The organism is Neisseria animalis, from assembly GCF_900636515.1.
Lineage (GTDB): Bacteria > Pseudomonadota > Gammaproteobacteria > Burkholderiales > Neisseriaceae > Neisseria > Neisseria animalis.
On record NZ_LR134287.1, the window covers coordinates 57,672 to 173,014 of the forward strand.

Sequence of the window (115,343 nt, forward strand, 5' to 3'; positions counted from 1 at the left end):
CAAACAATCTTCCGAAAGCATTGTTCCGCACACAGCCGCCCCGTTTCAGATATTGTCAACGATTCGGGCGTTTCCGTCTGCAGAGGCCGTCTGCAAAACCATATAACCGCACCGGCCTCCGCATTGCATCATTGCGACCGCAACGCCGCGCAACCGTTCGGCACAACGGCATTTTGCAGACGGCCTCTGCAGGCATCAACGCTATTCCACAACCCGCCGCAAATCATGTAAAATCAAATTTTGCGTATTTCCAACGAACTGCCATGAACAAACTGACTCCGCCAGTACTGCTCACCTCGCTTTCGCTTGCCTGTATGCAGGCATTTGCCGCCGATGCGTTTGAGCCGCGCGCGGAGGATTACGAGCCCGTACCCGAATCCGAACTGGCAGCTCCGCCCTCGACCAACACGCAAACCGTCAAACTCGATCCCAAATATCCGGTAGAAATCCGCACCGACAACAGCGAAATCAAAGCCATGCTGGAAGAACACCTGCCGCTGATTACCCAGCAGCAGGAAGAAGAGCTGGATAAAGAGCAAGTCGGCTTTCTGGCAGAAGAAACCCCCGACAACGTCAAAACCATTCTACAAACCAAAGGCTATTTCAACAGCCGTACCGAAATCAGCGACCGCGGCAGCAGCTACCGTGTGGACGTTACCCCCGGGCCGCGCACCAAAGTCGATAACGTCAGCGTTGCGCTGCTTGGCGACATCCTTGCCGGCGACGACTTGGCAGACTACTACAAAAACGCCATGGGAAGCTGGCAGCAGCCTGTCGGCGGCTATTTCGACCAAGACGGCTGGAGCAGCAGCAAAACCTCCGTATTGAGCGCAGTAACCCGCAAAAAATACCCGCTGGCCAAGCTGACCCGCTCACAAGCCACCATCGACCCGAACAACCAAACGGCAGACTTAAACGTCGTTGTCGAAAGCGACCGCCCGATTTACTTCGGCGACTTCAAAATCAGCGGCACACGCCGCTATCCCGAAAGCGTTGTCAAAGGTTTGGCGAAATTCAAACCGGGCGCACCTTACGACTTGGATATGCTGCTCGACTTCCAGCAGGCATTGGAACAAAACGGCCACTACTCCGGCGCAGTCGTCCAAGCGGATTTCGACAATATCGAAGACGACCGCGTACCGGTCAAAGTCGATGTTACCGAAATGAAACGCCACAAACTCGAAACCGGTATCCGCTACGACTCCGAATACGGCTTGGGCGGACGCATCGGCTACGACTATTACAACCTGTTCGACAAAGGCTACATCGGCTCGATAGTGTGGGACATGGACAAATACGAAACCACGCTTGCCGCCGGCATCAGCCAGCCGCGCAACAACCGCGGCAACTACTGGACCAGCAACATCGCCTACAACCGCTCAACCACGCAAAACCTTGAAAAACGCGCCCTTTCCAGCGGCATCTGGTATGTCCGCGAACGCAACGGCATCGATGCGCGGCTGGGCATGGAATTTCTGATTGAAGACCGCAAAGTTCCCGATACCGATTACGACTTGGGACGCAGCCACGCCACCATGCTGACCGCTTCATGGAAACGCCAAAACATCGATACCACCCTGCGCCCTGAAAACGGCTATTATTTGGACGGTAAAATCGGTGCAACCCTCGGCAAAATACTGTCGTCCACCACCATCGCGCGCGCATACGGCGGAGCAGGCTACTTCTACACCCCCGAAAACAAAAAAATCGGTACCTTTATCGCCCGAGGGCAAGTCGGATACGTTTACGCCAAAGACAGCGACGACACACCGTCCGGCCTGTCGTTCCGCACCGGCGGCGCATCTTCCGTACGCGGTTACGAACAGGACAGCATCGGTCTGCGCGGGCCGGCCGGCTCGGTACTGCCCGAACGCGCCCTTGCCGTTGCCAGCTTCGAGTATCAATATCCGATGACCAAAAACCTGTCTGCCGCCGTGTTTCACGATATGGGGGATGTCGCACATTCCTTCAAAGACATGACCCTGCAACACGGCACCGGCTTGGGCTTGCGCTGGTTCAGTCCGGTTGCCCCGTTTGCCTTCGACATCGCCTACGGACACCAAGATAAAAAAATCCGCTGGCACATCAGCTTGGGCACACGCTTTTAAAATGCAGACGGCATAAACATCATTCAGGCCGTCTGCAAAATAAAAATACCGCAAGATGCCGATTAAAATCAGCCTGTTAGCCACACAACCGGCTATGCTGCCATTTTGCAGACGGCCTGTTCCGCCAACAGAAACACAATATTACGATTTGCACCCGATACCATGACCGCCACACCCGACACACCAAACGCCAAGCCGTCTGCAAACGGGCGCAAAGCCCCACCGCACCAAGGCAAGCCCGCCGCCCCCAAACGCCGCCGCCCGCTGCGCGCCTTGGCATGGCTGCTGCTCTGCCTGTCGGCGGTGCTGATTGGCATTGTCGGCTGGCTCGCCTTTACCCCGTCGGGTCTGCGTTTCGGCTTATACACCCTTCCCTCGTGGTTCGGTGTCCACATCACATCAAAATCCTTAGAAGGCACGCTGGTTAACGGTTTCCACGGCGATGACTGGCTGATTGAAACCGAAAGTGCCGACATCAAAATCAGCCGTTTCCGTTTCGGCTGGCAACCGTCCGAACTGTTCCGCCCCAGCCTGCACATTACCGAAATCACCGCAGGCGACATCGCCATCGTGACCAAACCCGTACCGCCGAAAGAAGATACGCCGCCGTCCGGCCTGCCCGACAGCATCGATTTGCCCGCGAGCGTTTATATCGACCGTTTGGAAACCGGCGCAATCAGCATCGGTAAAAACTTCGAGCAACAAACGGTTTACGCAGAAAAAATACAGACGGCATACCGATACGACCGTCAGGAACACCGCCTCGACCTGACCCTGCTCAAATCACCGTGGAGCGAATCCGCCGGTGCGGTTGTTGTCGGTCTGAACAAACCTTACACGCTCAACACCGCTATCTATACCAAAGGCGAATTGGAAGGCGAAACCGTCCACGGCACGCTACGGCTGTGGGGCAGCCTGCAAGATGTCCACACCGATATTATTTTGGACGGCGACAATATCGGCCTGTATGCCCGTTCGACCGTCCGCCCCTTCGCCGCCGCGCTGAATGAAATGCTGGGCGAAGTGCAGGCAAAAGGCTTCAACATCAACCCTTCCGCCTTCCTGCCGTCGCTGCCGAAAGCCCGCCTCAACTTCGATGCCACCGTTATACCTACCCTCAACGGCCATACCGCGCTGGAAGGCTCGATAGACTTGGGCAACAGCGAAGCCGGTTTTGCCGACAACAACGCCATTCCCGTTCGCACCCTGCTGGGCAATTTTACCGTGGACGACAACGGTAACATCCACATCACGGATGCCGAAATCGAACTGCTGCAAAAAGGAACAATCAACATCAGCGGCAACATCGACACCGCTGCCGACCGCCTCGGTTTGGCACTGAACCTCAACGAAGTCGGTGCAGATGATGCCGTCGGCACGAAAATCGCAGGCCGCTTGAACGGCAGCATCAACGTGCAAGGCACAACCGCCTCGCCCGACATTACATGGAATCTCGACAGCGGATCCGCCCGCAGCACCGGCTTGCTGCAAATCGCCACCGATGCACAACACGGGCAGCAAACCCTCCTGCTGGACCACATCAAAATCCTGCCTCAAAACGGTGGCGAATTAAGCGCGTCCGGCTTTCTCGAGCTGTTTCAAAACCAAGCCCTCAAACTCGACATCCGCAGCCAAGCCTTCAATCCCGCACAGATTGACCCGCAACTGCCCGCCGGCAGCATCAACGGCACCATCGCCCTGACAGGCGAGCTGGCCAACCAACGCTACGGCGGCACCATGCAGTTCACGCCCGGCACACTCAATGGCGTATCCCTCAGCGGCAGCGCGGACATACTGTATGAAAACCAACATTTCAGCCGCGCGCTGACCGACCTCAAACTCGGTACCAACGTCATCAAAACCGATGGCAGTTTCGGCAAAAAAAACGACCGCCTCAACCTCAGCATCAGCGCGCCCGACTTATCGCGCTTCGGCTTCGGCTTAAGCGGCCTGCTCAATGCCAAAGGCTACATTGCCGGCGATTTTACAGACGGCCTGAAAACCCTCGATGTCGACATAAACGGACAGGCGCGTGCCTTCCGCCTTGCCGACACCCTCAATATCCGCACGCTGGACTTCAAATTCAAAGGCTCGCCCGACACCGACAAACAGCTTGCTGCCGAATTTAAAGGCGAACAAATCATCTTGGCCGGAGATACCCAAACCGCCATCGACACCGTTAACCTGTCCGTCAACGGCACAGGGTTGAACCACCGTATCCAAGGCGGCGGCAATATGGCCTTAGACGGTAAAAACTACCGTTTGGAAATCGATGCTTCCGGCGGTCTGAACCCGGAGCAGACCCAATGGAAAGGCACGGTCGGCACGCTCAATATCGGCGGCGCATTCAACCTCAGGCTGCAAAACCGCATCAATCTCGAAGCAGGAGCAGAACGTGTTGCCATGAGTCCCGCACAATGGGCGGTGATGGGCGGCAGCCTCAACCTGCAAAGTTTCGTATGGGACAAAAAAACCGGCATCACCAGCAAAGGCAGTGCCCACAACCTGCACATGGCGGAACTGCACAATTTCTACACGCCGCCCGTACCGCATAATCTCGTACTCGGCGGCGATTGGGACGTGTCTTACAGCGAAAACGCGCGCGGCTATCTGAATGTCTCCCGTCAGGGCGGAGACGTTCTGCTGCCCGACAGCAACCAGCCGCTCGGTTTGAGTGCGCTGATGCTCAATACCCGTTTCCAAAACGGCCGTATCGATGCGCGCCTGAACGGTAACACCCGCTTCGGCAAAGCCGACGCCGCCATCGGCATTGCCCAGCAATTTGGCAGTAACATTGCCGCCGCGCCGCTCAGCGGCAAAATCAATCTGGATATTCCCGACTTAACCCCATTCCGCACCTTCCTGCCTAACAGCGCCAAAAACCTGAGCGGCAGCTTTCGCGGCAGCGCGGATCTCGGAGGGCGGGTCTCCTCCCCTACCGTCAACAGCACGCTGGCGGGCAACACCAATTTCGGCACCCTCAACGGTAACGTCAACATCGGTACAAGCAGCAACTTTGCCGACGCACCGTTGTCAGGCCGTCTGCATATTAATGTTGCCGAATTGGAAACCTTCCGCAGCTTCCTGCCCGTCGGCCAAACTGTCAAAGGCAACCTGAATGCCGCCGTCACTTTGGGCGGCAGGCTGAGCGAACCCTTACTCGGCGGCACGCTGAACGGGGAAAACCTCTACTACCGCAATCAGGCTCAAGGCATTATTCTGGACAACGGCGTATTGCGTTCCCGTCTGCAAGGGCAACGCTGGGTCATCGACAGCCTCAAGTTCCACCGTGGTGGTACGGTAGAACTCAGCGGCGGCGTATCCCTCGACAACAACGCGCCCGATGTCGATGTCGATATCGTGTTCGACCGCTACCGCACCCTTTCACGCCCCAACCGCCGGCTGGCATTGAGCGGCAAAGCCAAAGTCCGCTACAACGAAGCACACGGCGTCGCACTTACCGGCGGCCTGAAAGCCGATTTCGGTATGTTCGGTTTCCAAAACGCCTCCATGCCCACCACAGATGACGATGTCGTGATTTTGGGTGAAGAGCACAAAACCCAAACCGCCACCACACCGATTTACATGGATTTGGACATCGACCTGAACGACAATGTGCGTTTCGTTGCCGAAGGATTGAATGTCACCCTTGGCGGCAAGCTCAAACTCAGCGCGCGCCCCAATGAAACCGTACAAGGTGTCGGATCGATTAATGTCGTCAAAGGCAGCTACAAAGCCTACGGACAAGATTTGGAAATTAAAAAAGGCGTGATTTCCTTTGTCGGCCCGCTGACCAACCCCAATCTGAATATCCGCGCCGAACGCCGCCTCTCCCCTGTCGGCGCGGGCGTAGAAGTTTTGGGCAATCTCGACAATCCGCGTATCACGCTGGTTGCCGACGAGCCGATGAGCGAAAAAGACAAGCTGTCTTGGCTGATTCTCAACCGCGCCAGTTCCGGCAGCGACAGCGACAACGCCGCCTTGTCCGCCGCCGCCGGCGCACTCTTGGCAGGACAGCTCAACGACCGTGTCGGCTTGGTGGACGACATCGGCTTTACCAGCCAGCAGAGCCGCAATGCCGAAACCGGCGAAATGAACCCTGCCGAGCAGGTGCTGACCGTCGGCAAACAACTGACCAACGAGCTGTATGCCGGTTACGAATTCGGGATTACCAGCACCAAACAATCGGTCAAACTGGTATACCAACTTACCCGTTCCCTGCAAGCGGTTGCCCGCATCGGCAATCTCTCCAGCGGCGGCGAACTGAAATACTCAATCCGTTTCGATACCCTGCCGTGGCAGAAAAAGCTCAAAGCCGAAGACAAAGCGGCCGAAGCAGCCGAAAGGCAACGCTTTGAACAGCAGCAACGCGAACGGCAAAACCCGTAAGGCCGTCTGCAAAATACAATCCGAAACCTTTGCGAAATTCATGACAAGGGCTGGTCGGAGCGGTTTTTACACCCGCCCGCTTGAGCTTTTTGAAGTGGTCACTTTCAAGGTATTGATTAACTTCGGGCGGGTATAAAACCCGCCCCGACAATCAGTTTTGCTTTATTTCCTGTTTTTGGCAAAGGTCTCAATCCACTACATTCTTTCTTACCGGAAACTGCATGGCGGATTTTATAATCGGATTTCACAAAATGAGACAAGGCAGCAAAGCCGTAGACCGTACAGGCAATGCGGCTCGGAGAGCTTCTTGTTTCAGCAGCTTGGTCAAGTCTCCCAATTTGAGCAAAGTACGGCAACACCGCCTCGCTCTGTGAAATAACCACATCGGCAACCCCCGTCCGCAGTATTGATTTGCCGTCTGTTCGGATAATTCCACAGTACCCGAAGCGCAGCAAGGTGCTGTAAACGGCAGCAAAGACAAAAAGGGAACAAACCCTCAGCATCAAACGGGCAAACCGGCCTGCCGCTTCTTGGCAACAAAGCAGGCATACGGTATTTTTTGAATTTCCAGCCGCAAAAAATCCGCCTGATTATCTGGATAGCAAACCGCTCCCGCCTTTATAATGTCTGCCATGAAACCACAAAAATCCCTACGCGCCCGCGCGATGGACATTTTATCGCGCCAAGAAGTCAGCCGTGCCGGATTACGGCGCAAACTCGCTCCCCACGCGGAAAGCACGGAAGAGCTGGAGCAGGTGCTGGCCGAATTCAGCGAGCGCAACTGGCAATCGGACGAACGCTACGCCGAAGCCTATATCCACAGCAAAAGCCGTCTGCACGGCACTTTGCGCCTGAAACAAGCCTTATCCGCGCAAGGCATAGACGAGGAAATCAGCACACGTTTCCTGCCCGACCGAGACAGCGAACGCCAAACGGCAGCGGCGGTATTGCGGAAAAAGTTCAAACAGCCGGCCGCAGATTTGAAAGAAAAGCAGAAACAAGTACGCTTTCTGGCTTACCGCGGCTTCGATATGGATACCATTCAAACCGCATTACGCTACGCATGGGACGAAGAATACTGGCAGGACGGATACGAATGAAACCGCTCCACGGCAGATAAACCCGCCCGCAGCTTGATGTTACCGCCGAATGATACAGAGCGGCAAACAGCAAACCGCTGCTGATGCGCCAACCTGCTTCTCTTCAAACAATCCCAAAAATAAGGCCGTCTGCAAAATCATCATTTGCAGACGGCCTTTAAACTTGATTCGGCTTCAACGCAGCAATTCATCGGTAATCCGTTGCAGAAACGCCACCCGTTCGGGTTTGACCGCACCGCCTGCCGCCGCTTTTTTATAGTCGAATAAAATAAGAATGAGACAAGGCAGCGAAGCCGCAGACAGTACACATAGTACGGCAAGGCAAAGCAACGCTGTATCATTCTTATTTTAAATGACTATAACTGCACAATCGGGTTCGGCACGGTGGGTACAGTTGTGAAAACGGCAATGTCCGGCCAGATGTTTCAAGTCGGAGAAATGATACGAAACGGCAAACCACAAACCGCTGCTGATATGCCAACCTGCATCTCTTCAAACAATCCCAAAAAATAAGGCCGTCTGCAAAATCCTGTTTTTGCAGACGGCCTTTAAACTTTATTCGGCCTCAACGCAGCAATTCATCGGTAATCCGTTGCAGAAACGCCACCCGTTCGGGTTTGACCGCGCCGTCTGCCGCCGCTTTTTTAACCGCACAATCGGGTTCGGCACGGTGGGTGCAGTTGTGAAAACGGCAGTGTCCGGCCAGATGTTTCAAATCGGGGAAATGGTACAGCAAATCGGCGGCGTTCAAATGGTGCAGACCAAACTCCTGCAGGCCCGGGGAGTCGATTAATCGGGTTTCGCTATCCAAATCATACAGTTGGGCATGAGTGGTAGTATGCTTTCCGGAATCCAGCGCAGCAGAGATGTCGCCGGTGCGGGCGGCTTCGCTGCCCAGCAAAGCGTTGGTCAAAGTAGATTTGCCCATGCCGCTCTGCCCCAAGAAAATATTGGTTTGCCCTTTCAGCAGCGGTTTCAGAAGCTCAACATTATCCAAAGCACACACTTCAACCACTCGGTAGCCTAAAGTTTCGTAAAAACGGAATACTTCCCGCCACGCCGCTGTTTCAGGCAAATCGGCTTTGTTCAATACAATCACGGCCTCTATGCCGGCCGCCTCCGCCGCCAGCAATGCGCGCTGTACCAACAGCTCGCTGGGACTGGGGACGGCAGCGGTTACCACCAGAAGCTGCGTAACATTGGCGGCAATCAGTTTGGTTTTCCATGCGTCCTGACGGTACAGCAGGCTGCGGCGCGGCAGGTAGTCTTCGATAACTGCCTGTTCGCCGTTGATTCTGCTGATACGCACTTCGTCGCCGCAGGCAAAATCGACACGCTTTTTACGGGTGGTGGCCTCGAAAGTCTGCCCGTCCGGTGTGCGTATGATGTAGCGGCGGCCGTAGCTGGTAATGATTTGGGCGGTATCGGTCATGATGTTTTGTAAAGGGGAAAACCGCATTTTATCGTATGTTCGGCTTGATTAGGCAGGTTTGTATTGGAAATGCAGACGGCATAAACGATGATTCAAGCGGTTTCAGACGGCTCTCCGTATGTCCTGTTGCCGAATATCGCGCTGCCGATGCGGACGTGGGTCGCGCCGCAACGGACGGCAGTTGACATGTCCGCACTCATGCCCATCGATAATACGTCGGCTTCGATTCCTGCGGCGTTCAAATCGGCCAGCAGCGATTTCATTCTGCCGAACTGCCGCGCCAATTCGGCTTCACCGACCTCTGCCGCCGCCACGCACATCAAGCCGCGTACCTGTATGTTGGGGAGCTTGGCAACTTCCTTTGCCAAACCGACGGCTTCCTCCGGCACAACACCGTGTTTCGCGCTTTCGGCGGCAATATTCACTTCGATACATACTTGCAGCGGCGGCATTGCAGACGGCCTTTGTGCGCTGATTCTTTGGGCAGTTTTCAAACGGCTTACCGTGTGCAGCCAATGGGCGCGCTCGGCGACAAATTTAGTTTTGTTCGACTGTACATCACCGATAACGTGCCAGACGATGTCGGGCAAATCCGCCAAGGCTTCGGTTTTGCCGTACCACTCCTGAATATAGTTTTCACCGAAATCGCGCTGGCCTGCCGCATAAACCTCGCGTATGTCTTCCGCAGGAAAAGTTTTGCTCACCGCAATCAGCCGCACGCTGTCTTCTTCACGACCTGCCGCCGCTTCCGCCTGACGGACGGCGGCACATACCGTCTGATAATTGCGTTTCAATACCGACATAGCGTTTTTCCTTATATAATAATCGTCTGACGGCGTACACGCTGCCGTCGGGCATCATTCTAATCCAAATCCAGCAAGGCAACACCATGCAGATTACCGACTTACTCGCTTTCGGTGTAAAAAACCAAGCCTCCGATCTCCATTTGAGTGCCGGTATGCCGCCGATGATTCGCGTCAACGGAGACATCCGCCGCATCAACCTGCCTGAAATGGACGCAGACGAAGTCGGCAGCCTGATTGATTCGGTCATGACCGACCACCAGCGCAAGGCATACCGGCAGGATTTGGAAACGGATTTTTCGTTTGAGCTGCCGAATGTGGCGCGCTTCCGTGCCAATGTATTCACCACCGACCGCGGGCCTGCCGCCGTTTTCCGTACCATTCCCAACACGGTGTTGACGCTGGAAGATTTGGGTGCCCCGCGCATTTTGCAAAAAATCGCCGACTCGCCGCGCGGCTTGGTATTGGTTACCGGCCCTACCGGCTCGGGAAAATCCACCACGCTGGCAGCGATGATTGACTACATCAACAAAAACCAACCGGCCCATATCCTGACTATTGAAGATCCGGTTGAGTTTATACACCACAGCCAAAAAGCGCTCATCAACCAACGCGAACTGCACCGCCATACCCACAGCTTCCACAACGCCCTGCGCTCGGCTCTGCGCGAAGATCCCGATGTGATTCTGGTGGGCGAAATGCGCGATCCGGAAACCATACGGCTGGCACTGACCGCTGCCGAAACCGGCCATCTGGTTTTCGCCACCCTGCATACCACCGGCGCGGCAAAAACCATAGACCGCATTGTCGATGTTTTTCCCGCCGGAGAAAAAGAAATGGTTCGCGCAATGCTGTCCGAATCACTGCGTGCCGTGATTTCACAAATTCTGCTGAAAAAACGCGACGGCAACGGACGGATTGCCGCACACGAAATCCTGATGTCCACTCCGGCAGTACGCAATCTGATTCGCGAAAACAAAACCGCCCAGCTCCAATCCGCCCTGCAAACCGGCCACAGCCACGGTATGCAGACTTTGGACCAAGCACTGCAACAACTGCTGCGGCAAGGTCTGATTAGTGCCGAAACCGCCAGAAGCAAAGCACAAAACAGCGATTATCTTGCCGACTAGCCGTTTTGCAGACGGCATTTTACCCTCAAGGCCGTCTGCAAAACGGCGGTTTCAAGACTACATAACAATCTGCAAACCGGAAAACCGATTACCCATATGCCCACTCACGAAGATCACGCCCTTTACAGCCCGCTTGCCGATTTGCTGCAAGCGTACGCACCGCCCTCCGAAGACGGCAAACCCGCCGGCAACACAGCCGCGCCCCACCCGCTGCTGACCCGCCTGTTTCAAGAAGCGGAAAGCCGCCGTGCCGCCGATATTTTCATCAGCGCGGGATTTCCTCCGGCAATCAAAACCGACGGCAAATTCACGCCGCTGCCGCTGCCCAAGCTCGACGCTTCGGATACGGCCGCCATTGCCGAAGCCACCATGCCTGCCGAGCAAACCGCCGTTTTCCGGCAGCGCAAAGAAGCAGACTATACCGTCCAATCGCACAGCCACATACGCTACCGCGCCCACGCCTATTGCGAACAGGGGCGTATCGGCATGGTTCTGCACCGCATCCGCCAAGACATTCCTGCACTCGACACCTTGGGTTTGCCCATCAAACTGCAAGAGCTGGCACTGGCTTCGCAGGGTTTGCTCATCGTATCCGGTATGGCAGGCTCGGGAAAATCTACGGCAACCGCCGCCTTGCTCGACTACCGCAACCGCAATCTGCCCGGCCACATCATTACCATTGAAGAGCCGATTGAATTTATCCACCAGCCGCACCGCTGTATCATTACCCAGCGCGAAGTCGGTATCGATACCCCCGATTGGACAACCGCCGTTCAACACGCCGCGCGCCAATCGCCCGATGTTATCTGTATCGGTGAAGTACGCAACGCCGCCGAAATGGAACACGCCCTACGTCTGGCGCAGACAGGCCATTTGTGTATCCTGAACCTTCACGCCGCCAATTCCATACAAGCTGTTGAACAAATTACACATTTTTATCTTCCGGAACACCGAAGCCGCATTTTGGCCGATTTGGCCTTAAACCTGAACGGCATTGCCTGCCTGCGTTTGGCCGCAAAAACCAACCAAAACGGACGCATTGCGTCAACGGATTTACTGATAAACACGCCGGCGGTACAAGATTTGCTGTTTCAAGGAGATTTGCTGCATCTGCGCGAACTGATGGCGCGTTCGGCGCAAGACGGTATGCAGACGGCAGACCAAAACCTTTTCCGCCTTTATGCAGACGGCATTATCGATCGGCAGGAAGCGCTGCGCCAAGCCGATTCTGCCAACGACCTGCGTTTGCAAATCCAACTGCACGATGAAGGCAACAGCACCAAACGGCTGTACGACCGCATCAGCGATTTGAATCTGATGACCTGATGGCTTTTCCGCATCGGCGGCGGCAGCCGTGCTTATCCACATTCTGAGGACGTGTCATGTATCTTTGGTTTAAACTTATCCACATTTTCTTTATTATTTCTTGGTTTGCCGGTTTGTTTTACCTGCCGCGTATCTACGTTAACCTTGCCCAGCTCAATCCGCAAAACGATACTGCCGAATACGCCCGCCTGCTCGGCATGGCGCAGCGGCTGTATAAATTTATGGCACCGCTGGGCTATGGCGCGCTGATTTTCGGTATTGCAGTGCCGTTTGCCGCCGGCTGGTGGGGGCAGGGCTGGGTACACGCCAAACTGCTGCTCGGTATCTTGCTTTTCGGCTACCAACATATCTGCCGCGCCCATCTGCGCCGCTTTGAACAACACGCCTGCCGACACAGCCACAAATATTACCGTGTGTTTAACGAAATCCCCGTATTGATGATGATTGCCGCGCTGTATTTGGTGGTATTCAAACCGTTTTAACCCGAAAGGCCGTCTGCAAAATGAGTGTAGAAATCGAACGCCGCTTCCTGTTGGCAAACGACAACTGGCGCAATGCTGCTTCCCTCCCCAAAATCCTGCGGCAGGGCTATTTGAACGTGGAAAAAGAACGCACCATCCGCGTCCGCATCATCGACAATCAAGCGTGGCTTACCTTGAAAGGATATATTTCCGATGTAACGCGCAGTGAGTTTGAATATGAAATTCCTCTGGAACACGCCGAGCAGATGATGGATACCATGTGTCCGTTTAAAATGGAAAAAACGGCGTTATCTAGTGGAATATCAAGGATTTACCTTTGAAATTGACGAATATTTCGGCGAAAACGCCCCGCTGGTTGTGGCAGAGTTGGAATTGCCGTCCGAACATACCGCTTATCCCCGCCCCGACTGGCTGGGCAGGGAAATCACTTCGGAAGGCAGATTTACCAATGCTTATCTGAGCAAACACCCCTATTCGACTTGGGAAGATGCGGTATAAACCGTTTCTCCGCTGCCGATTGGATACAGACAAATAAAAAGCCGTCTGCAAAATATAGTCATTTAAAATAAAAATGATACAGCGTTGCTTCGCCTTGCCGTACTATTCGTACTGTCTGCGGCTTTGCTGCCTTGTATCATTTTTATTTTATTCGACTATAGTATCTCTACTTTTGCAGACGGCTTTTTTACGCAAACACGCAGGAAACGGGACAACCGGTTTACGGCGCTGTTTTTTTGCCTGCCAGCAAACCCGTACCGACCGCCAACAATAAAGGCAGCAACAAAGCCGCAGGCTGTCTTGTCAGCTCCAATACCAATACCGCGGCCGTCAACGGCATACGCTGCATCACCGCCAGCATGGCTGCCGCACCGACCACCGCAGCAGTGGAAACGGGCACTTCGGGCAGATAAGCATTCCACAACGGCAGCCAAGCCGCAGTAAAAGTACTTCCCATCATCATCGAAGGGGTAATCAAACCGCCATAAGCTCCGGCCGCCAATGCCAGCCAGACAGCGGCAAATTTGGCAGCAAGCAGCCACAAACTGTCTTCCCCCGTTACCAAACCGGCAAATTCCAACTGATTGCCCGCCTTACCGTTACCCAACACTTCGGGAAAATACATGGAAATTCCTCCGATTAATGCGAAAGCGGCAACGGAAAATAACACCATCTGCCCACTTCCGCGCTTCAGCGGCGGCAACATCGCGATACTGCACTGAAACAGCCATGACAATGCTACTGCCCCCAAACCTGCTGCAACGGAAAACGGCAGTACCGAGTGGGGAATCTCCAAAACCGGCAGCGGATATTGCACCAAATCGCCCAGCAATATCCGCGAGACTGCTACTGCCGTCAGCACGGTCAGCGCCACTGCGGCAATATTTGCTGCCGTCAATGCCACAATCATGGTTTCCAAGGCAAACAAAATTGCCGATAAAGGTGTATTGTACACAGCGGCCAAGCCTGCAGCCGAAGCTGCAGCCAATAAAATACGCGCTTCATCGTCATTCAAGCGTATCCGTCTCAGCCATGCTGTCGCTGCCGCAGCGCTCATTTCCCGCGGTGCAACCTCGCGCCCCAAGGGTGAACCCATGCCGACGGTAATAATCTGCAACAAAGAATGAACGGCAGTAGTCAAAACCGGCACCCCTTGTTGCGGTTGCGACAACGACTGTTTGATGGAAACCAATGGCTTACCGAAGCGGTGTAATGCCCACCAGCCTCCACCTGCCACGATGCCGCAAGCCAACAATACCCACCAGCGGCGCAAAGGTTCTGCTTGTCCGACCCCTTCCCGAAAACTACCCGAAGAATAGCCAAAGGCGCTATGTTGTATGGCATGCATCAGCTCGGTCAGGCCGAAACCGATGAAACCCGCTGCAATACCTGCTGCAGTAAGGGATACCCAAAACTTCCAACGCATATTTCCATTCTGTCCACAAAAAACCCGACATTATACGCCGTCTGCTGTTATCTTCATTCAAAAGTCGGCAATATACCGTCTGCAAATTACCATAAAGCCGGAATGTACTTCTTATTTTATTGTTCAACATATACCGCCATACAAACGGGATAATCGAATCAACCCAAACGATATTTCGACCTCCCGTGCAAAATCTCCAATCAAAATCGTACCGCCCGACCGCCTTATTTTTATAGTCGAATAAAATAAGAATGAGACAAGGCAGCGAAGCCGCAGACAGTACACATAGCACGGCAAGGCAAAGCAACGCTGTATCATTCTTATTTTATTCGACTATATATATCGCCAAATGATGCAGGCATACGAAGCGGTAAATCTGCCGAGGCGGTTTCGCCCCTCCCGAACCGATTGTTCCAATCGCCGCAACATTCTGTATTAAACGGCCATATTGGGAAAACCGGTTTACCCTAAATCCTTCAATCGTTTACAATATCCTCCCCGATGCAGACTGAAAGAACATCATGCAGAAAATTACCCTGATTGCCGCCTATGCAGCACGCCGCTGTATCGGCATCGACAACACAATTCCGTGGCATATTCCCGAAGATTTTGCTTTTTTTAAGGCTTATACTTTGGGAAAACCTGTCATCATGGGGAGAAAAACTTGGGAATCTCTGCCACGCAAACCACTGCCCGGCCGGGAAAATATCGTCATCAGCCGCCAAACCGATTATCAGGCGGAAGGAGCAACCGTAGTTTCAAACCTTCAGGAAGCCTTGCAGCAATGTCGGGAAGCCGAAGAAATCATCATCATGGGCGGTGCACAAATTTACGCGCAGGCTCTGCCGTGGGCGACGGATTTGCGTTTGACTGAAATTAATCTTGAAGTTGCCGGCGATGCCTTTTTCCCCGAATTTGATGCGGCACAATGGACGGAAACCGCCAGAGAACCGCACGTTTCCGCCAAAGGCATTGCTTATGAATTTGTCCATTACCAACGCTCAAAATAAACTCGGGCATATTTTGCTGCCCGCAACAGGTTTACGCACAACAGGCATTTCAAGCATAATAAAGGCCGTCTGAACTTTCCGGAACAGGTGTTATGAAATCCCGTTTATCCCGCTTAAGTGCCGTTTCCACACTACTGCTGCTTGCCGCTTGCGCCACCGACAATAAAGGCGGCAACTGGCAACAGATTGGTACGATTTCCGATGGCAACATCAAAGTTGCCGTGGATCAATCCAGTATTAAGAAAAAAGGGGTGTTGGTCAGCTTCCGCGACCGTAAAATCATCGTCAAGCCCGGCGAAGAACGTTTTAACAATATGCCCGCATACAAAACCGCGCTGTCGGACTGGGAAATCCACTGCACCAACAAAACCTACCGCCTTACCGCGCTGCAACTGCTGAACGAACGCGGACAAACCCTATCCAACCAACAATATACCGCAACCAACCTGCGCCCGATGAGCATCATGCACGGAACGGTAACGGAAAAACAATACGAATTGGTTTGCGGTAGAAAACTATAGTCATTTAAAATAAGAATGATACAGCGTTGCTTTGCCTTGCCGTACTATGTGTACTGTCTGCGGCTTCGCTGCCTTGTCTCATTCTTATTTTATTCGACTATATAATTTTATCCACAATACAAAAGCCGTCTGCAAAATATACAGATGGCTTTTTATTTTGTATCTGCCAAAGAATTTTTTATCAAATTAAATAAAATCAATGCTTTGAAAAGTTTTCTATTTTGGTTTTCAAACGGTCTTCCATTTCGGCGGATATGATTTGCAATTATCCTCATCTTTCTCCACAAATTTATCCACAATCAGCGCAAACGGGTTCCGGTTTCTCCATCGATAATCTGACTGGGGGTTTTCTGCCTGCCAACCAAACCACCAATGACCCAAACTTTGCGTCCAAACTGCCTCCGCACTTCCCGTTCGGTTTTACACACCCGTTTTCCGGCACGATTACAAGAAGTCGAAACCAACGGCGCACCTACCGCCCTGCACAACCTGCGCGCACCGCTGTGTGCCGGAACGCGCACAGCCAACTTTTGCCGCCCTTTGCCGCGCAATACAGGCAAAACATTTTCCCGAGCAGGAAGCAGAAAGGTTTTTGCCGCCGGCCATGTCTGCACCAATTCGGCCTGCTGTTTTGCAGACGGCTTGCAAAGCAGGGGCAGCAAACGCGTCAAACTGTCGCCGATAACAATCAGCCCTTTATGCTGCGGGCGTTTTTTTAAACGGATTAAATGTTTGAGTGCGGAAGGCAGGGTCGGCAAGCAACCCAAACCATAACAAGATTCAGTCGGATACGCCACCAAACCGCCGAGTTTCAAATGTGCTTTCAATCGACGCTCTAATGAAGCGGAAAGAATACGGTGAAATTTCATGATGTGGATATAAATGCCGTCTGTAAAACGGCATTTTCCTTAAAATAGGGTTTACACCCACAAAAGCAATGTTTAGGGGTGATGAAGTCAAATCAGGCGAAAACCAAAACCATACGAACGAAAATCAAAATATAGTCGAATAAAATAAGAATGAGACAAGGCAGCGAAGCCGCAGACAGTACACATAGTACGGCAAGGCAAAGCAACGCTGTATCATTCTTATTTTAAATGACTATAAAATCCGTATATGTTTTATTCCGGCCGATTATATAATCGAACAAAATCAGAACGAAACCAAGCAACAAAGTATAGAACGCCGTATCATTCTGATTTTGAATCAACTATATACGAAACAGTAAAATGCAGCCGAAACCTATTTACTGTTTCGATGATGCCGTATTGATAACCCATACTAATCAGCAGGGACAAGCCGGTAATATATGACCCATTACAGACGGCATTGGTGAGACGATTAACGGTTAATCGCTTTATCGGCAATATCTTTGCGGTATTGCATGCCTCTGAAGCTGATTTTTTCTAAGGCTTGGTAGGCTTTTTCCTTGGCGGCGGCCACGCCGTCGCCCAAACCGACAACGCATAATACACGTCCGCCGTTGGTTAAAATCCCGCCTTGTCCGTCGGCCGCCGTACCGGCATGGAAAACTTTGCCGATTTGGTTTGCTTCGTCCAAGCCGGAAATAATGTCTCCTTTTTTCGGCGTTTCGGGATAGTTTTCCGCTGCCAGTACCACGCCGACGGCAGTTTGCGGATTCCATTCGGCAACGGTATGGTTTAATTTTCCGTCAATCGCCGCTTCTACCAAATCAACCAAATCGCTTTCCAAGCGGCTCATAATCGGCTGGGTTTCCGGGTCGCCGAAACGGCAGTTGAATTCGATGGTATAGGGTGCACCGTTTTCATCAATCATCAAACCGGCATATAAAAATCCGGTAAATTCATGACCTTCGGCTTTCATGCCCGCCACTGTCGGTAAAATAATTTCATTCATGGCGCGTTCGTACACATCGGACGTTACCACGGGAGCAGGGCTGTACGCACCCATACCGCCGGTATTCGGGCCTTGGTCGTTGTCCGACAGGCGTTTGTGGTCTTGGCTGGTTGCCATCGGCAGAACATGGTTGCCGTCCACCATGACGATAAAGCTGGCTTCTTCGCCTTGCAGAAAATCTTCAATGACCACGCGTGCGCCGGCATTGCCCATTTTATTGCCCAACAACATATCATCTATGGCGGCATGCGCTTCGTCTGATGTCATGGCCACAATCACGCCTTTGCCGGCCGCCAAACCGTCTGCCTTAATGACAATCGGCGCACCTTTTTGGTCGATGTATCCGTGTGCTTCGGCAGCGTTTTCAAAAGTTTGGTATTGTGCGGTCGGAATGCCGTATTTCGCCATGAATGCTTTGGCAAAATCTTTCGAACTCTCCAACTGCGCGGCGTATCGGGTCGGACCGAAAATTTTCAAACCGGCGGCGCGGAAATCGTCAACCACACCGGCAGCCAAAGGTGCTTCCGGGCCGACAACGGTAAACGCGATTTTTTCTTTTCGGCAAAAATCAATCAAATCGGCATGGGCAGTCAGTGCCAGATTTTGCAGCTTGGGTTCGATGGCAGTGCCTGCATTTCCCGGTGCTACAAATACGGTTTCCACTTTCGGCGACCGGGCCAATTTCCAAGCCAATGCGTGTTCGCGGCCACCGCTGCCGATAACGAGTAATTTCATGCTGATTCCTTGAAAAATATTGATTTTAATGGGATATAAGGTTGGATTATAGCTCATTTGGCCTATTTTAAACAGGCTGAGGCCTTTGCAAAATTCATTACAAGGGCTTGTGGGGCGGGTTTTACACCCGCCCGCCCGCCGGGGCTTTTTGAAGTGGTAACTTTCAAAGTATTAAATTTTTCGGGCGGGTGTAAAACCCGCTCCTACAATCAGTTTTGGTTCGCTTCCTGTTTTTTTTGCAAAGGTCTCAGACTGTTCTCATGGTGTATCCATGCTGCCGCATGAGAAAAAATAACGGATATACAGCCGGTCGGAACATCAAGACAAACGGAAAAAACCCAAACTGCTACCTTTGCAGAAGCGTTCCGCCCACTCCTGTAACAGCCGGGAATTGCAGACGGCATTTTTTAATTTCGCACAGTTTTCGGTCTGAACGGATTGGTTGGCTTGCGGGCCGGTTGCAGTATATTTCTTTACAGCAGGCTGAAGAAAACACCGTCTGTCCGGATAAAGCGATATACTTGGCAATAGGTACAACCGGAAAATGAAAACTGCTTCAGTATTGTTTACCGCACCATTTGCACCGTCTGCCGCCTTATATCATATCTGTTGCATTTTCCGGCCATGTTTTTTCAAACCGATTACAGAAAGATTGCCATGCAGGAAAAAATCGACGAAATTCAAAACAAATACCGGGAATGGTGTCTGCTGCTGCCCGAACTTGAAGCCGATATCGACCGCTGGAAACGGGCGGTAAAACTGATACGGGATATGGAACGTTTCTATTCCGAAGATTATTGCCGTTTTGATGAAGCTATTGAGAAAGGGGCGGTAGTCAATCTCAAAACCCAAGGCGAATACAGCATCATGAGTGAAGATACCCTGTGGGATGCTTACGGAGACTTCCAACGGCTTGCTTGGCAGCGTTTACGTTTGGCAGCCGATGCTTTAGATCCGGAAAATGTTTAAAGAATGCCGTCTGCAAACGGTTTTTCAGACGGCATCTTTATATGATTAAAATAATCTCATATAGTCGGATAACACAGAATGGGGCAAAGCTGCAAAGCAGAAGGCAACACGGGTCGGCTGACTTGCTGCTCCGGCAGCTTGGTTCGGACCCTTTCTTTAAGCAAGGCGCAGCGATGCCGTATCATTCTGAAGCCTTTGCGAAATTCAATACAGCGGCTTGTAGGGGCGGGTTTTATGCTTGCCCGAAAATCCAATACATTGAAAAATGCACCATTTCACAAAACCAAAGTACGCGGGCAGGCGTAAAACCCGCCCCTACAACCGGGTTCTGGCCGTTTCTTGTCTTTTTGCAAAGGTTTCATTCTGTGCCAAATGACTATAACCCAATACCGTATCAAACCAACGGAACGACTATGCGGTCCGGGCGTTAATCAAACCATAGTCTGAAAATCATTGGAGCGGCATCGGTTATTTAACCGGTTCTTCCAAATCCACTTCTATCTGCCGTGTATGCAACCACGCAGCGATACAGGATTCACTGTTTGCCAACGGCAGCCTGACCGTTAACCTGCAATCCAACTGCAAATCCTGTGCCAGAATCTGCCCCTGATATTGCTTGGCGATACGGATAGCATCGTTCAAATGCGGATATTCGCAACGCAACCATACTGTTTTTTCTATATTTTTCTCTACCGTTTCGGATATTGCCAATGCCTCCGCCGTTGCAGTTTTGTAGGCATGAATCAAGCCCGGTACGCCCAGCAGCGTACCGCCGAAATAGCGTACCACCACTACCAACACATCGGTTAATTCCGCCGAATCAATCTGCCCTAAAATCGGTCTGCCTGCGCTTCCCGAAGGCTCTCCGTCGTCATTGGCGCGGAACCGTGTACCGTCCACACCCAAGCGGTAGGCATAGCACCAATGCCGTGCTTTGTGATGCGCCTCTTTTAATGACTCGAGATATTGCTTCACCTCGTCTGCAGTTTGAACCGGATAGGCAAATGCGATAAACCGGCTGCCTTTGTCTTTAAATTCCGCCTGAACGGGTGCGGTAATGGTTTTGTAGGTTTCGATAGCCATATCATAGACGATTCAGACGGCCTTTACCTGCGTAAAAGCCGTCTGAAAATGTTTCACGTGAAACGCAAATTAAAAATATCAAATTGCGGACAAACAACCCGTCCGCAATATCCGGATATTGAAAAGCCGATACAATATTTTGATTTTAATATTGAAAATTTGAAATGCCGTCTGAAAACACGGTTTTATTTCTTCAATTCGGCAACCAGTTGCGGGACGACTTCAAACAAATCGCCGACAATACCATAGTCTGCAATATTGAAAATCGGCGCATCCGGATCTTTATTGACAGCAACAATTACTTTACTGTCCTGCATGCCGGCAGTATGCTGAATCGCACCGGAAATACCGACGGCAATATAGAGCTGGGGTGCGACAACTTTACCGGTTTGGCCGACTTGGGTATCGTTGGCGGCATACTCTGCATCAACTGCGGCACGCGAGGCTCCGATTGCCGCACCCAATACATCAGCCAACGGCTCCAATACTTCATTGAATTTTTCAGCACTGCCCAATGCACGTCCGCCCGCCACCACTACTTTGGCCTGAGTCAGCTCAGGACGGTCGGATTGCAGCAATTCACGTTTGATAAAACGGCTCAAGTTTTGCGCCGGAGCGGCATCGATATTTTCAAGTACGGCCGAACCGCCTGTAGCGGGTGCGGCATCAAATGCGGTTGCCCGGAAAGTCAATACTAATTTTTCAGACTGGCCGGACACTACCTCAAAAGCATTACCCGCATAAATAGGGCGGACGAAAGTCTGCCCGTCAATTACTTCCGTCAAATCGGAAACTTGCGGAACATCCAGTAAAGCAGCCACCCGAGGCATCAGATTTTTACCGAATGCGGTTGCAGTTGCGCCGATATAGCGGTAATCCGCAGCCAAACCGATTATCAAAGGAGTCAATTCTTCGGCCAACCCTGCCGCATAATAGTCTGCATCCGCCACCAATACTTTAGCCACGCCCGGAATCTGCCTGGCTGCCTCTGCAACGGCGGATACATTGCTGCCCGCTACCAAGACATGTACTTCGCCTAATTTTTCCGAAGCTGAAACGGCGTGCAAAGTCGCAGGATTCAACTGCTGGTTGTTATGCTCGGCAATAATCAATATGCTCATTTTACACTCCTACTCAAATGACTTTAGCTTCGTTTTTTAATTTTCCGACCAATTCGGCAGCATTGGCAACTTTGACACCGGCCTGACGGGCTTTAGGCTCTAAAACTTTTACAACGGTCAAACGCGCCGCCGTGTTTACACCCAAATCATCAGGCGTTAATTTTTCCAACGGTTTCTTTTTGGCCGCCATGATATTAGGCAGTTTTACAAAGCGCGGCTCATTCAAGCGCAAGTCCGCACTGATTACGGCCGGCAGTTTCAGGGCAACCGTTTCTTCACCGCCGTCGATTTCGCGAACCACCACCGCTTCATCATTTTCAATTTCCACTTTCGAAGCAAACGTACCTTGGGCAATGTTCAACAAAGCGGATAACATTTGCGCCGTTTGGTTGGCATCGTCATCAATCGCTTGTTTGCCCAGCAGCAGGATTTGCGGCTGCTCCTTATCGGCAACCGCTTTCAGCATTTTCGCCACTGCCAAAGGTTCCAACTTCACATCTGTTTCAACATGAACGGCCCGGTCTGCCCCCATCGCCAAAGCGGTACGCAATGTTTCTTCACATTTTTTCTCACCCAACGATACGGCAACGATTTCGCTTACTTTTCCCGCTTCTTTCAAGCGTACAGCTTCTTCCACCGCAATTTCGTCAAACGGATTCATCGACATTTTGACGTTGCCGATGTCCACATCCGAACCATCGGCTTTTACACGGACCTTGACGTTGTAGTCCACCACACGTTTCACTGCAACCAGAGCTTTCATGCAATTCTCCTAGCGGGATTTTAAAAAGAATATCTATCAAACAGATCTGCAAAACAGTTTTTACCGCTTTTTATTATTTTTCAGACGGCATTTGCAGTCGGCTAACACTGAATGCAATAAGGCGGCAAACCGCTGACGGCACAGATAAGTATCCACCAACAGACTTTTATGGTCATTTGCCACAGAATGATACGGCGTTGCCGCGCCTTGTCCAAAAGAGGGGATTTGACCAAGCTGCCAAAGCAGCAAGTCCGCCGACCCGTACTGTCTGCGGCTTTGCTGCCTTGCATCGTTCTGTGTTATCCGAATATTTCAGGCTTTTGATAAAGGCCCGGTAATGCCGTATCATTTCGTATCGGTAACCATAACTGCATATAAGCCGCAGCCGGATAAAATCCGGAAGAGGTTGAATGACACAAGGCAGCAGAATAACCATTCCCAGCCTGAACGAACTTTTCAAGTAAAAAAACAGTGCTTTTGGTTTTGATGCCTGCAACCGCAAATTACATGCAAAGTAAGTGCGCGGCAAAGATACCAAACTGCTGAAACTGCCGAATCTGCCGCTTCAATTATCCGAAACTGTTTTTCAAACCGAAGCCGTCCGTTACCGTAACACCATCACGGTGATAACCGCCGCATTTCCACAAAATCTGTACGGTAATTATACCGTTTTTAAAGTATTTACTCAGCAAATTTACCGGCTTTTAACCCGACTGCTTGGCAACAATGCATTCCGCCAATACTTTATACACTTCATCCACAGCCGGAATTTGTCCGGCATTGCCGATATTCCGCGCCCAAACTGATTCCTGTACGCCGGTTTTAACCGGATCGGTATCGGTAAAAATACCGACTACCGGCGTATCCAACGCATTTGCCAGATGCAGCAGACCGGTATCCACACCTGCAACGCCCTGTGCATGCCGCAGCAGGTATGCAGCCTGAAGCAGATTCATTTTGCCGCATACTTCCGCAAAAGGCAGCTTCGCCGCAATCTGCTCCGCCCGATGACGCTCTGCTTCGTTACCCCACGGCAGATAAACAGCACAACCCCGTTCCGTATGCAATTTTTCCAATAACCCTATCCAATGGCCGACCGGCCATAATTTACTGTCACGACTGGTGGCATGCAGCGCAACGCAATACGGATGCCGCAAGTCGGTTTGCAGACGGCCTGCATCGGGAACAACCAGACCGAAATGCAAATTATCGGGCAAATCATAGCCGAATACCTGCCCGAACAAGGCCCGATTGCGCCAAACCGCATTTCTGCCTTTCGGCACGGCATATCCCTGCCTGTAAAACCATGCCGCCAAACCTTCCCGTGCGCTGGCATTATCCAAACCTTTAACAGCCACACCCGCCATTTTTGCAAAAAGCGCACTTTTCATCAGGCCCTGACTGTCCAGCACAAAATCATAATGTTCCTGCCGTAAATCCGCCTTCAGACGGCATATCTCCCGCCAAGTTTCCTTTTTAGCCAACTGTTTGCGCCATTGCCGCCAACGCATGGTATGCACTTTTTTCACAAACGGATGCAGCCGCGCAATATCCGCAAAACCTGCTTCACACAACCAATGCAGTTCCACACCAGGGCAGAAGCGCGACAAATCGTCCACAGCAGGCAGCGTATGGATTAAATCCCCCATACTGGACAAACGCACCAATAAAACTTTCATAACCCTACCATTGGTTTCACGTGAAACATTATGTTTATATAGTCATTTGACACAGAACGATACGGCGTTGCTGCACTTTACTCAAAGGAAGGCGGCTTGACCAAGCTGCCGAAGCAGCAAGTCTGCCGACCCGTATTGTCTGAGGCTTAACCGTCCCGTCTTATTCTATGTTATTCGAATACAGTATAGACAGGATGATTAAATTTTGACGCAAAACAGCAAACCGAAATCCGTCCGATGGCCACCAACCTTACTTTATGATTACAGTTTCACGTGAAACATCAGTCGGATATTATTAATATATTATATTAAATTATTGATTTTTAATAAATTTATGGATTTCAGCGGCATTTTCCAATACCACCGCACCGGCTTGCGCCATCAACTCCCATGCTTCTTCCACCGTCTCCGGAGCAATACCGCGACAGGCAGCGGCATTGACTATAACCGTCCAACTGCCACCTTTCAAAAGCTGTAACACCGTTGTTTTGACACAATAATCCGTTGCAAGACCGCCGACAATAATTACCTTTGCCTGCTTCTCGCGCAACCATTCCAACAAACCCGTACTCAATTTTTCACCGATGTCGTGAAAACACGCACCGTAAGGGTGGAATTCGGGGTCTACGCCTTTCCACACACAATAATCATATTCCTGCGCGCGCGGCAGACCGTCGAGCAGCTCATAGCCGTAACTGCCCACAATCGCATGGGATACCCAAGTAACATCCGCTTCCGGCAAGCCCGTCGGCAGCAGCATTTCCCCGCGTTCCCGCACCAGCCATTTCGCTTGCGGGCTGTGTGCGTCTTTCGTCATCACGCGCAAATCCGCCAGCAAAGCCTGCGCGTTCAACTCCGCCACAATCGTATCACCTCCGACTACCGGCAATTCGGTGGGGCAAAGCGGCGAAAACGTCTTTTGCGCATCCACATCAATCGAAACAATCATAAGCGTACAGGGAAGTTATACCTTCGCTCATTATAGCAAACGATAAACCGTAACGGGCAAATATCGCCCGTCTCTGTGCTATCATCAGACTTTCCATTTTTCAGACGGCATATCATGCAGCATACCATCGCCGCCATCGCCACCGTACACTCTCCCTACAAACAAAAATTCGGCGTAGCCCGCCAACCCGGGCTGGTACCTGCCGCCGGAGTCTGTATCGAGCTGACACCCGAATTCAAGGCCGACAGTGTGCGCGGCTTGGAAGACTTCGATTACCTGTGGATAAGTTTCATCTTCCACGGCGTACTCGGCGAAGGTTGGTCGCAAATGGTTCGTCCGCCGCGTTTGGGCGGCAAACAAAAAATGGGCGTATTCGCCACCCGCAGTCCGCACCGCCCAAACCATCTCGGTTTGTCTCTGCTCAAATTAGATCGCATAGAATGCGGCAAAACCGTCAGACTTTATTGCAGCGGAGCCGACCTGCTCGACGGCACACCCGTTATCGACATCAAACCCTACATTCCTTTTGTCGAAGCCAAACCCGATGCCGCCAGCGGTTTCGTTACCGGCAAACCCGAAGAATTAGATGTCATATGGCCGGAGCACACCGACACGGCTTTATCCGCAAACGAACGCGAACTCATCAGCCAGAGCATCGCCCAAGACCCGCGCCCCGCCTATCAAAATATTCCCGAACGCGTGTATGTGATGAATATTTCGGCTTACGAAGTGAAATTTCAGATTCAAGACAATACTGCCAAAATTCTTTCCGTTGAACGGGCAGGATAGAATTATCCACAGGATAAAGCCGTCTGCAAATTGCGTGTAATTTTCAGACGGCTTTGTTTTATCCGGATTGATATTTTTGCGGTTTTTCTCCAATAAAATCAAATAATATGAAAATCATGATAATAGCTTGTTATTTGCAACTGCCGTACAAATTATAGTTATCCGACTCAAAAAACCAACCTTCAAATTTTCTCAGCCAAACAGATTTGACTATACATCTTTTGAAATATTGGGCAATTATTCAAACCTACACCATCAGTCATATAAATATAGTCGAATAAAATGAGAATGAGACAAGGCAGCGAAGCCGCAGACAGTACAGATAGTACGACAAGGCAAAGCAACGCAGTATCATTCTTATTTTAAAAGACTATACATAGCCATTTGACACAAAACGATGCAGTGCTGTTGTGCCTTGTTCAAAGAAGGGGGGCTTGACCAAGCCGCCGGAACAGCAAGTCCGTTAACCCGTACTGTCCGTACTGCCTTCAGCCTTGCTGCCTTATCCTTTATGTGCCGGTTGCTTATAAAAAGGCCGTCTGCAAATTTACAGACGGCCTTTTTTCACTTTAAAACAATTATTTAGATTTTTGCAGCAAAGTATTCCAAAGTGCGGATCAGCTGGCAGGTGTAAGACATTTCGTTGTCGTACCAAGCAACGGTTTTCACCAGTTGTTTGTCGCCTACGGTCATCACGCGGGTTTGGGTGGCGTCAAACAGCGAACCGAATTCGATGCCGATAACATCTGAAGAAACGATTTCATCTTCAGTATAGCCGTAAGCCTCGCTGGCAGCGGCTTTCATCGCGGCATTGATTTCTTCTTTGCTTACTTTGCGTTCCAATACGGAAACCAGCTCGGTCAGCGATCCGGTTGCAACCGGTACGCGTTGGGCGGAGCCGTCGAGTTTGCCGTTCAATTCCGGAATAACCAAACCGATTGCTTTGGCAGCACCGGTACTGTTCGGAACAATATTTAAAGCAGCGGCACGGGCGCGGCGTTTGTCGCCTTTGCGGTGCGGCGCGTCCAAAGTGTTTTGGTCGCCGGTGTAGGCGTGGATGGTGGTCATCAGGCCTTCGACAATGCCGAATTCTTTTTGCAACACGGCAGCCATCGGTGCCAAACAGTTGGTGGTGCATGAAGCGGCGGAGATAACGGTTTCGCTGCCGTCCAAAACACCTTCGTTCACACCGAATACAACGGTTTTCACATCATTGCCGCCCGGTGCGGAAATCACGACTTTACGCGCGCCGGCACGGATGTGGGCTTGGCATTTTTCATTGCTGGTGAAGAAACCGGTACATTCCAATACCACATCTACACCCAATTCGCCCCAAGGCAGTTCTTCGGGATTAGGATTGGAGAAAACTTTGATTTCTTTGCCGTTTACAACGATGGCATCGTCTTTCAATTCGGCAGAACCTTGGAAGCGGCCTTGCGTGCTGTCGTATTTAAACAGGTGCAACAGCATATCGGCAGGAGTCAGGTCGTTTACGGCCACTACCTCGATGCCTTCGGCTTTTTCGATTTGGCGCAATGCCAAGCGGCCGATGCGGCCGAAACCGTTGATTGCAACTTTAATGCTCATTTAATACTCCTCAAAAATAATCGGCAGATGGGAAATTTTCATTTGTCTCCATTTTATCCTGAAATAAAACTACTACCTAGAACTACATTTGATTACGGATAAAATATTTGATTTTAATAGAAAAATACAACACTTCATGCCGTCTGCAAAATACGGGATTCCAAACATGGGGTTTTATCGGAAAATGTTGTTATGTTGTTATTTTAAAACCGCCTTGCTTTATTCAGGATTATTCAATTATTTTTTATATAATTTGATGTTTTTAATGAGCAGCAGGATTTTTTGTGGATAACAATGATATTTCAAATAAAATCAAATGGTTTTATTTTATAAAAGTGGCTGTTTAAGAGGGCGTGTTAAAAAAGAAATCATTTGGATAACTCCAAGCCAAAAAAGTAATGCTGTGGATAAACTGAAAATTTTCCGCCTGTTTTCTACATATTTTGCAGACGGCCTGAATTGGAGCAGACATCTGTTTTCAAGCCATCACCTAATGAAAACATCATATTTTTCAAAATCCTACCAAAATCATAAGTAAATACTATTAAAAATAATGGATTAACCGTCTGATTTTATCGTATCATCAAATCATCATTATTTATCCTGCAAAAGGAAACTGCCATGCTGCAACGTACCCTTGCCAAACCCATCAGCGTTACCGGAGTCGGCCTGCATTCGGGCGAACGTGTCGCGCTTACCCTGCATCCGGCTGCGGAAAACAGCGGCATTTCATTCCGCCGTACCGATTTGAGCGGCGAGCAGGGTGAAATCATCAAACTCAATCCTTATCTGATTAACGACACACGCTTGTCTTCCACCATCGTTACCGAAAACGGCGTGCGCGTCGGTACCATCGAACACATCATGTCGGCACTTTCCGCATACGGTGTGGATAACGCGCTGATTGAGTTGAATGCGCCTGAAATTCCGATTATGGACGGCTCCAGCCTGCCGTTTATCTATCTTTTGCAAGATGCAGGCATTGTCGATCAAGGTGCACAAAAGCGTTTTCTGCGTATTTTGAAAGAAGTGGAAATCAAAGAAGCGGGCAAATGGGTAAAATTTACGCCTTATGAAGGCTTTAAAGTTACTTTAACCATCGAATTCGATCACCCTGTTTTCAACAGCAGCGCCCCGACATTTGAAATCGATTTTGCCGGACAATCATATGTGGACGAAATCGCCCGCGCCCGTACCTTCGGCTTTATGCAGGAAGTAGAAATGATGCGCGCCCACAACCTCGGCTTGGGCGGCAATTTGAACAATGCGATTGTGATTGACGATACGGACGTATTAAATCCCGAAGGTTTGCGCTATCCTGATGAATTTGTACGCCACAAAATCCTTGATGCCATCGGCGACTTATACATAGTCGGCCACCCGATTATCGGCGCATTCGAAGGCTACAAATCCGGCCATGCCATCAACAATGCTTTACTGCGTGCAGTTTTGGCAGATGAAACCGCTTACGAATGGGTAGAATTTCCGAATGACGATGATTTGCCCAACGCATTTCACGAACTGCCCAGCGCCGCTTGATGTCTGTTAAGCCGGATATGTTCTGATACACAAACCAAAACCGTATAAATCGGCGGATTTGCTGCTTAAATTCCTTCCGGAACAAAGCACAACTCCGCCGTATCGTTTTGCATCAAATAACTGTACGCTAACAGCAAAAAAGGCCGTCTGCAAAATAAACCTTTATTTTACAGACAGCCTTTTTATAGTCTTTTAAAATAAGAATGATACTGCGTTGCTTTACCTTGTCGTACTATCTGTACTGTCTGCGGCTTCGCTGCCTTGTCTCATTCTCATTTTATTCGACTATATTACTGAATATTAATCTGCGAACTGCTTTTTCATCCGCTCGCGGCGTTCCTGAGCTTCCACCGACAAAGTCGCGGTCGGTCGTGCCAAAAGGCGTTTCAAACCGATGGGTTCGCCGGTATCGTCGCAATAACCGTAATCTTCATTATCAATGCGGCGGATGGTTGCTTGTACTTTAGATAGTAATTTCCGTTCGCGGTCGCGGGTACGCAATTCCAAAGCGTATTCTTCTTCCTGAGTGGCGCGGTCGGCAGGATCGGGGGCAGATTCGTGCTCCTGAAGATGTCCGGCCGTGGCGGTAGCATTTTCAATCAGCTCTTCCTGCATATTAACCAGCAATTCGCGGAAAAAAGCCAAATGCTCAGCGTTCATGTAATCGTCTTCCGGCCCGTTCCAATTCAAAATATCTTGTTCTGTCAGCTTTGCCATAATCGTTTTTCTTTCACTCTGTTTGATAGGGAGTAGTCTGCCTAAATCAGTTTCAAATACTACAAAGTTGCCGTTATTATTGATTTCTCAAGATTTTTTCCCAGAATCGGATAAGTGGTCTGAGAAAGGCGGAATAATAACACGTTTTTTCTGCCCCTCCGCATTTTATCTGCCGATTTGTACTTAATTTTCCTAATCCTAGGAAAAAGCCGTGCGTCTAATGCAACAGCCATAAATTGAGCTGCATGACCAGTTGCGGCAGCAAACGCCCCAACCACAGCCACAAAACCAATACCAAAAGACTGCCTGAAAAATCATAACGTCCGATACGCAGGAAAGAAAACGGCGCAAGCAGCGGGGCAAACACACGTTGCAAAGCAACGGCAAGCGGAGAATAAGGCGATCGGAAACTGCACACCATACGGATAACCAATCCGATCAGCAATACATAAGCCAGTGATTTCAATACGCCCAATAATGAAAACAGCATATTGGCCAAAACCACTTTCATGCCGAAACCGAAAGGCGATGCCACCAGCGTCATAACACTGAATACCAAATAATACAGCAACAGTCCGGCAATAACACACGCCCATTCAGCCCGCTTGGGCGGCAGGATTTTACCCAACGGATTAACCAGCCAATCCGTCGTCTGCATCACAAACGCTGCCAACGGGTGCCGGCTGTCCAATCCGGCGCGCTGCAACCAAAAACGGGCCAGACACAAAATAACCAAGCCGTCTGCCAGCAATACCAATACATCTCCGCGCATTTTCAGACGGCCTCATATTGTTGCGCCATTTCCTGAGAGCGGGCAACACAAGCGGCAACCCCTGCTTCGATTGCTTCGGCAACCCGGCACGATTTGAAAGTTTCAACGGCTTCATGGGTCGTACCGCCTTTGGAGGTTACGTTTTGCTGCAAAACCGCAAAATCTTTACCGCTTTGTTCCGCCAATGCCACTGCGCCTTTAAATGTTGCCAAGCTCAAGCGCCGTGCGGTTTCCTCATCGAAACCCTGTGTTTTCGCAGCATTTTGCAGCGCATTCAACAAATAAAACACATAAGCCGGGCCGCTGCCGCTAATGCCGGTAATGGCGTGCATATCCGCCTCTGCTTCCAACCAAATTGTTAAACCTACTGCCTGCATAATCAGTTCCGCAACACGTTTGTCCCCATCGGATATACCGTTTTCAGCAAACAGCCCCGATACGCCCAAACCGATTTGGCTCGGCGTATTCGGCATCACCCGCACAATCCGGCGCGTACCGCCCAGATAACGGCTCAAAGTATTCACAGACAATCCCGCAGCCACCGACAACACCAATGCACCATTGGTTTCCACGCCCGTACAGGCCGTCTGCATATCTTGAGGTTTGACGGCCAATACCAATACATCGTCTGCCCCCAAAACCGGCAGCCGCTCCGATACCGCCACACCCAATTCGCGGACCAGCCGTTCGCGTTTTTCCGCGCCCCTGTTGGCAATATGGACCCGATAACCGCCTTGCTTGACCAAACCTCCGGCAATCGCGGCAGCCATATTGCCGCCGCCCAAAAAATATACGTTTGTCATCATTATTTTTCTTTCCAAAACATATTGTCCGACAATCGGATAAAAGTGCATAAACGGTAAAACAACGCCGTCTGAACAATCTGCGGCATTTTTCAGACGGCATTTATTCCAAATTTCTACCGATTAAACAATATTCTGCGGTTTCCCGGCCGCAAAAGCATTGATATTGTCCAACACCATATCAAACAAGCGGTTCACCGCTTCGGTACTGCCCCAAGCCATGTGCGGCGTAACAATCAGATTCGGCAGTTGCGCTTCCAACAGCGGATGACCGTTTTTCGGCGGCTCTACCGTCAAAACATCGACACCCGCACCGCCAATCGTACCGTTCTGCAAGGCCGCCAACAATGCCGCTTCATCAACCAAACCGCCACGGCCGCAGTTAATCAACACCGCATCGGATTTCATCTGTGCCAATTCTGCCGCACCAATCATATTTGCCGTCTGATCCGTCAACGGGCAGTGCAGCGACAAAACATCGGCGCGGCGTATCGCCTCATCGAACGCAACATAACCTTCGCGTACCGATTCCGCACCTTTATGTTCGCCGAACAAAACCGTCATATGAAATGCCTTCGCATAATCCGCCAGCGTTTTACCGATACCGCCGCGACCGAAAACCACCAGCGTTTTACCGTTCAAATCACGCATCGGCGCACCGAAATGACAGAAAAACGGCGACTGCTGCCACAAACCGGCACGCATATCGCGCCGGTAAGACGGCAGATTTCGCATCAATGCCATCATCAACATAAAAGCGTGTTCCGCAACCGATTCATTGCCGTAGGCTCGCACATTGCAGACGGCCACGCCCAAACGCCGGGCAGCCGCCAAATCAATATTGTTCACACCCGTAGCCGTTACCGCAATCAGTTTCAAACGGCTGTTGCCGGAAAGAGCCGCTTCATCTACCACAACTTTATTGGTAACCACCACATCGGCATCAGCAATCCGCGCTGCCACATCTTCCGCCGCCGTTTGGCCGTACCAAACCAAATTATGTTCAAAATCCAAAGCAAACGGCCGCTTTGGAAGTGTATCGCCATCTAAAACCACCACATTCCACACAGACATATTATTCCTTTATTGAAAAATAATAATCGATTTATAAAATCTAATGAAAGATAAAAACAAACAACTGTATTTTATAAATGATAGATATTATCATTATTCCATTATCAGAAAAGCAGCAACACACAGTTTTTCCCACATACGGCGGCCGTTTTACAGACGGCATCAAACGGAGAATATACCATGTTGAAAACATTTACTTTTGCCATTTTACATTTCAGCGTCGCATTCGGCATTACCTACCTTCTTACCGGCAGCATCGGCATCTCAAGTACCGTTGCCCTTGTCGAACCTATGGTCAATACCGTTGCTTTCTATTTCCACGAAAAAGCATGGAAGCACTACGAAAACCGCCACACAGATAAACCGCAAGAAAAGGCCGTACCGCATTGTGCATAAAATCAATCATGCCGTCTGTAAAATCATGCACAATATTATACACAACCCTATTCCTGCTCTAAGAGCCTTTAAATATCAGCATTTCCAAGATTTCCACAAATAAAAACGGAAAGCCGTAAAATAATTATCCACAATTTTTACTTGCAGCTTTCCCAAGCAGCATCGCCGTTTATCATCAAAGCATATCTCAAACGCTTGTGTACATTACCTTATCATTATTAAAAAACAATAAGATAAGGAAATTACCCTTATTTCTGCTCAAATCCTCCTTAAATCTCCACAAAAGTAAAAGCCGTCTGCAAAAATGTACATAACCATAGGCTTATACACAATTTTAATGCCGTCTGTAAAATTATCCACATCTTCAAACAGTTTTCCATATCAGTTATCAAACAAATCTTTTCATGCTAAGTTTTTAAAAAATAAAAGAAATAAAAGTTATACACAACAAAACACCGGCTTCAAAATCAAAATCCATTATAAATAAATTTAAATATAATTAATTTGCTCAAACCGTCTGCATCATTTCCCACCTTAACAACCCTTCTAAAACGTAAAGCGAACTTTTCAAAAAATTAAATAGTTAAGGATTGTTAATCAACTGTAAATGGAGTAGAGTTACACCCGATAAATTTAATTAATAATGGAGCTTCCACAATGAAAGGCGACATCGGTGTCATCGGTTTGGCGGTGATGGGTCAAAACCTGATTTTAAATATGAACGACCGCGGCTTTAAAGTTGTCGCGTTCAACCGCACAACCAGCAAAGTAGATGATTTTTTAAACGGCGCGGCCAAAGGCACCAATATCATTGGTGCTTATTCATTGCAGGACTTGGTTGACAAACTTGAAAAACCAAGAAAAATCATGATGATGGTACGCGCCGGCAGTGTGGTTGACGAATTTATCGGACAACTCGTTCCCCTGTTGGACGAAGGCGACATCATTATCGACGGCGGCAACGCCAATTATCCCGATTCCACCCGCCGCACCAAAGAATTGGCTGCCCAAGGCATCCGCTTTATCGGCGCGGGCGTATCCGGCGGCGAAGAAGGCGCACGCAACGGTCCTTCGATTATGCCGGGCGGCGACGAATCCGCATGGCCGGAAATCAAGCCGATTTTCCAAGCAATCGCCGCCAAAACCCCGCAAGGCGAACCTTGCTGTGATTGGGTAGGCCGCGACGGTGCGGGCCACTTCGTCAAAATGGTGCACAACGGCATCGAATACGGCGACATGCAGCTCATTTGCGAAGCCTATCAGTTTATGAAAGACGGCCTCGGTCTTTCTTATGATGAAATGCACCGGATTTTCAAAGAATGGAACCAAACCGAATTGGATTCCTATCTGATTGAAATTACAGCCGATATTCTGGGTTATCAAGACGAAGGCGGCGAACCTTTGGTTGAAAAAATCCTCGATACCGCCGGACAGAAAGGCACAGGCAAATGGACGGGCATCAACGCCCTCGATTTGGGCATTCCGCTGACGCTGATTTCCGAATCCGTGTTCGCCCGCTGCGTTTCCGCCTTTAAAGAACAGCGCGTGGAAGCCGGAAAACTGTTCGGCAAAACCATTACCCCCGTCGGCGGCGACAAAACAGAATGGGTCAACGCCCTGCGACAAGCCCTGCTTGCTTCCAAAATCATTTCCTACGCACAAGGTTTTATGCTGATTCGCGAAGCCAGCGAAGTAAACGATTGGGCATTGAACTACGGTAACACCGCACTCTTATGGCGCGAAGGCTGCATCATCCGCAGCGCGTTCCTCGGCAATATCCGCGATGCCTATGCCGCCAACCCCGATTTGGTGTTTTTAGGTGCCGATCCTTACTTCAAAGGCGTATTGGAAAACTGCCTGCCCGCATGGCGCAAAGTAGTGGCCAAAGCCATCGAATGCGGTATTGCCATGCCGTGTATGGCTTCCGCCATTACCTTCCTCGACGGCTACACCACCGAGCGGCTGCCCGCCAACCTGCTGCAGGCCCAACGCGATTATTTCGGCGCGCACACTTACGAGCGTACCGACAAACCGCGCGGCGAGTTTTTCCATACCAACTGGACGGGCAAGGGCGGCGATACCGCTTCCACCACTTATGATATTTAAACAATATAGGTTTGCCGATAAAGGCCGTCTGTATATACAGACGGCCTTTTTTGTACCGTTAACGGAGTTTGGATAAAACTGCCGGATTACTGTTTGAAATTCTTTGTATTATTCAGATTATTTATCCTGAATCTTCAATTTATAGTCATTTGACACAAAATGATGCGGCGTTTCTGCACCCCGTTCAAAGAAAGGCTTGGCCAAACTGCCGGAGCAGCAAGTCTGCCGAACCGTGTTGCCTGAGACCTTTGCAAAATTCATTACAAGGGCTTGCAGGGGCGGGTTTTACACCCGCCCGCCCGCTTGGGCTTTTTGAAGTGGTAACTTTCAAGGTATTTATTAACTTCGGACGGATGTAAAACCCGCCCCTGTAAGCAGTTTTGGTCCGTTTCCTGTTTTTTTGCAAAGGTCTCGGCCTATATTGTCTTTAGCCTTGCTGCTTTGTCTCATTTTTTATTGTCCTGCTATATCGTTCCAAAACAACAATGCCGTCTGAAATCGATTTGTTTCAGACGGCATTGTTGTTCGGATTGCTTTAACCGTATTCAAGCGGCGGACAGTTTGTCTGCCAGACGGCGCAGGCCGGCCAGCAGGCGTGTGCGTGCGGCTTCATCGGCTTCCTGTTCCGACAGGCTGGCCGCTACGCCGTAATACTGTCCGCCCAAGTCGGTAAAGGCGATACCGAAACAGAACATTCCCAAGCGTAATTGTCCGTTATCCAAAGCAAAACCCTGACGGCGTATTTGTACCAACTCCTGCATCAGTTCCGGCAGGTTGCGTACGCTGTTGTCGGTATAAGGGGCAGGAAAGGTTGTGATTAATGCGGCGACTTCTTCATCAGACATATGGCTCAATACGGCTTTGCCGGTAGCTGTAAATGCCGCAGGCAGCTGCATTCCGATGCGGAAGGTTACTTCCAATGGTGCTTGGCTGTTGCGGCAGGCCAAATAGACCACTTGGTCGTGATTGAGCGTGGATAAGGTCAGGGTATAGGCATTCAATTCGGGAATTTGGGTAATGGCTTGATGAAACTCAGCCACAATGTCCTGCTGCGCGGTAAAGCCGTTTGCCCAATATAAAACATGCGCACCCAATACGAAGTGCCGGTCATCCGCTTTACGCAGCAGGCCGGCATCGGTCAGGCATTGGAGTATGCCGTGTACCGAGCTGCGCGGCAGATTTAAGGTTTTGGCGATGTCCGCACCGCTCAGCGGTACAGCAGTTTCTGTTAATAAGTTTAAGATTTTAACGGTTTTATCTATGGCGGGAACGGATAAATTTTTCATTGTTTTCCGATTGACAAAGCGAAAGGGTTGAATTTATATTGTACTTAATATTGAACAGTTGTTCAATATATTGAACAATAAATATGGAATCTATTTTTTTCAGGAGAGAAACATGGGTAATTTGCAAGAAAGAATGTGTGCCGCCCTGCCCAGCGGTGCATCGGTTATGTGCGATTGGTTTGCGGAAAGCGCGCAAAATGCTGTGATTAAATCTTCAGACGGCCGGGAAATCATCGACTTTGCCGGCGGTATCGGCGTATTGAATACGGGACACCGCCATCCGAAAGTGGTGGCCGCCGTAGCCGCGCAGCTGGAAAAGTTTACCCATACCGCTTTTCAGGTTGTGCCTTATGAAAGCTATGTCGTACTGGCCGAACGTATCAACCGGCTTGTACCGATCCGGGGAGCGGTTAAAAGCCAGTTTTTTTCCAGCGGCGCGGAGGCAGTGGAAAATGCGGTAAAAATCGCCCGGGCCTATACCGGGCGCAACGGCGTTATCGCATTTGGCGGAGCGTTCCACGGGCGCACGCTGTTGACGCTGGCCCTGACCGGCAAAGTGCTGCCGTATTCCGCCGATTTCGGTGCCATGCCTGCCGGAGTATTCCACGCACTGTACCCTTCCAAAACGCAAAACATCAGCGTTGCCGAAGCTGTGAAAAGCATCAAACGTATTTTCAAGAGCGATATTGCGCCGCATGATGTGGCGGCGGTTATTTTGGAGCCTGTACAGGGCGAAGGCGGTTTCAATGTCTGCCCGCCGGAGTTTATGCGTGCGGTACGCGAAATCTGCGACGAACACGGCATCTTGATGATTGCAGACGAGGTTCAGTCGGGTTTTGCGCGTACCGGCAAGTTGTTTGCAATGGAACATTACGATGTCTGTCCCGACATCATGACGATGGCAAAATCCATGGCGGGCGGTTTCGTATTGAGCGGCGTATCCGGCCGCGCCGAAGTAATGGACGCGCCGCGCAAAGGCGGTTTGGGCGGTACTTATGCCGGAAACCCGTTGGGCGTGGCGGCGGCAGGCGCAGTACTGGACGTTATCGAAGAAGAAAATCTTTGCGGCAAAGCCCGTTTGCTGGGCGGCAGGCTGATTGGGTTTCTGCAAGGGTTGGAAGCCCCCGAAGTGTCGGAAGTACGCGGCTTGGGCGCGATGGTGGCGGTTGAGTTCGGCGACGACGAACAGCCGGATCCCGAATTTGCCGCCCGCGTCCGGCAATATGCGATGGAACACGGCTTGCTGCTGCTGACTTGCGGCGCACACGGCAATGTCATCCGTTTCCTGTTCCCGTTGACCATAGAAGAAGAATTGTTTGACCGTGCCTTGGGCATCATTGGCGAAGCCTTTGCTGCCGCCCGTACAAAATAAACAACGGAGCGATTATGGAAAACATCAAAACCTTATTAAACCACCCCGACGTATCATGGGATACGCCGTTTGCAGACGGCCTCTCCGTTACCAATCCCGCCGACGGTTCGCTGCTGGCATATGTTCGCCGCACATCGGCGGCGGAATTGGAAACCCTGATTGCCAAAGCACAGTCGGCACAGCGGCAGTGGGCGGCAAAAACCGCGCTGGAACGCGCCGACATCTTATGGGAATGGTTCGGGCTGATGAAAGCGCATAAAGAACCGCTGGCACGGCTGATGACGATGGAACAGGGTAAACCGCTTGCCGAAGCGCGCGGCGAAATCGACTATGCCGCCGGTTTTATCCGCTGGTTTGCCGAAGAAGTACGGCGGATTGACGGCGACATTCTGACCAGCGTGAAAAACAGCCAGAAAATGCTGGTGCTGCGCCAACCCATAGGCGTAACCGCCGCCGTTACGCCGTGGAATTTCCCCGCTGCCATGATTACCCGCAAAGCCGCTCCCGCTCTGGCAGTCGGTTGCGCCATGCTGGTAAAGCCCGCCAGCGCCACACCATTGAGCGCGTACGCACAGGCAGTATTGGCTTACCGGGCAGGCATACCGCAGGACTTGTTTGCCGTCGTTTGCGGAAGTGCAGCCGAAATCAGCGGCATCTTCGCCGACAGCCCCGTTATCCGCAAAATCAGTTTTACCGGTTCGACCGAAGTCGGCGCGGAGATTTTCCGCAACAGCGCGAAACACATCAAAAAACTCAGCTTGGAGCTGGGCGGCAACGCACCGTGCATCGTGTTTGACGATGCCGATTTGGAAAAAGCAGTGGAGGGCACGCTCACAAGCAAATTCCGCAACAGCGGCCAAACCTGCGTCTGCACCAACCGCGTCTATGTACAAAGCGGCATTTACGAAGCATTTTGCAGACGGCTGGCGGAAAAAACCGGCAAATTCAAATTGGGCAACGGCTTGGAAGAAGGCGTAAACCAAGGGCCGTTAATCGACGGAAATGCCGTCTGCAAAGTAGAGGAACACATCGCCGATGCGCTCGCCAAAGGCGCGCAAGTGCTGGCGGGCGGCAAACGCAGCAGCTTGGGCGGTACGTTTTTCGAGCCGACACTGTTGGGCGGCGTTACCGCACAGATGAAAGTTGCCCGCGAAGAAACGTTCGGACCGCTGTGTCCGGTATTCGAGTTTGAAACAGAGGAGGAAGTCATTGCCGCCGCCAACGACACCGAATTCGGACTTGCCGCCTATGTGTTTACCGAAAATACCGCCCGCCAATGGCGCGTTTCCGAGGCTTTGGAATACGGAATGGTCGGCATCAACACCGGTTTGATCAGCAACGAAACCGCTCCGTTCGGCGGCATCAAAGCCAGCGGACTGGGACGCGAAGGCAGCAAATACGGCATCGACGAATATTTGGAAATGAAGTATTTGTGTCTGGATTTAAGCTGAAACATTCCGGCATTTTACAGACGGCATGACTGCAATTTCAAACCGGAAATGCCGTCTGTAAAAACAAATAATCTACAAATAAAAACAAAGGAGAAAATAATGTCTGATGTGTTGAAAACAGAAAGGATAACCTTTGCCGAGGGCGTAGCGATGATTATCGGTACCAATATCGGCGCAGGGATTTTGTCGGTATCCTATGCGGCACGCAAGGCGGGCTATCTGCCGCTGCTGTTTTGGCTGGTGGTGGTCGGCATCATTACTACCGTAACCATGCTGTATGTGGCGGAAGCGACGTTGCGGACGCGCCAGCACGAGCAGTTGAGCGGTTTGGCGCAGCGTTATGTCGGCGGTGCCGGCTCATGGCTGATGTTTGCTTCGGTTGCGGTAAATGCGCTGGGTGCGTTGATTGCTTATATGAGCGGCAGCGGTGATTTGATGCATTCTTTGTTTGGTATCGATAAAAAGCTGGGCAGTATTATTTTCTTCATTCCCGCCGCTTTGGTATTGGGGTTGGGCTTGAAGGCTTTGGGGCGCAGCGAGAAGCTGATTACCGGTTTGATGGTAACGATGCTGTTGGTTTTGGTGGGGGCAACGCTGCTGTTTCCGACCACGGATTTCAGACATTTGCTCGACGGCGACTGGATGTATATGATTCCGGTGTTTAATCTGGTGGTATTTATTTACTGTGCCCAGTATATCGTACCGGAAATGGCGCGCGGTTTGGCACATGCGCCCACGCAGCTTCCCAAGGCAATCGTAACCGGTATGGCGTGTACGTTTGCGCTGATTGCGCTGGTGCCGCTTTCGGTGATTTCGCTGAATGGGCTGGACAATATCAGCCAAGTGGCGACCATCAGCTGGGGAACGGCTTTAGGCAGTTGGGCGTTTTTTATGGCAAACGGGTTCGCGCTGTTTGCGATGCTGACTTCTTATTGGGGCATAGGCGGCAGTTTTCTGACCAATATCGCCGACCGCTTCAATCTGCCGGTGGACAACAGCATCAAAGTGCGTTGTTTGGCAGTGGCTTTGGTTGCTTTGCCGCCGTTTGCGCTGGCGTACAGCGGAATGGTGGGATTTGTGGACGCACTGTATTTTGCCGGAGCGTTCAGCGGCGTGGTGCTGAGTATCGTGCCGTATCTGATTGTGCGCGGTGCGCGGGCAAACGGTAACCGGGAGCCGGAATGGACGTGTCCGAAATGGATGGGCCGCCCGTATATTTACGGATTGATTTTTCTGTTGTACAGCCTGAGTGCGGTGTATGCGGTGTTGGCGAAATTTGATCTGTTGCCGGCAGGTTGGTAGTATGCGGGGAATAGAAGGCCGTCTGCAAAATCCATGTTTTGCAGACGGCTTTTGCTATAACGGTATTTGCTTCACTTATTGTTTTATCGGTTATCGAAAATTGGAAAAAGAATTTGGGCGGAGCAATAGGAAATCCGAAACCTGCCTTGTCATCATTCCTTCGGGCGGATACCGCCGCCTTAACGGAACAACCGGCGCAAGGGTTCGGCTCAAGCCAAACAGTTATTTTAACAACGGCTCCGGCCTTGCCCGACAAACCATCTGAACCATAATTTTACTCATGATTTTGTAGCGGTTGCAGTTTGCCGCGTTGTTCTAAAATTCATATAAACAGTTATCGGACAACTGTTTCGCACAAAAGCCGTCTGCATATTCAGACGGCTTGATGCTTTTTCTGTGTTAGAATCCGCCGTTAGCATATCAAGCATTTGATAAACCGATTTTTTATGCCGTCTGAAAAATGAAAATGCAGACGGCTTTGCAGTTTTGGGTTGAGAAATATGACGCATAAAATACTGTTTCGCACCGCTTTGTTGGGGATAACTGCCGCGCTGCTTGCTGCCTGCCCGAGCAAAAGTACCAAATATCCGATTGATACCGTTGTGTACGGTCCCGACCGGCCGACCGGCACGCCTCATGCGTTGGGTACGACTGTCCGCCCGGGCGGTGGTGCGTCTTATGTTGTGGTCAAACACAGCGATTTGCCCCATTGGGAAATTCAGCAGTTTGCCGACAGCCTGAAATCTTTCAAACGCGGTTGCGAGAAATTGAAAAACCGCCAAGGCTGGCAGGATGTGTGTGCCCAAGCTGCACAAACGCGAAATCATCATGCTGCCGCCAAATCCTTTTTCGAACGCTATTTCACCCCGTGGGAAGTCAGCGGCAACGGCTCACAGGCCGGTACGGTAACCGGTTACTATATTCCATTGATGAACGGCGATGTGAAGCAGACCGGCAAAGCACGTTTCCCGATTTACGGCATTCCCAACGATTTCGTTTCCGTGCCGCTGCCGTCTAATTTGCGCGGCAGCAAATCCACCGTCCGCATCCGTGCCACCGGCCAAAACAGCGGTGTGATTGATAAAGCGGGCAGCCATACCGCCGATTTGTCGAAATTCCCGATTACTGCCCGCACTACGGCGTTGAAAGGCCGTTTTGAAGGCAGCCGCTTCGTGCCGTATCACACACGTTCTCAAATCAACGGCGGCGCGTTAAACGGTAAAGCGCCGATTTTGGGCTATGCCGACGATCCCGTAGAGCTGTTTTTCATGCACATTCAAGGTTCGGGAACGCTGCAAACGCCGAGTGGTCAAAAAGTCGCTTTGGGCTATGCGGATAAAAACGAACACCCTTATAAATCCATCGGCCGCTACATGGCGGATAAAGGTTATCTGACCCTCGGCCAAACCACCATGCAGGGCATCAAAGCCTATATGCAGCAGAATCCTCAAAAGCTGGCGGAAGTATTGGGGCAAAACCCGAGCTATGTGTTTTTCCGCAAACTGGATAATGCAGACGGCGCAATCGGCGCATTGGGCACACCGCTGATGGGCGAATACGCCGGTGCGGTCGACCGCCACTATATTACTTTGGGCGCGCCGCTGTTTGTCGCCACCGCTCATCCGGTTACCGGCAAAGCACTCAACCGCCTGATTATGGCGCAGGATACCGGCAGCGCGATTAAAGGCGCAGTGCGCGTGGATTATTTCTGGGGCTACGGCGATGCGGCAGGCGAAGTTGCCGGTAAGCAGAAAACCACAGGTTATGTGTGGCAGCTTTTGCCCAACGGTATGGAGCCCAAATACCGCCCGTAACGTGTTTTGCAGATGTACAGATACCGCCGTGAGTGAAAGAGTGTAAAGCATGCAGGTTTGCCGGCGGTACGGAAAACGGACGTTTTCCTGTGGATAAAATCGGGATAAATTTACAGACGGCATGAACGGGTGCATTTTCCGCACAACAGACAGAATATGCCGGAAAGGCCGTCTGCAAACCTGATACTATCTAAATCATCGTGAAACCTTTATAATCAGGCTTATCCCGCTTCAATACAAAGCGTTTTTTTCTCAGTAATCTTGCTGTACGGGAAAAATATCCCAATCGGACGTTTGTGAATAAATATGTGGATAACTCCATATATTTTAATTATCGGACTACCCGAATGATTAAGGATTGTTAATGATTCGTTTCGAACAAGTTTCCAAAACCTATCCGGGCGGATTTGAAGCCCTGAAAAACGTCAGTTTCCAAATCAATAAAGGCGAGATGATTTTCATCGCAGGCCATTCCGGCTCGGGAAAATCTACCGTTCTGAAACTGATTTCGGGCATTACCAAACCCAGCAAGGGCAAAGTGTGGTTTAACAATCAGGATTTGGGTGCGCTCAACGACAATCAAATCGGTTTCATGCGCCAGCACATCGGCATTGTTTTCCAAGACCACAAAATCCTGTACGACCGCAATGTGTTGCAAAACGTTATCCTGCCGTTGCGTATCATCGGTTATCCGTCTGCCAAAGCGGAAGAGCGCGCCCGTATCGCGATTGAAAAAGTTGGATTGAAAGGTCGGGAATCGGATGATCCGGTAACCCTGTCGGGCGGCGAGCAGCAACGTTTGTGTATCGCCCGCGCCGTAGTGCACCAGCCGAGCCTGCTGATTGCCGATGAGCCGTCTGCAAATCTCGACCGGGCTTATGCTTTGGATATTATGGAATTGTTTAAAACTTTTCATGAGGCAGGAACAACCGTTATTGTTGCCGCCCATGATGAAACCCTGATGGCAGATTACGGCCACCGCATTTTGCGCTTACAGAAGGGACGGCTGGCATGAGTATCGTTCATTATCTTTCCCTGCATGCCGAATCTGCGCGTACCGCATTAAAGCAACTGGTGCGCCAGCCCGTCGGTACGTTGTTGACGCTACTGATGTTGGCAATCGCCATGACTTTGCCGCTGTTTTTATATTTGGGTGTGCAAAGTGGGCAGAGCGTATTGGGCAAACTTAATGAGTCGCCGCAGATTACCGTATATATGGATACTGCTGCCGAACAATCAGACAACGACACCGTACAGAATTTATTGCAGCGCGACCGGCGTTTGAACCAAATCCGTTTTATCAGCAAACAAGAAGGTTTGGAAGAATTGCAAACCAATCTCGACCAAAATTTGGTTTCCATGTTGGACGATAATCCGCTGCCCGATGTATTTATTGTTACCCCTGATGCAAACAGTACGCCCGAGCAGATGCAGGCAATTTTCGCCGATTTAACCAAACTGCCGATGGTTGAGTCGGCAACCATGGATACCGAATGGGTGCACACGCTGTATCAAATCAATGAATTTATCCATAAGATTTTGTGGTTTTTGGCGGTAACGTTGGGTATGGCGTTTGTATTGGTGGCGCATAATACCATCCGCTTGCAGATTCTCAGCCGCAAGGAAGAAATCGAAATTACCAAACTCTTGGGCGCACCCGCATCATTTATCCGCCGTCCGTTTCTGTATCAGGCAGTATGGCAAAGCGTATTTTCCGCTGCTGTCAGTTTGGGTTTGTGTGCATGGTTGCTGAATAGTGTCCGGCCAATGGTAGATGCGATTTTCAAACCCTATGCCATCAATATCGGCTGGCGTTTTTTTAATGGCAGCGAAATAGTATTGGTATTCGGTTTTGTCATCGCACTCGGTGTGTTTGGTGCGTGGTTGGCAACCACCCAACATTTGTTGGGTTTCAAAGCAAAAAAATAAAGAAAAATGCAGACGGCCTGAAAATTGTTCAGGCCGTTTTTTTTGAATGGAAGAAACGATAGATTGTCCTATCACATGACAGGAAAACAATCTTTGATAATTTCAAGAATGATTGCCGTCCGGCAGAGGCAAAAAATGTCGATAAACAAAGTATAGTCATTTAAAATAAGAATGATACAGCGTTGCTTTGCCTTGCCGTACTATGTGTACTGTCTGCGGCTTCGCTGCCTTGTCTCATTCTTATTTTATTCGACTATATATAGAATATATACAGATAAAGCCGTCTGCAAAACCAATATACAGACGGCTTTAAATATTCAAAATACCGGAAAATAAAAAACAATCAGGCTTTTTTGACAAATTCCGATTTTAAATTCATCGGTGTACCATCAACCTTGCAACCAATATTGTGATCACCTTCCTGAAGGCGGATACCTTTTACCTTCGTACCCTGTTTAATAACCATCGAACTGCCTTTAACCTTCAAATCCTTAATCAATACGACCGTATCGCCATCAGCCAGAACCGTACCGTTGGCATCTTTAACCACCGACAAATCATTAGCAGCAACAGCTTCCCCTTCACGCCATTCGTGAGCACATTCAGGGCATACCAATAAATCACCATCTTCATAAGTATATTCAGATTGGCATTGTGGGCAGGCAGGTAGAGACATCTTAATTTCCTTCAACAAAAAAACAGCGAATCATTATAACATCTGAAAAAAAGAATAATGATGGAAAGCAAAAGCCGTCTGCAAACTCCAAAACGCAGACGGCCGGTTGGCAGAGGGAGTACAGTTTGTCATTTCGCCGCAAATTTCCCTCAATAAAATTTCCTTACCAAACAGATAGATGAGTATTTTCCCGATTTTATTTGTATTTTTAGGGTTGACTGGGGTGGTTTGGAGGGGTATAGTTCGGTTCTTCGCTGCTTCGGCGGTGAAAGCGAACTGTTTATTATAGCAGATTTATTTGGAAGTTTTAAGCTGGTTGGTAAAAAACATTTGACAAATAAAAACAAGCTGTAGTAAAATTCGAATTTAGCTCTTTAACAAACAGATTACCGATAAGTGTGAGTGCGGAAAGCCTCACACTGCGACAAAAACAGACAAGATGTAGAAATTCTATATCCTGTCGGTTTCTTTGAAGCAGACCAGAAGTTATTAAGTTAGAGATTGAACATAAGAGTTTGATCCTGGCTCAGATTGAACGCTGGCGGCATGCTTTACACATGCAAGTCGGACGGCAGCGGGGAAGTGCTTGCACTTCTGCCGGCGAGTGGCGAACGGGTGAGTAACATATTGGAACGTACCGAGTAATGGGGGATAACTGATCGAAAGATTAGCTAATACCGCATACGCTCTGAGGAGGAAAGCAGGGGACCTTCGGGCCTTGCGTTATTCGAGCGGCCAATATCTGATTAGCTGGTTGGTGGGGTAAAGGCCTACCAAGGCGACGATCAGTAGCGGGTCTGAGAGGATGATCCGCCACACTGGGACTGAGACACGGCCCAGACTCCTACGGGAGGCAGCAGTGGGGAATTTTGGACAATGGGCGCAAGCCTGATCCAGCCATGCCGCGTGTCTGAAGAAGGCCTTCGGGTTGTAAAGGACTTTTGTCAGGGAAGAAAAGGGAGATGCTAATACCATTTCCTCATGACGGTACCTGAAGAATAAGCACCGGCTAACTACGTGCCAGCAGCCGCGGTAATACGTAGGGTGCGAGCGTTAATCGGAATTACTGGGCGTAAAGCGAGCGCAGACGGTTACTTAAGCAGGATGTGAAATCCCCGGGCTCAACCTGGGAACTGCGTTCTGAACTGGGTGACTAGAGTATGTCAGAGGGGGGTAGAATTCCACGTGTAGCAGTGAAATGCGTAGAGATGTGGAGGAATACCGATGGCGAAGGCAGCCCCCTGGGATAATACTGACGTTCATGCTCGAAAGCGTGGGTAGCAAACAGGATTAGATACCCTGGTAGTCCACGCCCTAAACGATGTCAATTAGCTGTTGGGCAACTTGATTGCTTAGTAGCGTAGCTAACGCGTGAAATTGACCGCCTGGGGAGTACGGTCGCAAGATTAAAACTCAAAGGAATTGACGGGGACCCGCACAAGCGGTGGATGATGTGGATTAATTCGATGCAACGCGAAGAACCTTACCTGGTCTTGACATGTACGGAATCCTCCAGAGACGGAGGAGTGCCTTCGGGAGCCGTAACACAGGTGCTGCATGGCTGTCGTCAGCTCGTGTCGTGAGATGTTGGGTTAAGTCCCGCAACGAGCGCAACCCTTGTCATTAGTTGCCATCATTTGGTTGGGCACTCTAATGAGACTGCCGGTGACAAGCCGGAGGAAGGTGGGGATGACGTCAAGTCCTCATGGCCCTTATGACCAGGGCTTCACACGTCATACAATGGTCGGTACAGAGGGTAGCCAAGCCGCGAGGCGGAGCCAATCTCACAAAACCGATCGTAGTCCGGATTGCACTCTGCAACTCGAGTGCATGAAGTCGGAATCGCTAGTAATCGCAGGTCAGCATACTGCGGTGAATACGTTCCCGGGTCTTGTACACACCGCCCGTCACACCATGGGAGTGGGGGATACCAGAAGTAGGTAGGGTAACCGCAAGGAGTCCGCTTACCACGGTATGCTTCATGACTGGGGTGAAGTCGTAACAAGGTAGCCGTAGGGGAACCTGCGGCTGGATCACCTCCTTTCTAGAGAAAAGAAGAGGTTCTCCGCATTCACACTTATCGGTAAACTGTAGAAGATGCAAGAAGAAGAGCAACAATATTCGATAGGATATATTGCTCACGACCTTGGGTTTGTAGCTCAGCTGGTTAGAGCACACGCTTGATAAGCGTGGGGTCGGAGGTTCAAGTCCTCCCAGACCCACCAAACACATACTGGGGGCATAGCTCAGTTGGTAGAGCACCTGCTTTGCAAGCAGGGGGTCATCGGTTCGATCCCGTTTGCCTCCACCAAAAAGACTTCACAAATTAAAATAAGCTGCTATAATCGCCGCTCATTTTAATTTGCGAAGTCGGACAAAGTCCGCAAGCATCGATCTTTAACAAATTGGAAAGCCGAAATCAACAAACAAAGACAAAGTTGGTCGGATTGGATAGAGAACGGTTGCGACCGTTTAACATCTCTTTTAAGCAAAGCGCAAGCAAAGCTAAAAAGAAAAACAAACCGGCCACAGTATTTGGGTGATGATTGTATCGAGTTGTTCCCGAAACACAAAAGGCGGGAACAATACACAACAAAGCAGTAAGCTTTATCAAAGTAAAAATCTCTAGTCCCTGTTCTAGTCAACGGAAGAGCGGATTAAGTCAGAGAGGTTCTTGAAATGATAGAGTCAAGTGAATAAGTGCATCAGGTGGATGCCTTGGCGATGATAGGCGACGAAGGACGTGTAAGCCTGCGAAAAGCATCGGGGAGCTGGCAATAAAGCTATGATCCGGTGATGTCCGAATGGGGAAACCCACTGCATTCAGTGCAGTATCCATACCTGAATACATAGGGTATGAGAAGCGAACCCGGAGAACTGAACCATCTAAGTACCCGGAGGAAAAGAAATCAACCGAGATTCCGCAAGTAGTGGCGAGCGAACGCGGAGGAGCCTGTATGTGATAGCCGTTGAGATAGAAGAACAAGCTGGGAAGCTTGGCCATAGTGGGTGATAGCCCCGTATTCGAAATCTCATCGGTGGTACTAAGCATACGACAAGTAGGGCGGGACACGTGGAATCCTGTCTGAACATGGGGGGACCATCCTCCAAGGCTAAATACTCATCATCGACCGATAGTGAACCAGTACCGTGAGGGAAAGGCGAAAAGAACCCCGGGAGGGGAGTGAAACAGAACCTGAAACCTGATGCATACAAACAGTGGGAGCGGACTTGTTCCGTGACTGCGTACCTTTTGTATAATGGGTCAACGACTTACGTTCAGTAGCGAGCTTAACCGGATAGGGGAGGCGTAGGGAAACCGAGTCTTAATAGGGCGATTAGTTGCTGGGCGTAGACCCGAAACCGAGTGATCTATCCATGGCCAGGATGAAGGTGCGGTAACACGCACTGGAGGTCCGAACCCACGCATGTTGCAAAATGCGGGGATGAGCTGTGGATAGGGGTGAAAGGCTAAACAAACTCGGAGATAGCTGGTTCTCCCCGAAAACTATTTAGGTAGTGCCTCGAGTAAGAGACTGATGGGGGTAAAGCACTGTTATGGCTAGGGGGTTATTGCAACTTACCAACCCATGGCAAACTAAGAATACCATCAAGTTGTTCCTCGGGAGACAGACAGCGGGTGCTAACGTCCGTTGTCAAGAGGGAAACAACCCAGACCGCCAGCTAAGGTCCCAAATGACAGATTAAGTGGTAAACGAAGTGGGAAGGCCCAGACAGCCAGGATGTTGGCTTAGAAGCAGCCATCATTTAAAGAAAGCGTAATAGCTCACTGGTCGAGTCGTCCTGCGCGGAAGATGTAACGGGGCTCAAATCTGTAACCGAAGCTGCGGATGCTAGCAATAGCATGGTAGGGGAGCGTTCTGTAGGCCGAAGAAGGTGTGTTGTAAAGCATGCTGGAGGTATCAGAAGTGCGAATGTTGACATGAGTAGCGATAAAGCGGGTGAAAAGCCCGCTCGCCGAAAGCCCAAGGTTTCCTACGCAACGTTCATCGGCGTAGGGTGAGTCGGCCCCTAAGGCGAGGCAGAAATGCGTAGTCGATGGGAAACGGGTTAATATTCCCGTACTTTGATTCAATGCGATGTGGGGACGGAGAAGGTTAGGTTAGCAAACTGTTGGAATAGTTTGTTCAAGCCGGTAGGTGGAAGACTTAGGCAAATCCGGGTCTTCATAACACCGAGAAGTGATAACGAGTGTCTACGGACACGAAGTAACCGATACCACGCTTCCAGGAAAAGCCACTAAGCTTCAGTTGAATCAGAACCGTACCGCAAACCGACACAGGTGGGCAGGATGAGAATTCTAAGGCGCTTGAGAGAACTCGGGAGAAGGAACTCGGCAAATTGATACCGTAACTTCGGGAGAAGGTATGCCCTTCGATGTGAAAGACTTGCTCTGTAAGCATTGGAGGGTCGCAGAGAATCGGTGGCTGCGACTGTTTATTAAAAACACAGCACTCTGCTAACACGAAAGTGGACGTATAGGGTGTGACGCCTGCCCGGTGCTGGAAGGTTAATTGAAGATGTGAGAGCATCGGATCGAAGCCCCAGTAAACGGCGGCCGTAACTATAACGGTCCTAAGGTAGCGAAATTCCTTGTCGGGTAAGTTCCGACCCGCACGAATGGCGTAACGATGGCCACACTGTCTCCTCCCGAGACTCAGCGAAGTTGAAGTGGTTGTGAAGATGCAATCTACCCGCTGCTAGACGGAAAGACCCCGTGAACCTTTACTGTAGCTTTGCATTGGACTTTGAAGTCACTTGTGTAGGATAGGTGGGAGGCTTAGAAGCAGAGACGCCAGTTTCTGTGGAGCCGTCCTTGAAATACCACCCTGGTGTCTTTGAGGTTCTAACCCAGGTCCGTCATCCGGATCGGGGACCGTGCATGGTAGGCAGTTTGACTGGGGCGGTCTCCTCCCAAAGAGTAACGGAGGAGTTCGAAGGTTACCTAGGTCCGGTCGGAAATCGGACTGATAGTGCAATGGCAAAAGGTAGCTTAACTGCGAGACCAACAAGTCGAGCAGGTGCGAAAGCAGGACATAGTGATCCGGTGGTTCTGAATGGAAGGGCCATCGCTCAACGGATAAAAGGTACTCCGGGGATAACAGGCTGATTCCGCCCAAGAGTTCATATCGACGGCGGAGTTTGGCACCTCGATGTCGGCTCATCACATCCTGGGGCTGTAGTCGGTCCCAAGGGTATGGCTGTTCGCCATTTAAAGTGGTACGTGAGCTGGGTTTAAAACGTCGTGAGACAGTTTGGTCCCTATCTGCAGTGGGCGTTGGAAGTTTGACGGGGGCTGCTCCTAGTACGAGAGGACCGGAGTGGACGAACCTCTGGTGTACCGGTTGTGACGCCAGTCGCATCGCCGGGTAGCTAAGTTCGGAAGAGATAAGCGCTGAAAGCATCTAAGCGCGAAACTCGCCTGAAGATGAGACTTCCCTGAGGGTATAACCCTCCTGAAGAGTCGTTCGAGACCAGGACGTTGATAGGTCGGGTGTGGAAGCGCAGTAATGCGTGAAGCTAACCGATACTAATTGCTCGTGAGGCTTGACTCTATCATTTGAAGAACTTCAGATGAAAGCTTACTGATAAGCGATACAACATTACCGAAGTTGATTAAAGAATAAATAAGTGCAGGAGACTGCATAACGGCTTAACCGATTTGTACAGTTTAAGTTTGGCGGCCATAGCGAGTTGGTCCCACGCCTTCCCATCCCGAACAGGACCGTGAAACGACTCAGCGCCGATGATAGTGTGGTTCTTCCATGTGAAAGTAGGTCACTGCCAAACACCCATTCCGAAGCCCCTGACATCATGTCGGGGGCTTTTACTTTGTTGCTTGCCGGGTAGCGGAGATATGGGGGAGGTATGGAGTATGGTGTTGCACAAGTCAGACAGAAGATTGCTGTGCTTCGGCAAAAGGCTTGAAGCACTTGGGGGCTTTATTTATGATGGGGTTGTAGGCGGTATCCGCTCGGATGCCGGGTTGACATCTTGATAACAGAAGGAGAAAGCTCATGAAAAAATTCCTGTTCGGTGCGCTGGCTGCGTTGGCGGCAGGCTTGTCGTTGGCGGCGGTAAACATCAATACGGCCGCTCAGAGCGAGTTGGAGGCCCTGCCGGGCATCGGCCCTGCGAAAGCCAAAGCGATTGTGGCCTACCGTCAGCAGAACGGCGGTTTCAAAACGACGGAAGAGCTGAAGAATGTGAAGGGTATCGGTGAGGGAATTTATGGCAAACTGAAGGCCGAGGTCACGGTGGCGCCGGTACAGAACAAACGTAAGGCCGTGCCGGCTAGCAAGTAGGCTGAACGAAGAACCCGGAAAATCACCGGGGAAAAAGCCGTCTGTAAATCAACTATAGGTTTGCAGACGGCTTCGGTCGGTAGGAAACTTCTTTTTAATGGATAGCAGGAAAAGTTGGAATAAATTGTTTTATTTGCATTGCTCATTATTCGGCTTTGCATGATGACATTTTATTTCATATCTTACTGCTACGTTTTACCCCATAAAAAAATTTAATGTTTCCGCTTAGGTTTACTTTACTTGAATTTATAGCTGTATTGTAAACCTACGAGATTGGCATAGTTGTTGAACTTAGCGGTACCGGTACCTTTACTGTCCACATTATCGCCGACGGATGCGGCGGATTTGAATGTGGTATCGTTGATGTGGATATGGCTGTATGCAATATCAAAGACGTGGTTTTTGCGGTATTGGTATTTCGCACCGATCGAGTACCAAATACGATTGCCGTCGGGCAAAGTATTCAGACGGCTGTCTGCATTGCGGACAGGGCTTTGGTCGAAGGCGATACCGGCGCGCAGTTGCAGAGGTTCGCTGTATTGGTAGGAGCCGCCGAAACCGACTTTATAGGTATTGCGCCAGTTGGGTGTGATAACGGTGCGGTCGGAGATTTTGCCGCCGCCGATGTTTTTAGTGTTTTCAAATACCAATTCGGCTTTGTTGAAACGGCTGTGGCGTGTCCAAGTAACATCGCCAAACAGGTTCAGTTTGTCGGTGGCTTTATACATGCCGTGTACCGATAATGATTCGGGCGTAACGATTTTGACGCTGGCTTTTTCATGGGCGGCATAACCATTTCCTCCTGCCGCCACCGGTGCACTGATACGGCCAAATGCGGCTTGTGCAAACGCACCGTCAGCCGACCAGTCTGCCGTACCTTTTAAAGTATGCGTTACTTTGGAGCGGTAGTTGACGCCGACACGGGCGCGATCGTTAATGTCCCACATCCAGCCCAAATGGAAGCCGAAACCCCAATCTTTGCCTTTTACTTCGGCATGGCCGTCTGCTTTTCCTGTAGCATCAACGCGAACAGACTGCCCCGCCCGCTGAGACGCTTGAAGACTTGCCAAGCCGCTCAAGGCGCCGGATGCGTCCCAGTCGGCGTATTTGCGTAACTCGGCGCTTGAGTATTGGGCAATCGCGCCGATACCGACAGAGTGTTGTTCGTTGAATTTATAAGCAACAACAGGCTCTACGGCAATAGTGGTCAGGCCGAGCTGGTTCAGATGGTGGCGTAAAACAGAATCTTTGCTGTATTCGGTAGATGAACCGAATGGAACGTATACGCCCAAACCGAGCGTGACATCATCGTTGAGTTTGTATGCGCCGTAAACGTGCGGTGCGGCAACGATGTCATCGGTAATTTTGCCGGAAGTTTCGCCTGATACAGCGCCGCCGCGTCGGTAGGTGGCTTGGGCATCGCTGTATTTGATGTGGGGAGCGAGCAGGTTGACGGCAGCGGTTACTTCACTGCTTTCCAGTTTGGTTAAACCGGCCGGGTTGTAGAAGAGGGTGGAAGAATCGGCTGCTTCGGCAGTTGCGGCGTTGGCAGTGCTTTGGGCGGTAACAGACTGCGTACTGAAATGGTAGCCGGAAGCCTGAGCCAATGCGGGAACAAATGCCAAACCCAGCAGAAAATGGATTTTTTTAACGTTCATGTTCATGGTGTTTCAATCACTCTATATAAGTAATATTGGGAACAGGCGAAATGCCTGTTTGCAAAAAGATTTTAGTGTAGGTGCTCGATTCTATAATATCTGTTAAATTTAAGATAGCTTTTTCTATACTGATGGGTTAAATTCGTTACCTTTCATTACATTTTCTCTATAATTCCGTGCACAACGGGCAGCAGCTTTGCCCGGCGGCTTTGTTTTGCAGACGGCATATTGCTCAAGGCCGTCTGCAAAATCAGGGGGGGATATTATGGCCATTAGTGAAACAGAACGCTTTGCTTGGCTACAGTTGGCGTTGACACCTTATATTGGTGCGGAAACCTTTCTCAAATTGCTGCAACATTTCGGCAGTGTGGAAGCGGCATTGGCCGCACCGTCAGAGTTTGTTGGGCGGGCAGCCCGTAATAAGCAGGCTGCGGCAGTATGGGATAATCGGGAAAAGCGCGAACTGGCCAGACAGTCGGCATTGGAGGCTTTGGAGTGGGAAACGCAGGCAGATTGCCGTCTGATGTTGCTGAAGGACGATGATTTTCCGGTGATGCTGGCCGAGGGCCTGACTCCTCCGCCCTTATTGTTTTTGCGCGGCAATACCGCATTGCTGCACAGCCCGTCTGTCGCCATCGTCGGCAGTCGTCATGCTACGCCGCAAGCGGTTAGAATTGCACGGGATTTTGGTGAGGCATTGGGTAAAGAAGGGATTACCGTGGTTTCCGGTATGGCTGCCGGAATTGATGCCGCCGCCCATCAAGGTGCGTTGTTGGCAGACGGGGGCGGTACGATAGCTGTCTGGGGAACAGGCATCAACCGTATCTATCCGCCGTCTAACAAGCAGCTTGCCTACGAAATTGCCGGACATGGTTTGATTGTCAGCGAATTTCCGCTGGGTACGCGGCCGCTGGCGGGAAATTTTCCGCGGCGAAACCGTTTGATTGCCGCTTTATCCTGCGCTACATTGGTGGTCGAAGCAGCATTGGAATCAGGCTCGCTGATTACAACCAAACTTGCCGCCGAAATGGGGAGGGAAGTGATGGCGGTGCCCGGCTCGATTGATAATCCGCACAGTAAAGGTTGCCACAAGCTGATTAAAGAAGGTGCAAAACTGGTGGAATGTTTAGATGATATTGTGCAAGAATGCCCGCAGCTATTGCAAAATGCCTCCATATCATCATATTCTATAAATAAACAGCGGAAAAAAGCCGAAAGGCCGTCTGCAAATACCCTGTCGGCAGCAAAAAACGAAAAATTGCCGTTGGCAGAGCCGGAAAAAAACCAAACCGAAGCAGTACGGCCGTCTGAAAAAATACAGGCTGCCCAATCCGCGCAGGCAGACAGCATACTGGCGGCGATGGGCTACGATCCTGTCCACCCCGATATGCTGGCGGCGCAAACAGGGCTGGCCGCTGCCGACATTTACGCCAAATTGTTGGAACATGAATTAGAAGGAACAGTTGCCGCGCTTGCCGGAGGCCGTTACCAAAGAATAAGATGAACGGCAGCTTGCCGGATACCGTATTCAGCAAATACGGGCTTTAAAACAATATAAGGAACATGATGGCAGAAGTCATTGCTTTTTTGATTGAACATTTTCAGGATTTCGACCGTTGCCCGCCACCGGAAGATTTGGGCCGCCTGCTGGAAGATGCAGGCTTTGATGCCATGGAAATCGGCAATACGCTGATGATGATGGAAGTATTGTTCAACAGTTCGGAATTTTCCGCCGAGCCGGTATCCCGAGGCGCAATGCGCGTGTATTGCGCTGAAGAAACCGATGTCCTGCCGACCGAAGTGGTAGGGCTGCTGCATTATTTGGTCAACGAACACGCCGTCAGCAGCGAGCAGCGCGAAATGGTTGTCCACGCGTTGACGCATATCCCCGCAGACGAGATTACTCTGGATACGGCCAAAGTATTGACCCTGATGGTTTTATGGGCGCATAAAAGCGAGCTGCCGGTTTTAATCGGCGATGATTTGATGGACGCGCTCAACGGCAAAGCAGTGATGCACTGAATAATCGGACTGCCTGCCGGCAGTTCGGCAATACCTACTGTTTTGCAGACGGCCTTTACCACAGCTGTTTCAACAAAAAACGAAACCAAGCGTAAGGCCGTCTGCAAAAGCTCAAACTCATACAAAACAGAGAATAGCGATGGCTAAAAACCTTTTAATCGTCGAATCCCCGTCCAAAGCCAAAACCCTCAAAAAATATTTGGGCGGCGATTTTGAAATTTTGGCATCTTACGGCCATGTCCGCGACTTAGTGCCGAAAAACGGCGCAGTCGATCCCGACAATGATTTTGCCATGAAATACCAGCTGGTATCGCGCAACAGCAAACATGTCGATGCCATCGTGTCCGCAGCCAAAGAGGCGGAAAACCTTTATCTCGCAACCGACCCGGATAGGGAAGGCGAAGCAATTTCCTGGCATTTGCAGGAAATCCTCAAAAGCAAACGCGGTTTGAAAAACATCAAACCGCAGCGCGTTGTGTTTCACGAGATTACCAAAAATGCGGTATTGGACGCCATCGCCCATCCGCGCGAGCTGGAAGTAAACCTGGTGGATGCCCAGCAAGCCCGCCGCGCTTTGGATTATTTGGTCGGCTTCAACCTGTCGCCGCTGCTGTGGAAAAAAATCCGCCGCGGCTTGAGCGCAGGGCGTGTTCAAAGCCCCGCCTTGCGACTGATTTGCGAGCGTGAAAACGAAATCCGCGCCTTTGAAGCCCAAGAGTATTGGACGGTACATCTCGACAGCCACAAAGGCCGCAGCAAATTCACAGCCAAACTCGTCCAATACAACGGAAAAAAGCTCGAACAATTCGATCTGGCAAACGAGGCCGCGCAGGGTAGCGTTTTACAGGACTTGGCCGGCAAAGAGGCCGTGGTCGGCGGCATAGAAAAGAAAAAACGCAGCCGCAATCCGGCCGCGCCGTTTACCACCTCCACCATGCAGCAGGATGCTGTACGCAAACTCGGCATGACCACCGACCGTACCATGCGTACCGCACAGCAGCTTTACGAAGGTATCGATGTCGGACAGGGCGCAATCGGTTTGATTACCTATATGCGTACCGACAGCGTAACGCTCTCGGACGAGGCATTGACCGAAATCCGCCACTACATCGAAAACAAAATCGGCAAAGAGTACCTGCCCGGCGCGGCCAAACAATACAAAACCAAATCCAAAAACGCGCAAGAGGCGCACGAAGGCATCCGTCCGACTTCCGTATACCGCACGCCGGAAAGCGTAAAACCGTTTCTGACCGCCGACCAATTCAAACTCTACCAGATGATTTGGCAGCGTACCGTAGCCTGCCAAATGACTCCGGCCAAGTTTGACCAAACCACGGTAGATATCGCCGTGGGCAGCGGCGTATTCCGCGTAACCGGACAAGTGCAGACCTTCGCCGGCTTTTTGAGCGTGTACGAAGAAGGTACGGACGACGGCGAAGACGGTGAAGACAATAAAAAACTGCCGGAAATGGCAGAGGGCGATGTTTTGCCGGTTGACAAACTGTACGGCGAGCAGCACTTCACCACGCCGCCGCCCCGTTTTAACGAGGCAACCTTGGTGAAAGCATTGGAAGAATACGGCATCGGTCGGCCGTCGACTTATGCCAGCATTATTTCCACGCTCAAAGACCGCGAATACGTTACCCTTGAGCAAAAACGCTTTACCCCCACCGACACCGGCGACATCGTCAATAAATTCCTGACCGAGCATTTCGCCCAATACGTCGATTACCACTTTACCGCCAAACTCGAAGACCAGCTTGACGATATTGCCAGCGGCAAGCGGCAGTGGGTGCCGGTGATGAGCCAGTTCTGGAAAGGCTTCAGCAAGCAGGTCGAAGAAAAAGAAGGCATCGAGCGCGCCAAATTTACCACTCAGGAGCTGGACGAAGACTGCCCGAAATGCGGCCAACACAAGCTGCAAATCAAATTCGGACGCAACGGCCGCTTCGTAGCGTGTGCGGGCTATCCCGAATGCAGCTACACGCGCAATGTAAACGAAACCGCCGAAGAGGCTGCGGAACGAATCGCCAAAGAAGCGGCGGAGCAGGCCGAGCTCGACGGACGCGAGTGCCCGAAATGCGGCGGAGGGCTGGTGTACAAATACAGCCGCACCGGCAGCAAATTCATCGGCTGCGCCAACTATCCCAAGTGCAAGCACATCGAGCCCTTGGAGAAGCCCAAAGACACAGGCGTGGAATGCCCGCAATGCAAAAAAGGCCATTTGGTCGAGCGCAAATCACGCTACGGCAAACTTTTTTACAGCTGCGGCACCTATCCCGACTGCAACTACGCCACTTGGAATCCGCCCGTTGCCGAAACCTGCCCGAAATGCGCTTGGCCGGTATTGACCATCAAAACGACCAAACGCTGGGGCGTGGAAAAAGTTTGTCCGCAGAAAGAATGCGGCTGGAAAGAACAGATCGAACCGCCGGCACCGAAAGGCAGTGCGGCAGAAGAGTAATCTGTTGAGTCAAAAGGCCGTCTGCAAATTCAGAATTTGCAGACGGCCTTTTTGCGGTTTTGGGTTTGCCGTGGGTAAAGGGCAGATGTTTCTTGGGTTTAATGCACTTGAAACGGCAGGAACGATACGTCCATGATATAGGCTTTCGGGTTGCGCCAATCGACTTTGACGGTAACGGTTTCGCCCAGATAGGGTTCGGGGTCGGTGGTCATCGGCGGGCTGACAAACTGCTGTATGTTGCCGTTGAGCGGGTTGGGCGCAACGGCGATGATTTCGTATTTGTCGCCTTGGCTGTTGCGCGATCCGCTGTTCCAATGGCGTACTTCCTGTACGGCGGCTTGGATTTCCACACCGCTTGCCTGCGCCTGTTTGCCGCCTTCGTATTTCGGCCACAGGACAAAATAAATCAGTGCGCCGAATACCACAGCCATGATGCCGCTGATGGGATTGGGTGCGACAAAGGTGATGACGAGCAATGCGAATGTAATGACAAGGGCGATGATGATGGTGGTTAGGGAAATCATACGGTTCCTTTGCGGAAAGGGAAGGGTAATCGGCCAGTATGGTCAAATGTGCCGTTTTGCAGACGGCATTGGCTTGTGTCGAAACCGACAGCTTGGCCGTTGTTGGCAATAAGAGCAATACGGCGTTTTCAGTCAGTATAGTCATTTAAAATAAGAATGATACAGCGTTGCTTTGCCTTGCCTTACTATGTGTACTGTCTGCGGCTTCGTTGCCTTGTCTCATTCTTATTTTATTCGACTATAAAATTTCGCCAGCCGTGCGGGATTGCCTGTCTGATGCCGTCTGCAAAATCAATACAGCAGTTTTTTGCGCGGTTTTTCTGCAACAGCGGCGTTTAGCGGCGATAAGTCGATAAAAGTTTCGGTACGGACGGTATTGCCCAGCACGTCTTCGCATTCCGTTACCAGCTTCATCAGGCCGTCGAACCGGTGTTCGGGCAGGCGGGCCAGCAGGGTATGGCGGTCGGCGAAGATGCCGTCCAAGGTTTCGCCGGCGGCAAGTTTGTCCAAGCCTTCAGAAAAAAACGGCAGGCGGGCAACCGCTTCGGCAACGGCTTCTCCCGCCGCATGGTCTTCGGCGATGGCGATTTGGAAACGCAGGTTTTGCGCCAAACCTTTGCCGTTGTTGTACAGTTTGAACACCAACATCTCCGGCTGTGTTTCCGACAGTTGCAGCGCGGTATGGACAACCGGCTGCACCGCTTCCTGCTGGATTTGTTTTTCCCGTTGCAGCCATGCTGTTTTGGCCTTGATGTGTGCTGCGGCAAACAGATAGGCCAGCCAAACCAGCGCAATGGCGGCAACGGCGGTAATGGTTGGCGCGAGATCGGCAAGGTAATCTTGCGGATTGAACAGCAGGCAGGCGCACAGAAAGCCGGCAAAGAAAAACAGAATATAGAGAAATGGCGCAAAGCGTCCGGAAAAATTCAGATTCATGGGCGCATATCCTTATCCGGCCTGTCTCTTACGCCTCGGCAACCGAATCGCGGGAGAAGGTTTTTTCACAGTAATGGCACTTCAGACGCGTTTGGTTGTTTTGCGTTTTCACATAAAAGCGGCTGCTGACCGGCTCGCCGTGGCTGGCGCAGTTGCTGTTGGGGCAGCGGAATACTTCGGCAATCACATCGGGCAGGGCGATGTTCATTTTTTGCACGACTTTGAAATCTTCAATCACGTTTACCGTGGCTTCGGGAGCAAACAGCGCCAAGCGGTTGGCGGCTTTTCCGTCCAGCCGCACGCCGGAAATCTTGATGATGTCTTTGCTGCCCTGAGTTTGACTCGGCAGGTTGAAGCCTACCGTTACCGCGCTGCCGTAATGCAGCAGCTTGAATTGGCGCAGAATCGCCAAGCCTTTGCCGGCAGGGATATGATCGATAACCGTACCGTTTTCGATGGCTTCGACGCTGTATTGTTTTTTGTCCATCATCTGCTCCTTACACTTCTTCGTTCAATACCAAAGACAACATGGCCATGCGCGCATATACACCGTTGGTTGCCTGCTCGAAATAATAGGCATGCGGTGTGGCATCAACATCCGGATGGATTTCGTCAACGCGCGGCAGCGGGTGCAGCACGCGCAGGTTGGGCTTGGCGTTTTGAAGCATGGCGGCGGTAAGGTTGAATTTGCCCTGTATTTTGGCAAATTCCTGTTCGTCGAAACGCTCGCGCTGTACGCGGGTCATGTAGAGAATATCCGCCCACTCCGCCGCAGCTTCCAAGCTGTCAAACGTCTGCCATGCACAAGCAGCTTCGTCCAACTCCTCGGTGATGTAATCGGGCATGGCAAGGCTGGGCGGCGAAACAAAGGCAAATTCACAGCCCCAGCGTTTCAATGCCTGAGCCAGAGAATGTACGGTACGGCCGTATTTCAAGTCGCCGCACATCGCAATTTTCAAATTGTTCAGACGGCCTTGCGTTTCCTGAATCGTGACCAAATCCAATAAAGTCTGGCTGGGGTGCTGGTTGGTGCCGTCGCCCGCATTCAATACCGGTACGGCGGAAAATTCGGCGGCTACCCGCGCCGCGCCGTCTTTCGGATGGCGTTGGATAATGGCATCGGTGTAGCTGGAAATAATCCGGGAGGTGTCCGCCAGCGTTTCGCCTTTTTTCGCGCTGGTGTTCGCGCCGTCTGAAAAACCGATGACCTTGCCGCCCAAACGCTGTACGGCAGTTTCAAACGACAGCCGAGTGCGGGTGGACGGCTCGAAAAAGCACGAGCCGATGAGTTTGCCTTCCAGCAGGTTGCTGCGCGGATTTTCTTTGAGTTTGAGTGCGGTATTCAGCAGCAGCTCAAGCTGTTCGGTTGTCAGATCCGAGATGGAAATGACGTGTTGCCGGTAGAGCGGATTAGGCATTTGTTTTCCTTTCTGCCCGTTTGCCCGAACCTGCCGGAGGTGTTTTGCAAACGGTTTCTGCATAAAAAAACCCGCAGACGGCGGGATTTCAACAAATGGCAACAGCGCTGCGGCGGGCAGCGCGGGAAAAGCAGCCTGTGCGGGCGGAGCATTTCATAAAGTTGCCGTAACATTCGGTTTCGATATGCTGATTATCGCATATTCGGCAGCCGTCTGAAAGGAGATACGCCCGTTTGCAGACGGCATGGACATCAGTTCTCATCATGTTCCGCTTTGCCGTGCAGCCTGTACCAGCCGAACAGCCGTATCAGGCAGAGCAGGGCGGTCAGCGGCAGGCACAGGGCTGTAATAAAATAACGTATATCTCCGGTATTGAAAACCGGTTTGCCGGAAAACAGACCGCCCACCGCCCAAAACCACTCCCACAAAGAAGGCACGCTGAACGCCAATACGGCCAGCAGTCCCAGTGAGCGGAAAATACCGATGGGCAGAATTTGCTGCTGCAATACTGTGCGGTTGAGCTGGAGCAAAACCAGCAGCCCGAAGCCGATGATGAGTATCATGCCGCCGTTGGCCGCCAACTGCAGGCCGTTGAAGGCAATATCGGGCGTAACCGTTTTTGCAGACGGCATATTGACTACATTTTGGCTTTGCATCACGTTCAAGCCGAAGCCGTACAGCATATCGCATAAAATAATCCAGACCGGAAGAGAGGAAAGCAAGCGTTTCATGAGCATTCGGATAAGTTTTCCAATGATGGAGATTGTAGCCGATTTCTGCCGTAATTTAGCACCATATAAATTTGGTTTAAATCATAAAGTTCTGTAATTTTCCGCCATTTCAGGCAGGGTTCGCGCTACAATCGGTTATTTTCCAACCAAAAGTCTCGGCTTGAAAGGAGCTGCGAAATGAATACCGCCAAACGCGATATCGGCAGAATCAGCCATAATACCAAAATCGTCGCCACTTTAGGGCCGGGAAGTAACGATGTCGGCCTGCTGGAAGACATGATGCGTACCGGCGGCTTGAACGTCGTCCGTTTCAATTTCAGCCACGGCACGGCGGAATTTCATGCCGAAAATGCCCGTATCGTCCGCGAGGCTGCCAAACGTGCGGGGCAGGAAATCGCCATTTTGGCAGATTTGCAAGGTCCGAAAATCCGAGTGGGCAAAATTGCCGGCGGCAGCATTGAGCTGAAAGAAGGAGAAAAATTGGTGCTGGACGCTTCGCTGGAAGGCGAAGGCACGCGTGAAGCAGTGGGTTTGGATTACCGCAATCTTCCCGATGATGTGAAAGCAGGCGATGTGTTGTGGTTGGACGACGGGCTGCTGACGCTGACGGTCGATGCGGTCGAAGGCAGTAAAATCATCACCACCGTTGAAAACAGCCACGTTTTGAAAAGCAACAAAGGCATCAACAAACGCGGCGGCGGTTTGTCGGCCGGAGCATTGACCGAAAAAGACTTCCGCGATTTGAAAACAGCGGTTGCCATCGGTTGCGACTATCTTGCCGTCAGCTTTGTCAAATCCGCAGAAGATTTGCAGCTTGCCCGCGCGAAAGTAGAAGAAGAAATGCAAGGCAGCCAAGCGGTACGTCCGGGTTTGGTGGCGAAAATCGAGCGTGTGGAAGCGATTGAGAATTTAGATGAAATCATTCTGGCTTCAGACGGCATTATGGTGGCGCGGGGCGATTTGGCGGTAGAGGTCGGTCATGCTGCCGTACCCGCGCTGCAAAAACGCATGATCCGCCGCGCCCGCGAGTTGCGCCGTTTCAGCATTACCGCTACCCAAATGATGGAAAGCATGATTACCAACCCCGTACCGACCCGCGCCGAAGTCAGCGATGTGGCCAATGCGGTGTTGGACGGTACGGACGCGGTGATGTGTTCCGCCGAAACTGCTGTCGGCGCGTATCCGTTTGAAACCGTTACGCAAATGGCGATTATCTGCGCCGCCGCCGAGAAAGAGCAGGATTCTTTAAACGGCGTGGCCGAGCAGACGGACGAACACGTCAGCACCAACCTTGCCATTGCTGCCGGTGCGGTGAGCGTGGCGCGTGCGGTGCGTGCCAAGGCGATTGTTACGCTGACGGAAAGCGGCTCGACCGCGTTTGAAATCAGCCGCCACAATATCCAACTGCCGATTTTCGCGTTGACACCGAGCGTGTCCGCCCAGCGCCGTATGGCGATGTATCGCGGCGTGCGTCCGATGATTTTGGAAACCAGTACCAACCACGATACCGCGCTGGCAGAGGTTGAAGCGACATTGGTGGCGCACCGGATTTTGAGCAAGGGCGACCAGTACATCATTACCAGCGGTTCAAAAATGCGCGAATCGGGTTCGACCAATACTTTGGAAGTGTTGAGCGTGAAATAATCCGTCGAGCAGCAAAAAGCCGTCTGCATTTTCGTAATACCGAAATGCAGACGGCTTTTTGGTTGTTTTGCTTCCGAATCCGATGGAGGCGGTAAAGAAAACAACGAAGATTGCTGCCGAACTTTGGGCATATCAAGCGCATACCTGCCATTTTGCAGACGGCCTTTCCTGCGGCAGACGGCGGTTCGGCAGAATATTTCGGGCGGTTACCAAATGACCGGCAACGGGATATTTCGGGCAGTGCGCGGTATGGTCAGTGATTTGGCAGGCGTACCGTTTCGTTTTCGCTTGGCTGGAAATCGGCCATATTGTCCAGATCCCGACCGGGTTCGGCGGCGGTATCACCGATGTTGATGCCGGTCAGACTTTCCAAAATGATGGCGGAGGAAAGGTTTTCGCTTGTGCGGTATATCATGGCCAAGCCGATTTCTTCGGCAGGAATGGAAACCGCTTCAGCGATATCGCGGCTTTTTGGCGCGGGAAGCAGGTTGTTTTCGGGGTTGATGCGGATGAGGCGGTTGCGTTTGTACAGGCTCAAAACCATGCCCTTGTCCAAACCGTGTGCCGCGCCTTGGTTCAGGGTAATGGTTTGGAATTGCCCTGCTTCACCTACGCCGTCAAAAACCGAAACGACTTTTGCCCGTACCGGGTGGTTCGGCGCGTGCGGAATCATGTGGAAGCTGTCGCCTTCGGGCAGCTTCATCAGATAATCGTTTTGTCTGATTTCGGAAACCGCCGTTTCTACCATCATGGGTTGTGCGGATTGGGTACGCAGGTGGATCAAGGCATTTTTACGGCTGTAATATTCGTTGTCTTCCAACTTTTCTTCTGCCCGCCGGCTGCGGTTTGCCAGCGCAGTGTCGGTGTAGGGCAGGGTGCGGACGATGCCGCTGAATACGGCTTCCTGTCCTAAAACTTTGCGGGTGTCGGGATCGGTAATGTTTTTGTTGATGCGGTAGGTCAGGTAGCGGCCCGGTTCGGTAATGCCGTAGGCGTATACGCGCTGGCCGGTGGTGTAGAGCAGGCGGTTGTCCGGCCCGGCGATCAGGCGCGGAGCGTCAGCGGTTTCCTGCGGGGAAATGATTTGCGGGTGCTGCATAAACAGGCGGTAAAACTGTACGTTGACGGCGGGAATGCCGTAGCCTGAAGTTTCACGCATACGGGGGCTGAGTTTGATGACCGGAATGCCGTCTGCATTTCGGCTGCCGTGTTCAAAATCCAAGCCGGGCTGCCCGCCGGTGTAGCGTAAAACCAATACCTGCCCCGGATAAATCCGATGGGGATTGTCGATTTCGTGTCGGTTTCTGCCCCACAAGCTGCTCCACTGCCACGGTTGGTACAGATATTTGCCGGCAATGCTCCACAAAGTATCGCCCTGCTTGACCACATAACGCTGCGGCGCATCGGGGCGGATGTCGGGCGCGGCGCTTGCCGGAACGGAAAATACCATGCCGACGGCACAAAGCAGGGTTATAATAGGGCGTTTCATGAATTATTCCTTGAAATCAAAACCGATAGACTATAATTAAACCAAACCGACGGCGGTATTCTATATTCAAAGCCGCGAACTTTCCACCGCAGGCAGTACGCCGCAAGGAAATTGCAGACGGCCTGCCGCCCGCATACATCATTAGCATTATTACCGAGATTAATTATTATGGCATTACTCAATATCCTCCAATATCCCGACGAACGCCTGCATACCGTAGCCAAACCCGTAGCGCAGGTTGATGACCGCATCCGCACATTGGTGCAGGATATGTTTGAAACCATGTACGAAGCACGCGGCATTGGCTTGGCGGCTACCCAAGTCGATGTACACGAGCGTGTGGTGGTGATGGACCTGAGCGAAGACAAAAGCGAGCCGCGCGTATTCATTAATCCCATGATTACGGAAAAAGACGGCGAAACCACTTACGAAGAAGGCTGTCTGTCCGTACCCGGCATTTACGATACCGTTACCCGCGCCGAACGTGTCAAAGTCGAAGCCTTAAACGAAAAAGGCGAAAAATTCGAGCTGGAAGCAGACGGCCTGCTGGCAATCTGTATCCAACACGAGCTTGATCACCTGATGGGCAAAGTATTTGTCGAACACCTGTCGCAGCTCAAGCAAAACCGCATCAAAACCAAACTGAAAAAACGCCAGAAACACAATATGTAAGGTGTCGGGCAGCAATCGCCTGCCCATACGCAGACTGCAGCAGGCAGCGCATTTTTTGCAGACGGCCTTAAGCGCATAAAAGGCCGTCTGCAAAAACGCCGTTTCAGAACGATTGTTGCAAAGGCGGAAGAATCCGTCTGCCACGAGCCAGAAAGTCCGAATATGAAAGTTATTTTTGCCGGAACCCCCGACTTTGCCGCCGCCGCGCTGAAAGCCATTGCCCAAGCCGGTTTTGAAATTCCGCTGGTGTTGACCCAGCCCGACCGCCCCAAAGGACGCGGTATGCAATTACAGGCCTCGCCCGTGAAGCAAACCGCATTGGAACTGGGCTTGCGCGTCGAACAACCCGAAAAACTGCGCGGCAACACCGAAGCCCTGCAAATGCTGAAAGACACCGGAGCCGATGTGATGGTGGTGGCGGCTTACGGTCTGATTCTGCCGCAAGACGTACTCGACACGCCGAAACACGGCTGCCTCAATATCCACGCCTCGCTGTTGCCGCGCTGGCGCGGTGCTGCGCCGATTCAGCGCGCCATCGAAGCGGGCGATGCCGAAACCGGCGTGTGCATCATGCAGATGGACATCGGTTTGGACACCGGCGCGGTGGTCAGCGAACACCGCTATGCCATTGCCGCCGACGATACCGCCAACGAAGTACACGACGCGCTGATGGATTTAGGTGCCGCCGCCATCGTTGCCGATTTGCAGCGTTTGCAAACCGAAGGCCGTCTGCATGCCGAACCGCAACCGGAAAACGGCATTACTTACGCGCAAAAACTCAGCAAAGAAGAAGCCAAAATCAACTGGAGCGAGCCCGCCGCCGTGATTGCACGCAAAATCCGCGCCTTCAATCCCGTACCCGCCGCATGGGTGGAATGGCAGGGCAAACCGATGAAAATCTGGCGTGCCGAAACCGTAAACCAAAGCGGCCGCGCGGGCGAAGTGTTGGCTTTCGGTTCAGACGGCCTCGTGGTGGCTTGCGGAGAAGGTGCGGTCAAAATCACCGAGTTGCAACCGGCAGGCAGCAAACGCATGGACATCGCCGCCTTTGCTGCAGGGCGCACGATAGCAGTGGGTACGGTATTGGCGTAACTGCAGACGGCCTTTGAGATTGAAGCCGTCTGTAAAACGGCAATGTGCATAGGGTTGTCAAGCCGACAAAATACCCATTTGCAGACGGCTTAAACGCAATCCAAGGCCGTCTGCAAATCTGATGATATAGTCATTTAAAATAAGAATGATACAGCGTTGCTTTGCCTTGCCGTACTATGTGTACTGTCTGCGGCTTCGCTGCCTTGTCTCATTCTTATTTTATTCGACTATAAAAAACAAAAAACCAAAGAAAGACCCAAACACCATGAGTATGGCTCTCGCCCAAAAACTTGCCGCCGAAAGCATTGCCGCCGTTGCCACAGGGCAAAATCTGCAAGACGTTTTGGCAAAAATCCGCGCCCGCCATCCCGACTTGAGCGTGCAGGAAAACGGCGCGTTGCAAGACATTGCTTACGGCTGCCAGCGGTATTTGGGCAGCTTGAAGTTTATGCTGGGCAAACTGCTGAACAAGCCGATAGACAAGCCGCAGTTGGAGAGTCTGCTCTTGGCGGCGATGTACCAGCTCCACTATACGCGGAATGCGCCGCACGCCGTGGTAAACGAGGCGGTGGAAGAAATCGGGCGCATCGGGCGCGGGCAGTACCGCTCGTTTGCCAATGCGGTGTTGCGCCGTTTTTTACGCGAGAAAGACAAACTGGCGGCGCAATGCAAATACGACGATACGGCGCGTTACAATCTGCCGCAATGGTGGACGGCTTATCTGCAAAACCACTATCCGAAATATTGGCACAACATTGCCGCCGCTCTGCAATCGCACCCGCCGATGACTTTGCGCGTCAACCGCCGCCACAGTTGTGCAGAAGCCTATGCGGCGCAGTTGGCCGAAGCGGGTATCGAGGCTAAAGCCTTGGACGATTATGCCGTGATGCTGAAAGAAGCCGTACCGGTTGCCAAATTGCCGGGTTTTGCAGACGGCGTGGTATCGGTTCAGGACTTTGGCGCACAAAAAGCCGCCTGTCTGCTCAATCCGCAAGAAGGGGAGCGCATACTGGATGCCTGCGCCGCGCCGGGCGGCAAAACGGGGCATATGCTGGAACTTGCCGATTGCAAAGTGACCGCGCTGGATATTGATGAAACGCGCTTGGCACGGGTGAAAAGCAATCTGGACAGGCTGGGTTTCGGCGGGGTGTCGCTGCATTGCGCCGATGCACAGGATTTGGCAGCATGGTATGATGGGAAACCGTTTGATGCGGTGCTTGCCGATGTGCCGTGTACCGCCTCGGGTGTGGCGCGCCGCAATCCCGACATCAAATGGTTGCGCCGTCCGACAGATGCGCTGAAAACGGCACGCCAGCAGGAGGCTTTGTTGGACGCGCTGTGGCAGACTTTGAAACCCGGCGGCAGAATGCTGCTGGCGACCTGCTCGATTTTTCACGAAGAAAACGGTCAGCAGTTAAACAAATTCCTCAACCGCCATGCTGATGCGAAGTTGGCTGAAGAGCATGTACTTTTACCGAACAAACACCAAGATGGCTTTTATTACGCGCTTATCCGAAAGCTGTAACGCGGTTTTTCGTCTCGATAAAATCCGTACCGTCTTTTTGCAGACGGCCTTTGCCGCCACTCTGCTGCTGTCTGTACCGACAGCATGGGCAGAGGGCATTGATGCGACCCGTTCCGAAGCGCGGCTGACCGGCAGCGGGCAGCTTTCCGTCAGCAGCCGTTTCCGTACCGACCTGCCCGACCAGCTCAAACAGGCATTGAAGCAGGGCGTGCCGTTGAATTTTGCGCTGACGTGGCAGCTTTCCGCACCGGCCCTTGCGTCTTATAAATTTAAATTTTCCCAGTTGGTCAGTGACGACAACACAATCCAATACAAACTTTCTTTCCACCCGCTGACCAACCGCTACCGCGTATCGGTAGGCACGTTTTCCACCGAATACGATACGCTGCCTGCCGCTTTACGTGCCGTAGGTGCGGTAGCTAATTGGAAGGTTTTGGGGAAAGGCGATTTGAAAGGGATACAACCGCGCGACATTAAGGCGGAAATCCGTTTGCAACTTTCCACCGCCAAACTGCCGAAGCCGTTTCAAGTCAACGCCCTTACGTCGAAAAACTGGCAGCTTGATTCGGGTTGGGAATCATTGGACATCCGTCGGGAATAATCATGCGCCGTTTTCTTCTGACCGCCGTATTGCTGGCTGTCGCCTTGCTTTACGGCCTGACCGTCGCCACCGGCAGCAACAGCAGCTTGGGTGATTATTTTTGGTGGATTATTGCTTTGTGCGTGTTGCTGATGCTGGTGTTGGCAACCGTATTGGTACGTTATGTGCTGCTGTTGATGCGCGACAGCAGCAAAGGAATTTTCGGTTCCAAAATCGCCCAAAGGCTGTCGGGAATGTTTACGCTGGTTGCGGTATTGCCGGGCGTGTTTTTGTTTGGCATTTCTGCCCAGTTTATCAGCGGTACCATTAATTCATGGTTCGGCAACGATACCCAAGAAGCCTTGGAGCGTAGTCTGAACCTGAGCAAATCGGCATTGGATTTGGCGGTGGACAACGCCATCAGCCATGCCACACCGATACAGATTGATTTAATCAGCGCGGCATCGCTCGATTATGATTTGGGCGAAGCATTGCCGGCCACCACCAATGCCTCTGAGTTTACCCAACTGGCATTATTTAACCTCAATACGGACAAAATCGAAAAAAGCATTAATCCGCAGTTGCTCGACCAGCCGGTTTTAGATGTGAAAGAGCAGGAAACCCTGCTGCAAAACGGTTCGCTGCGGAGTTTGAGCAACATCGGCGGCGTGCTGTATGCTCAAGGCTGGCTGGCGGCCGGTAATCGGGGCGGGCAGGAGTACGCATTATTTTTCCGCCAGCCGATTCCGAAAAACGTGGCAGACGATGCTACCCTGATTGAGGCCGCCCGCGCCAAATATGCCGAATTGAGTTATACCAAACAAGGTTTGCAGACTTTCTTTCTGGCAACGCTGCTGGTTGCCGCATTGCTGGCAATCTTTCTTGCTTTGGTTATGGCGCTGTATTTTGCCCGCCGTTTTGTCGAGCCGGTATTGTCGCTGGCCGAAGGCGCGAGGGCGGTGGCGCAGGGCGATTTCAGCCAGACCCGTCCGATATTCCGCAACGACGAATTTGGCAGGCTGACCCAGCTTTTCAACCACATGACCGAGCAGTTGGCGATTGCTAAAGAGGCCGATGAGCGCAACCGTCTGCAACAGGAAGCAGCACGGCATTATTTGGAATGTGTTTTGGAGAGTCTGACGACCGGTGTGATTACTTTGGACGCATCAGGCCGTCTGAAAACTTTCAATAAAGCCGCCGAGCGTATTTTGGGTATTTCTTTGGTGCCGTTATGGGGCAGTAATTGGCATGACTGGAGCGGACAATCTCCGCAACAAACCCTGTTGGCCGAAGTGTTTGCCGCCATCGAAACCACGGCGGAAGCCGCCAAACCCGCGCAAGTGGAATATGCCGCGCCCGACGATGCACGGATTTTGTTGGGTAAGGCCACCGTTTTGCCGGAAGACAACGATAACGGTGTCGTGATGGTAATCGATGATATTACCGCGCTGGTGCGGGCGCAGAAAGAAGCTGCATGGGGCGAGGTGGCCAAACGGCTTGCACACGAAATCCGCAATCCGCTCACGCCCATCCAGCTTTCTGCGGAAAGGCTGGCATGGAAACTGTATGACAAATTGGACGAGCAGGATGCTCAAATCCTAACCCGATCCACCGATACCATTGTGAAGCAGGTTGCCGCACTCAAGGAAATGGTAGAAGCCTTCCGCAATTATGCACGCGCGCCTTCATTGAGTTTTGAAAAACATGATTTGAACCGTTTGGTAGAGGAAGTGCTGCTGCTGTACGAAGGCGGTGCGTGTACATTCTCTGCCAAATTCAGTAATATAGCGTTGTGGGTGGCAGCGGACACTACCGCCATGCGGCAGGTTTTGCACAATATTTTCAAAAATGCTGCCGAAGCGGCTGAAGAAGACGATATGCCGCAGGTTGATGTGGCCACTCAAAACGAAGGCGGGCAGATTGTCCTGACCGTATGCAACAACGGTAAAAGTTTCAGCAAAGAAATGCTGCACAATGCCTTTGAGCCTTATGTTACCGACAAGCCGACAGGTACGGGTTTGGGTCTTCCCGTTGTCAAAAAAATCATAGAAGAACACGGCGGGCGCATCAGTTTGATCAATCAAAGCAACGGCGGTGCGTGCGTGCGAATAACATTACCTCCACATTCATAAAAAAGCAGACGGCCTTATCCGTCAAAACGGGTGAAAATCCTTAAATGGTAGAAAGCTATGCGAAGCAGTGATATTTTAATTGTAGATGATGAAGTCGGTATCCGCGACCTGCTCTCTGAAATCCTTCAAGACGAGGGATATACTGTTACTTTGGCGGAAAACGCCGAAGAAGCGCGCCAACTGCGTTATCAAAACCGCCCCGCAATGGTTTTGCTCGATATTTGGATGCCCGATTGCGACGGTATTACCTTATTGAAAGAATGGGCGAAAAACGGCCAGCTCAATATGCCGGTTGTGATGATGAGCGGCCATGCCAGCATCGATACCGCTGTGGAAGCTACCAAAATCGGTGCGCTCGATTTTCTGGAAAAACCGATTGCTCTGCAAAAGCTGCTGCAAACCGTTGACCGCGCACTCAAGCATAGTGAAATGCAGACGGCCGCCGGGTTGTCGTTCGACCGCTTGGGCAACAGTCCGACCGCGCAGGAATTAAGTAAAAAACTTGAAATGGCCGCCAAGCAAAACGGCCCTGTTTTGTTAACAGGCGAAGCCGGCTCGCCGTTTGAAGCGGTTGCACGCTATTTCCGCAAAACCGGTACGCCGTGGGTGGAAGCCGCTAAAGTCGAACACCTTGTCGATACTCCGCTGGAGTTGCTGCAAAAAGCCGGCAGCGGCGTGTTGTATGTCGGCGATATTGCACAGTACAGTAAAAATATCCAAAACGGTATTGCTTTCCTGCTGGGTAAAGCCGACCGCTACAATGTGCGTATTATTGCCGCCAGCAGCCGCAGTTTGGAAGAGTTGTTGGAAAGTGCGCCGGAAAGCAAGCTGCCCGAACTTTTGTCTCCGACTGTTATCGGTATCCCGTCTCTACGCAGCCAGCGGGACGACATTGATTTTCTCGTTAACCAGATTTCTATCGAGCTGACCGACAGCGAAAAAATTCCCCTTCCCAAATTCAGCAGTGGCGCATTAGGGATATTGCGCCAATATGATTGGCCGGGCAATTTCGATCAGTTGCGTCAAGTCATCAGAACGCTCGCGTTGGAAGCGGAAGGTTCCGAAATCAGTGAGCCGGCTGCCGCTGCGGTTTTGGGGCAAACGCCCATAGTTGACTCCGAATCGGTCGGAGGGTTTAATTTCAACCTGCCGCTGCGGGAGTTGCGTGAGGAATTGGAACGCCGCTATTTTGAGTACCATATTGCCCAAGAGGGTCAAAATATGAGCCGCGTTGCTCAGAAAGTCGGACTCGAGCGTACTCACCTTTACCGTAAATTGAAACAACTCGGAATCAGCGTATCGCGGAAAAACGGCGAAAAAGGCGATGAATAGGCCGTCTGCAAATTGCGGTGTTAACGAAATGCTGACGATAATACGAAGCTAAACAATGAATCATACAGGCCGTCTGCAAAATGGTTGGGAAGTGAAGCCTACGCTTTCCAAAAACCGTTTTCAGACGGTTTTTTACGGTTATCAAAATGATGGAAACAAAAAAAAATAATGCTAAACACAGCAACCAAGTGCGTATCATCGGCGGTACGCATCGGGGGCGCAAGCTCGCTTTTGCATCGGCAGAGGGGCTTAGGCCTACTCCGGATATGGTGCGTGAAAAACTGTTCAACTGGTTGGGGCAGGATTTGACCGGTAAGGCGGTATTGGATTTATTTGCCGGCAGCGGCGCATTGGGTCTGGAATCCGCCTCACGCCGCGCGAGCAGAGTGGTAATGGTGGACAATAACCGCGATACCGTGCAAAGCCTGAACCGAAATTGCAAAGAATTGGGTTTCCGGCAGGCGGAAACGCTGTTTGCAGACGGCATTACGTACTTAAAAAATACCATGGATAGCTTTGACGTGGTTTTTTTAGATCCGCCCTTTGCGTGGAACAGATGGGCAGAGTTGTTTGACCTGCTTGAATTGCACTTGAAAAACGGTGCAATGGTTTATGTTGAAACAGGAAGCCTGCCACAAAGACCACCGTATCTGGAAACCTACCGGGAAGGCCGGTCGGGCATGAGTAAGTTTGAATTATTACTCTACTCACAAGAGTTTGAATAATTTGGAATTTGATAACTGTTCTTGCAGTATGAAATTGCAAGCAGCAGGTTTTTTTCCTGACGGTTGTGCTATAATCCGCCCCATCGGTTTTGAACTTAATAAAAAGGAAATACAATGTCGCTCTTTATTACAGATGAGTGCATTAACTGCGATGTCTGCGAGCCGGAATGCCCGAATGATGCCATCTCGCAAGGCGAAGAGATTTACGAAATCAATCCGAACCTGTGTACGCAATGTGTCGGCCATTATGATGAACCGCAGTGCCAACAGGTATGTCCGGTGGATTGTATTTTGATTGATGAAGAAAACCCGGAAAGCCATGAAGAGCTGATGGCGAAATACGAAAAGATTATCCAACTAAAATAATTTCATTTGAAATCAAGCTATTGGTTTAAAAATAAGCATTAATCGAAAATAATGCTTGACCTGCTGGTGGGGTTTCAATAGAATGACGTTCTCTTTTGGAGGGATTCCCGAGCGGTCAAAGGGGGCAGACTGTAAATCTGTTGCGTGAGCTTCGAAGGTTCGAATCCTTCTCCCTCCACCAAAATTCTTACTTGGAGCAATAAGTGAGTATGCGGGTGTAGCTCAATGGTAGAGCAGAAGCCTTCCAAGCTTACGGTGAGGGTTCGATTCCCTTCACCCGCTCCAATGCAATTCGCCCATGTAGCTCAGGGGTAGAGCACTCCCTTGGTAAGGGAGAGGTCGGCAGTTCAAATCTGCCCATGGGCACCATCTCATTTATTATCCCTAACTTGTCAATACACTTAGAATAGGATTCTTGCCATGGCTAAGGAAAAATTTGAACGTAGCAAACCGCACGTAAACGTTGGCACCATCGGTCACGTTGACCATGGTAAAACCACTCTGACTGCTGCGTTGACTACCATTCTGTCTAAAAAATTCGGTGGCGCTGCCAAAGCATACGACCAAATCGACAACGCTCCTGAAGAAAAAGCCCGTGGTATTACCATTAATACCTCACACGTAGAATACGAAACCGAAACCCGCCACTACGCACACGTAGACTGCCCGGGTCACGCCGACTACGTTAAAAACATGATTACCGGTGCCGCTCAAATGGATGGTGCAATTTTGGTTGTATCCGCAGCCGACGGTCCTATGCCTCAAACCCGCGAGCACATCCTGTTGGCCCGTCAAGTAGGTGTACCGTACATTCTCGTATTCATGAACAAATGCGACATGGTTGACGATGCCGAACTGCTGGAACTGGTAGAGATGGAAATCCGCGACCTGTTGAGCAGCTACGACTTCCCGGGTGACGACTGCCCGATCGTACAAGGTTCTGCCTTGAAAGCCTTGGAAGGTGATGCAGCATTCGAAGCTAAAATTTTCGAACTGGCTGATGCACTGGACAGCTACATCCCTGCTCCTGAGCGTGCCGTTGACAAACCGTTCCTGTTGCCGATTGAAGACGTATTCTCAATCTCCGGCCGCGGTACTGTAGTAACCGGTCGTGTAGAGCGTGGTATCATCCATGTTGGCGACGAGATTGAAATCGTTGGTTTGAAAGAAACCCAAAAAACCACTTGTACCGGCGTAGAAATGTTCCGCAAACTGCTGGACGAAGGTCAAGCAGGTGATAACGTAGGCGTACTGCTGCGCGGTACCAAACGTGAAGAAGTAGAGCGCGGTCAAGTATTGGCCAAACCGGGTACCATTACCCCGCACACCAAGTTCGAAGCAGAAGTATACGTACTGAGCAAAGAAGAAGGTGGCCGTCATACTCCGTTCTTCGCAAACTACCGTCCGCAATTCTACTTCCGTACGACTGACGTTACCGGTGCGGTAACTCTGTCTGAAGGTGTAGAAATGGTAATGCCGGGTGAAAACGTGAAAATCACCGTTGAACTGATTGCACCGATTGCAATGGAAAACGGTCTGCGTTTTGCGATTCGCGAAGGTGGTCGTACCGTGGGTGCCGGTGTGGTATCTAACGTTATCGCTTAAGTTTAGAGGCCAATAGCTCAATTGGTAGAGTATCGGTCTCCAAAACCGAGGGTTGGGGGTTCGAGACCCTCTTGGCCTGCCAAATAAAAAATTAACCGGCCTTGTGCCGGTTAATTTTTTTGCATTTATAGTTTGAGTTACTACTTAATTTAAATCGATTCGGATACCTTGTTTATCATTACAGGGTGGAATATTGTAAGCGAGAGTACGATGACAGAGCGCATCTCTGAAGACAAGGCGGAAAAGCAGGGTCAGCTTATGCGAAGTAGCGAAAGTTCGTCTGCGCCTAAGCGTGAGGGATTGTTTGCTTATTTCCGTAGTTCTTGGACTGAGTTTAAAAAGGTCGTTTGGCCTAAGCGTGATGATGCTGTAAAAATGACCATCTTTGTGGTGATTTTTGTTGCATTGCTATCCATTTTTATTTATGGCGTGGATAGTGTGATTTCATGGTTATTTTTTGATATTTTGTTGAAGAGGGGATAAAAATGTCAAAACGTTGGTATGTTGTGCAGGCTTATTCCGGCTTTGAAAAAAATGTTCAGAAGACATTGAAAGAGCGTATTGTACGCGAAGAAATGGAAGACTATTTCGGCCAAATTTTGGTTCCGGTTGAAGAGGTTGTAGATATCAAAAATGGCCGTAAAACGATAACCGAACGCAAGTTTTATCCCGGTTATGTGCTGGTTGAAATGGAAATGACCGATGATTCATGGCATTTGGTAAAGAGTACGCCTCGGGTTTCCGGATTTATTGGCGGTACGGCCAATCGACCATTGCCGATTTCTCAGCGTGAAGCTGATGCTATTCTGCAACAAGTACGTAGCGGTGTGGAAAAACCTAAGCCTAAGGTTGAATTTGAAGTTGGACAACAAGTACGTGTTAACGAAGGTCCGTTCGCCGATTTCAATGGCGTTGTAGATGAAGTTAATTACGAGCGCAATAAATTGCGTGTATCTGTTCAAATATTTGGCCGAGAAACTCCGGTTGAGCTTGAATTTGGTCAGGTAGAAAAAATTTAAGTGTTTTAGTCAGTTGAAACACTTGAAAAAAAGCAGTATCACTCTTATAATGGAAAATTCTGTTTGGGGAGCGAGTTAAGCTCGCGTTATACCCGTTTATTTAGGAGTCCTTCAGTGGCAAAGAAAATTATCGGCTACATTAAACTGCAAATTCCTGCAGGTAAAGCCAACCCTTCTCCTCCGGTAGGTCCGGCATTGGGCCAACGCGGTTTGAATATTATGGAATTCTGTAAGGCGTTTAACGCTGCAACCCAAGGCATGGAGCCGGGCTTGCCGATTCCTGTTGTTATTACTGCGTTTGCGGATAAATCATTCACTTTTGTGATGAAAACGCCTCCTGCTTCCATCTTGCTGAAAAAAGCGGCTGGTTTGCAAAAAGGCAGCTCTAATCCGCTGACTAATAAAGTGGGTAAATTGACCCGTGCTCAGTTGGAAGAGATTGCAACAACTAAAGAACCTGATTTGACAGGTGCGGATTTGGATGCGCGTGTGCGTACTATCGCTGGTTCTGCCCGTTCAATGGGTCTGGATGTGGAGGGTGTATGATGGCTAAAGTATCTAAACGCTTGAAAGCTTTGCGCGCCTCTGTTGAAGCCAATAAACTGTACGCTATCGATGAAGCTATCGCTTTGGTGAAAGGTGCGGCTACGGCTAAATTCGACGAATCTGTTGATGTATCTTTCAACTTGGGTGTGGATCCTCGTAAATCTGACCAAGTAATCCGCGGTTCCGTTGTGTTGCCTAAGGGTACCGGTAAAACTACCCGTGTTGCCGTATTTGCACAAGGCGCAAATGCAGATGCCGCTAAAGAAGCCGGTGCTGATGTGGTAGGTTTCGAGGATTTGGCTGCTGAAATCAAAGGCGGTAACTTGGATTTCGATGTTGTGATTGCTTCTCCGGATGCAATGCGTATCGTTGGTCAATTGGGTACCATCTTGGGTCCTCGCGGCTTGATGCCTAACCCTAAAGTAGGTACGGTGACCCCTAACGTTGCTGAGGCAGTTAAAAACGCTAAAGCTGGTCAAGTGCAATACCGTACTGACAAGGCAGGTATCATTCATGCTACCATCGGCCGTGCTTCTTTTGCTGAAGCTGATCTGAAAGCAAACTTTGATGCTTTGCTGGATGCTGTTGTTAAAGCGAAGCCGGCTGCTGCAAAAGGCCAATATTTGCGTAAAGTTGCGGTTTCCAGCACCATGGGTCTGGGTGTGCGCGTTGATACTTCAAGCGTAAACAGCTAAGAATTTTCAGACGGTCCGATGTGGGTTGGGTCGTCTGAATTTGGGCTACTTAATAATATTAAGTAGATGTCCAAGACCGTAGGGATCGCAAGATTTAATCGTAACTGCCCTACGCAGACGGTAGTCCTGAAACAAATTACATTTTTGTAAGGTGTCTTTTTAGGTTACCGCGCTGGTGGGATATGCCAGTCGGCATATCCTGTTGATAAACAGTGGGAGGTAGACCTTGAGTCTCAATATTGAAACCAAGAAAGTGGCCGTTGAAGAGATTAGCGCAGCGATTGCAAACGCTCAAACTCTGGTGGTTGCTGAATATCGCGGTATCAGTGTTGCCAGCATGACCGAGCTGCGTGCAAATGCACGTAAAGAAGGCGTATATCTGCGCGTTCTGAAAAACACGTTGGCTCGTCGTGCAGTAGAAGGTACTTCATTTGCAGGTTTGGCAGATCACATGGTGGGTCCGCTGGTTTATGCTGCATCTGAAGATGCTGTTGCTGCTGCAAAAGTGCTGCATCAATTCGCGAAAAAAGATGACAAAATCGTTTTGAAAGCCGGTTCTTATAATGGCGAGGTACTGAATACTGCTCAGGTTGCTGAGTTGGCTTCTATTCCAAGCCGCGAAGAGCTGTTGTCCAAACTGTTGTTCGTTATGCAAGCTCCTGTTTCAGGCTTTGCTCGCGGTTTGGCTGCCTTGGCAGAGAAAAAAGCAGGCGAAGAAGCTGCTTAATCGATTTTTATCATTTAAACATTATTTTTTAATACAATATTTGGAGTTTGAATAGCATGGCTATCACTAAAGAAGACATCTTGAGCGCAGTTGAGCAACTGACTGTAATGGAATTGAACGAGCTGGTTAAAGCTTTTGAAGAAAAATTCGGCGTTTCTGCTGCTGCCGTTGCTGTTGCAGGTCCTGCAGGTGCAGGTGCTGCTGCTGCCGAAGAAAAAACTGAATTTGACGTAGTTTTGGCTTCTGCCGGCGATCAAAAAGTAGGCGTGATTAAAGTTGTTCGCGCTATTACCGGTTTGGGCCTGAAAGAAGCTAAAGACATCGTTGACGGTGCGCCTAAAACTCTTAAAGAAGGCGTTTCTAAAGCTGAAGCTGAAGACATTCAAAAACAACTGGAAGAAGCTGGCGCTAAAGTCGAAATCAAATAATTATTTGATGCTTTCAGTTAAGGCTGGCAGAAATCTGCCAGCCTTATTTTGCTTTTCTCTTGCTGGAAAATAAATTATTTACATTTATTTGCATTTATGCTGATGAATAAATATAAATAAATGTAAATAAGTCCATTAAGCCGTTGTCAGACGGCATTGTTATTTAAAATCGCCCTTCGGAGTGTATATGAACTATTCGTTTACCGAGAAAAAACGTATCCGTAAGAGCTTTGCCAAACGGGAAAATGTATTGGATGTCCCGTTTTTGCTGGCAACTCAAATCGATTCTTATGCGAAATTTCTACAGTTGGAAAATGCGTTTGACCAACGTACTGATGATGGTCTGCAAGCAGCTTTCAATTCTATTTTTCCGATTGTCAGCCATAACGGTTATGCCCGTTTGGAATTTGTTCATTACACCTTGGGCGAACCGCTGTTTGACATTCCTGAATGCCAATTGCGCGGTATTACCTATGCTGCACCGCTGCGTGCGCGTATCCGCTTGGTAATTCTGGATAAAGAGTCTTCAAAACCGACCGTTAAAGAAGTGCGTGAAAACGAGGTGTATATGGGTGAAATCCCATTGATGACACCGAGTGGCTCTTTTGTAATTAATGGTACGGAGCGCGTTATTGTATCCCAGCTCCACCGTTCTCCCGGTGTATTCTTTGAGCACGATAAAGGTAAAACCCATTCGTCAGGCAAGTTGTTGTTCTCTGCCCGTATTATTCCTTACCGCGGTTCTTGGCTGGATTTCGAGTTTGATCCGAAAGATTTGTTGTATTTCCGTATCGACCGTCGCCGTAAAATGCCGGTAACCATTTTGCTGCGTGCTTTAGGTTATAACGATGAACAAATTCTTGATACTTTCTACGATAAAGAAACTTTTTATCTGTCGTCAAATGGTGTTCAGACCGATTTAGTGGCAAGCCGTCTGAAAGGCGAGACTGCTAAAACCGATATCGTAGATAAAGACGGTAATGTTTTGGTTGCCAAGGGAAAACGCATTACTGCGAAAAATGTGCGTGATATTACCAATGCCGGATTGACCCGTTTGGACGTTGAAGCAGAAAGTTTGCTGGGTAAGGTATTGGCAACCGATTTGATTGTTCCGGATACCGGTGAAGTATTGGCGTCAGCCAATGATGAAATTACCGAAGAATTGCTGGCGAAGTTTGATATTCACGGTATCGAGCAAGTTTCTACCCTTTATATCAATGAGTTGGATCAGGGTGGTTATATTTCCAACACCCTGCGTACTGATGAAACTGCCGACCAACAGGCTGCACGTGTAGCGATTTACCGCATGATGCGTCCGGGTGAGCCGCCTACTGAAGAAGCTGTTGAGTTGCTGTTCAACCGTTTGTTCTTCAGTGAAGACAGTTATGATTTGTCGCGTGTCGGCCGCATGAAATTCAATACCCGTACTTACGAGCAAAAACTGTCAGAAGCCCAAAAAGGCTCATGGTATGGCCGTCTGCTGAATGAGACTTTCGCCGGCGCTGCCGAAAAAGGCGGTTATGTTTTGAGTATTGAAGACATTGTTGCATCGATTGCTACCTTGGTTGAGCTGCGTAACGGTCACGGCGAGGTGGATGATATCGATCACTTGGGCAACCGTCGTGTGCGTTCGGTAGGCGAATTGACAGAAAACCAATTCCGCAGCGGTTTGGCACGAGTTGAGCGCGCCGTTAAGGAGCGTTTGAACCAAGCCGAGTCAGAAAACCTGATGCCGCATGACTTAATCAATGCGAAACCGGTTTCTGCAGCTATTAAAGAATTTTTTGGCTCAAGCCAACTGAGCCAGTTTATGGATCAGACCAATCCGTTGTCGGAAGTTACCCACAAACGCCGCGTATCGGCATTGGGTCCGGGCGGTTTGACCCGCGAGCGTGCCGGTTTTGAGGTGCGCGACGTACATCCGACTCATTACGGCCGCGTATGTCCGATTGAGACTCCGGAGGGTCCGAACATCGGTTTGATTAACTCCTTGTCAGTTTACGCGCGTACCAATGATTACGGCTTTTTGGAAACCCCATACCGCCGCGTGGTAGATGGAAAGGTGACCGACCAGATTGATTACTTGTCCGCTATCGAAGAAGGTCGCTATGTGATTGCACAGGCGAATGCTGAATTGGATGCTGAAGGCCGTCTGATTGATGAGTTGGTAACCTGTCGTGAAAAAGGTGAGACCATTATGGCAACACCCGACCGCGTTCAATACATGGACGTTGCAACCGGTCAGGTGGTGTCCGTAGCAGCTTCTCTGATTCCGTTCTTGGAACATGATGACGCCAACCGCGCTTTGATGGGTGCGAACATGCAACGTCAGGCCGTACCGTGTCTGCGTGCTGAAAAACCAATGGTTGGTACCGGTATCGAACGTTCCGTAGCTGTGGATTCAGCTACGGCCATTGTTGCCCGTCGTGGTGGTGTAGTCGAATACGTTGATGCCAACCGCGTGGTGGTTCGCGTACACGATGATGAAGCAACTGCCGGCGAAGTGGGTGTGGACATCTATAATTTGGTGAAATTCACCCGTTCCAACCAGTCAACCAACATTAACCAGCGTCCGGCGGTAAAAGCGGGCGATGTATTGCAGCGCGGCGACTTGATTGCAGACGGCGCATCGACCGATTTGGGCGAATTGGCACTGGGTCAAAACATGACCATCGCCTTTATGCCGTGGAACGGTTACAACTACGAAGACTCGATTCTGATTTCCGAGAAAGTGGCAGCGGACGATCGCTATACTTCTATCCATATCGAAGAATTGAATGTCGTAGCCCGTGATACCAAGTTGGGTGCAGAAGACATTACCCGCGATATTCCGAACCTCTCCGAACGTATGCAAAACCGTTTGGACGAATCCGGTATCGTATATATCGGTGCAGAGGTAGAAGCCGGTGACGTGTTGGTGGGTAAAGTAACACCCAAAGGCGAAACCCAACTGACTCCTGAAGAAAAACTGCTGCGTGCCATCTTCGGTGAAAAAGCGTCAGACGTAAAAGATACTTCATTGCGTATGCCGACCGGCATGAGCGGTACGGTAATCGACGTACAAGTGTTTACCCGCGAAGGTATCCAGCGCGATAAACGTGCACAATCGATTATTGACTCTGAACTGAAACGCTACCGTCAAGACTTGAGTGACCAGTTGCGTATTTTCGACAACGACGCATTCGACCGTATCGAGCGCATGATTGTCGGACAAAAAGCCAACGGCGGCCCGATGAAATTGGCCAAAGGCAGCGAAATCACCGGTGAATACCTGAACTCAACTGCCAGCAAACATGATTGGTTCGATATTCGTTTGGCAGATGAAGAATTGGCCAAACAGTTGGAACTGATTAAATTGAGCCTGCAACAAAAACGCGAAGAAGCGGACGAGTTGTATGAAATCAAGAAGAAAAAACTGACTCAGGGCGACGAGCTGCAACCGGGCGTGCAAAAAATGGTGAAAGTATTCATCGCCATCAAACGCCGTCTGCAAGCCGGTGACAAAATGGCCGGCCGCCACGGTAACAAAGGTGTGGTATCGCGCATTCTGCCGGTGGAAGACATGCCATATATGGCAGACGGCCGTCCGGTGGACATCGTATTGAACCCGCTGGGCGTACCGTCTCGTATGAACATCGGTCAGATTTTGGAAGTGCATTTGGGTTGGGCTGCGAAAGGCATTGGCGAACGTATCGACAATATGCTGAAAGAGCAGCGCAAAGTCGGAGAAATCCGTGCTTTCCTGAATAAGCTGTATAACGGCAGCGGTAAGCAGGAAGATTTGGGCAGCCTGACTGATGAAGAAATCATCGAATTGGCCTCCAACCTGCGTAAGGGTGCTTCTTTCGCTTCTCCGGTATTCGATGGTGCAAAAGAAGCAGAAATCCGCGAAATGTTGGATTTGGCCTACCCAAGCGATGATTCCGAAGTAGCGAAATTGGGCTTCAATGACAGCAAAACCCAAATCACTCTGTATGACGGACGCTCAGGTGAGGCATTCGACCGAAAAGTTACTGTCGGCGTGATGCACTACCTGAAACTGCACCACTTGGTTGACGAGAAAATGCACGCCCGTTCGACCGGTCCGTACTCTCTGGTAACGCAACAACCGTTGGGTGGTAAAGCTCAATTCGGCGGTCAGCGTTTCGGTGAGATGGAGGTTTGGGCATTGGAGGCATACGGTGCGGCATATACGCTGCAAGAAATGCTGACCGTGAAGTCCGACGACGTGAACGGCCGTACCAAAATGTACGAAAACATCGTCAAAGGCGAGCACAAAATCGATGCCGGTATGCCGGAATCTTTCAACGTGTTGGTGAAAGAAATCCGCTCACTGGGTTTGGATATCGATTTGGAACGCTATTAAGGTCCCGGCCGGTATTTGCAGACGGCATCCGTCAATATGCCGTCTGCAAATCCGCAAAGGACGGGCAGCGTATCGGAAAAGAAGACAATAAAGATACCGAACGCCGCCGAATCGGACGGCAGCCTGAAAGGCCGTCTGCAAATGCGATTTCATTCGGATAATCCAAAGATAAATATTTCCTTTAAGGAGCAAACATGAATTTGGCAAATTTATTCAATCCGCTGCAAACCGCCGGCATGGAAGAAGAGTTTGACGCCATCAAAATCGGTATTGCCTCTCCCGAGACAATCCGTTCTTGGTCTTACGGCGAAGTGAAAAAGCCGGAAACCATCAACTACCGTACATTCAAGCCGGAGCGCGATGGTTTGTTCTGTGCCAAGATTTTCGGCCCGGTAAAAGACTACGAATGCTTGTGCGGCAAATATAAGCGCTTGAAATTCAAAGGCGTAACCTGTGAAAAATGCGGCGTGGAAGTAACCTTGTCCAAAGTGCGCCGCGAGCGTATGGGTCATATCGAGTTGGCGGCGCCTGTCGCACACATCTGGTTCTTGAAATCCCTGCCGTCCCGTCTGGGCATGGTATTGGACATGACCCTGCGCGACATCGAGCGCGTACTGTATTTCGAGGCATTTGTCGTGACCGATCCGGGCATGACACCGCTGCAACGCCGCCAACTGCTGACTGAAGACGATTACTACAATAAGCTCGACGAGTACGGCGATGATTTCGATGCCAAGATGGGTGCGGAAGGTATCCGCGAATTGCTGCGTACTTTAGATGTGGCAGGTGAAATCGAAGTTTTGCGCCAAGAGTTGGAATCTACCGGCTCTGATACCAAAATCAAGAAAATTGCCAAACGTCTGAAAGTATTGGAAGCATTCCATCGTTCGGGCATGAAATTGGAATGGATGATTATGGACGTGCTGCCGGTATTGCCTCCGGACCTGCGTCCGTTGGTACCGCTGGACGGCGGCCGTTTCGCTACTTCCGATTTGAATGATTTGTACCGCCGCGTCATCAACCGCAACAACCGTCTGAAACGCCTGCTCGAACTGCACGCGCCCGACATTATTGTGCGTAACGAAAAACGTATGCTGCAAGAAGCGGTGGACAGCCTGCTGGACAACGGCCGCCGCGGTAAAGCCATGACCGGTGCCAACAAACGTCCGCTGAAATCATTGGCAGACATGATTAAAGGTAAGGGCGGCCGTTTCCGCCAAAACCTGTTGGGTAAGCGCGTGGACTACTCAGGCCGTTCTGTGATTACTGTCGGTCCTTACTTACGCCTGCACCAATGCGGCCTGCCGAAAAAAATGGCATTGGAGCTGTTCAAACCGTTTATTTTCCACAAATTGGAAAAGCAAGGCTTGGCTTCTACTGTTAAGGCCGCCAAAAAACTGGTGGAGCAAGAAGTGCCGGAAGTATGGGATATCTTGGAAGAAGTTATCCGCGAACATCCGATTATGCTCAACCGTGCGCCGACTCTGCACCGTTTGGGTATTCAAGCGTTTGAGCCGATTCTGATCGAAGGCAAAGCCATCCAGCTGCATCCGTTAGTGTGTGCCGCATTCAATGCCGACTTCGACGGTGACCAAATGGCCGTTCACGTTCCATTGAGCCTCGAAGCGCAAATGGAGGCGCGTACGCTGATGCTGGCTTCAAACAACGTATTGTCTCCGGCCAACGGCGAACCGATTATCGTACCTTCGCAAGATATCGTATTGGGCCTGTACTACATGACCCGCGACCGCATTAACGGTAAAGGCGAAGGCAGCTTGTTTGCCGATGTGAAAGAAGTACATCGTGCCTACCATACCAAACAAGTGGAATTGGGTACGAAAATCACCGTCCGCTTGCGCGAGTGGGTAAAAAATGAAGCAGGCGAATTTGAACCGGTAGTCAACCGTTATGAAACCACAGTCGGCCGGGCTTTGCTGAGCGAGATTCTGCCGAAAGGCCTGCCGTTTGAATACATCAACAAAGCATTGAAGAAGAAAGAAATTTCCAAGCTGATTAATGCTTCGTTCCGTTTGTGCGGGCTGCGTGATACCGTTATCTTCGCCGACCATTTAATGTATACCGGTTTCGGTTTTGCTGCCAAAGGCGGTATCTCGATTGCCGTGGACGACATGGAAATCCCGAAAGAGAAAGCCGCATTGTTGGCAGAAGCCAATGCCGAAGTGAAGGAAATCGAAGACCAATACCGCCAAGGTTTGGTAACCAACGGCGAACGCTACAACAAAGTAGTGGATATCTGGGGTCGTGCCGGCGATAAAATTGCCAAAGCGATGATGGACAACTTGTCGAAACAAAAAGTAATCGACCGCGAAGGCAATGAAGTCGAACAAGAGTCGTTCAACTCCATCTACATGATGGCCGACTCCGGTGCGCGTGGTTCTGCTGCCCAGATCAAACAGCTTTCCGGTATGCGCGGCTTGATGGCCAAACCGGACGGTTCGATTATCGAAACCCCGATTACCTCCAACTTCCGCGAAGGCCTGACCGTATTGCAATACTTTATTGCGACCCACGGTGCGCGTAAAGGTCTGGCGGATACCGCGTTGAAAACCGCAAACTCCGGTTATCTGACCCGCCGTTTGGTGGACGTAACCCAAGACTTGGTTGTGGTAGAGGACGATTGCGGCACTTCAGACGGCTTTGTCATGAAAGCAGTCGTACAAGGCGGTGACGTAATCGAAGCGCTGCGCGACCGTATCTTAGGCCGCGTAACTGCTTCCGATGTCGTCGATCCGTCCAGCGGCGAAACATTGGTTGAGGCAGGTACGCTGCTGAGCGAGCAATTGGTTGATTTGATTGACCAATCCGGTGTCGATGAAGTGAAAGTCCGCACCCCGATTACCTGTAAAACCCGTCACGGTTTGTGCGCCCGTTGTTACGGACGCGACTTGGCGCGCGGCAAACTGGTCAATGCCGGCGAAGCAGTCGGCGTGATTGCAGCCCAGTCCATCGGCGAACCGGGTACCCAGCTGACCATGCGTACCTTCCACATCGGTGGTGCGGCCTCCCGTGCCGCAGCAGCCAGCCAAGTGGAAGCCAAATCCAACGGTACGGCGCGTTTCAGCAGCCAAATGCGCTATGTCGCCAATAACAAAGGCGAACTGGTGGTGATTGGCCGCTCTTGCGAAGTCGTCATTCATGACGACATCGGCCGCGAGCGCGAACGTCATAAAGTACCTTACGGCGCGATTTTGCTGGTACAAGACGGCGCAGCCATCAAAGCAGGCCAAACTTTGGCAACATGGGATCCGCATACCCGTCCGATGATTACCGAACATGCCGGTTCGGTGAAATTCGAAAACGTAGAAGAAGGTGTAACCGTAGCCAAACAAACCGACGATGTAACAGGCCTGTCTACATTGGTGGTTATCGACGGCAAACGCCGTTCGGCATCCGCTTCCAAACTGTTGCGCCCGACAGTGAAGCTGCTGGACGAAAACGGCTTGGAAATCTGTATCCCGGGAACTTCGACACCGGTATCCATGGCCTTCCCTGTAGGAGCCGTGATTACCGTGCGCGAAGGACAGGAAATCGGTAAAGGCGACGTATTGGCGCGTATCCCGCAAGCCTCTTCCAAAACCCGCGATATTACCGGCGGTCTGCCGCGTGTGGCAGAATTGTTCGAAGCACGCGTACCCAAAGATGCCGGTATGCTGGCAGAGATTACCGGTACCGTATCCTTCGGCAAAGAAACCAAAGGCAAGCAACGCTTAATCATTACCGATGTAGATGGAGCTGCTTATGAAACCTTGATTTCTAAAGAGAAGCAGATTCTGGTGCATGACGGCCAAGTCGTAAACCGAGGCGAAACCATCGTTGACGGAGCGGTTGACCCGCACGATATCCTGCGTCTGCAAGGCATCGAAGCATTGGCACGTTACATCGTACAAGAGGTACAAGAAGTGTACCGTCTGCAAGGTGTGAAGATTTCCGACAAACACATCGAAGTCATCATCCGCCAAATGCTGCGTCGTGTGAACATCGCCGACTCGGGCGATACCCCGTTCATCACCGGTGAGCAAGTCGAGCGCGGTGACGTGATGATTGAAAACGAGAAAGCCATTGCCGAAGGCAAAGAGCCTGCGCGTTATGAAAACGTATTGCTGGGTATTACCAAAGCATCGCTTTCTACCGACAGCTTTATCTCGGCCGCATCGTTCCAAGAAACCACCCGCGTGCTTACCGAAGCCGCGATTATGGGCAAACAGGACGAGTTGCGCGGTTTGAAAGAAAACGTGATTGTAGGCCGTCTGATTCCTGCCGGTACCGGTCTGACCTACCACCGCAGCCGCCATCAACAGTGGCAGCCGGTTGAGGCAGAAAATACCGAGCAGGCAGAAGATACCGCAGAGTAATCCGGCAAAACAAACCGCCGCATCTTGAAATAAAGATGTGGCGGTTTTTTATGGTAGAGGCCGTCTGCAAATAAGCAACTGCAATGCAGTAACTTCAAATATAGCAAGATAACAGCAAGAATCAGGGCGACAAAGGGCACAGTACAGACAGCATGTTTTGGCAGACTTGCCGTTTCAACAGAAGAGGAGGATACAGTAATACCGTTGAAATGATGATAAACAATACGACAGTATCGGTTTCATATTACCGTCGATATAAAGATTAGATTTTCTTAAAGCCTTATTCAAATTTTAAGCATCCGTCTAACTAACAGTATGCTAGTGTTTCAACGATTATCCCCATATTTGCAGACGGCCTTAAATCAATAAATTATAAATTAAGTTAAATAAAATCAAATAATTACTATAATAAATTATTAATTATCCCAAAGATACTGTTTTAAAGACACATGGGTTTCATCTTTCAACTCCACCCCTTCCGCACGCAGCAAATCCGCCTGTTCCGCCCAACCCGGAGCCAAACGCCCCGTCGCATTCACCACCCAGTGGCAGGGATAGCGGCCGTAATATGCCGCATTCGCCAGCACGCTGCCAACCAAACGCGCATTTTTCTCCCGCCCGATTAAACGCGCAATCTGCCCGTAAGTCGCCACCCGCCCTGCCGGAATTTCCTCCACCACCGCCAACACTTCAAACGCCAAACGCTCGTTTTTCGGGCGGGCGGATTTCCGGCTTGGCGCGGGGAAGGCGTGAAAATCGGACGGCAGGGGGAAATCGGAATGGTTAGGCATTTCAGACGGCCTTAGTAGTGGAAAGGGAAAACTATCCGAACATGATACACTCAAAGTTCAAAAGTAGAATGTATGCACACGGATATGCATGTGGATTTCAAATACAGGAGTGGGGCTAACTAAGAGATAAAGAATAAAAACGAGGCCATCTGCAAACGGTATGAACAAGTTAAAAAAATAAGTAGCTTGGGAGGATGTACCGGCAGATGCAGAAGATTGAGCGATATTAGGCTTCACGTGTAGATTGGGATGAAATCCCAACGAATGTCAGGATGCTTACAAGAGAGACATAATTCAACCTACGTTTGCTTGATGAAACAGCGTGACACGATTGATAAATGGTTCAAATACATTACAACACAGGCAAAACTTCCACTGACGCCGGCTGAAAGCAAAGAGTGCCAAAAAATTTCAGATGGAATAGTGTCAGAATCCAAGCAACGTATGCATCCTGCGCAGGGATTTGATGTTTTGGGCAGGTTGTGACTTGTTATGGCTTACTTGCATGAAGCAAAGATGTAATTTATAATCTAAAAACTTAAAAAGTCAAGTCTTGACAAGAATTTGATTACTCCTACTTGATATTTCGGTAGGGATTGTTTTTTACTAAAACTTTATTATTGGAAGGAGGTTACATGTTATCTGCAATCACTGTTGCCAATTTCTTTGTAAATAAAGGGTTGGAAAACAATAAAGAAGACATGACCCCAATGAAGGTACTCAAACTTTCATATATTGCCTATGGTTGGTATTTGGCATTATTTGATAAGAAGTTATTTAATGAGTCAATTCAGGCATGGCAATATGGCCCTGTAATTCCTGGGGTATATAATGCCTTCAAATCATATGGAAACAGTCGAATTAGCAGCCCTTTTCTTAATGGCGAAATTATTCCAAATGATATTGAGAAATTCTTAAATAAAATTTGGGAGGTTTATAATGCATATTCCGGCTGGCAATTAAGTGCAATTACTCATCAGCCTAATACTCCTTGGTCAAAAACATGGCAGGGCATTCCTAATGCAGTGATTTCTGATGAAATTATTAAAACACATTATTTGGAGTTAGCAAGGCGGTAAAATGAGCGAACCAGTGGAAGATGATAATAAGCTCGAACAAATCCGTGCAAATTATTCTGATGATACTTTTAATAGTAAAAATCAAAAGAAAGCAGAAAAAGAAGGAAATGCCTTATTTGGTACTGAAGCCAAAAAATCTTTCCATGCCGTAAGTGTTTGGTATATCAAGACGTTAGGTTTTGTTGTTTTAGGTATAGTAGTTGCTGTGCTGCTTGTTAGATCTTGGCATTTATTGGCTCCCGAAAAATACCAATGGTTGACAGCAGAAGCTATTAATAAAATTGACCATATTCTAGTAGGTATTATTGCTGGTTTATCTGTTCGTTTTTTTCCAAAAAGCAATCCAGCAAAAGATGAGTAAAAGCCGTCTGACATTTTTTCAGACGGCCTTTTTTTTACCCTTTATTCAACAAATCCCACTCCTTTCCCAACCTCTTCACCGACACCGGATAAGGCGTTTTCAATTCCTGTGCAAACAGCGACACGCGCAATTCTTCAATCTGCCATCTAAACCCGGCAAGGCCGTCTGAAACGGGTTGGCCTTGTTTGATCAAGCCATCTGTTTTTTCGCGCCACATTTGTTCCAATTCCTGAATATCGGCTTCCCTTGCGGCATCGCGGGCGGGGTTGCTGCTGTATTTTTCCATGCGCAGGGTCATGGCTTTGAGGTATATGGGCAGGCGCGGCCATTGGGGCCAGGGGGTTTGGGTGGGGAAGTGTTCGGACAGGAGTTGTTGCAGCCGGCCACGCAGGAGGTTGGTGAGCGGGTGGCGGCCGAGTTTGCCGTTGAGTTCGGCGTAGGCGGCGGCGGTGTCTTGCAGGTAGCGGCTCATGGCTTCTTTGACGGCGGGCAGGCGGCTGCGGGCGCGTTTGATTTGTTCTTTAAAGGCTTTTTCGCTGCGGGGCGGCTTGTCGTCGCCGATAAAGGCGCGGTCGCACACGGCTTGGGTAAGCTGTTCGCGCAGGGTGTCGGCGCTGATGTGTTTGAGCAGCATGGCGGCTTGGGTGAAGCCTTGCAGGCCTTTGTTGAGGTCTTTAACGTGTTCTTTTAACTGGAGTTTCATTAATTCGATTACGCCTTGGCGGTGGGCTTGGCGGGCGGCATCGGGGGTGTCGAACAGGCGCAGGGCGATGTTGCCGTTTTTTTCTTTTTGCAGACCGAGATAGCCGGTAAGCTGCTGTTTGCCGCGGGCGAATTTGATGGATTCGGGCAGCGTGCCGATGTCCCAATGGGTGACGTTATCGCGCTCGAATTCTTGGGTGTTGTCGCGGAAGGTGACGGCGGCGGCTTGGCCGAGCTGCTGCTGCAATTCGTGCAGCACGCGGCCGCAGGCCAGTTCTTGGCCGCCGTCGTCGATAACGCGGATGTTGAAATAGCAGTGTTCGGGCAGCCTGAACGCCGCCCATTCGTCGAGGTTGATTTGCTCCAAAAGGCGCATGTCGCCGGCGGTTTTGGCGATAAAGCGGGCGAGTTGGGGGATAATGGCTTCGCTGTGTTCGGGCCGGCTTTCGAGGAATCGGGTGGTGAACTCGGGCACGGGCACGCAGATGCGGCGGATTTGTTTGGGCAGGGCTTTGATTAAAAGCTGGATTTTTTCGCGCAACATGCCGGGAACCAGCCATTCGAGTTCGGCGGCGGCGATGCGGTTGAGCGAGGTGAGCGGCAGGGTGAGGGTTACGCCGTCGAGCGGATGGTGCGGCTCGAAGCGGTAATCGAGTTTGAATTTGCCGTCGGCGGTGTGCCGGAATTTGGGGAACTGCTCTTCGGTGATGTGCGCTGCGGCGTGCTGCATCAGGTCTTCTTTGCTTAAAAACAGCAGGCGCGGGTTGTCGCGCCCGGCGGTTTTGAGCCAGGCTTGGAAGGTTCGGATGTCGGCGAGCGGGAGGGGTTTTGCAGACGGTGCATGTCGGGCATCAATGCCCGACGGAGTTTGTGCAGCCGCACGGTTTGTGTCGGGCATCAATGCCCGACCTACGGGTTGTTGTCCTCCCCTACGTGGGGAGGGAGCGGCGGAGGTTACCGTTTCAGACAGGCATTCGGATGTTTCAGACGGCCTTTGATTTTCGGCATAAAGGCCGTCTGAAATGACTGCCGCGCCTGCAACCTGTTCCCTCTCCCGCGGGAGAGGGTTAGGGAGAGGGCTTGCTTGGGTTTGAGTAACGGCTTCCGTTCCGTAGGGTGGGTGTAAATCCACCGTTTCCGCCGTGTTTTGCAATGGCAGGCTGACATCCGCCCTACGCGGATTTTCAGCAGATGTCGGTTGGATTGTCAAACCCAACGAAGCAACGGTCTGATCGGTACCGTTGGGTTTGCAACCCAACCTACTTTCAGACGGCCTTTGGTTTTCAGACAGGACTTCCCCATTTTCAGCATGTGTAGGTTGGGTTGCCAAACCCAACATTTCGGCTGCACTTTCCTTGTTTTGCTGGGCTTGACAACCCAACTTACGCTCCGGCAACACGCTTTCAGGCAGCCTTTGGTTGTAAAACTCAAACAAAATCTCATCGTCCACCAACACATCCTGTTTGCGTGATTTGTTTTCCAAATCAATGATTTCGGCAATCAGCTTTTTGTTGTGGACAAAGAAATCCGCTTTCAAATCGCATTCCTGCGCCACCAGCGCGCCGCGGATAAAGATTTCGCGGGCTTCTTCGGGGGCGACTTTGCCGTAGGCGACCGGCCGGCGCGGCAACACGGTGAGGCCGTAGAGCGTTACACGCTCGCTTGCCACCACTTCGCCGCGCTTCTGCTCCCAATGCGGCTCGAAATAATGGTAACGCACCAAATGCGGGGCTTCCTGCTCGATCCATTCGGGCTTGATTTCGGCCACATCCCGCGCATAAAGTTTTGAGGTTTCAGTTAATTCCGCCGCCATCACCCATTTGGGTTTGGTTTTGAACACGGCAGAGGCAGGAAACAGATGGAAACGGCTGCCGCGCGCGCCGGTGTAGTCGTTGCCGTCGGGCGATTTCATGCCCACGTTGGCAATCAGACCGGTGAGCAGCGCACGGTGGATTTGTTCGTAGCCCGCTTCTTTGGCGGCACGGATACCGGCGCGGTGCTGCTTTTTATCCAATTGTTTTTGCTTGAGTTTGGCGGATAAATCCTGATCGCCTTGCGTTTCAGACGGCATCAGCTGCGGCGCGTTTTGAGGCCGTCTGAACGCATTTTCCTTGCTGACCAAGCCCATTTCAATGGCAATTTCCGCAAGTTGGCGGTGCAGCTCGCGCCATTCGCGCATCCGCAGGTGCGACAGAAAATATTGATGACACCATTGCACCAATTGTTTATTAGACAAGCCTTTATCGCGCTCGCGCTGGAAACTGTCCCAAATATTGAGATAGGCCAGAAAGTCGGACTGCTTGTCATGAAAACGCTCGTGCGCCTTGTTGGCCGCTTCGCGCGCCTCCAGCGGCCGCTCGCGCGGGTCTTGGATAGAAAGCGCGGATACGATAACGAGAATTTCCGCCATACAGTCGTGCTTTTTCGCAGCAATCAGTATCCGCGCGACTTTGGGGTCGATGGGTAGCCGCGCCATTTGCTCGCCGAGACGGGTCAGGCGGTAGCGGGAGCGGGTTTCAGACAGGCTTTGTTTGTCGGGACGGGGCTGGCTGCCTATAAGGGTCTCAGACGGCATATTGGTGTTTTTAGTCTGTTTGCTTTTTATATTTTGCATAAAGGATTCATTGGTCGAAAAATGATTTCCGACACGGTTTTAATGAGAAAGAAATATCAAATATTTTGTTGGATATAACAATCCAATCTACTTACAGTAATTTTGCAGTAATCTTTGCGTGTACGATTGAAACATCTTGAATGATTAAATGTATCTATTGGAATTATCGCATTATTTTGTTCCAGTCAATATCATGACCAGCTGCCTGAAGCTCTCGCGCTAACTTCGATTTCCAACCGCCATTACTATCCATATCTTCCCAAACAACACCTAGAAAATCACTTGGAATTTCGACTTCTCCTTTTTTCAATGCGCAAACTTTGTTACGACCTAAACGGCCAATAAAATAACCTAACTCGAGAATTACATTCTGCCTTGCTCGAGAAGAAGGGGTTTCTCCTGTTTTGCAACCCTCATCATCAGGTGTTAATAGAACTACTGCAAAACTGACATCACCATAAGTGTCTATTTTTTCAATAATGGTTTTTCCTTGATTGGCTTGCTCGTGAAGAATAATTACTTCAAAACCAATTTTTTCTAAAAAACGGGCAGCTTCATTTTTTGCACTGTCATCGTGGCCATGAACAATGAAGATTCTATTAGAAAGAGTTTTCTTTAATTCCATACTTATGGATCCTTTATTTAAAATATATGCTTTGTAATCTCGAGCAAATGGAATAATCAATTGGACAACCATGCTATGGATATTAGCAATAAATTTGTTGCTTTCATAAAAGTAGGTATGACTAAAATTTACGGCAAGTTCTGGCTCATTGGAAAGCTTATTAATAAGAAGTAACGTTAGGCCTAATATTTTTCGATCATCATTTGGCCAATTTAGTTTGGCTGACCCAACCATACTTCCTGAAGATTTATAACTTTCTGCTAAGAAAGCTTCTAAGTCTAGATCAGAGGTCAGTTCTTGATTCAAATCGTTAAGGTCAGGATGTTGTAATATTGTGCCTAATCTTTTTAAAGGTCTTTCATAGCTTTGAAAGCTAGAGTTTTGAAGATCTAAAATGGTATTGTCTATTTGTTGAAAAATGTCTTGGCTCATTCTGTGGTGTCTCCATTTAATCTTGCATCCGCAGCTTTTTGAAGAATGTTTTTCCGTAAAGAGTCTTTAATATTTCCTATCAGATATAAAGCAGTTTGATTATGAGAGTCTTCTCTAGTTTTATCATCAATCATACGATAAGCAGATTGGATTGCTTGTTCTATAGAAGAAGGGTTAAATGGGTCAAATATGATATTTTCTAAATCTCTATCTAGAGTGTCTAAAAGCTTTTGTAAATTATTTAACTCTTTTTGAAAATTTTTAAGGCTTGCTTTTTTAGCATCTTTAGAAATTCCGTTTTATGCAAACACTAAAGTAATCGGTAGGAGGTAGCTACGTCCTATACGGTTTTCAGACGGCCTCCTCCACCGCACCCAATTCCAACAACACCTGGAACCCGTCGTTGATATATCTTTGGTCGGGTGCTTCGAGGAAGGGAAATGCGGCGACATCGCCGAGTTTCAGGGCGGACATACGCAGGATGACGGCGGCGAGGTTGCTGCGGATGATTTCGGGGTCGGTAAACGGGGGGCGTTGGTTGAAGTCGTCTTCGGCATACAGGCGCACGCATACGCCGGCGGAGACGCGGCCGCAGCGTCCGGCGCGTTGGCGGGCGGCGGCTTGGGAGATTTTTTCCACATGAAGCTGCTCGACTTTGGCGTGCGCGGAATAGCGTTTCACCCGCGCCAGTCCGGTGTCGATAACGTATTTGATGCCGGGTACGGTGAGCGAGGTTTCGGCGACGTTGGTGGCCAATACGATGCGGCGTTTTTTGCCGTCGGGGCGGAAAATTTTGTGCTGCTCGGCGGCGGAGAGGCGGGCGAACAGGGGCAGGATTTCGTCGTTGCGGCGCAGCGGTGATTTGCGCAGGGCTTCGGCGGCTTCGCGGATTTCGCGCTCGCCCGGCAGAAATACCAAAATATCGCCTTCGCCCAGTCGCGCCAGTTCGTCGGCGGCATCGACGATGGCTTCGGGTATGTCGGTTTCGGCTTCGTCTTCGTCGGTTTCGTTGAGCGGGCGGTAGAGAATATCCACAGGATAGGTGCGTCCGCTCACTTCCAGTACGGGGGCGTTGTTGAAATGTTTGGAAAAACGCTCGGCATCGATGGTGGCGGAGGTGATGATGACTTTCAGGTCGGGGCGGCGCGGCAGGAGCTGTTTCAGGTAGCCCAGCAGGAAGTCGATGTTGAGGCTGCGCTCGTGGGCTTCGTCGATGATGATGGTGTCGTAGGCGGTGAGGTAGCGGTCGGTTTGCGTTTCCGCCAGCAAAATGCCGTCGGTCATCAGCTTCACATAGGCTTCGCGCGAGGTGTTGTCGTTGAAGCGCACTTTATAGCCCACTGCCTGCCCGATGCCGCTGCCCAATTCTTCGGCAATCCGCTCTGCAACGGAACGCGCCGCCAAACGCCGCGGCTGGGTGTGTCCGATCAAACCGGCCGCACCGCGCCCGAGTTCGAGACAGATTTTCGGCAGCTGCGTGGTTTTGCCGGAACCGGTTTCGCCGCAGATGATGGTTACTTGGTTGTTTTGAATGGCGTTTTTGATGTCGTCCAAACGCTCGTGCACGGGCAGGTCGCCGCTGTATTGCGGCTGCGGCAGCGCGGCTCGGCGTTTCAGATAGGCTTCGTGCGATTTTCGGTATTTTTTCTGCACCGCTTCCATGCCGCCGAAGCGTTTCGGGTTTTTCAAGGCATTGTGCAGGAAATGGCGGTCGCGGGAGAGGGTTTGGGTGAGGTCGGGAGCGGACATTTTTTAGAATTTACAAACAGACAAACATAAAGCGTGATTATAGCAAAAGGCCGTCTGCAAATACCGCATTTGCGGGATTTACAGACGGCCTTTGGTGCAAAAATCAAATCGAGAAATCGTCTTTCAACAAATGTTTGTAGGCATACAGGTAAGATGCGCCGACAAACATCGCGCCGCCGGCCACATTGCCCAAAAACACCGGAATCATGTTGAAGAAAAACTGCCCCCAAGTCACATCCGCGCCCGCCCAAATGCCGGCCGGAATAATAAACATATTGGCAACAAAGTGCTGCAAACCAATCAACACGAAAATCATCACCGGAAACCACATCGCCAAAATTCTGCCTGAAGTCTGCTTCGCACCGAAGTAAAACCAAATGCCCATACATACCATCCAGTTGCACGCGATGGCGGAAACGAAAGCGCGTCCGAAATCCATATTGATTTTGGCTTCCGCAATAGCGATGGTTTTCACCGCCGCCGCACCTTCCGCCAAGCCGACATAGTGGCCGAGGAAAAACGCCATAGCCACCGCACCCGCCAAATTGCCCAAACTGACAACTACCCAGTTGCGCAGCAGTTTCTCAAACGATACGCAACGGCTCAACCGACCCAGTGCCATCATCATCATATTGCCCGTTGCCAGCTCGCCGCCGCCGATTAAAATACAAATCAAGCAAATCGGAAACACCGCCGCACCGAGTAAAGCAGCCAAGCCGCCCCAGTCGCCGGGAATGCCGCTGACCACACGCAGGTAGGCGAGATAACCGAAGCCGACATAACCGCCGCCCAAAAAACTGAGAATCGCCAGCGTTTTCAGATTAGTATTGGATTTGGTTTGGCTCTTGGTAATCACATCCTGCAAAATTTCGTGCGGATAAAAATCGCGGTTGTCGGTTTGGCTCATACATACCCCTTAAACAGTATTCATCTGACAAAAATATTCAGATATGAATGTAACAAAATAACGCCTCGGAATGAAATAACCTTTCATACGCATTACGGCAGCGGAGCAAACCAAAGGTTATATAGGGAGCGTTTGCAGACGGCATGATTGGGGCAGGGGGCAGCATTGGAAATCCGCTTTACGCATCGTTCCCGTGCCGGTGTGAATGACGTGGCAGATGAAACCGGTGTCATCACCGTCAAACCCATTCGGTAAAGAAAAGGCAGACCCGCATTCAGGCCGTCTGCAAAATGCGGGTTTGCAGATTGTTTTTACAGACGGCCTGATTCCTGATAACGATATTCTGTTAAAATCCCTTCCTTAAAAAAATCAAAACACAAAGCCCCAAATGAACATTTTTTACGAAGAATCCGGCCAGTTCAAAGTGGCCGCCATCGTGCAGAAAAACGATGCGACTTATCAGGTCGACACCCGACACGGCAAGCGCACCAAGGTGAAGGCCAATAATGTGTTTGCCGAATTCGACGGCGATATGGCGGTGTTTTTAGAAAAAGCACAGGCAGAAGCGGAGCAAATCGATACCGATTTGCTGTGGGAAGTGTGCGGGGAGGAGGAGTTTGCCGCCGAAGCGATTGCCGAAGAATATTTCGGCTGCAAGCCTTCGAAAACCGAGCTGGCGGCAACTTTAATCGCACTTTATGCCGCGCCGATGTATTTTTATAAAAAGGCCAAAGGCGTGTTCAAAGCCGCGCCGGAAGAAACGCTTAAGCAGGCATTGGCGGCCATCGAGCGTAAAAAACAGCAGGACGCGCAAATCGAAACTTGGTCGGCAGCCTTGCAGCAGGGTGTGATGCCGTCTGAAATCGCCGCCGATTTGAAAACGATTCTGCACGCGCCCGACAAGCAGGCATTGACCTACAAAGCCTTTGCCAAAGCCGCCGACGCGCTGAAAATGTCGCCTTACGAATTGGCGAAACGCAACGGCGGCATTGCCTCGCTGCCGCAATACCTGCTCGACGGTTTTGAAGCCAAGTATTTCCCGAAAGGTACGGGCTTTGCAGAGCTTGCGGTTCCCGTACCGGAGGAGCTGCCCAAAGCCGCTGTGTCCGCTTTTTCGATTGACGACGAATCCACCACCGAAGTCGACGATGCTTTGAGCCTGACCGATTTGGGCGGCGGCATCAAGCGCGTGGGCATCCATATCGCCGCGCCGTCGCTGGGCGTGGCTGCGGGCAGCGAAATCGAGCAAACCATCTATGCGCGCCAAAGCACGGTGTATTTTCCCGGCGGAAAAATCACCATGCTGCCGGACAACTGGATTGCCGCCTTCAGCCTCGATGCGGGCGCATACCGTCCCGCCGTCAGCATTTATTTCGATGTCGGTGCGGATTTCAACTTAATCGGCCAACCGGTCAATAAAATCGAAGCGGTCAATATCGCCGAAAACCTGCGTATCCAAAACATAGAGCCGCATTTCAACGCCGGGGCCGGTTTGGATTCGGACGGCCAAAGCCTGTTTGCCCATCATCATGATTTGATTTGGTTTTACCAATTTGCCGTTGCCCTGCAGAAAGCACGCGGCAAATACGAAGAAAACCGCGCTCCGCAATACGATTACAGCGTGGAAGTGGATTCAGACGGCACCGTATCCGTTACCCGCCGCGAACGCGCCTCCCCGATCGATACGCTGGTGAGCGAAATGATGATTCTCGCCAACTCCACTTGGGCGCAAATGCTGGACGACAACGGCCTGCCCGGCCTGTTCCGCGTACAGCCCTCAGGCAAAGTGCGCATGAGCACCAAATCCGAGCCGCACATCGGCATGGGTGTGCAGCACTACGGCTGGTTTACCTCGCCGCTGCGCCGCGCCGCCGACTACATCAACCAAAAGCAGCTCATCAGCCTGATAGACAGTGCCGCCGCACCGCTGTTCCAAAAAAACGATACCGGGCTCTTCGCCGCCCTGCGCGATTTCGATACCGCATACAGTGCCTACGCCGATTTCCAACGTGATATGGAGGCCTATTGGAGCTTGGTGTATCTGGAGCAGCAAGATACGAAGGAATTGACCGCCACGATTCTGAAAGAAGATTTGGTACGCATCGAAGGCCTGCCTCTCGTTGCCCGCGCCAACGGCATTCCGTTTGACGCGCTGCCCAAATCGCAGGTATTGCTCAACATCACCGGCTTGGATTCGGAAAAACAGTTTATCGCGCTGAATTATGTGAAAGCCGTTGCGCCGCAGGCGTGATGCCGTCTGCAAAACAAATGGCAGCCTGTTGTTTCGATAAGGCGTAGTAAGGCCGTCTGCATACAGTAAAAATGCAGACGGCTTTTTGTACCAATTGTTATAGTCGAATAAAATAAGAATGAGACAAGGCAGCGAAGCCGCAGACAGTACACATAGTACGGCAAGGCAAAGCAACGCTGTATCATTCTTATTTTAAATGACTATACCAAACCGGTTAAAACAGACAACAGAGTAGGGGCAGCCGTTTGGTTTGCTGTTTGTTTAAGCAGCGGAACGCGGTACTTGCCGCCCCATGCCGTCTGCAAACCACCCGTCATGTTCAGACGGCCTTTTGTTATAATAACCGCATCTGAAAACTCCGCATCACGAGCCTGTTATGACCGCACCCCATCCCACCATTGCCGCCATTGCCACCGCGCCCGGCCGCGGCGGTGTCGGCGTGATCCGACTGTCCGGAAAAAACCTGCTGCCCTTGGCCGCGCAAATCAGCGGCGGCAAAACGCCCGCGCCGCGCGTGGCTTTGTACACCGATTTTCTCGATGAGGCGGGGCAGCCCATCGACAACGGCCTGCTGCTGTATTTTGCCGCGCCCGCCAGTTTTACCGGTGAAGACGTGGTCGAACTGCAGGGCCACGGCGGGCCGGTGGTGATGGAAATGCTGCTGCAACGCTGTTTGGATTTGGGCGCGAAAATGGCGGAACCCGGCGAATTTACCAAACGCGCCTTTCTCAACAACAAGCTGGACTTGGCACAGGCCGAAAGCGTGGCGGACTTGATCGACGCATCGAGCAAATCGGCGGCGCGCATGGCCTTGCGTTCGCTCAAAGGCGCGTTTTCGCAGCATATCCACGCCTTGGTCGGCGATTTGATTACCTTGCGGATGCTGGTGGAGGCCACGCTTGATTTTCCCGAGGAAGACATTGACTTTCTGGAGGCCGCCGATGCACGCGGCAAGCTGCAAGCCCTGCAAGGCCGTCTGCAAACCGTGTTGGACAGTGCCGAACAGGGCGCGATTTTGCGCGAGGGCATGAACGTGGTGCTGGTGGGCGCACCGAATGTCGGCAAATCCAGCCTGCTCAATGCGCTGGCCGGCGACGACATTGCCATTGTTACCGATATTGCGGGCACTACCCGCGACACCGTGCGCGAACAGATTACCCTCGACGGCGTACCCGTCCACATCATCGACACGGCGGGTTTGCGAGAAACCGACGACGTGGTCGAGCAAATCGGCATCGAGCGCAGCCGTAAAGCCGTGAACGAGGCGGATGTGGCACTGGTGTTGATTGACCCGCGCGAAGGCCTCAACGAAAAAACCCGCAGCATTCTGGCGGATTTGCCCGAAGGACTGAAAAAAATCGAAATCCGCAACAAAACCGACTTAACCGGCGAAGCAGCCGGTATTTCAGACGGCCTCACAGCCTTGTCCGGCGCGGATACGGTCATCAGGCTTTCCGCCAAAACCGGCGCAGGACTGGACGCGCTCAAACAGGCATTGTTGCAGGAAATCGGCTGGCAGGGCGAAAGCGAGAGCCTGTTTCTCGCCCGCCGCCGCCACCTGAGCGCCCTGCGCGCCGCCGAAGCCGAATTGGAAAACGCCGCGCTGTGCGGCAACCACCAAATCGAGCTGTTGGCCGAACACCTGCGGCTGGCGCAGGCGGCGTGCAGCGAAATCACCGGAGAGTTTACCGCCGACGATTTGCTGGGCGTGATTTTTTCGCGGTTCTGTATCGGGAAATAGCGGGCAGGCTTGGCGGTCGGCCGACATCGGAACGATAATAATATAGCCGAATCGCGCAGAATGAGACAGGCAGCCAAGTTTCAGGCAGTACGGGCAGTACGGGCAGTACGGGCAGTGCGGATGGCGGAACGGGCTTGGTCAAGTCCGCTTTTCGAGCAAGGTGCAGCAACGCCGCATTGTATAGTCGAATAAAATAAGAATGAGACAAGGCAGCGAAGCTGCAGACAGTACACATAGTACGGCAAGGCAAAGCAACGTTGTATCATTCTTATTTTAAATGACTATATGATGTTCAATTTAGATTTAATGACGATATAAACCGGTTGCGTTAGTTTGCTGCGTTGCGAAGAGATGGATTGAGACGGAAAAGCAGACGGCCTTGCGTTAAACGCGGGTCAGCCATTTCCAGACGGCATGGCTCCGGTTTTCACGGCGGTATCCAAACGAGGCATAGCGTTCCGACAGCCAAAAGCGTTGGCGTGTTTTATATCATGGTCAATGACGATATAAACCGGTTGCGTTGGTTGGCTGCGTTGCGAAGAGATGGATTGGGACGGAAAAGCAGACGGCCTTGAGTTAAACGCGGGTCAGCCATTTCCAGACGGCATGACCCCAGTTTTCGCAGCGGTATAAAAACAGGGCATAGCTTTCCTGCAGCCAAAAGCGTTGGCGTTCTTTTTCTTTATTGAATAAAGTTGTCGGCGTGGCGGACACTTGGGCGCGGATACCCAAATCTTCTGCCATTGCCTGTGCGCGGGCGAGATGGTAGGGGTCGCTGACGATGACTACGCTGCCGATGTTGTTGGCGCGCAGTACAGGGCGGATATTCCGCAGGTTTTCGTAGGTATTGCGGGAAGTGTTTTCAAACAGAATGTTTTTTGCCGGCACGCCTTGTTTGAGTGCGTAGCGGCGGCCGACTTCCGCCTCGGTCATGTAGCCTTTTTTGGGTGTGCCGCCGGTGAAGATGATTTTATCGACATGCCGCCCCTGATACAGGGTAATGGCGTGGTTGATGCGCTCGCGGAAAACGGGGGAAGGGCGTTTGTCCCACGCTGCCGCACCCAGCACTACGGCGGCATCGGCATGGTAATCGGGCGGCAGGGCACGATGTCCCGCGCGGTACACCTGCCATGCGCTTGCCGCAAAAGCCGCGCCCACCAGCAGAACACTGAGGGCGAAGCCGCGCAGCAGATAATAGCGCAGGCCGTTTTTGCTGTGGAACAGTCGGAGCATGGTTTGCAGACGGCCTTTCAGGAAGAAGGCAGCAGGGTTTCGAGGTTTTCAGTAGGTCTGCCGATGGCGGCGCGGTCTGCATCGGCCAAAATCGGACGTTCCAGCAATGCGGGGTGTTCGGCGATGGCCTGAAGCAGCGCATGGTTATCCAATTCGGGATTGTCCAAGGCCAGCTCTTTGTACAAATCGTCTTTCACGCGCATCATGTCGCGCACGGATTCCAAACCGAGCTTGCGGAACAGCTCTTCCAATGTTGCCAAGTCGGGCGGCGTATCCAGATAGCGGACAACTTTTGCCTGAATGCCGCGTTCTTCCAACAGCGACAGCGCAGCACGGGATTTGCTGCAGCGGTTGTTATGGTACAGAATAAATTCAGACGGCATGATATGCTCCTTAAAACAGTGCGGCAGGGCAGACGGCGCAGATATGGCGATTGGACATTAACGCAGAACAATACGGCGTTGCCGCACCGCTTGTACGGTTTGCGGTTTGGCTGCTTTGTTTTGTGTTATGCGGCCATATTCGACGAATTTGCGGAATATGCCCCGGCCGGAGACGGCTATTATCGGACGAGCCGTTAAATTTCTCAAGTACGGCGGCATTCGGCGGCGGTTTGCTGCGGAGGTATATGCAAAAAACCAACAGCTTGATGTGAACCAATAGACATGCCGTCTGAAAAGGTTACAATAGTCGGAATTTGATAAACGGATAATGACATGAAACGCTTCGTTACTTTTGCCGCACTGCTGGTGTTGGCCGCTTGCGGGGGCAGCGAGCCTGCCCGAACCGCGCAGGCTGCTTCCGCTCCTGCCGCACCGCAAACCGCCGCCGTGCAAAACGCCTTGGCCGCATGGGACAGCAATACCCCCAAATCATTGGACGAGCTGGCCGCTCCGGTGCGTATCGTCAATCTGTGGGCAACATGGTGTAAACCCTGCCGCAAAGAAATGCCGGAAATGTCGGAATGGTATCGGAGCCAGCCTGAAGGCAGTGTCGATATGGTCGGCATCGCTTTGGACAGTACCGACAACATTGGCAGCTTTCTCAAGCAAACGCCGGTCAGCTATCCGATTTGGCGTTATACCGGCAACAGCAGCCGTCCGTTTATGAAAGCATTCGGTAACGATGTCGGCGTATTGCCGTTTACCTTGGTGGAAGCCCCCAAATGCGGCTACCGTCAAACGATTACCGGCGAAGTCAACGCCGCCAGTCTGACGGCCGCGCTCAAAGCAGCACGGGCGCAATGCGGATAAGCCGTAAGGCCGTCTGCAAAACACCGCTTTGCGGTTGAAGCAGGCTGCCAAGCTGCAAGCAGGGTTGCGCTGCCGTTTTGGGCAGCAGCCTGCTTGGAGCATGGTGTGGCCGGACAAAACCGGTAGAGCAGGAGGCGGCGTGCCGAATGCTGCGGATACGTTTGGCGCAGTTTTGCAGACGGCCTGTGGCGGCGGCTTGACCGAAAAACATAAAAATCACCGGCTGTCTGCATGGCTGCCGAAAAATCCCTTATAATTCTTTTTAAACGATATGTATTCCTGCGCCGGATTGTGTCCGTGCTGCCAAATTTTACCGAAAGAACCAACGTGGACAAACTCAAAATCTCTGCCAATGGCCCGTTAAACGGCGAAATTACTGTATCAGGTGCGAAAAACGCCGCCCTGCCGCTGATGTGTGCAGGTTTGCTGACTTCCGGCACGCTGCGTCTGAAAAACGTCCCCATGCTGGCCGATGTGAAAACCACGCAAAAGCTGCTGCAAGGCATGGGCGCGCGCGTATTGACCGACAATATTCACGAATTTGAAATCAACGGCGGTACGGTCAACAACACTTGTGCGCCGTACGAATTGGTCAGCACCATGCGCGCTTCCATTTTGGTACTCGGCCCCACGTTGGCGCGTTTCGGCGAAGCGCAAGTCAGCCTGCCCGGTGGTTGCGCCATCGGTTCGCGTCCGGTTGACCAGCACCTGAAAGGTTTGGAAACCATGGGCGCGGAAATCGTCATCGAACATGGCTACGTCAAAGCCAAAGGCCGTCTGCAAGGCGCGCGCGTGGTAATGGACGTGGTGACTGTCGGCGGTACGGAAAACCTGCTGATGGCGGCTACGCTGGCCGAAGGCACCACCATTCTGGAAAATTGCGCCATCGAGCCGGAAGTGGTCGATTTGGCGGAATGCTTGGTGAAAATGGGCGCGAAAATCAGCGGCATCGGCACTTCCACCATGACTGTCGAGGGTGTAAAAGAGCTGCACGGGGCGGAACATTCCGTTGTGCCCGACCGCATCGAAGCCGGTACGTTCCTTTGCGCCGTTGCCATGACCGGCGGCAAAGTTACCCTGCGTAACGCTGCGCCGAAAACCATGGAAGTGGTGTTGGATAAATTGGTTGAAGCGGGCGCGCTGATTGAAGCAGGCGACGATTGGATTACCATCGATATGCAGCAGCGTCCGAAAGCCGTGGACATCCGCACCGTTGTCCACCCGGGCTTTCCTACCGATATGCAGGCGCAGTTTATGGCGATGAACGCCGTAGCTGAGGGCAACTGTCGCGTGGTGGAAACCATCTTTGAAAACCGCTTTATGCACGTTCCCGAACTCAACCGCATGGGCGCGGACATTACCACCGAGGGCAATACCGCTTTTGTCAAAGGCGTGGAAAAACTGTCGGGTGCAACCGTTATGGCCACCGATTTGCGCGCTTCGGCAAGTTTGGTGATGGCAGGTTTGGTTGCGGGCGGTGAAACCATTGTCGATCGCATCTACCACCTCGACCGCGGTTACGAACACATCGAGAAAAAACTCGGCGGAGTCGGCGCGAAAATCGAGCGCGTGCGCGGATAACGGCGGATTTTCTATCCGGATACGCTAAAAGCCGTCTGCAAAATATGTACTCGAAAACAGGGCATTTTGCAGACGGCTTTTGCTATGCGCGGGAGCGGTGTGAAGACATGGAAAATATAGTCATTTAAAATAAGAATGATACAGCGTTGCTTTGCCTTGCCGTACTATGTGTACTGTCTGCGGCTTCGCTGCCTTGTCTCATTCTTATTTTATTCGACTATATAGTCGGATTCATACAGATGAAGACAGAATGAGACAAGGCAGCCAAGTTGCCGGCCGTAGAGCGAGTGCCGGCGGATTGGCTGTTTGGGTGGGTTTTTCTTTTTTTCTTTGGATAAGACACGACACGCCGTATTAGGCTGTGTCAAATGATTACAACCGAATGGCAGCGAGAAAACGGAATGGTTTCGGGCGGTGTGTATGGTGCGGAGTGGCGGATTTGCTGCGCCGTATTGTTTGGCTGCCGTTTGCCGTATCAAGCAAGGCCGTCTGCAAATTCGGCATATCCGCCGCTTTATACGACCTTGCAGCGGAAACAGGCTATGCCAGCCCTTTCAATTTATACAGCCAATCCAACGCTTCTCTCGGCGACAATTCATCAGGATTGATTTCAGCCAGCATATCTGCCCATTCATTATTTTTTGCAGACGGCCTTTCTCCGCTGCATGAGCTATCCACAGACAAATTTTCTTCCAAACCGCTATCATCGTTTTCAGACGGCATCATGCTGAAAATATCCATTTGCGGCTGCTGCGCGGCGGCCTGCCGCTCCAAGCCGTCCAGATGCTTTTGTGCGGACTTCAGGGCGCGGGCGGGCAGACCGGCGAGTTTGGCAACGGCGATACCGTAGCTTTTGCTGGCGGGGCCGGGTTGGATTTCGTGCAAAAACACAATGTCCTGCCCCTGCTCCAAGGCGGAAAGGTGCATGTTGACGGCGGCGGCGTGTGTCTCGGGCAGGCGGGTAAGTTCGAAATAATGGGTGGCAAACAGGCTGAACGATTTGTTTTTCTGCAATAAATGTTCGGCAATGGCCTGCGCCAGCGCGAGGCCGTCGAATGTGGACGTGCCGCGCCCGACTTCGTCCATCAGCACCAGCGACTGCTCGGTCGCGTGGTGGAGGATGTAGGCGGTTTCGCTCATTTCCACCATAAAGGTGGAGCGGTTGGAGGCCAAGTCGTCGCTTGCGCCGATACGGGTGAAAATCTGGTCGATGGGACCGATGGTGGCGGAGGCGGCGGGAACGAAGCTGCCGGTGTGTGCCAACAGGGTAATCAGCGCGACTTGGCGCATGTAGGTGGATTTGCCGCCCATATTGGGGCCGGTGAGCAGCATCAGGCGGTGCTTGTGGTCGAAGGCGGTGCTGTTGGTAGTAAAGTGGCGCACCTGCTGCTCGACAACGGGGTGGCGGCCGTCTGAAATTGCCAAAACGGGATAATCGGCAAACTCGGGACAGACGAAACCGCGTTCGGCGGCATGGCGGGCAAATGCCGACAATACGTCCAGCGCGGCGGCGGCTTTGGCGGCTTTTTGCAGCTGCGGCAATGCGGCCTGCAATTCTTTGAGCAGGGCTTCGAACAATTGTTTTTCCAAGGCCAAAGCCTGCTCTTGCGCCGTCAGTACTTTGTCTTCAAAGGTTTTGAGCTCGGGCGTGATAAAACGCTCGGCATTTTTCAGGGTTTGGCGGCGTTGGTAGTCGGCGGGTGCCTGCTCGGCCTGCACTTTGGAAAGCTCGATGTAAAAGCCGTGTACGCGGTTGAACTCGACTTTCAAGGTGGATAAGCCCGTGCGCTCGCGTTCGCGGGCTTCCAGAGCCTGAAGAAACTCATCGCCGTGGTTTTGGATGTGGCGCAATTCGTCAAGCTCCGCATGGAAGCCGTGGTTGATGACACCGCCGTCTTTCAGCCACACCGACGGCTCGGGCATCACCGCCGCCTTCAAACGCTCCGCCAGCGGCAGCGTGGCGGGAAAAACCTGCTGTAACGTTTCCAGCAGGCTGCTGCCGCCGCAGGACAATTCAATCTGTGCCAATTCGTACAGGCTGTCGCGCAAGGCCGCCAAATCGCGCGGACGGGCATTGCCCACTGCAATCCGTGCCGCAATGCGTTCGATGTCGGCAATGTTTTTCAGACGGCCTTGCAGGGCGGGATATTGGTTTTGCAGGGCGGCCACGGCTTCCTGACGGGCGCGGATATGGCTGCGGTTGCGCAGGGGGTGGTGCAGCCACAATGCCAAGAGGCGGCTGCCCATGTGGGTGGCGCAGTCGTCGAGCACGGAAAACAGCGTCGGGGCTTTTTTGCCGCTTAAGGTTTGGGTGATTTCCAGATTGCGGCGTGTGGCCGCATCCATGCCGATATACTGGTTTTCCGTTTCCAACGAAAGACCGTCGAGATGTTGCGGCATCAGGTTTTGTGTGAGGCGGATATAGTTGAGCAGCGCACCTGCCGCACCTATCGCCGCCGCGTGTTCCGACCTGTCCAAACCGAAGCCGCGCAAATCTTGGCAGCCGAAATATCCGGTCAGCAGCTTTTCGGCAGTATCGGCGGCAAACTGCCAACCGTTCAGGCGCGTGACATTGCCCGAGGCCGCCTGAAACTGCGGCAGTTTTTTGCCGTCGGCCAACAAAACCTCCGCCGCCTGAAGGCGCGCCAATTCGTCGGCCAGTTTTTCAGACGGCACGATTTTCACTTTAAATTCACCGCTCTGCAATGAAGCCCACGCCAAGCCGACCTGCTTTTTATCCGCGTTGACCGCCACGATGCGGTTGGTTTCCTTGTCTTCCAAAAAAGCCGAATCGGTCAGCGTGCCGGGCGTGACAATCCGCACCACTTTGCGCTCCACCGGCCCTTTGCCCGCGCCGACTTCGCCCACCTGCTCGCAAATCGCCACGCTTTTGCCCATTTTCACCAGCCGCGCCAGATACTGCTCCGCCGCGTGAAACGGCACGCCCGCCATCTTCACCGGCTCGCTCCCCACCTGCCCGCGCGTGGTCAGGGTGATGTCCAACAGCTTCGCCGCCTCCACTGCATCGTCGAAAAACAGCTCGTAAAAATCGCCCATGCGGTAAAACACCAGTTTGTCTTGGTGTTCGGCTTTGATGCCGAGATACTGCTGCATCATCGGGGAGACGGGTTTGGACATTTCAGACGGCCTTTTGCGGATTGGTTCGGATAGGGAGGGTTATTGTAGCAAAACAGCGGCGGATTTCCGAACAACTTGCTATATACAGACGGCTTTTTGCCCGAAAATACGCTACAATAGCCGTATTCGAACGATACCGGTAATAAAGGAAACCGTATGGCCTTTTTTGATTTTTTCCGCCGTAAGAAAAAAGACAATGAGCAAGAAACCGAAACCGCCGCATCTGTAGAAACCACAGAAGCGGCAGCAGGGGAGGCAGAGCAGCCGTCTGAAGCGGCGGCTGATGCTGCCGTGGCAGAGGAAACGCTTGGGCAGCCGCTTGGAGTGCAGGCAGCGCAAACGGCTGCGGTGTCGGAAAGCAAAACCGGACGCACGGCAGAAACGGCTGAAAACGCCGTTGACATGCCGTCTGAAGTTTCAGACGGCATAGCGGATACGGAAACCGAGGCGGAGTCGGCTGACAGGGCGGCGGAAAATACCGTGCAGGCAGACGGGGAAACGGGCGTGGAAACCGCTGCGGACAGTACCGGAGCGGTCATGATGCCGTCTGCAAGTGCGGAAGCGGCAAGCGCAGAAACGCTTGAATCTGTCGAAGCAGAAAAAGAGGTTGCGGAAGTTCGGGCGGGGGAAGAAACGGAAACCGTCAAAGCGGCGGAAGAAGCCGTTGCAGAGCAGCCGTCTGAAAATCGGGCGGAAAGCCCGGCAGCCGAAGCAGTTGAGCCGGAAACAGCAGACACCGCATCTGCCCCCGTGCAGCAGCCTGCAACAAATGAAGCATACGGCGAAGAGACGGAAAACAACGGTATCGGGGCGGAACAGCCGCCTGCAGAAACCCTGCCCGCTGCCGTGATGGAGACCGCACCTGAAGCAGAACCCGAAGCCGTATCCAAACCCGGCTGGGCGGCGCGTTTGAAACAAGGTTTGAGCAAGTCCCGCGACAAAATGGCGAAATCGCTGGCGGGCGTATTCGGCGGCGGTAAAATCGATGAAGATTTGTATGAGGAGCTGGAAACCGTATTAATTACCAGCGACATGGGCATGGAAGCGACCGAATATCTGATGAAAGACGTACGCAACCGTGTATCGCTCAAAGGCTTGAAAGACGGCGCGGAATTGCGCGGCGCATTGAAAGAGGCGGTTTACGACCTCATCAAGCCGTTGGAACAGCCGCTGGTGTTGCCCGAAAGTAAAGAGCCGTTTGTGATTATGCTGGCGGGTATCAACGGCGCGGGCAAAACCACTTCCATCGGCAAGCTGGCCAAATATTTCCAATCGCAAGGCAAATCCGTGTTGCTGGCGGCGGGCGATACCTTCCGTGCGGCGGCACGCGAGCAGTTGCAGGAATGGGGCGGGCGCAACGGCGTTACCGTAATTTCCCAATCCACAGGCGATTCTGCCGCGGTGTGTTTCGATGCCGTGCAGGCCGCCAAAGCACGCGGTATCGATGTGGTGCTGGCGGATACTGCCGGACGGCTGCCGACCCAGCTTCACCTGATGGAAGAAATCAAAAAAGTGAAGCGCGTATTGCAAAAAGCCATGCCGGACGCGCCGCACGAAATCATTGTGGTACTCGATGCCAATATCGGCCAAAATGCCGTCAACCAAGTTAAGGCCTTCGACGATGCGCTGGGACTGACCGGCCTGATTGTGACCAAACTCGACGGCACGGCCAAGGGCGGCATTCTGGCGGCATTGGCGGGCAACCGGCCGATTCCCGTGCGCTACATCGGCGTGGGCGAAGGCATCGACGATTTGCGCCCGTTTGACGCACGCGGGTTTGTAGATGCGTTGTTGGATTGAGGCCGTCTGTTTTATATAGTCGAATTACACAGAATAGGGAAAGCCGCAGGCCGTACGGGGCGGCGGTCCGGCTTCGGAAGTTTAGACAAGCCTACTCTCCCTGAGAAGGGCGCAGCAACGCGGTATCATTCTGTATGAAATGGCGGTAACACATGATGGGTATAATCATAAAGTAAACAACTCATATGGCCGCCATGTTGTGATTTGAAGAAAAATGCACACAAATTTTATTTTTGCCCTGTTTGTGGGCATGATTGTTCCGCTGCAAGCACCGCTAAATGCGTTTGTGGCCCGTTCGCTCGGCTCGCCGTTGTGGGCGACTTTGGTGTCTTTGTCGGTCAGCGTGATGGCGACCGTGCCACTGCTTATGCTGTTTCGTGTTTCTGCGCCTGAGTTGGGCAATCTGGGGCAAGTGCCTTGGTATGGCTGGCTCGGCGGATTGTGCGGCGTGGTGTTTGTGGCAAGCTCGGTCATTCTTGCTCCCAAAATCGGCATTGCCAATTTTGCGGTTTTGGCGATTGCCGGACAGATGATTGGGGCGCTGGTACTTGACCATTTCGGCTTTTTCGGCTTGAGCGTCAAACCGATTAACCTGTTTAAAGTGTTGGGTGTAGCGGTGATGTTGGGCGGTATTTTGCTCGTGCAATATGGTAATAGAGTGTCGTCATGAATGGATGGTTGCCGGTGTCCGCTTTGCCGCCGTGTGTTGCAGGATAGTTGAAACAGGAATGATTCTGTGTGATTTGATGATAAAAGGCCGTCTGCAAATTAGCATTTTGCAGACGGCCTTTTATAGTCATTTAAAATAAGAATGATACGGCGTTGCTTTGCCTTGCCGTACTATGTGTACTGTCTGCGGCTTCGCTGCCTTGTCTCATTCTGTGTTATTCGACTATATATCTTGGAAACGGTTTTAACTGCTTAGGCAACCCAAACAACTGTTGTTCGGACAAATGCTTTGGTTTACCGGCCGGATTTCACAAGGTCCGCCAGCAGCTTATAGGAGCGGAGCTGGGCAGTTTGGTCGTAGATGTAGCTGACCGCCATCAGCTCGTCTGCCTGTACGCTTTCCTGCAAGCGGTCTAATTGGTGTCGGGCGGTATCGGGCGAACCGATCAGGCTGCACGACATCATAGACTCCGCCATGTTCAGGATATGCGGCGGAACGTGTGTTTCGATATCAGGTTGCGGCGGCAGCATACCGCTGAGACTGCCGGTAACGACGTTCAGGAAAAATTGCAGACAGGTGGAAGAAAGAAAGCGTGCTTCTTCATCGCTGTCGGCTACGATGGCATTTACGCCAACAATGACTTTCGGTTTGTCCAAAAATGCAGACGGCCTGAACTCGCGGCGGTAGATGGCAACGGCCTGTTGCAGCATACGCGGTGCGAAGTGCGACGCGAAGGCATAGGGCAGCCCCATGTGTGCGGCAAGATATGCACTTTCGGTACTTGAACCCAAGATGTATAGCGGCACGTTCAGCCCCGGGGCAGGGTAGGCGCGGACGTGGGTGCTTTCGGGGACGGACATTTTGACCGGACCGAAGCTGAAGCCTTGTGCGGCGGTTTCTTCTGCGCTCAGGGGGCTGAAATAATATTGGATTTCTTCGATATCTTGCGGAAAGCTGTGGGCAACATCATCGTGATGGCGGCGGATGGCACGGGCGGTGGCAGGGTCTGTACCCGGTGCGCGTCCCAAGCCCAAGTCCACGCGGTCGGGATACAGGCTGGCCAGCGTACCGTATTGTTCGGCTACGATAAACGGCGAATGATTCGGCAGCATGACTCCGCCCGAACCCACCCGTATCTTGTCGGTGTTGTCCAATACGCGCTGTATCAGCAGGCTGGTGGCGGAGCTGGCAAGATAGGGCATATTGTGGTGTTCGGCAATCCAGTAGCGGACATAGCCGTGTTGTTCGGCAAACTGAGCCAGCGCAACCAGATTATCGACAGCTTGGATAAAAGTTTCGCCGTTTCGGAACGGTGCGAGGTTGAGTATGGAAAGAGCGGGCATCAATCTTCCTTTGCGGTCGGGATAATATGGGTTGCAGGGATAATTGGGTCGGGTTTTGCCTGCTTCAAGGGTTCGCGCTTGTTTCCAATCAGCGCAACGGCATGGCAGCGGCTTGTCTTGATTATATTGGACGCATATTGTGAAAAACCCCAAGCAGGTCGGTGATGTTCAACCTGCTTGGGGTGGTTTCATAAAAGGTGTTATGCGCCGCGTTTTTCCAATACGGCTACGGCAGGCAGCTCTTTGCCTTCCAAGAATTCCAAGAATGCGCCGCCGCCGGTGGAGATGTAGCTGATTTTGTCGGTTACGCCGAATTTGGCAATCGCCGCCAGTGTGTCGCCGCCTCCTGCGATAGAGAAGGCTTTGCTTTCGGCGATGGCTTCGGCCAATGCTTTGGTTCCGCCGGCAAATTGGTCAAACTCGAATACGCCTACCGGGCCGTTCCATACGACGGTACCGGCGTTTTTCAGGATTTCGGCCAAAGCGGCGGCGGATTCGCTGCCGATGTCCAAAATCATGTCGTCTGCGGCCACATCGGCCACGGCTTTACTTTCGGCTGCGGCGTTTTCGGCAAATTCTTTCGCGGTGACCACATCGGTGGGCAGCGGAACGGAGCCGCCTTTGGCTGCCATTTTCGCCATGATTTTTTCAGACTCTTCCACCAAATCGGTTTCCGCCAGCGATTTGCCGATGGGTTGGCCTTGCGCGAGCAGGAACGTGTTGGCGATGCCGCCACCGACAACCAACTGGTCCACTTTGTCGGCCAGAGATTCTAAGATGGTCAGTTTGGTGGAAACTTTGCTGCCGGCCACAATGGCAACCATCGGGCGTGCAGGTTCTTTCAGGGCTTTGCCCAAAGCGTCGAGTTCGCCCGCCATCAATACGCCCGCACAGGCAAGCGGCGCGGCCTGTGCCACGGCTTCGGTTGAGGCTTGGGCGCGGTGGGCGGTGCCGAATGCGTCGTTGACAAACACGTCGCACAAAGCGGCATAGGCTTTGCCCAGCTCCAAATCGTTTTTCTTTTCGCCTTTGTTGATGCGCACGTTTTGCAGCATCACCACTTCGCCGGCGTTCAGCGCGGGTTTGTTTTCGCGCCAGTCGTTCAGGACTTTCACTTCTTTGCCCAGCAATCCGCCCAAGTGCGCGGCAACGGGGGCAACGTCGTCTTCAGGACGGAATTCGCCTTCGGTCGGGCGGCCGAGGTGGGTCATCACGATGACTGCCGCGCCGTTGTCCAAACAGTATTTAATGGAGGCCAGCGAAGCGCGGATACGGGTGTCGTCGCTGATTTTGCCGTCTTTAAACGGTACGTTCATGTCGGCGCGGATGAGTACGGTTTTACCTTGTACGTTTTGTTCGGTCAGTTTCAAAAATGCCATGTCGGTTTCCTTTATAGAAGTGTGGAATCAGGAAAGGGTGAGCGGTGAATGTTAATATTGGGATTATGCGCGAAGCGGCGGCGGCGGTAAAGCGGCGATGTGGCAGGGCTTGATTTATATTAAGCGGAATTGTCCGGTAGGAGAGCCGGAATGTCAGACGGCCATTCGCTGCCCAACGGTGCGGTAATGTCGAAAACGGTATCGAGGTAATGGAAACGGATACGCCAAGCGTGCAGAAACAGACGGCAGGCAGTTGTGCCACCGTAAGCGGTATCGCCCAAAATCGGAGCAGATAATGATTTCATGGCAACACGGAGCTGGTGTGTTTTGCCGGTATGGGGTTGCAGGACAAACAGACGAAGGTTCGGACGTAAAGAGCTGCTGTGAAACTGCGTTACCGCAAAATTTTGCTGCGAACGGGTCAGCTTCCATGTGCCGCGCCGCGATTTTTCCATGCCGCCTTTGACCCAGCCCTGTTTTTTAAGCGGTTTGCCATCGCTTAATGCCAAATAGGTTTTTTGCATGGCGTGGGCGGCAAACTGCTGTGCCAAACAGGAGGCGGCCTGCGGGTTGAGTGCAAACAGCAATACGCCGCTGGTTGGTTTGTCCAAGCGGTGCAGCAGCCATAAGCGCGGAACGCCCAGTTGTTTGGCCAGTTGCTGCAGGAGATTGTCCTCACCTTCTTCCTGATGCACGGCAATGCCTGCCGGTTTGTTGACGGCAACAAAATCAGCCGTCTGCAATAAGATTTCAAGCATTTTGCAGACGGCCTTTAGTGCAGGGAAATACCGCCGCCGGCAAGCGTCATCACACCTAAAGCGCAAAACAGCGCACAAGCGGCGATGCGTACGGTTTTTGCCGGAATTTTTTTCATCAGCATTTCACCCAAATATACAACCGGCACATTGGCCAGCATCAATCCCAGCGTGCTGCCGCAGACAACCCAAAACAGAGATTGGTATTTTGCGGCCAGCAAAACCGTAGCGATTTGGGTTTTATCGCCGATTTCCGCCATAAAAAACAGCAAAACCGTTGCCGTGAACGCACCGTATTTCAGCCAACGGCTGTCAGGATTGTCGTCTTTGTCCGGCAGCAGCAGCCACAGACCGACTGCGATAAAACTGCCGCCGACAATCCATTTGACGGTATCGGGCGATACAAATTGTGCCAGCCATACGCCCAGTACGGCAGAAAACAGATGGTTCAGCAAAGTTGCCACGAAAATACCGGCAACAATGGCATTTTTCTGGGAGAAACGTGCGGCAAGAAACAAAGCGAGCAGTTGGGTTTTATCGCCGATTTCCGCAATAGCAACCCCAAGTGTCGAAGAGAGGAACGCTTCCATAATTTTCAGATACCCAAGCGGTGTGAGGCAGAACGGCAGCATCCCGGCGGGCAGCAGCAGTTCCTTCAAATCTAAAGTCGTACCATTATAAGGCGGGCGGCAGAACAAATCTACCGCAACACAGCTTTTACGGTTGTGCACCGAAATTTACAGACGGCATAGTATAATGAGCCGCATTTATCAAACACCTGAATCAATCCGAACACACATGAAACCCATCATTTACTCCCTGACGATCGGCATACTGTTTGGCGCAGCATATCCGGCAACGGCGGAAAAACTGTGCCCTCCGGGAGCGGGCGGCAAGTGCGTAACCGAAAGCATGGACGGCACGGCAGAGTTCACATTCGAACAGCTTGAGCAGAAGCTCAAAGAAACCGAACAGATTAAAGCCGAAACCAAGCGCAACATCGCTCAAAAAATCGATGACGATGTAATCATAAAGCCGCTTGATGCCTCAGCAGTAACCGGGAGCGTCACCAACAGCGCAGAAGCAGCACGTCCCCGCATCGATGTGAAACTGCGTAACGGCAAAAGCACAACAAGCACCAATGCTGCAAGTTTGAAATCCGCTAAAGAGCGCGCCGCCGCATTGAATAAAAAAGCCAAAATCATTCCCGCTCCCGTTATCCCTGCACCCAAGCAGAAACCCAAGCCGCAACTGACCCGCAAGCAGATTTTGCAAAACGAAATACGCAACGAACAAGCGGCATTAGCGCGAGCCAAAGCCCAGCTTAACGTTGCCCGCAAAAAAGGCGACCAAGACAAAATCAGCCGTTTGAGCGGAGCAGTGCGCGATCGTGAGGCTAATATCCGCGCCATTAAAAATGAAATGAACCGCTAAGTTCCCCAAACAAACCGGTTTTGTTACAAAAGGCCGTCTGCATATTCGTTTTTGCAGACGGCCTTTTACAGCATTAAATAAGTAATAGAAATATCAGAAAGTGTTTTGTAACAGCATCGATAATACTTAGTAATCCGTTTGAAAAAAGGTTTGAGATTTCCAATTTCCGGATACCGATTTTCAGAAATCAAGCATCAGATATAAAAATAGGGCGCAACCCTTTCCCTTTTCTACGAAGAATATAGGGTGGGAACAGTAATTAAACAGTATTACTTGTAAACGAATAAAGAATTCTTTCCGAGCCGGCAAAGTGCCCGGTACGGATAATTTTTAAAAAATATTGGTGAAATTCATATAATCAAGCCGTCTGCAAACTCCAAAACGCAGACGGCCGGTTGGCAGAGGGAGTACAGTTTGTCATTTCGCCGCAAATTTCCCTCAATAAAATTTCCTTACCAAACAGATAGATGAGTATTTTCCCGATTTTATTTGTATTTTTAGGGTTGACTGGGGTGGTTTGGAGGGGTATAGTTCGGTTCTTCGCTGCTTCGGCGGTGAAAGCGAACTGTTTATTATAGCAGATTTATTTGGAAGTTTTAAGCTGGTTGGTAAAAAACATTTGACAAATAAAAACAAGCTGTAGTAAAATTCGAATTTAGCTCTTTAACAAACAGATTACCGATAAGTGTGAGTGCGGAAAGCCTCACACTGCGACAAAAACAGACAAGATGTAGAAATTCTATATCCTGTCGGTTTCTTTGAAGCAGACCAGAAGTTATTAAGTTAGAGATTGAACATAAGAGTTTGATCCTGGCTCAGATTGAACGCTGGCGGCATGCTTTACACATGCAAGTCGGACGGCAGCGGGGAAGTGCTTGCACTTCTGCCGGCGAGTGGCGAACGGGTGAGTAACATATTGGAACGTACCGAGTAATGGGGGATAACTGATCGAAAGATTAGCTAATACCGCATACGCTCTGAGGAGGAAAGCAGGGGACCTTCGGGCCTTGCGTTATTCGAGCGGCCAATATCTGATTAGCTGGTTGGTGGGGTAAAGGCCTACCAAGGCGACGATCAGTAGCGGGTCTGAGAGGA

The 115,343-nt window shown here is 51.3% G+C and carries 89 protein-coding genes, 6 tRNA genes, 4 rRNA genes and 3 pseudogenes (1 of these 102 only partly in view); 63 read left to right on the forward strand and 39 right to left on the reverse strand.

The genetic code is table 11. The features are described 5' to 3' along the window. Positions 1-263: 263 nt before the first annotated feature. Both EL111_RS00275 and EL111_RS00280 read left to right on the forward strand, forming a co-directional pair. On the forward strand, positions 264-2,108 hold the full coding sequence (locus EL111_RS00275; RefSeq protein WP_123795736.1) for an autotransporter assembly complex protein TamA: 1,845 nt from the start codon (positions 264-266) through the stop codon (positions 2,106-2,108). 162 nt (positions 2,109-2,270) lie between these two features. Then, positions 2,271-6,497, forward strand: a complete 4,227-nt coding sequence (locus EL111_RS00280) for a translocation/assembly module TamB domain-containing protein (protein WP_123795735.1) — start codon at positions 2,271-2,273, stop codon at positions 6,495-6,497. Between the two features lie 116 nt (positions 6,498-6,613). Here EL111_RS00280 and EL111_RS00285 read toward each other — a convergent pair whose 3' ends face one another. Beyond that, on the reverse strand, positions 6,614-7,003 hold the full coding sequence (locus EL111_RS00285) for a hypothetical protein (RefSeq protein ID WP_123795734.1): 390 nt from the start codon (positions 7,001-7,003) through the stop codon (positions 6,614-6,616). Positions 7,004-7,129: 126 nt separating this feature from the next. Here EL111_RS00285 and recX point away from each other — a divergent pair, with 126 nt between their 5' ends. After that, entirely contained in the window at positions 7,130-7,597 is a 468-nt protein-coding gene (gene recX, locus EL111_RS00290; protein WP_123795733.1) for a recombination regulator RecX, read from the forward strand. A 565-nt stretch (positions 7,598-8,162) separates the two neighbouring features. Here the strand turns inward: recX and rsgA are convergent. Further along, positions 8,163-9,029, reverse strand: coding sequence for a ribosome small subunit-dependent GTPase A (gene rsgA / locus EL111_RS00295; RefSeq protein ID WP_123795732.1), 867 nt, complete (start codon positions 9,027-9,029; stop codon positions 8,163-8,165). A gap of 92 nt (positions 9,030-9,121) precedes the next feature. Continuing rightward, a complete protein-coding gene (locus EL111_RS00300) occupies positions 9,122-9,832 on the reverse strand; it encodes a YggS family pyridoxal phosphate-dependent enzyme (protein WP_123795731.1) in 711 nt (236 codons plus the stop codon). An 86-nt stretch (positions 9,833-9,918) separates the two neighbouring features. Between EL111_RS00300 and EL111_RS00305 the strand changes: the two genes are divergently transcribed. The 4 genes and pseudogenes from EL111_RS00305 (at position 9,919) to EL111_RS00320 (ending at position 13,268) form a co-directional block, all read left to right on the forward strand. After that, positions 9,919-10,962, forward strand: a complete 1,044-nt coding sequence (locus EL111_RS00305; RefSeq protein ID WP_123795730.1) for a type IV pilus twitching motility protein PilT — start codon at positions 9,919-9,921, stop codon at positions 10,960-10,962. Between the two features lie 96 nt (positions 10,963-11,058). Next, a complete protein-coding gene (locus EL111_RS00310; RefSeq protein ID WP_123795729.1) occupies positions 11,059-12,288 on the forward strand; it encodes a PilT/PilU family type 4a pilus ATPase in 1,230 nt (409 codons plus the stop codon). A 56-nt stretch (positions 12,289-12,344) separates the two neighbouring features. Continuing rightward, positions 12,345-12,770, forward strand: coding sequence for a CopD family protein (locus tag EL111_RS00315; protein ID WP_123795728.1), 426 nt, complete (start codon positions 12,345-12,347; stop codon positions 12,768-12,770). A 20-nt stretch (positions 12,771-12,790) separates the two neighbouring features. Beyond that, positions 12,791-13,268 (forward strand): annotated as a pseudogene (locus EL111_RS00320) (CYTH domain-containing protein). Between the two features lie 220 nt (positions 13,269-13,488). Here EL111_RS00320 and EL111_RS00330 read toward each other — a convergent pair. Further along, a complete protein-coding gene (locus tag EL111_RS00330) occupies positions 13,489-14,694 on the reverse strand; it encodes a chloride channel protein (protein ID WP_123795726.1) in 1,206 nt (401 codons plus the stop codon). A gap of 521 nt (positions 14,695-15,215) precedes the next feature. Between EL111_RS00330 and EL111_RS00335 the strand changes: the two genes are divergently transcribed. Further along, positions 15,216-15,704, forward strand: coding sequence for a dihydrofolate reductase (locus tag EL111_RS00335; RefSeq protein ID WP_123795725.1), 489 nt, complete (start codon positions 15,216-15,218; stop codon positions 15,702-15,704). 92 nt (positions 15,705-15,796) lie between these two features. After that, positions 15,797-16,225 carry a surface-adhesin E family protein gene (locus tag EL111_RS00340; RefSeq protein WP_123795724.1) on the forward strand — a complete coding sequence of 143 codons (429 nt, stop codon included), beginning with the start codon at positions 15,797-15,799 and terminating at the stop codon, positions 16,223-16,225. Positions 16,226-16,524: 299 nt separating this feature from the next. On the opposite strand, the gene EL111_RS00345 is transcribed toward EL111_RS00340, so the two are convergent. Together EL111_RS00345 and purD are read right to left on the reverse strand one after the other, a co-directional pair. After that, the gene (locus EL111_RS00345; protein WP_123795723.1) at positions 16,525-17,094 is read right to left on the reverse strand and encodes an L-threonylcarbamoyladenylate synthase; all 570 of its coding nucleotides are present in this window, start codon (positions 17,092-17,094) and stop codon (positions 16,525-16,527) included. Positions 17,095-17,566: 472 nt separating this feature from the next. Then, a complete protein-coding gene (purD, locus tag EL111_RS00350; RefSeq protein ID WP_123795722.1) occupies positions 17,567-18,838 on the reverse strand; it encodes a phosphoribosylamine--glycine ligase in 1,272 nt (423 codons plus the stop codon). Positions 18,839-19,495: 657 nt separating this feature from the next. Here purD and EL111_RS00355 point away from each other — a divergent pair. After that, complete coding sequence (locus tag EL111_RS00355) at positions 19,496-19,807, forward strand: DUF4298 domain-containing protein (protein WP_123795820.1); 312 nt, start codon at positions 19,496-19,498, stop codon at positions 19,805-19,807. A gap of 468 nt (positions 19,808-20,275) precedes the next feature. On the opposite strand, the gene EL111_RS00360 is transcribed toward EL111_RS00355, so the two are convergent. The 5 genes from EL111_RS00360 to EL111_RS00380 form a co-directional block, all read right to left on the reverse strand. Then, a complete protein-coding gene (locus tag EL111_RS00360) occupies positions 20,276-20,890 on the reverse strand; it encodes an IMPACT family protein (protein ID WP_123795721.1) in 615 nt (204 codons plus the stop codon). 185 nt (positions 20,891-21,075) lie between these two features. Then, positions 21,076-22,011: an electron transfer flavoprotein subunit alpha/FixB family protein gene (locus EL111_RS00365; RefSeq protein WP_123795720.1), complete on the reverse strand. Its 936-nt coding sequence runs from the start codon at positions 22,009-22,011 to the stop codon at positions 21,076-21,078. 13 nt (positions 22,012-22,024) lie between these two features. Then, positions 22,025-22,774 carry an electron transfer flavoprotein subunit beta/FixA family protein gene (locus tag EL111_RS00370; RefSeq protein WP_123795719.1) on the reverse strand — a complete coding sequence of 250 codons (750 nt, stop codon included), beginning with the start codon at positions 22,772-22,774 and terminating at the stop codon, positions 22,025-22,027. Positions 22,775-23,478: 704 nt separating this feature from the next. Further along, positions 23,479-24,453: a lipopolysaccharide heptosyltransferase I gene (gene waaC / locus EL111_RS00375; RefSeq protein ID WP_123795718.1), complete on the reverse strand. Its 975-nt coding sequence runs from the start codon at positions 24,451-24,453 to the stop codon at positions 23,479-23,481. A gap of 313 nt (positions 24,454-24,766) precedes the next feature. Continuing rightward, positions 24,767-25,402: a nicotinamidase gene (locus EL111_RS00380; protein ID WP_123795717.1), complete on the reverse strand. Its 636-nt coding sequence runs from the start codon at positions 25,400-25,402 to the stop codon at positions 24,767-24,769. Positions 25,403-25,516: 114 nt separating this feature from the next. Here EL111_RS00380 and tsaA point away from each other — a divergent pair, with 114 nt between their 5' ends. Further along, positions 25,517-26,191: a tRNA (N6-threonylcarbamoyladenosine(37)-N6)-methyltransferase TrmO gene (gene tsaA / locus EL111_RS00385; protein ID WP_123795716.1), complete on the forward strand. Its 675-nt coding sequence runs from the start codon at positions 25,517-25,519 to the stop codon at positions 26,189-26,191. Positions 26,192-26,773: 582 nt separating this feature from the next. Here tsaA and gap read toward each other — a convergent pair. Beyond that, positions 26,774-27,778 (reverse strand): type I glyceraldehyde-3-phosphate dehydrogenase, encoded by a 1,005-nt coding sequence (gene gap, locus EL111_RS00395; protein WP_123795715.1) that lies wholly within the window; start codon positions 27,776-27,778, stop codon positions 26,774-26,776. 621 nt (positions 27,779-28,399) lie between these two features. Here gap and lpxC point away from each other — a divergent pair. Next, a complete protein-coding gene (lpxC, locus tag EL111_RS00400; protein ID WP_123795714.1) occupies positions 28,400-29,317 on the forward strand; it encodes a UDP-3-O-acyl-N-acetylglucosamine deacetylase in 918 nt (305 codons plus the stop codon). A 300-nt stretch (positions 29,318-29,617) separates the two neighbouring features. On the opposite strand, the gene dksA is transcribed toward lpxC, so the two are convergent. The 4 genes from dksA to EL111_RS00420 all read right to left on the reverse strand — a co-directional run bounded on the left by dksA (position 29,618) and on the right by EL111_RS00420 (position 32,683). Beyond that, on the reverse strand, positions 29,618-30,034 hold the full coding sequence (gene dksA / locus EL111_RS00405) for an RNA polymerase-binding protein DksA (protein ID WP_123795713.1): 417 nt from the start codon (positions 30,032-30,034) through the stop codon (positions 29,618-29,620). 217 nt (positions 30,035-30,251) lie between these two features. Further along, positions 30,252-30,806 (reverse strand): YggT family protein, encoded by a 555-nt coding sequence (locus EL111_RS00410; RefSeq protein ID WP_123795712.1) that lies wholly within the window; start codon positions 30,804-30,806, stop codon positions 30,252-30,254. A 2-nt stretch (positions 30,807-30,808) separates the two neighbouring features. Further along, a complete protein-coding gene (proC, locus tag EL111_RS00415) occupies positions 30,809-31,609 on the reverse strand; it encodes a pyrroline-5-carboxylate reductase (protein ID WP_123795818.1) in 801 nt (266 codons plus the stop codon). Between the two features lie 123 nt (positions 31,610-31,732). Beyond that, positions 31,733-32,683: a D-2-hydroxyacid dehydrogenase gene (locus tag EL111_RS00420; protein WP_123795711.1), complete on the reverse strand. Its 951-nt coding sequence runs from the start codon at positions 32,681-32,683 to the stop codon at positions 31,733-31,735. Between the two features lie 180 nt (positions 32,684-32,863). Between EL111_RS00420 and EL111_RS00425 the strand changes: the two genes are divergently transcribed. From EL111_RS00425 to EL111_RS00435, 3 genes are all read left to right on the forward strand, one after another. Further along, complete coding sequence (locus EL111_RS00425) at positions 32,864-33,079, forward strand: DUF2061 domain-containing protein (protein ID WP_123795710.1); 216 nt, start codon at positions 32,864-32,866, stop codon at positions 33,077-33,079. A 657-nt stretch (positions 33,080-33,736) separates the two neighbouring features. Further along, positions 33,737-35,185: a decarboxylating NADP(+)-dependent phosphogluconate dehydrogenase gene (gene gnd / locus EL111_RS00430; RefSeq protein ID WP_123795709.1), complete on the forward strand. Its 1,449-nt coding sequence runs from the start codon at positions 33,737-33,739 to the stop codon at positions 35,183-35,185. 68 nt (positions 35,186-35,253) lie between these two features. Next, positions 35,254-35,544 carry a hypothetical protein gene (locus EL111_RS00435; RefSeq protein WP_123795708.1) on the forward strand — a complete coding sequence of 97 codons (291 nt, stop codon included), beginning with the start codon at positions 35,254-35,256 and terminating at the stop codon, positions 35,542-35,544. Positions 35,545-35,730: 186 nt separating this feature from the next. On the opposite strand, the gene EL111_RS00440 is transcribed toward EL111_RS00435, so the two are convergent. After that, the gene (locus tag EL111_RS00440; RefSeq protein WP_123795707.1) at positions 35,731-36,471 is read right to left on the reverse strand and encodes an IclR family transcriptional regulator; all 741 of its coding nucleotides are present in this window, start codon (positions 36,469-36,471) and stop codon (positions 35,731-35,733) included. Positions 36,472-36,583: 112 nt separating this feature from the next. Here EL111_RS00440 and gabT point away from each other — a divergent pair, with 112 nt between their 5' ends. The 6 genes from gabT to ftsX all read left to right on the forward strand — a co-directional run bounded on the left by gabT (position 36,584) and on the right by ftsX (position 44,339). Beyond that, positions 36,584-37,843 carry a 4-aminobutyrate--2-oxoglutarate transaminase gene (gene gabT, locus EL111_RS00445; protein ID WP_123795706.1) on the forward strand — a complete coding sequence of 420 codons (1,260 nt, stop codon included), beginning with the start codon at positions 36,584-36,586 and terminating at the stop codon, positions 37,841-37,843. Positions 37,844-37,857: 14 nt separating this feature from the next. After that, positions 37,858-39,294, forward strand: coding sequence for an NAD-dependent succinate-semialdehyde dehydrogenase (locus EL111_RS00450; protein WP_123795705.1), 1,437 nt, complete (start codon positions 37,858-37,860; stop codon positions 39,292-39,294). A gap of 99 nt (positions 39,295-39,393) precedes the next feature. Continuing rightward, complete coding sequence (locus EL111_RS00455) at positions 39,394-40,596, forward strand: aromatic amino acid transport family protein (RefSeq protein WP_123795704.1); 1,203 nt, start codon at positions 39,394-39,396, stop codon at positions 40,594-40,596. 500 nt (positions 40,597-41,096) lie between these two features. Beyond that, the gene (gene mltA, locus EL111_RS00460; RefSeq protein ID WP_123795703.1) at positions 41,097-42,410 is read left to right on the forward strand and encodes a murein transglycosylase A; all 1,314 of its coding nucleotides are present in this window, start codon (positions 41,097-41,099) and stop codon (positions 42,408-42,410) included. Between the two features lie 364 nt (positions 42,411-42,774). Further along, a complete protein-coding gene (gene ftsE / locus EL111_RS00465) occupies positions 42,775-43,425 on the forward strand; it encodes a cell division ATP-binding protein FtsE (protein ID WP_123795702.1) in 651 nt (216 codons plus the stop codon). Continuing rightward, a complete protein-coding gene (gene ftsX, locus EL111_RS00470; RefSeq protein WP_123795701.1) occupies positions 43,422-44,339 on the forward strand; it encodes a permease-like cell division protein FtsX in 918 nt (305 codons plus the stop codon). The genes ftsE and ftsX overlap by 4 nt, the downstream gene beginning before the upstream one ends. 343 nt (positions 44,340-44,682) lie before the next feature. Here the strand turns inward: ftsX and EL111_RS00475 are convergent, their stop codons facing one another. After that, positions 44,683-45,015: a zinc ribbon domain-containing protein YjdM gene (locus EL111_RS00475; protein WP_123795700.1), complete on the reverse strand. Its 333-nt coding sequence runs from the start codon at positions 45,013-45,015 to the stop codon at positions 44,683-44,685. A 503-nt stretch (positions 45,016-45,518) separates the two neighbouring features. On the opposite strand from EL111_RS00475, the gene EL111_RS00480 reads away from it, so the two are divergent. The 6 genes from EL111_RS00480 to EL111_RS00505 all read left to right on the forward strand — a co-directional run bounded on the left by EL111_RS00480 (position 45,519) and on the right by EL111_RS00505 (position 51,341). Next, positions 45,519-47,059: ribosomal RNA gene (locus EL111_RS00480) — 16S ribosomal RNA — on the forward strand. A 104-nt stretch (positions 47,060-47,163) separates the two neighbouring features. Continuing rightward, positions 47,164-47,240: transfer RNA gene (locus EL111_RS00485), tRNA-Ile, on the forward strand. 10 nt (positions 47,241-47,250) lie between these two features. Continuing rightward, positions 47,251-47,326 (forward strand) — tRNA-Ala (locus tag EL111_RS00490). A 375-nt stretch (positions 47,327-47,701) separates the two neighbouring features. Continuing rightward, positions 47,702-50,591, forward strand: a 23S ribosomal RNA gene (locus EL111_RS00495). Between the two features lie 121 nt (positions 50,592-50,712). Next, positions 50,713-50,826, forward strand: a 5S ribosomal RNA gene (gene rrf / locus EL111_RS00500). Together the 16S, 23S and 5S rRNA genes with 2 tRNA genes alongside form the textbook arrangement of a ribosomal RNA operon. 227 nt (positions 50,827-51,053) lie before the next feature. After that, the gene (locus tag EL111_RS00505) at positions 51,054-51,341 is read left to right on the forward strand and encodes a ComEA family DNA-binding protein (protein WP_126325826.1); all 288 of its coding nucleotides are present in this window, start codon (positions 51,054-51,056) and stop codon (positions 51,339-51,341) included. Positions 51,342-51,577: 236 nt separating this feature from the next. Here the strand turns inward: EL111_RS00505 and EL111_RS00510 are convergent, their stop codons facing one another. Next, complete coding sequence (locus EL111_RS00510; protein WP_123796369.1) at positions 51,578-52,999, reverse strand: OmpP1/FadL family transporter; 1,422 nt, start codon at positions 52,997-52,999, stop codon at positions 51,578-51,580. Between the two features lie 271 nt (positions 53,000-53,270). Between EL111_RS00510 and dprA the strand changes: the two are divergent. From dprA to topA, 4 genes and pseudogenes are all read left to right on the forward strand, one after another. Continuing rightward, a pseudogene (dprA, locus tag EL111_RS00515) lies at positions 53,271-54,201 on the forward strand (DNA-processing protein DprA); the annotation flags it as partial. A 140-nt stretch (positions 54,202-54,341) separates the two neighbouring features. After that, a pseudogene (locus tag EL111_RS10835) lies at positions 54,342-54,503 on the forward strand (DprA-like winged helix domain-containing protein); the annotation flags it as partial. A 62-nt stretch (positions 54,504-54,565) separates the two neighbouring features. Further along, positions 54,566-55,021, forward strand: a complete 456-nt coding sequence (locus tag EL111_RS00520; protein ID WP_123796367.1) for a Smg family protein — start codon at positions 54,566-54,568, stop codon at positions 55,019-55,021. A gap of 139 nt (positions 55,022-55,160) precedes the next feature. Beyond that, positions 55,161-57,485: a type I DNA topoisomerase gene (gene topA / locus EL111_RS00525; protein ID WP_123796365.1), complete on the forward strand. Its 2,325-nt coding sequence runs from the start codon at positions 55,161-55,163 to the stop codon at positions 57,483-57,485. Between the two features lie 98 nt (positions 57,486-57,583). Here the strand turns inward: topA and EL111_RS00530 are convergent, their stop codons facing one another. From EL111_RS00530 to EL111_RS00555, 5 genes are all read right to left on the reverse strand, one after another. After that, the gene (locus EL111_RS00530) at positions 57,584-58,009 is read right to left on the reverse strand and encodes a hypothetical protein (RefSeq protein ID WP_123796364.1); all 426 of its coding nucleotides are present in this window, start codon (positions 58,007-58,009) and stop codon (positions 57,584-57,586) included. A 291-nt stretch (positions 58,010-58,300) separates the two neighbouring features. Further along, on the reverse strand, positions 58,301-58,945 hold the full coding sequence (locus tag EL111_RS00540; protein WP_123796363.1) for a DUF8453 domain-containing protein: 645 nt from the start codon (positions 58,943-58,945) through the stop codon (positions 58,301-58,303). Positions 58,946-58,973: 28 nt separating this feature from the next. Continuing rightward, positions 58,974-59,432 carry an aspartate carbamoyltransferase regulatory subunit gene (gene pyrI, locus EL111_RS00545; RefSeq protein ID WP_123796366.1) on the reverse strand — a complete coding sequence of 153 codons (459 nt, stop codon included), beginning with the start codon at positions 59,430-59,432 and terminating at the stop codon, positions 58,974-58,976. Positions 59,433-59,442: 10 nt separating this feature from the next. Next, entirely contained in the window at positions 59,443-60,363 is a 921-nt protein-coding gene (gene pyrB, locus EL111_RS00550) for an aspartate carbamoyltransferase (protein ID WP_123796362.1), read from the reverse strand. Positions 60,364-60,614: 251 nt separating this feature from the next. Further along, a complete protein-coding gene (locus EL111_RS00555; protein WP_123796361.1) occupies positions 60,615-61,094 on the reverse strand; it encodes a hypothetical protein in 480 nt (159 codons plus the stop codon). A 177-nt stretch (positions 61,095-61,271) separates the two neighbouring features. Between EL111_RS00555 and pyk the strand changes: the two genes are divergently transcribed. After that, complete coding sequence (gene pyk, locus EL111_RS00560) at positions 61,272-62,738, forward strand: pyruvate kinase (RefSeq protein WP_123796360.1); 1,467 nt, start codon at positions 61,272-61,274, stop codon at positions 62,736-62,738. 253 nt (positions 62,739-62,991) lie between these two features. Here the strand turns inward: pyk and EL111_RS00565 are convergent, their stop codons facing one another. Continuing rightward, positions 62,992-64,227 (reverse strand): LysM peptidoglycan-binding domain-containing protein, encoded by a 1,236-nt coding sequence (locus tag EL111_RS00565; RefSeq protein ID WP_123796359.1) that lies wholly within the window; start codon positions 64,225-64,227, stop codon positions 62,992-62,994. Positions 64,228-64,395: 168 nt separating this feature from the next. On the opposite strand from EL111_RS00565, the gene def reads away from it, so the two are divergent. The 21 genes from def (at position 64,396) to rpoC (ending at position 86,410) form a co-directional block, all read left to right on the forward strand. Further along, complete coding sequence (def, locus tag EL111_RS00570) at positions 64,396-64,899, forward strand: peptide deformylase (RefSeq protein WP_123796358.1); 504 nt, start codon at positions 64,396-64,398, stop codon at positions 64,897-64,899. Between the two features lie 162 nt (positions 64,900-65,061). Next, entirely contained in the window at positions 65,062-65,991 is a 930-nt protein-coding gene (gene fmt, locus EL111_RS00575) for a methionyl-tRNA formyltransferase (RefSeq protein ID WP_123796357.1), read from the forward strand. A 265-nt stretch (positions 65,992-66,256) separates the two neighbouring features. Further along, the gene (gene rsmB, locus EL111_RS00580; protein WP_123796356.1) at positions 66,257-67,516 is read left to right on the forward strand and encodes a 16S rRNA (cytosine(967)-C(5))-methyltransferase RsmB; all 1,260 of its coding nucleotides are present in this window, start codon (positions 66,257-66,259) and stop codon (positions 67,514-67,516) included. After that, the gene (locus EL111_RS00585; protein ID WP_123796355.1) at positions 67,482-68,117 is read left to right on the forward strand and encodes a DUF4390 domain-containing protein; all 636 of its coding nucleotides are present in this window, start codon (positions 67,482-67,484) and stop codon (positions 68,115-68,117) included. Before rsmB ends, EL111_RS00585 begins: the two co-directional genes overlap by 35 nt. A gap of 2 nt (positions 68,118-68,119) precedes the next feature. Continuing rightward, the gene (locus EL111_RS00590; RefSeq protein WP_123796354.1) at positions 68,120-70,228 is read left to right on the forward strand and encodes a sensor histidine kinase; all 2,109 of its coding nucleotides are present in this window, start codon (positions 68,120-68,122) and stop codon (positions 70,226-70,228) included. A gap of 57 nt (positions 70,229-70,285) precedes the next feature. Continuing rightward, the gene (locus EL111_RS00595) at positions 70,286-71,560 is read left to right on the forward strand and encodes a sigma-54-dependent transcriptional regulator (protein ID WP_123796353.1); all 1,275 of its coding nucleotides are present in this window, start codon (positions 70,286-70,288) and stop codon (positions 71,558-71,560) included. 146 nt (positions 71,561-71,706) lie between these two features. Beyond that, positions 71,707-72,285: a 16S rRNA (guanine(966)-N(2))-methyltransferase RsmD gene (rsmD, locus tag EL111_RS00600; protein WP_123796352.1), complete on the forward strand. Its 579-nt coding sequence runs from the start codon at positions 71,707-71,709 to the stop codon at positions 72,283-72,285. Between the two features lie 114 nt (positions 72,286-72,399). Continuing rightward, a complete protein-coding gene (locus EL111_RS00605; RefSeq protein WP_123796351.1) occupies positions 72,400-72,651 on the forward strand; it encodes a YfhL family 4Fe-4S dicluster ferredoxin in 252 nt (83 codons plus the stop codon). Between the two features lie 97 nt (positions 72,652-72,748). Further along, positions 72,749-72,832, forward strand: a tRNA-Tyr gene (locus tag EL111_RS00610). 30 nt (positions 72,833-72,862) lie between these two features. Next, a tRNA-Gly gene (locus EL111_RS00615) sits at positions 72,863-72,936 on the forward strand. A 9-nt stretch (positions 72,937-72,945) separates the two neighbouring features. Continuing rightward, positions 72,946-73,020: transfer RNA gene (locus EL111_RS00620), tRNA-Thr, on the forward strand. Positions 73,021-73,071: 51 nt separating this feature from the next. Continuing rightward, positions 73,072-74,256 (forward strand): elongation factor Tu, encoded by a 1,185-nt coding sequence (tuf, locus tag EL111_RS00625; protein WP_126325827.1) that lies wholly within the window; start codon positions 73,072-73,074, stop codon positions 74,254-74,256. Between the two features lie 6 nt (positions 74,257-74,262). Next, a tRNA-Trp gene (locus tag EL111_RS00630) sits at positions 74,263-74,338 on the forward strand. A 128-nt stretch (positions 74,339-74,466) separates the two neighbouring features. After that, positions 74,467-74,739: a preprotein translocase subunit SecE gene (secE, locus tag EL111_RS00635; RefSeq protein ID WP_123796206.1), complete on the forward strand. Its 273-nt coding sequence runs from the start codon at positions 74,467-74,469 to the stop codon at positions 74,737-74,739. 2 nt (positions 74,740-74,741) lie between these two features. Next, positions 74,742-75,275, forward strand: coding sequence for a transcription termination/antitermination protein NusG (gene nusG / locus EL111_RS00640; protein ID WP_123796205.1), 534 nt, complete (start codon positions 74,742-74,744; stop codon positions 75,273-75,275). Positions 75,276-75,389: 114 nt separating this feature from the next. Next, positions 75,390-75,821 carry a 50S ribosomal protein L11 gene (gene rplK / locus EL111_RS00645; protein ID WP_066077709.1) on the forward strand — a complete coding sequence of 144 codons (432 nt, stop codon included), beginning with the start codon at positions 75,390-75,392 and terminating at the stop codon, positions 75,819-75,821. Then, complete coding sequence (gene rplA / locus EL111_RS00650; RefSeq protein ID WP_123796209.1) at positions 75,821-76,516, forward strand: 50S ribosomal protein L1; 696 nt, start codon at positions 75,821-75,823, stop codon at positions 76,514-76,516. Before rplK ends, rplA begins: the two co-directional genes overlap by 1 nt. A gap of 226 nt (positions 76,517-76,742) precedes the next feature. Next, the gene (gene rplJ, locus EL111_RS00660; RefSeq protein ID WP_123796204.1) at positions 76,743-77,243 is read left to right on the forward strand and encodes a 50S ribosomal protein L10; all 501 of its coding nucleotides are present in this window, start codon (positions 76,743-76,745) and stop codon (positions 77,241-77,243) included. Positions 77,244-77,299: 56 nt separating this feature from the next. Continuing rightward, positions 77,300-77,671: a 50S ribosomal protein L7/L12 gene (rplL, locus tag EL111_RS00665; RefSeq protein ID WP_123796203.1), complete on the forward strand. Its 372-nt coding sequence runs from the start codon at positions 77,300-77,302 to the stop codon at positions 77,669-77,671. 187 nt (positions 77,672-77,858) lie between these two features. Then, entirely contained in the window at positions 77,859-82,037 is a 4,179-nt protein-coding gene (rpoB, locus tag EL111_RS00670) for a DNA-directed RNA polymerase subunit beta (RefSeq protein WP_123796202.1), read from the forward strand. A gap of 194 nt (positions 82,038-82,231) precedes the next feature. Beyond that, entirely contained in the window at positions 82,232-86,410 is a 4,179-nt protein-coding gene (gene rpoC, locus EL111_RS00675; protein WP_123796201.1) for a DNA-directed RNA polymerase subunit beta', read from the forward strand. 416 nt (positions 86,411-86,826) lie between these two features. Here rpoC and EL111_RS00680 read toward each other — a convergent pair whose 3' ends face one another. Then, positions 86,827-87,201: an MGMT family protein gene (locus EL111_RS00680; protein ID WP_123796200.1), complete on the reverse strand. Its 375-nt coding sequence runs from the start codon at positions 87,199-87,201 to the stop codon at positions 86,827-86,829. A gap of 635 nt (positions 87,202-87,836) precedes the next feature. Between EL111_RS00680 and EL111_RS00685 the strand changes: the two genes are divergently transcribed. Next, on the forward strand, positions 87,837-88,280 hold the full coding sequence (locus EL111_RS00685) for a Panacea domain-containing protein (RefSeq protein ID WP_123796199.1): 444 nt from the start codon (positions 87,837-87,839) through the stop codon (positions 88,278-88,280). 1 nt (position 88,281) lies between these two features. Beyond that, complete coding sequence (locus EL111_RS00690) at positions 88,282-88,641, forward strand: hypothetical protein (protein ID WP_123796198.1); 360 nt, start codon at positions 88,282-88,284, stop codon at positions 88,639-88,641. Positions 88,642-88,675: 34 nt separating this feature from the next. Here the strand turns inward: EL111_RS00690 and EL111_RS00695 are convergent, their stop codons facing one another. From EL111_RS00695 to EL111_RS00710, 5 genes are all read right to left on the reverse strand, one after another. Next, on the reverse strand, positions 88,676-91,918 hold the full coding sequence (locus tag EL111_RS00695; protein WP_415065757.1) for a DUF3418 domain-containing protein: 3,243 nt from the start codon (positions 91,916-91,918) through the stop codon (positions 88,676-88,678). A gap of 202 nt (positions 91,919-92,120) precedes the next feature. After that, positions 92,121-93,014 (reverse strand): TIR domain-containing protein, encoded by an 894-nt coding sequence (locus EL111_RS00700; RefSeq protein ID WP_123796196.1) that lies wholly within the window; start codon positions 93,012-93,014, stop codon positions 92,121-92,123. Continuing rightward, positions 93,011-93,307, reverse strand: coding sequence for a YuaX family protein (locus EL111_RS10850; protein ID WP_503487515.1), 297 nt, complete (start codon positions 93,305-93,307; stop codon positions 93,011-93,013). Before EL111_RS10850 ends, EL111_RS00700 begins: the two co-directional genes overlap by 4 nt. A gap of 58 nt (positions 93,308-93,365) precedes the next feature. Then, positions 93,366-94,763 carry an ATP-dependent RNA helicase HrpA gene (hrpA, locus tag EL111_RS00705; RefSeq protein ID WP_123796195.1) on the reverse strand — a complete coding sequence of 466 codons (1,398 nt, stop codon included), beginning with the start codon at positions 94,761-94,763 and terminating at the stop codon, positions 93,366-93,368. Positions 94,764-94,866: 103 nt separating this feature from the next. After that, positions 94,867-95,670, reverse strand: coding sequence for a formate/nitrite transporter family protein (locus tag EL111_RS00710; RefSeq protein ID WP_123796194.1), 804 nt, complete (start codon positions 95,668-95,670; stop codon positions 94,867-94,869). Between the two features lie 388 nt (positions 95,671-96,058). Here EL111_RS00710 and EL111_RS00715 point away from each other — a divergent pair, with 388 nt between their 5' ends. Continuing rightward, on the forward strand, positions 96,059-97,921 hold the full coding sequence (locus EL111_RS00715; RefSeq protein WP_123796193.1) for a ribonuclease catalytic domain-containing protein: 1,863 nt from the start codon (positions 96,059-96,061) through the stop codon (positions 97,919-97,921). 376 nt (positions 97,922-98,297) lie between these two features. Then, a complete protein-coding gene (gene mnmE / locus EL111_RS00720; RefSeq protein WP_123796192.1) occupies positions 98,298-99,662 on the forward strand; it encodes a tRNA uridine-5-carboxymethylaminomethyl(34) synthesis GTPase MnmE in 1,365 nt (454 codons plus the stop codon). Between the two features lie 576 nt (positions 99,663-100,238). Here mnmE and EL111_RS00725 read toward each other — a convergent pair. Next, on the reverse strand, positions 100,239-100,895 hold the full coding sequence (locus EL111_RS00725) for a YdcF family protein (protein WP_123796191.1): 657 nt from the start codon (positions 100,893-100,895) through the stop codon (positions 100,239-100,241). 17 nt (positions 100,896-100,912) lie between these two features. Beyond that, complete coding sequence (arsC, locus tag EL111_RS00730) at positions 100,913-101,278, reverse strand: arsenate reductase (glutaredoxin) (RefSeq protein WP_123796190.1); 366 nt, start codon at positions 101,276-101,278, stop codon at positions 100,913-100,915. A 333-nt stretch (positions 101,279-101,611) separates the two neighbouring features. Here arsC and EL111_RS00735 point away from each other — a divergent pair, with 333 nt between their 5' ends. Beyond that, on the forward strand, positions 101,612-102,148 hold the full coding sequence (locus tag EL111_RS00735; RefSeq protein ID WP_123796189.1) for a TlpA disulfide reductase family protein: 537 nt from the start codon (positions 101,612-101,614) through the stop codon (positions 102,146-102,148). Here the strand turns inward: EL111_RS00735 and EL111_RS00740 are convergent. Beyond that, positions 102,120-102,359: a hypothetical protein gene (locus tag EL111_RS00740; RefSeq protein WP_123796188.1), complete on the reverse strand. Its 240-nt coding sequence runs from the start codon at positions 102,357-102,359 to the stop codon at positions 102,120-102,122. The genes EL111_RS00735 and EL111_RS00740 overlap by 29 nt on opposite strands. A gap of 116 nt (positions 102,360-102,475) precedes the next feature. On the opposite strand from EL111_RS00740, the gene murA reads away from it, so the two are divergent. Continuing rightward, positions 102,476-103,729 carry a UDP-N-acetylglucosamine 1-carboxyvinyltransferase gene (gene murA / locus EL111_RS00745; protein WP_123796187.1) on the forward strand — a complete coding sequence of 418 codons (1,254 nt, stop codon included), beginning with the start codon at positions 102,476-102,478 and terminating at the stop codon, positions 103,727-103,729. Between the two features lie 540 nt (positions 103,730-104,269). Here the strand turns inward: murA and mutS are convergent. After that, positions 104,270-106,867, reverse strand: a complete 2,598-nt coding sequence (gene mutS / locus EL111_RS00750; protein ID WP_123796186.1) for a DNA mismatch repair protein MutS — start codon at positions 106,865-106,867, stop codon at positions 104,270-104,272. Positions 106,868-107,023: 156 nt separating this feature from the next. Here mutS and ftsY point away from each other — a divergent pair, with 156 nt between their 5' ends. Both ftsY and EL111_RS00760 read left to right on the forward strand, forming a co-directional pair. Continuing rightward, positions 107,024-108,667, forward strand: a complete 1,644-nt coding sequence (gene ftsY, locus EL111_RS00755) for a signal recognition particle-docking protein FtsY (RefSeq protein ID WP_162843003.1) — start codon at positions 107,024-107,026, stop codon at positions 108,665-108,667. A 214-nt stretch (positions 108,668-108,881) separates the two neighbouring features. Then, positions 108,882-109,337 (forward strand): DMT family transporter, encoded by a 456-nt coding sequence (locus EL111_RS00760; RefSeq protein WP_123796185.1) that lies wholly within the window; start codon positions 108,882-108,884, stop codon positions 109,335-109,337. A 293-nt stretch (positions 109,338-109,630) separates the two neighbouring features. Here EL111_RS00760 and EL111_RS00765 read toward each other — a convergent pair whose 3' ends face one another. From EL111_RS00765 to EL111_RS00780, 4 genes are all read right to left on the reverse strand, one after another. After that, the gene (locus EL111_RS00765) at positions 109,631-110,680 is read right to left on the reverse strand and encodes an LLM class flavin-dependent oxidoreductase (RefSeq protein ID WP_123796184.1); all 1,050 of its coding nucleotides are present in this window, start codon (positions 110,678-110,680) and stop codon (positions 109,631-109,633) included. Positions 110,681-110,880: 200 nt separating this feature from the next. Continuing rightward, positions 110,881-112,059: a phosphoglycerate kinase gene (locus tag EL111_RS00770; protein WP_123796183.1), complete on the reverse strand. Its 1,179-nt coding sequence runs from the start codon at positions 112,057-112,059 to the stop codon at positions 110,881-110,883. Positions 112,060-112,178: 119 nt separating this feature from the next. Further along, the gene (locus tag EL111_RS00775; RefSeq protein ID WP_123796182.1) at positions 112,179-112,817 is read right to left on the reverse strand and encodes a TIGR01621 family pseudouridine synthase; all 639 of its coding nucleotides are present in this window, start codon (positions 112,815-112,817) and stop codon (positions 112,179-112,181) included. A 14-nt stretch (positions 112,818-112,831) separates the two neighbouring features. Further along, a complete protein-coding gene (locus EL111_RS00780) occupies positions 112,832-113,404 on the reverse strand; it encodes a TMEM165/GDT1 family protein (RefSeq protein ID WP_123796207.1) in 573 nt (190 codons plus the stop codon). Between the two features lie 208 nt (positions 113,405-113,612). On the opposite strand from EL111_RS00780, the gene EL111_RS10655 reads away from it, so the two are divergent. Together EL111_RS10655 and EL111_RS00790 are read left to right on the forward strand one after the other, a co-directional pair. Next, on the forward strand, positions 113,613-114,248 hold the full coding sequence (locus EL111_RS10655; protein ID WP_231998389.1) for a hypothetical protein: 636 nt from the start codon (positions 113,613-113,615) through the stop codon (positions 114,246-114,248). 792 nt (positions 114,249-115,040) lie between these two features. After that, positions 115,041-115,343 (forward strand): 16S ribosomal RNA (locus tag EL111_RS00790); it runs 1,238 nt beyond the window's last position.

Coding starts and splice junctions, on each gene's coding strand:
- EL111_RS00275 (WP_123795736.1), top strand. CDS start 264: ATGAACAAACTGACTCCGCCAGTACTGCTCACCTCGCTTTCGCTTGCC.
- EL111_RS00280 (WP_123795735.1), top strand. CDS start 2,271: ATGACCGCCACACCCGACACACCAAACGCCAAGCCGTCTGCAAACGGG.
- recX (WP_123795733.1), top strand. CDS start 7,130: ATGAAACCACAAAAATCCCTACGCGCCCGCGCGATGGACATTTTATCG.
- rsgA (WP_123795732.1), bottom strand. CDS start 9,029: ATGACCGATACCGCCCAAATCATTACCAGCTACGGCCGCCGCTACATC.
- EL111_RS00300 (WP_123795731.1), bottom strand. CDS start 9,832: ATGTCGGTATTGAAACGCAATTATCAGACGGTATGTGCCGCCGTCCGT.
- EL111_RS00305 (WP_123795730.1), top strand. CDS start 9,919: ATGCAGATTACCGACTTACTCGCTTTCGGTGTAAAAAACCAAGCCTCC.
- EL111_RS00310 (WP_123795729.1), top strand. CDS start 11,059: ATGCCCACTCACGAAGATCACGCCCTTTACAGCCCGCTTGCCGATTTG.
- EL111_RS00315 (WP_123795728.1), top strand. CDS start 12,345: ATGTATCTTTGGTTTAAACTTATCCACATTTTCTTTATTATTTCTTGG.
- EL111_RS00330 (WP_123795726.1), bottom strand. CDS start 14,694: ATGCGTTGGAAGTTTTGGGTATCCCTTACTGCAGCAGGTATTGCAGCG.
- EL111_RS00335 (WP_123795725.1), top strand. CDS start 15,216: ATGCAGAAAATTACCCTGATTGCCGCCTATGCAGCACGCCGCTGTATC.
- EL111_RS00340 (WP_123795724.1), top strand. CDS start 15,797: ATGAAATCCCGTTTATCCCGCTTAAGTGCCGTTTCCACACTACTGCTG.
- EL111_RS00345 (WP_123795723.1), bottom strand. CDS start 17,094: ATGAAATTTCACCGTATTCTTTCCGCTTCATTAGAGCGTCGATTGAAA.
- purD (WP_123795722.1), bottom strand. CDS start 18,838: ATGAAATTACTCGTTATCGGCAGCGGTGGCCGCGAACACGCATTGGCT.
- EL111_RS00355 (WP_123795820.1), top strand. CDS start 19,496: ATGCAGGAAAAAATCGACGAAATTCAAAACAAATACCGGGAATGGTGT.
- EL111_RS00360 (WP_123795721.1), bottom strand. CDS start 20,890: ATGGCTATCGAAACCTACAAAACCATTACCGCACCCGTTCAGGCGGAA.
- EL111_RS00365 (WP_123795720.1), bottom strand. CDS start 22,011: ATGAGCATATTGATTATTGCCGAGCATAACAACCAGCAGTTGAATCCT.
- EL111_RS00370 (WP_123795719.1), bottom strand. CDS start 22,774: ATGAAAGCTCTGGTTGCAGTGAAACGTGTGGTGGACTACAACGTCAAG.
- waaC (WP_123795718.1), bottom strand. CDS start 24,453: ATGAAAGTTTTATTGGTGCGTTTGTCCAGTATGGGGGATTTAATCCAT.
- EL111_RS00380 (WP_123795717.1), bottom strand. CDS start 25,402: ATGATTGTTTCGATTGATGTGGATGCGCAAAAGACGTTTTCGCCGCTT.
- tsaA (WP_123795716.1), top strand. CDS start 25,517: ATGCAGCATACCATCGCCGCCATCGCCACCGTACACTCTCCCTACAAA.
- gap (WP_123795715.1), bottom strand. CDS start 27,778: ATGAGCATTAAAGTTGCAATCAACGGTTTCGGCCGCATCGGCCGCTTG.
- lpxC (WP_123795714.1), top strand. CDS start 28,400: ATGCTGCAACGTACCCTTGCCAAACCCATCAGCGTTACCGGAGTCGGC.
- dksA (WP_123795713.1), bottom strand. CDS start 30,034: ATGGCAAAGCTGACAGAACAAGATATTTTGAATTGGAACGGGCCGGAA.
- EL111_RS00410 (WP_123795712.1), bottom strand. CDS start 30,806: ATGCGCGGAGATGTATTGGTATTGCTGGCAGACGGCTTGGTTATTTTG.
- proC (WP_123795818.1), bottom strand. CDS start 31,609: ATGACAAACGTATATTTTTTGGGCGGCGGCAATATGGCTGCCGCGATT.
- EL111_RS00420 (WP_123795711.1), bottom strand. CDS start 32,683: ATGTCTGTGTGGAATGTGGTGGTTTTAGATGGCGATACACTTCCAAAG.
- EL111_RS00425 (WP_123795710.1), top strand. CDS start 32,864: ATGTTGAAAACATTTACTTTTGCCATTTTACATTTCAGCGTCGCATTC.
- gnd (WP_123795709.1), top strand. CDS start 33,737: ATGAAAGGCGACATCGGTGTCATCGGTTTGGCGGTGATGGGTCAAAAC.
- EL111_RS00440 (WP_123795707.1), bottom strand. CDS start 36,471: ATGAAAAATTTATCCGTTCCCGCCATAGATAAAACCGTTAAAATCTTA.
- gabT (WP_123795706.1), top strand. CDS start 36,584: ATGGGTAATTTGCAAGAAAGAATGTGTGCCGCCCTGCCCAGCGGTGCA.
- EL111_RS00450 (WP_123795705.1), top strand. CDS start 37,858: ATGGAAAACATCAAAACCTTATTAAACCACCCCGACGTATCATGGGAT.
- EL111_RS00455 (WP_123795704.1), top strand. CDS start 39,394: ATGTCTGATGTGTTGAAAACAGAAAGGATAACCTTTGCCGAGGGCGTA.
- mltA (WP_123795703.1), top strand. CDS start 41,097: ATGACGCATAAAATACTGTTTCGCACCGCTTTGTTGGGGATAACTGCC.
- ftsE (WP_123795702.1), top strand. CDS start 42,775: ATGATTCGTTTCGAACAAGTTTCCAAAACCTATCCGGGCGGATTTGAA.
- ftsX (WP_123795701.1), top strand. CDS start 43,422: ATGAGTATCGTTCATTATCTTTCCCTGCATGCCGAATCTGCGCGTACC.
- EL111_RS00475 (WP_123795700.1), bottom strand. CDS start 45,015: ATGTCTCTACCTGCCTGCCCACAATGCCAATCTGAATATACTTATGAA.
- EL111_RS00505 (WP_126325826.1), top strand. CDS start 51,054: ATGAAAAAATTCCTGTTCGGTGCGCTGGCTGCGTTGGCGGCAGGCTTG.
- EL111_RS00510 (WP_123796369.1), bottom strand. CDS start 52,999: ATGAACGTTAAAAAAATCCATTTTCTGCTGGGTTTGGCATTTGTTCCC.
- EL111_RS00520 (WP_123796367.1), top strand. CDS start 54,566: ATGGCAGAAGTCATTGCTTTTTTGATTGAACATTTTCAGGATTTCGAC.
- topA (WP_123796365.1), top strand. CDS start 55,161: ATGGCTAAAAACCTTTTAATCGTCGAATCCCCGTCCAAAGCCAAAACC.
- EL111_RS00530 (WP_123796364.1), bottom strand. CDS start 58,009: ATGATTTCCCTAACCACCATCATCATCGCCCTTGTCATTACATTCGCA.
- EL111_RS00540 (WP_123796363.1), bottom strand. CDS start 58,945: ATGAATCTGAATTTTTCCGGACGCTTTGCGCCATTTCTCTATATTCTG.
- pyrI (WP_123796366.1), bottom strand. CDS start 59,432: ATGGACAAAAAACAATACAGCGTCGAAGCCATCGAAAACGGTACGGTT.
- pyrB (WP_123796362.1), bottom strand. CDS start 60,363: ATGCCTAATCCGCTCTACCGGCAACACGTCATTTCCATCTCGGATCTG.
- EL111_RS00555 (WP_123796361.1), bottom strand. CDS start 61,094: ATGAAACGCTTGCTTTCCTCTCTTCCGGTCTGGATTATTTTATGCGAT.
- pyk (WP_123796360.1), top strand. CDS start 61,272: ATGAATACCGCCAAACGCGATATCGGCAGAATCAGCCATAATACCAAA.
- EL111_RS00565 (WP_123796359.1), bottom strand. CDS start 64,227: ATGAAACGCCCTATTATAACCCTGCTTTGTGCCGTCGGCATGGTATTT.
- def (WP_123796358.1), top strand. CDS start 64,396: ATGGCATTACTCAATATCCTCCAATATCCCGACGAACGCCTGCATACC.
- fmt (WP_123796357.1), top strand. CDS start 65,062: ATGAAAGTTATTTTTGCCGGAACCCCCGACTTTGCCGCCGCCGCGCTG.
- rsmB (WP_123796356.1), top strand. CDS start 66,257: ATGAGTATGGCTCTCGCCCAAAAACTTGCCGCCGAAAGCATTGCCGCC.
- EL111_RS00585 (WP_123796355.1), top strand. CDS start 67,482: ATGGCTTTTATTACGCGCTTATCCGAAAGCTGTAACGCGGTTTTTCGT.
- EL111_RS00590 (WP_123796354.1), top strand. CDS start 68,120: ATGCGCCGTTTTCTTCTGACCGCCGTATTGCTGGCTGTCGCCTTGCTT.
- EL111_RS00595 (WP_123796353.1), top strand. CDS start 70,286: ATGCGAAGCAGTGATATTTTAATTGTAGATGATGAAGTCGGTATCCGC.
- rsmD (WP_123796352.1), top strand. CDS start 71,707: ATGATGGAAACAAAAAAAAATAATGCTAAACACAGCAACCAAGTGCGT.
- EL111_RS00605 (WP_123796351.1), top strand. CDS start 72,400: ATGTCGCTCTTTATTACAGATGAGTGCATTAACTGCGATGTCTGCGAG.
- tuf (WP_126325827.1), top strand. CDS start 73,072: ATGGCTAAGGAAAAATTTGAACGTAGCAAACCGCACGTAAACGTTGGC.
- secE (WP_123796206.1), top strand. CDS start 74,467: ATGACAGAGCGCATCTCTGAAGACAAGGCGGAAAAGCAGGGTCAGCTT.
- nusG (WP_123796205.1), top strand. CDS start 74,742: ATGTCAAAACGTTGGTATGTTGTGCAGGCTTATTCCGGCTTTGAAAAA.
- rplA (WP_123796209.1), top strand. CDS start 75,821: ATGGCTAAAGTATCTAAACGCTTGAAAGCTTTGCGCGCCTCTGTTGAA.
- rplL (WP_123796203.1), top strand. CDS start 77,300: ATGGCTATCACTAAAGAAGACATCTTGAGCGCAGTTGAGCAACTGACT.
- rpoB (WP_123796202.1), top strand. CDS start 77,859: ATGAACTATTCGTTTACCGAGAAAAAACGTATCCGTAAGAGCTTTGCC.
- rpoC (WP_123796201.1), top strand. CDS start 82,232: ATGAATTTGGCAAATTTATTCAATCCGCTGCAAACCGCCGGCATGGAA.
- EL111_RS00680 (WP_123796200.1), bottom strand. CDS start 87,201: ATGCCTAACCATTCCGATTTCCCCCTGCCGTCCGATTTTCACGCCTTC.
- EL111_RS00685 (WP_123796199.1), top strand. CDS start 87,837: ATGTTATCTGCAATCACTGTTGCCAATTTCTTTGTAAATAAAGGGTTG.
- EL111_RS00690 (WP_123796198.1), top strand. CDS start 88,282: ATGAGCGAACCAGTGGAAGATGATAATAAGCTCGAACAAATCCGTGCA.
- EL111_RS00695 (WP_415065757.1), bottom strand. CDS start 91,918: ATGCCGTCTGAGACCCTTATAGGCAGCCAGCCCCGTCCCGACAAACAA.
- EL111_RS00700 (WP_123796196.1), bottom strand. CDS start 93,014: ATGAGCCAAGACATTTTTCAACAAATAGACAATACCATTTTAGATCTT.
- hrpA (WP_123796195.1), bottom strand. CDS start 94,763: ATGTCCGCTCCCGACCTCACCCAAACCCTCTCCCGCGACCGCCATTTC.
- EL111_RS00710 (WP_123796194.1), bottom strand. CDS start 95,670: ATGAGCCAAACCGACAACCGCGATTTTTATCCGCACGAAATTTTGCAG.
- EL111_RS00715 (WP_123796193.1), top strand. CDS start 96,059: ATGAACATTTTTTACGAAGAATCCGGCCAGTTCAAAGTGGCCGCCATC.
- mnmE (WP_123796192.1), top strand. CDS start 98,298: ATGACCGCACCCCATCCCACCATTGCCGCCATTGCCACCGCGCCCGGC.
- EL111_RS00725 (WP_123796191.1), bottom strand. CDS start 100,895: ATGCTCCGACTGTTCCACAGCAAAAACGGCCTGCGCTATTATCTGCTG.
- arsC (WP_123796190.1), bottom strand. CDS start 101,278: ATGCCGTCTGAATTTATTCTGTACCATAACAACCGCTGCAGCAAATCC.
- EL111_RS00735 (WP_123796189.1), top strand. CDS start 101,612: ATGAAACGCTTCGTTACTTTTGCCGCACTGCTGGTGTTGGCCGCTTGC.
- EL111_RS00740 (WP_123796188.1), bottom strand. CDS start 102,359: ATGTTTTTCGGTCAAGCCGCCGCCACAGGCCGTCTGCAAAACTGCGCC.
- mutS (WP_123796186.1), bottom strand. CDS start 106,867: ATGTCCAAACCCGTCTCCCCGATGATGCAGCAGTATCTCGGCATCAAA.
- ftsY (WP_162843003.1), top strand. CDS start 107,024: ATGGCCTTTTTTGATTTTTTCCGCCGTAAGAAAAAAGACAATGAGCAA.
- EL111_RS00760 (WP_123796185.1), top strand. CDS start 108,882: ATGCACACAAATTTTATTTTTGCCCTGTTTGTGGGCATGATTGTTCCG.
- EL111_RS00765 (WP_123796184.1), bottom strand. CDS start 110,680: ATGCCCGCTCTTTCCATACTCAACCTCGCACCGTTCCGAAACGGCGAA.
- EL111_RS00770 (WP_123796183.1), bottom strand. CDS start 112,059: ATGGCATTTTTGAAACTGACCGAACAAAACGTACAAGGTAAAACCGTA.
- EL111_RS00775 (WP_123796182.1), bottom strand. CDS start 112,817: ATGCTTGAAATCTTATTGCAGACGGCTGATTTTGTTGCCGTCAACAAA.
- EL111_RS00780 (WP_123796207.1), bottom strand. CDS start 113,404: ATGGAAGCGTTCCTCTCTTCGACACTTGGGGTTGCTATTGCGGAAATC.
- EL111_RS10655 (WP_231998389.1), top strand. CDS start 113,613: ATGAAACCCATCATTTACTCCCTGACGATCGGCATACTGTTTGGCGCA.